Genomic DNA, 97,368 nt, shown 5'->3' with positions numbered 1-97,368 from the left:
CCTCCCCCTCCGTCATCGGCCTTCGGCCGCTGCCACCTCCCCCTACGGGGGAGGAAAGTGAGAACGGGCCTGTCCGACGCCCGTAAGGACCTCGCCAGGGCCATCAAGATCCACGCCCGACGGATCGAGAAAGCGCCGGTCGATGTACACGCTTCCGAGCATGCTGTACTAGGCGCATGATGGTCACGCGGCGACGGGCCGGGATCTCGGGCACGGTCGCCACTGCGGTAGCCCTCGGGGTGGGAGAGCTGCTCTCCGGCATCTTCGACGGTGTCCCATCGCCGCTCTCGGCCATCGGCGCCTGGGTGGTCGCCGTCTCTCCCTCCGGGGTCACCAAGTGGGCGATCCGCGTGTTCGGCACCGCCGACAAACTCGTCCTGGGCATCGGCACCGGCATCATCGCCTTGATCATCGGCTGGTTCGCCGGTCGCTTCGCCGTTCGACGGTTTGCCGCCGGTGCGGCCGTGTTCGTCGGCTTCGGTCTGTTGGGCATCGTGGCCGGTCTCGGTGAGCCACTGATCTCGCCGGCGGGGACGCTGATCGCCGGAGTCGTCGCTGCCGGCGCCGGTATCTGGTCGTTGCGGGTGCTCCTCAATGCCGCCGCGGAGCCGGATGCCCCCACGGACGGAGTCGTTGCCGACCCGACCCGTCGCCGGTTCGTCGCGGTGGCCGGGGCAGGGGTCGCGTTCGCCACCGTCGCTGGTGGGGTCGGACGATCCCTTCTCGGTCGTGCCGTGGTTCCGGCCCCGGTCGGAGTGCCCCCGGTGACGACCACGCCCCGGTCGGCTCTCATCGCCGACGGCCACGACTTCGACGAGGCCGGCCTGACCCCGATCGTCCTGCCTGACGAGGGCATCGACTTCTACCGGATCGATACCGCCCTGGTGGTCCCGCGGGTGGATGCGACCACCTGGCAGATGCGGATCGCCGGCCTCGTCGATCGCGATGTGGCTCTCACCTACGAGGATCTGCTGGCGATGGACCACATCGATCGCTATGTCACGATCGCTTGTGTCTCCAACGAGGTCGGCGGCGATCTGGTGGGCAATGCCTTGTGGACCGGTCCGCGGCTCTCCGAGGTGCTCGACCGGGCGGGGGTGCGACCGGAGGCGACTCAGCTGGTCGGTCGCTCCGTGGACGGGTGGACCGCTGGATTCCCTACCGAAGCCGCTTTCGACGACCGCGAGGCGATGATCGCCCTGTACATGAACGGGGAGCCGCTCCCGCGTCGGCACGGGTATCCGGCTCGTCTCATCGTCCCCGGCCTGTACGGCTACGTGTCGGCGACCAAGTGGCTGGCAGAGATCGAGCTCACCCGCTGGGAGTCGTTCGACGCCTACTGGATACCGCGGGGCTGGTCCAAGGTGGGCCCGATCAAACTCCAGTCGCGGATCGACACGCCTCGAAACGGCGAGCGTGTCACCGCCGGGTCCGTCGTCGCCGCCGGTGTGGCCTGGGCGCCGACCATCGGGATCGACGCCGTCGAGATACGGATCGACGACGGCCCGTGGCTCGCCACCGAGACGAGCATCCCCCTTGCCGACGCGGCCTGGGTGCAGTGGCGGACTGCCGTTGATCTTGCAAGCGGGGGGCACCGGCTGGAGGTGCGGGCCACCGACGCGAACGGGATGGTCCAAACCGATGAGCGTCGGTCCCCGGCACCCAACGGGGCCAGCGGTCACCACAGGGTCATGGTCACCGCGGCCTGAGCCTTGGGATGGTTCAGAGCCCCCTCACTAGCATGAGGGCCACCGAGGACGGAGGAACCGGATGCTGAAACGAGGATCGAGCGGCCCGGAGGTCGAAGACCTCCAGCGAAAGTTGCTCGCCAACAAGATCAACCCAGGCCCGGTCGACGGCCTGTTCGGTCCGAAGACCGACGACGCGGTGCGACGGTTCCAGGAGATGCATGACCTCCAGGTCGACGGCATCGTGGGACCGAATACCTTGAGCGCCTTCGAGGCGGCCGCCGCCAACACGGCGGCGTCGCTCGCCCAGGCGAAGGACGCGCAGGCTGCCGATGCAGCCAAGAAGGCGGGAGAAGCCGCCGCCGACGCTCGGTCCAAGGCCGCTCAGGAAAGGGCCGACGCAGCCAGGCGGGCTTCGGAGCAGCAGGCGTCGTCCAAGGCCACCTCCAAGGAGGCGGAAGCGAAGAAGTCTGTTGACAAGGCGGGCGGCATCTTCTCGAGGGTGTTCAAGCGGGGAACCGACAAGTAGTCGTCGACGCTCGTGAGTGACTGGTGCCTCCCGATCGGGAGGCACCAGCGCGTTAGGGGGGTGTCAGCCGAAGCGGCGGCCGCAGCCGACGCACGCCGTGTCGTCCTCGTGCGTCTGGTGACGGCACCAGGGGCATGGGAGGTCGGGGTGCTCGGGGTCGTGCAGCAGCACGAGTGGGGCCGAGCCGCGCCCGATGGCGGCCAGACCCATGATTCCGATCAGCAGTGCGAACATCCGAGTGGCCTCCTCAGTCGACCGGCCGGTCAGACTAGGGATGTGCCGCGCGCCGACCAAGGATTTCGCGCGGCCGTCGGTGACGGGTGACCGACAGGTAACCTCCGCCACCCATGGGCATCACGGTCACGCTTCCCGACGGCACCGCGCTGGAACTTCCGGATGGCGCCACCGGAGCCGACGCGGTCGCGGCGATCGGCCCGCGACTGGCGAAGGCGGCGGTGATCGCCAAGGTCGACGGTGTCCCCTGGGATCTCGGTCGTCCCCTGCCCGACGGTGCCGGCTTCGAGGTCGTCACCGAGGATACCGAAGAGGGGCGTTTCGTCATCCGGCACTCCACGGCCCATGTGCTTGCCCAGGCGGTGCTCGACTCCTTCGACGGGGCCACCTTCGCCATCGGGCCACCGATCGAAGACGGCTTCTACTACGACTTCGACATCGGGCGCCCCTTCACTCCTGAGGATCTGGAGCAACTCGAAGCTCACATGGCCGAGATCGTCGCCGAGGACCAGCCGTTCGAGCGCGAAGAAATCCCGGCCGCGAAGGCGCTCGAGCTGTTCGCCGACCACAAGTACAAGGTCGAGATCATCGAGTCCGTCGATGAGGCGCAGGGCGCCGGAGCGGACATGGTGTCCACCTATCGCAACCGCGACTTCGTCGACCTGTGTCGCGGCCCTCATGTCGTGAGCACCGGACGGATCCCCGCCTTCAAACTGCTGCGCAGCGCCGGTGCCTACTGGCGCGGGGACGAGAAGCGAGAGCAGCTTCAGCGCATCTACGGCACGGCCTGGGAGAGCCCCAAGGCCCAGGCCGACTACCTGGAGCGTCTCGAGGAGGCTCGCAAGCGAGATCACCGCAAATTGGGGGTCGAACTCGACCTCTTCTCCTGGCCCGACGAGCTGGGTATGGGTCTGGCGGTGTGGCACCCGAAGGGCGCGCTGGTGCGCAACGTCATGGAGGACTACTCGCGCCGCACCCACTTGCGTCACGGCTATCAGATGGTGGTGACACCGCACATCGCCCGAAGCAACCTGTGGGAGACCTCGGGACACCTCGGCTTCTACGCCGAGAGCATGTACCCGACGATGGACGTCGACGACGGTGAGCAGTACGTGCTCAAGCCGATGAACTGCCCCGGTCACATTCTCATCTACAAGGCGCACGCTCGGTCATATCGCGAGCTACCGATGCGGCTCTTCGAACTGGGGACGGTGTACCGGTATGAACGGTCGGGCGTCGTCCAGGGACTTCTCCGGGCACGCGGCTTCACGCAGGACGACAGCCACATCTTCTGCACGGAGGAGCAGCTGACCGAGGAGCTCCAGACGCTTCTCGACTTCGTCCTCATGGTGTGGCGCGACTTCGGGTTCGACTCCGTGGAGGCCGACCTGTCGACCAAGCCAGAGAAGTACGTCGGTGACGACGATCAGTGGGAGCAGGCGACCGATGCCCTTCGGGCCTGCCTGGAGCACGCCGGTCTCCACTACGAGGTGGCGGAGGGCGAGGGCGCGTTCTATGGGCCGAAGATCGACATCCATGTGTACGACGCCATCGGTCGGAGATGGCAGGTAGGAACCCTCCAGGTCGACTTCGCCCAGCCTGCGAACTTCGAGCTCGAGTACGCCGCTGCCGACAACACGCGGCAGCGTCCCGTGATGATCCATCGTGCGTTGATGGGCTCCATCGAACGGTTCTTTGGCGTTCTTCTCGAGCACTACGCCGGAGCACTCCCCGGATGGCTGTCCCCGGTCCAGGCCGTCGTGGTGCCGGTGGCGGACCGTCACCTGGGGTACGCCTCCGACGTCGCCGAGCGGCTGGGGATGGAGGGACTCCGGGTAGAGGTGGATAGAACCAACGAAACGGTCGGCGAGAAGATCCGCCGGGCCATGGTGTCCAAGGCGACGGCGGTGCTCGTAGTCGGCGACACCGACGCCGGCGCCGGGACCGTAGGCGTCCGATTGCTCGGCGGTGACGAGGAGCGGGGCGTGTCGCTGGCCGACGCACTGGCCCGGCTCACCGATCTGTGTCGCCCCCCGCGCTGAGCGGCCGGAGAGGGCGGCGACCTGTCCTAGTCTGCCCCCGTCGCCCGCCCAGTGATCGAAGGGGAAATTCGCCTTGCGCTTGCTCATCAGGTTTCTGTCGACGGCGGTGCGCCGGGCCCCGATAGCCGTCCTCATCGGTTCGATCGTGCTCACCGCGATCCTCGGCTCCTTCGTGCCCAAGGCGCAAACCGCGGTCGGCAACGAGGGGTTTTCCCCCGACTCGCCCGAATTCAATGCGCTGCTGACGATCGACGACGTGTTCTCGGAGCAGTCCGAAGTCGCCGTCCAGGTGCTCGTCGGCGGCAGCGAGTTCGACGTGATCACCGCCGATGGTCTCCGTTCCTACCTACTCGCCCGGCAGGCGATCGCCGACAGTCGCGCCTCGGAGTTGATGGTCGGTCGGCCGTCGGGTGACATCGTCGGCTTCTTCGACCCGATACTCGGCGCCTATGACGAGGCCGGTCTCGATCCGCTGGCCACCGAAGACGCCACGGTCAAGCAGGTCTTTTCCGACGTGCTCGCTTCGCTGCCGCCCGAGTTCGCCGAGCAGTTCACCGGGTTGCTGTCGACGAACGCCGACCTCGACGCGGCGACCTCACCCGCGGGTCTCATGGTGGTGTTCCTCAATCTCGCCGTGCTCGAGGACGATCCGGATCAGGCCGAGCTCCAGGAGATCCAGTTGGACATGGCCGACGAGGTCCGAGCGGCCACCGAGGGCCAGCCCGTACCGGTGGAGCCCTTCAGCTTCGCACTGCTGTTCGCCGCTCAGTCGGAGTTCGAGGCCGAGATCGGCCGGTTGTTCGGGATGGCCCTCCTGATCATCTTGGGGCTGCTCGCTTTCGTGTTCTGGATCAAGCCAAGTGGGCGGCTCAAGATCGGTGGCTCGATCCGTCGCACCGCCGCCGACGTGCTCCTCGCCCTCGGGGTGATCATCATGTCGATCACCTGGATGAACGGGATCGGCGTGCTCCTCGGCCCCGGGTATCTGGGGATCATCGGGCCGTTCGGCGAGTTCCTCCAGATCATCCCCATCCTTCTCATCGGACTCGGTGTCGACTATGCGATCCACCTCACGTCGCGGTACCGTGAGGAGGTGGCCGGCGGGGCTGGCGTGGTGGAGGCCGCGGTGCGCGCCTCACGCACCGTGGGCGTGGCGCTGGTGCTTGCGACGGTGACCACCGCCGTCGGGTTCTTGACCAATATCTTCAGCCCGGTGACCGCTATCGCCGACTTCGGGATCATGGTCGCGGTCGGCATCACCTCGGCATTCGTGCTGATGCTCACCTTCGTCCCGTCGATCCGGATACTGCTCGATCGTCGGGCGGAACGGGCCGGACGGCTCCCGTCGGCCGGATTGGGCCACACGTCCGCTCGTCTCCTGCCCCGGATGATGGGAGCGACCTCGGTGGTCGCCACGCGGATCCCGGCCCTCATGGTCACGGTGGCCGTCGTCCTCGCCGGCCTCGGAGCGTACGGGTGGTCCAAGCTGGACACCAGGTTCTCGTTCATCGACTTCGTCCCCGAAGGCTCGACGATGCTCGTCACCTACGAGACGATCGTCGCGGAGTTCGGGGGTGGCTTCGGTGAGCGCACCCAGGTGCTCATCGAAGGCGACGTGGCCACGCCGGCGGCCCACAACGCTCTCGGCCTGGCGCATCAGGCGATGGCCGACACTCCCTTCGTGCTGACGCTCGGCGGACGCGCCCAGGCCGAGTCGCCGCTGTCGGTGCTCTACTTCCTCACCACCCCGCCCGAAGCCGGGGGGGAGCCCGAGCTCTATGACCCCGACTTCCTGGCTACGGCCATGGAGTTGGGGCTCAACGAGGACCTGAGCGTGCGTCCGGATGCCGACGTCGCCGCCATCTACGCCCTGGCCGAGGCAGCGCAACCCGAGGCCATGCGGCGGGTGCTGGCGGCCGAGGACGGGGTGTATCGGTACGTCGACGTCAGCGTGGCCACCCAGGCGGGGGAGGGGGGCGCGGCGCAGCTACGCACCGGCCTCCGCGCCGCCTTCTCCCCATTGGAGGCCCTGACCGGCGTGACCGCGACGCCCACCAACGAGTTCATCGTCAGCGCCGGGGTTGTCGCGGCCATACAGTCGTCCCAGATCGGATCGCTCTTCCTGACCCTCGGTGTGGCGATGCTGCTGCTGGCGGTGAACTTCGGGATGACGGCGCGTCGACCGGGGCTGGGCATCATCACCATGCTTCCGGTGGTGTTCGTCGTGCTGTGGGTGTTCGGGATGATGAAGCTCGTCGGGCTGGCCCTCAATCCGGTGACGGCGATGATCGCCTCCATTTCAATCGGGATCGGCGTCCCCTACACCATTCACATCACCCACCGGTATCAGGAGGACCGTGCCGCCGCCTCCTCGGCGGAGGAGGCGATGCGGCTCACCATGACCCACACGGGCGGCGCCCTAGCCGGTTCCGCCTTTACCACGGTGGCCGGGTTCGGCATCCTGATCACCTCGTCGCTCAAGCCGTTCCAGCAGTTCGGTACGGTGGTGGTCATGGCCATCGGTTTCGCCATGCTCGGCGCGGTCCTGGTGTTGCCGAGCCTCCTGGTGCTGTGGGATCGCTGGCATCTCCGCCACGATCGTGAGGCGGTTGCCAGGAAGGTGGCCTCGGGGTGAGTCGGCGCCGTCGCATCGAGATCCCGGCCGAGGTGGCCGCCGACGAGGCGGTGCCCCACGACCTCGATGCGACCCAGCACGACCCGTACACGATCCCTTCGACGCGGCGCCGTCTGCGGGGAGCCATCGTCTACAGCGTGGCCGGGGCGTTCGCTGGCATCGCGGGCCTATGGGTCATCGCGGCGTTGTTCGCCGTCGCCGCCGTTTGGCACGCGGTGGGTTCATGGACGATCCAGGTGCTCGATCCACAAGCCCTGGAGGCGGCGACCCGCGAGGTGCAGTTCCCGGTAGGTCATGCCTCAGCGGTCGTCGGATTCGACGGCGTCCGCGCCCGTCCCGTGTGGAACGTTCTCGTCTTCAGCGCCGACGACCCACCCACCCAACGCGGCCTGGTCCGCGTCGACGCCGTAGATGGCCACATCGTCGAGTCCTTCACCGAACCAGTAGCGAGTAGCGAGTAGCGGACTCTTGCGAATTGCGAATTGCGAATCGCGAATCGCGCCTAGAGCACAAACCGATCCCCGTCGCGATCCGCAACTTCGATCGAGACCACCGTGTCTGCCTGTCCCAGCCATCGCTCCAGGAGGGTGCCCGCCTGCAGGTTGCAGCCGGCCTTGAAGGCCGCCCAGGGCTCGCCGGCGTGGATGTCACCGAGATCGATGGCGCTGCCGCCGATCGGATCGAGCCCCACCTCGTCGAGTGTGAAGGCCTCCATGGCGACCACGGCCACGTCCAATTCGGCGGCGCGGCGCAGCACCGACAGTGCCACCGTCACCGGATAGAAGCCCTCGTCCTCAGAGCCGCGCCGGGCGGCCCTGGCGTCGAATTCCCCGGCGAGCAGGTCCACCGGATGATCGCCGCCGAGGTCAGGGGCGTCGACGAGCGCGTCGGTGCCTTCGGGAGCGAGCATGGCCCTTGCCGTGTCGAGGGCGCGTTGCAGATCGTTGACGTCGAAGGCCCACGGCTCACCATCGTCGTCGGTAGGGAACTCGGCGAACAGCTCCAGGTCGTCGAGGTACGCGATGCCGACGACCCGCCCGTCCTCGATGAACTCGACGACGTCCATGTCCCAGGTGCCTTCATCCGGTTCGCGAACGTGGAGATCAGTCATCGAGGGACGAGGCTAGAGCAGCTGCCAGCTACCTGCTGCCGGCTGCCAGCTACGAAGTCGGGTAGTCCCTCGCCTGGGGGCCGTTGTAGATCTGGCGGGGGCGCCCGATCCGGGATTCGGGGTCCAGGCTCATCTCGCGCCACTGGGCAATCCAGCCGGGGAGCCGACCCATGGCGAACAGCACGGTGAACATGTGGGTCGGGAAGCCGAGCGCCCGGAACATGAGACCCGAGTAGAAGTCCACGTTGGGGTACAGCCGCCGCTCGATGAAGTAGTCGTCTTCCAGGGCCACCTGCTCGAGTCCCTTGGCGATGTCGAGCAGGGCGTCGTCGACCGAGCCCCGCTCCAGGATGTCCGAGGCGAACTGTTTGAGGATGCGGGCTCGCGGGTCGTAGTTCTTGTAGACGCGATGCCCGAAGCCCCACAGCCGGAAGGGGTCGTCGGGATCCTTCGCCTTGGCCACGTACTTGGCGTAGTCGCCGCCGTCGTCGGCGATCCGCTCCAGCATCTCCACGACCGCCTGGTTGGCCCCACCGTGGAGGGGTCCCCACAGGGCGCTCATCCCGGCGGCCACCGAGGTGAACAGGTTCGCCCGGCTCGACCCGACGAGGCGCACCGTCGAGGTCGAGCAGTTCTGGCCGTGATCAGCGTGGAGGATGAGCAACACGTCGAGCGCCTTGGCCATCACCGGATCCACGCGGTACTCCTCGACGGGGAGCGAGAACATCATGTGCAGGAAGTTCGCCGCGTAGTCGAGGTCGTTGTGCGGGTAGCGGTACTGCTGTCCCATCGACTTCTTGTAGGCGAAGGCGGCGACGGTCGGGATCTTGGCGATGAGGCGCAGTGCCGCCTGCTCCACCGCGTGTGGGTCGGTGGGATCCTGGAACTCGGGGTAGAAGGTCGACATGGCGTTGGTCGCCGACGAGAGGATCGCCATCGGATGAGCCCGGCGCGGGAAGGCGTCGAACAACGGCTTCATCTCCTCGTTGAGCAGCGTGTGCACCGTCACGGCGTGGCGGTAGCGCTCCAGTTCGTCGGCCGAGGGAAGCTCCCCGTGAAAGAGCAGGTAGGCGACCTCCAGGAAGGTGGCTTTGTCGGCGAGTTGCTCGATCGGGTAGCCCCGATACAGGAGCTTGCCGGCGCCACCGTCCACGAACGAGACGCCGCTGCGGGTCCCCGCGGTGTTGGCGAAGCCGTAGTCGAGCGCCAGCAGGCCGGCTTCGTCACGGAGGTTCGAGACGTCGACGCCGGGAAAGCCGAGGGTCGGCTCCACGTATGGGAGGTCGATGGTCCGACCTTCGAAGTCGAGTCGGGCGGAGCGGTCTTTGGTCATGCGTTCTCCTGGGCTGCTGCGATCACCTTCTGCGTCTCGTGCGGCGGCGCCTCTTCGTAGCGGGCGAGCTCCATCGTGAACGACCCGCGTCCGCTGGTGATCGACCGCAGGTCGATCGAGTAGCGCTGCATCTCGGCCAGCGGCACCTCGACGGTGATGACGCGGCCGCCACCGTCGGCATCCATCCCGAGTACACGGCCCCGCTTCGAGTTGAGGTCTCCGATGACGTCGCCCATCAGATCCTCGGGCACCCGGACGGTGACCCGCATCACCGGCTCGAGGAGTCCGGCGTCGAGCTTCGTGGCGGCCTCTCGGACCGCCATTATCCCCGCCATTCGGAAGGAGAGCTCGTCCGAGTCCACGGCGTGGTACTTGCCGTCGTAGACGGTGGCGCGAACGTCCACCACCGGATATCCGGCGAGGATGCCCCGGTCGAGCGCCTCCTTGATGCCCTTGTCCACGGCGGGGAGATACTGCTTCGGAATCGAGCCGCCCTTGGTCTCGTTGACGAACTCGTATCCGCTGCCGGTCGGGAGCGGCTCGAAACGAACGTTGGCCACACCGAACTGTCCCCGCCCACCCGACTGCTTCTTGTGCTTGCCTTCGACGTCGGCGGTACCCCTGATCGTCTCCCGATAGGGGATCCGGGGCAGGCTGGTATCGACTTCGACGCCGAAGCGATGGGCGAGCCGGTCGATCGACACTTCGAGGTGGGCATCACCCTGGCCGGACAGGATGGTCTCGTTGGTGACCACGTTGCGGTCCACCCGGAGTGTGGGGTCGCCATCGACGACCCGCTGGAGGGCCGTGGACAGCTTCTCCTCGTCGTGCGCGGAGCGCGGGGAGATGGCCAGGGACATGGCCGGCGCCGGCATCGGTACCGGCTCGATGACCACGTCCAGCGATGGCGATCGCAGGGTGTCGCCGGCGAGGGTGGCCTCGAGTTTGCCGACGGCGGCGATCTGGCCTTCCTCGACCTTGGAGATCTCGGTGTGCTCCTTGCCGCGCATGGTGAACACATGGTGCATGCGACCGGTGACCGACCGCTGCGGGTTGTGCAGGTCCATGTCGAGGGTGACCTCACCGCGGAACACCCGGAACAACGAGATGCGGCCGACGTAGGGGTCCGACATCGTCTTGAAGACGTAGGCGACCGTCCCGGTGTCGGGGAGGGGCTCGCCGGAGACGGTGGGCGGATGAGGACGCTCGGACGGCCTGGGCCCGTAGTCGACGATGAACTGGGCGAGGCGGTCGATGCCGATCAGTTCGGTCGCCGAGCCACAGAGGACGGGGAAGGCCTCCCCGCCGACCATGCCGCGGTGCATCCCCCTGATGAGCTCGTCTGGCCCCGGCTCGGTGCCGTCGAGGTATGCCTCGAGCATCGCCTCGTCGGTTTCCACGATCGCCTCCACGAGCGCCACGTGGCCCGCTTCGACCTCGGCGTGGATCTCGTCGGGGACCTCACTCTGGGTCGCCTTGAGGCCGCCTTCGTAGGTGTGGGCGACCCCGCGACCCAGCGTGGCGATGCCGCGGAGGGATGCCTCCTGGCCGATCGGAACCCAGAGCGGCGCGATCCGGTTGCCGAAGATCGCCTTGAGCTGGGAGACGACGCGGCGATAGTCGCTGCGCTCGCGGTCGAGCTTGTTGACGAACACGGCGCGGGCGATGCCCTCGTCGCCGGCCAGCCGCCAGATCTCCTCGGTCTGCACCTCGACGCCGTCGACACCCGACACCACGAACAGCGCGAGGTCGGCGGCGCGCAGGGCGGCGCGTACCTCACCGATGAAGTCCGAGATCCCCGGGGTGTCGATGAGGTTTATCCGGTGTCCCCGCCAATCGAGGGGGGCCATGGCCAGACTGACCGATGATCCCCGGTCGACTTCCTCGGTTTCGAAGTCGGTGACGGTGTTGCCATCCTCGACGCGTCCCATGCGGCTGGTGATGCCAGCGACGTGGAGCAGAGCCTCGGCGAGAGTGGTCTTGCCGGCGCCGCTGTGGCCGACGAGGACGACGTTTCTCACCTGATCCGAACCCATCAAACCTCCCGTGTGCCGGTCGGGAGTCTAGTGAGCGCATGGGTCGCCCCCGCCTGTGGTAGGTTCGCGCCGAGGTGGACCGTTGCTCGACCTATTAGCGCGAAAGAGGGTTTCTCGGGCCGTCGACCCGTTCGCTCGGCTCGTCTCCAGAGTCGGTCTGACCCCCACGATGATCACGCTGCTCGGCTTCGTGATCTCACTCGTCGGCGCCTTCCTCATCGGCTCCGGGAGGCTGGCCATCGGCGCTCTTGTGGTGGGCTTCGGCGCATTGCTCGACGTGCTCGACGGGGTACTGGCCCGGCTCACCGGAGCCGAGACGAGGCGGGGGGCACTCCTCGATTCGTTCACCGACCGCCTCGGCGAGGTGGCCATGTGGACCGGACTGGCCTACCACCTCGGCACGGTTCCCGACCCGACGCTGGTGACGGTGTCGATCGTCGCGGTGTGCGGCGCCCTGCTGGTTCCGTTCCTCCGCGCCAAGGCCGAGTCCGACGGCGTGGAGGGTCGCGGTGGTCTGTTCGGCCGTGCCGAGCGCTTGCTCGTCTTCGGGTTCGGGGTCGGACTCTCCGGTTTCGGGCTGCCGACCCTGCATGGCGCCGTGTGGATCCTCGCCGTGGGCACCTGGCTCACGGTGGGGCTGCGGTTCCGCATCATCTGGCGGCAGCTCGGCGAGTGAGAGACCGCCTCGGTTATGCCGTCTACCGGGTCCTGTCGGGTCTGTTCGGGTTGCTCCCCGAGCCGGCGATGCGGCGCGTGGGGCGCGGCATCGGCTGGGCGGCATCGTTCGTCTCCCGACGACGTTTCGCCATGGCGGTGCGACATCAGACACGCGTCCTCGGCTCCAACGCGGATGCGCGCCGATCGGCTCGACGGGTGTTCACTCACTACGGCCGGTACTGGGCGGAGGTTTTCTGGATGCGAGCCCGGCGACTCGAGGCGGCTCTGGCCCGCACGCAGATGGACGGCATCCACAACCTCCGCGACGCGGTGGCCACCGGGCGCGGCGTCGTCGTCGCTCTGCCCCATATGGGCAACTGGGAGATCGCCGGCCTGAGGGCGGCGCGTGAGGGGGCGCGCGTGCTCGCCGTGGCCGAGGACCTGGGCAACGAGCACATCGTGCGGTGGTTCATCGGGATGCGAGCGATGATGGAGATCGACATCGTCATCGCCCGTGCCGGTTCCGGTGTCTCCAGGGTGTTGCTCGAGCGACTCAAGAACGGCGGGGTCATCGCCCTGCTCTGTGACCGCGACCTCGGCGGGCGAGGGATCCCGGCGGTGGTCTTCGGTGAGCAGACCACCCTCCCGGCCGGCCCGGTCGCGCTCGCCGACCGCTCCGGTGCCGTGCTGCTCCCGGCGGGTACCTATTTCAAGGATGGCGCCGGCCACCGGTTCGACATCCGCCCACCTCTCGAGATCCCCGACCTCCCCGACGCCGAGGCACGGGTGGCGGAGGGAACGCAGCGACTCGCCGAGGTGATGGAGGAGATCATCCGGGTGGCGCCGGAGCAGTGGCATCTGGTGCAGGCCAACTGGCCCAGCGATCGGGAGCTGTGATGCGGGTCGCCGTCGTTTCTCCGTATGCCTTCGACGAGCCTGGAGGCGTGCAGGATCAGGTGACGAGGATCGTCGCCTGGCTGGGCGCCGCCGGTCACGAGGCCTGGGCGGTCGCTCCGGGCGGCGGGGGACCGGAGGGCACCCGACACGTCGGTCGCTATCGGACCGTCCCGACCAACCGGTCGCGGGCTCCGGTGGCCATCGATCCGAGGGTGGCCCGTCGGGTGGCCCGGGCCGTGGCCGACGCCGACGTCGTGCACCTCCACGAGCCGTTCATGCCGATGGTCTCTCTGGGGACCCTGTCGGCCGCGGCACCGCCGATCGTCGCCACTTTCCACGCCAATCCGGAGGGAGCCGCTCGACGGGCCTACCGGCTGGCTCGTCCGATGCTGCGGCGCCTCGGCGGTCGGATCGCGGTGGCGACCGCGGTGAGCGCCGTCGCCGCCGCCGCGGTAGAGGGTGTCGTGTCAGTCCGCATCATCCCCAACGGCATCGACCTCGAGGACTATCGCCCCGGCGACGATCCTCGGCCCCGGTCCGGGGTGCTGTTCATCGGTCGGGACGAGCCTCGTAAGGGCCTCGACGTCCTGCTCCAGGCATGGCCGCTGATCCGTAGCCGCCACCCGGGCGTCGAGCTGACCGTCGTCGGGGCCGTTCGGGAGTCGGGTCCCGAAGGCGTCACGTTCCTGGGTCGCGTCGCCGACGACCGGAAGCGGGAGCTGCTCGCCTCGGCTTCCGTGCTGGCGGTACCCAACCTGGGCGGAGAGAGTTTCGGCATCGTGGGACTCGAGGGTCTCGCTTCGGGGTGCGCCGTCGTTGCCTCGGATCTCGACGCCTTCCGGGCCGTGTGTGCCGACGCCGCCTTGTACGCCAGGACGGGGGACCCGGTGGACCTGGCGTCGACGGTCAACATCCTCCTCGGCGACCCGACGCTGCGCGTCGACCTGGGAGGGCGCGCCTTGCGACGGTCGCGCCAATTCGGTCGCGGCGTCGTGCTCGGTGCGTACCTGCTGGCCTACGAGGATGCCCTCGCCGCCCGCCGCTGAGCGCTACGCGCCCACGGCGGTACACTCGGTGGTCAGATCGACGAAGGAGCCTCGATGGAGCGCGGAACCGACCGCGTGAAGCGCGGGTTGGCGGACATGCTCAAGGGTGGCGTGATCATGGACGTCACCAACGCCGAGCAGGCGAAGCTCGCCGAGGAGGCTGGAGCGGTCGCCGTCATGGCCCTGGAACGGGTACCTGCCGACATCCGTCGCGACGGCGGAGTGGCCCGCATGGCGGACCCGACGAAGGTCGAAGAGATCATGGAAGCCGTCTCCATCCCGGTGATGGCCAAGGTCCGCATCGGACATTTCGTCGAGGCACAGATCATCCAGGCGCTCGGTGTCGACTACATCGACGAGAGCGAGGTGCTCACACCCGCCGACGAAGCGCATCATGTCGACAAGTGGGCGTTCACCGTGCCCTTCGTGTGCGGTGCCCGCGACCTCGGCGAGGCCCTGCGTCGTATCGGTGAGGGAGCCGCGATGATTCGCACCAAGGGCGAGGCCGGCACCGGCAACGTCGTCGAGGCAGTTCGACACATGCGCACCATGAACGATGGGCTGCGGCGTGTCCACTCGATGGATCCGGAACAGCTGATGGGCGCGGCCAAGGACCTCGGTGCCCCGTTCGATCTGGTCCAGGAGGTGGCGGAGACCGGCCGACTGCCGGTGGTCAACTTCGCCGCCGGCGGGCTGGCCACACCGGCTGATGCCGCCCTCATGATGCAACTCGGTTGTGACGGCGTGTTCGTGGGTTCGGGCATCTTCAAGTCGGGGGACCCGGCGGCCCGCGGTCGGGCCATCGTCGACGCGGTCACCCACTTCAAGGACCCCCAGATCCTCGCCAAGGTGTCCCGAGGGCTCGGCGAGCCGATGGTCGGGATCGAGATCGACACTCTGTCACCCGAGGAACGGCTCCAGAACCGGGGTTGGTGATGCGGGTAGGCGTCCTCGCCCTGCAGGGCGATTTCCGCGAGCACATCGCGGTGCTGGAATCCCTCGGCACCGAAATCGTGGAGGTCCGGCTGCCGGAACACCTCGACGGCATCCAGGCCCTCGTCTTTCCGGGCGGGGAGTCGACGACGATCGGTCTGCTCGCCGATCGATACGGCCTGGTCGAGCCGCTGCGTGATGCGATCGCCGACGGACTCCCCGTGCTCGGCACCTGCGCGGGGATGATCTTTCTGGCGACCGGCACCACCGAGTCGCGGCCGCAGGTGCAGCTCGGAGTCCTCGACGTGATCGTCCAGCGCAACGCCTTCGGACGCCAGGACATGTCCTTCGAGGCCGATCTGACGGTCACTGGCGTGGACGGGCCGGTGCGCGCCGTGTTCATTCGGGCTCCCTGGATCGAAAAGTACGGCGAGGCGGTCGAGGTGCTGGCCACCGTCGACGATCACCCGGTGATGGTCCGCCAGGGCAACATCCTGGCCACCTCGTTCCATCCGGAGGTGGCGGGGGAGACCCGGGTGCACGAGATGTTGTTGGGGATGGAGCGATGAGGCTGACGCCTCGCGATTCGCGATTCGCGATTCGCGAATCGCAAGACCCGACCAGGCACCATGCGGGCTTCTATTGCGAATTGCGAATTGCGAATTGCGCTTGCGCCCCGCGGCGTGTGGGACAGCTGGCCCGCCCTCGCACGTCTGACGCCAGGAGGTCGCGCCCGTGAGTGGCCATTCCAAGTGGTCGACGATCAAGCACAAGAAGGGGGCGAAGGACGCCCAGCGGGGGAAGATCTTCGCCAAGCTCGCCCGGGCCATCGAGGTGGCCGCCCGGGAGGGTGGGGGCGACCCGGCGGCGAATGCCGCTCTCTCGCAGGCGATGGACAAGGCCAAGGGCCACTCCATGCCCAACGACAACATCGACCGGGCGATCAAGCGAGGGACCGGTGAGGTCGAGGGTGCCGTCTACGACGAGATCTGGTACGAGGGCTACGCCCCGGGGGGAGTGGCCCTGTACGTCCAGGTGCTCACCGACAACCGCAACCGGGCCGCTTCCGATACCCGCTCGACCTTCACCAGACACGGGGGCAATCTCGGCGAGCCCGGTTCGGTGGCCTACCTGTTCGAGACCAAGGGGTACTTCCTCGTCGCCGGCGACGAGGACGAGGTCATGGCGGCGGTGATCGACGCCGGAGCGGACGACATCCGAGCCTCGGGGGACCAGGTGGAGGTGATCACCGAGGTCGGCGACTTCGCCGCGGTGCGGTCGGCGCTGGAGTCCGGCGGTTTCGGAGTCGAGACCGCGGAGATCACCAGGATCCCGACGGTGACGGTGCCCCTGGACGAAGCGACGGCGCGCTCGGTGCTCCGTCTGGTGGATGCATTGGAGGACCTGGACGACGTGCAGGCGGTGTACGGCAACTTCGAGCTCTCCGACGAGGTGCTGGAGGCGGTTGCCGGCTGAGGCAGCGCGGTCCCAATCGAATCCCTGGACGGGGGCCGGTCGCCGGGTACACTATCGAACATATGTTTGTCCTCGGGATCGACCCCGGGCTGTCGACGACCGGGTACGGGGTCGTCGACGTCCGCGCCGCCAGCGTGAAGGTCGTCGCCGCCGGGACGATTCGCACCGATCCGGCTGCCCCCGTCGCCAGTCGGCTGGCCGAGTTGCATGCCGATGTGGTCGGTCTGATCGTCGAGCACGCACCCGAGGAGCTGGCGATCGAAGAGGTCTTCGTCAATCGGAACCTCCAGACGGCGATGGCGGTGGGGCGAGCCTCGGGAGTGGTGATGTTGGCCGCGGCGGTGGCCGGGATTCCGGTCTACGAATACACCCCGACGGCCGTCAAGCGAGCCGTGACCGGGAGCGGTCGCGCCGGCAAGGCTCAGGTGGAGACGATGGTGAGCCGACGCCTGGGAGTCCCTACGGGTGGTGCCCCCGCCGATGCCTATGACGCCCTGGCCGTCGCCCTCTGCCACGCCCAGGCCGCTCCGTTGCGTCTCGCGGTGCGGGGTGGATCGTGATCGGTCGGCTGCGTGGCGTGCTCGCCGCTCGGCGCGGTGCCTGGGTCCTGGTGGATGTCGGCGGCGTAGGACACGAGGTGGCGATGCCGTCGCGCGAAATCGGTGACCTTCCGCCGGTGGGGGAGGAGGTCGTGGTGCACACACACCTCCACGTCCGTGAGGATCAGATGGCGCTCTACGGGTTCACCACCGAAGCGACGCGCGACCTGTTCCGGGTGCTCGTCGCCACGCAGGGGGTGGGTCCCAAGCTGGGGGTGGCCATGCTGGCGACGATGACCACGGATCAGATCCGGGCCGCGGTGCACTCCGGCGATGCCGACGCGCTGACCGCGGTGCCCGGGATCGGCGGCAAGACCGCCCAGAAGCTGATCATCGAATTGCGGTCCCGCCTCGACGCCGGGGTGGTCCATGTGGAGGCCGGTGGCGGGGTCTCGGCGGTGCGGCGGGCGCTCGAGGGTCTCGGCTACACGACCGGCGAGATCCATGAGGCTCTCGAAGGGCTCGACACCTCGATCGACGTCGAGGATCTGCTTCGTGCCGCCCTTCAGAAGATGGGTGGGCGATGAGGGAAGAGGGACTGCTCGCCGCCGGCGCCAACGACGAGGACGTCGCCTTCGAGGCGGGACTCCGGCCGACGTCGCTCAGCGAGTTCGTCGGTCAGGCGGATCTCAAGGAGCGCCTCTCCATCCTCATCGAGGCGGCCCGCGGCCGCGGCGACCCGCTCGATCACATCGTGTTCAGCGGTCCGCCGGGTCTGGGCAAGACGACCCTCGCCGCCATCATCGCCGCCGAGATGCGGACCCGACTCCGGGTGACTTCAGGGCCCGCGCTGGAGCGGGCCGGCGATCTCGCCGCCATCCTCTCCAACCTCGAGGCGGGCGATGTGATGTTCATCGACGAGATCCATCGGTTGCCGCGCGTCGTCGAGGAGATCCTGTACACGGCCATGGAGGACTTCCAGCTCGACATCGTGGTCGGCAAGGGCGCCGGTGCCGCGTCGATCCGGCTCGACCTGCCGCCGTTCACCCTGGTGGGCGCCACCACCCGCGTCGGAAGGATGTCGGCTCCGCTCCGGGACCGGTTCGGCTACGTGGCCCGCATCGACTACTACCCGGAAGGGGAGCTCGAGGAGATCGTCCGACGATCGGCCCCGCTCCTCTCCGTGGGGGTCGCCGGGGAGGCGGCCCGGGTGATCGCCTCCAGGTCCCGGGGGACGCCGAGGGTTGCCAACCGGCTCCTGCGCAGGGTCCGGGACTTCGCCGATGCGCGTGGCACCGGCGAGGCCGACGTCGACACCGCGATCAGGGCACTCGAGGTCTTCGAAGTCGACGCGATCGGCCTGGACCGGGTCGACCGGGCGATCCTCGAGGCGATCATCCACAAGTTCGGGGGTGGTCCGGTCGGGCTGTCGACCCTGGCCGTCGCCGTCTCCGAGGAGCCTCAGACGGTGGAGGACGCCTATGAGCCCTTCCTCCTGCAGATGGGCTTCCTGCAGCGCACGCCCCGTGGCCGGGTGGCCACGCCGCTCGCCTACCGACACCTCGGCCTCGAGGAGCCTCAGCGCCCTGGGGGAGAGGCACTGTTCTAGGGCCGGTTGCCGGTTGCCCGCTGCCGGTTGCGAGCGTGTCTTGCGAATCGCGAATCGCGAATCGCGAATTGCGCCCGGCCAGAATGGCCGGGTGAGAACCTCTGACTTCTCGTACTACCTCCCCGAATCCGCCATCGCCCAGTCAGCGGTGGAGCCTCGGGACGCCTCGCGGCTGCTGGACACGCGGGACCTGACCGACCACACGTTCCGCGAGCTGCCGGACCTGCTCGAACCCGGGGACATCGTGGTCATCAACCGGACGAGGGTGAGTCCGATGCGTCTCGAAGGGCGCCGCGAGCCCTCCGGTGGCCGTATCGAGGCCCTGCTGCTGCGGTCGGCTGCCGACGGGTCGTGGGAGGCGATCATGCGACCTACCCGACGACTCCACGACGGCGATCGCCTTGCTTTCGGGGACACCGTGGTCGTCCTACGAGGCGATCCGGTGGACGGCCAGGGCGTGCTGGTACCGGTGGTCGGGAGCCTCGAGGAGGCAATGGCGCGAGCCGGGAGCCTGCCGCTGCCGCCGTACTTCCATGGCGAGCTCGCCGACGAAGAGCGCTACCAGACGGTCTACGGCACCAGCCCGGGCTCGGCGGCCGCACACACCGCCGGCCTCCACTTCACCCGCGACCTCATCTCCGCCCTCGGCGCTCGCCAGTTGTCGGTGGCCTCGGTGGATCTGAAGGTGGGGCTCGATACCTTCCGCCCGATCTCAGTCGAGCGTGTCGCCGACCATGACATCCACTCGGAGCACGCCGATGTACCCGATGAGACCGTCGCCGCGGTTGGCGCGGCGCGCCGCGACGGGGGCCGCGTGGTCGCCATCGGGACCACGGTCGTGCGAGCACTCGAGTCCGCCGCAGCGGGGGCAGCACTCGGCCGTTTCAGCGGAAGCACCGATCTGTTCATCCAGCCCGGGTACGGTTTTCGGGTGGTCGACCTGCTCGTCACCAACTTCCACGTGCCCGCCTCCACCCTGATCGTTCTCGTCAGCGCCTTCATGGGCGAGGCGTGGCGGTCGGCATACGAGACGGCGCTGAGCCGCGGGTATCGATTCCTCTCCTTCGGCGATGCGATGCTCGCCCAGCGCAGCCGATGACGGGACCCATCTCGTTCAACACCGTCGCCACCGACGACGGCGCCCGGGCGGGGATCCTCGACACCACCCACGGCCGGGTGGAGACCCCGACCTTCATACCGGTGGGCACCCGGGGCACGGTTCGTGGGCTCGACCATCGCGATCTGCGGGAGGTGAGAGCCCAGATGGTCCTGGCCAACACCTATCACCTGATGCTCCGACCCGGCGTCGACGTGGTTTCCGCGCTCGGGGGCCTCCACGAGTTCATGGCGTGGGACGGGCCGATCCTCACCGACTCGGGTGGGTACCAGGTGTTCTCCCTGGATCCGACGATCGACGAGGACGGCGTGACGTTTCGCTCGGTGTACGACGGTGCGAAGGTGCGCCTCACTCCGGAGTCGTCGATCGAGATCCAGGAGGGCCTGGGAGCCGACGTGGTCATGGTGTTCGATCATCTGGTCGGGCTGCCGGCTGACCGTCAGGCCGTGGCCGAGGCGATGGCGCGGACGCTGCGGTGGTCGGAGCGCGCCGTGGCGGCGCATCGGCGGGAGGATCAGGCTCTGTTCGGCATCGTCCAGGGCGGGGTCGACGACGAATTGCGGGCCAAGAGTGCCCGGAAGACCGCCGAACTCGGGTTCCCAGGGTTCGGGATCGGTGGTCTCAGCGTGGGCGAGTCGACGGAGGATCGCAACGCCGCCCTCGACGTGGTGTGTGGCGAGCTGCCCGGCGACAAGCCCCGCTACGTCATGGGGCTGGGGGACACCGAAGGGGTCCTCGATGCCGTGGAGCGAGGGTGTGACCTGTTCGACTGCGTCTGGCCCACCCGACTCGCCCGGCACGGCAAGGTGCTCAGCCGCCTCGGGGACTATTCGATCAGGCGGGCCGACCTCGCCACCGCCAACCGCCCGATCGACCCGGACTGCGGCTGTTCGACCTGTGCCGCCTACAGCATCGGCTACCTGCGGCACCTGCACATGACGGGTGAGCTCCTCGGTATGCAACTGTTGAGCATCCACAACCTCGCCTACACGCTCGGGGTGATGGCCGGGACCCGAGCGGCGATCATCGGAGGCGCTCTCGGCGCCTATCGTGCCGCCCTCACCCGGTCGAGGGCCAACCCAGCGGGAGACCGCTAGGCTGACCGGCCGCGGCTCATCGAGTCGCATCGCTTCGATCTCCGGAGGACGGATGTTCAGCATTCTCGCGGGTGAGGTAGCCGAACCGGCGGCGTCCGGTTGGGCCACGCTCGTCATCTACGCCGTGGTCATCGGCGGACTCTTCTATTTCCTGATGATTCGACCCCAGCGGACCCGCATGAAGCGCCATGAAGCGCTCGTCGGGGCCCTCGCCGTCGGAGACGAGATCCAGACGATCGGCGGCATCTATGGGGTGATCGAGTCGATCGACGAGGCCACGGCAGTGATCGCGGTCGAAGGGGGCGGTCGGCTGCGGGTCGCCAAGCGCGCCCTGGCCGGCAAGGTGAGCGCCTAGCCGGATGTCGCGTCGGGCCTCGGTCATCACACTGCTATTGACGCTCACCACCGTGTTCGGTGGTTTGGCGGCGACGCTGGCGCTCGACGTCCCTCCCCGGCTGGGATTGGACCTTCAGGGTGGGTTCTCGGTGGTCCTCGAAGCTCCACAGGACACCGAAGCCGACGTCCTGGACACTGCCGTCGAGATCATGCGGAGGCGCATCGAAGCCCTCGGTGATGTGCAGGAGCCAGAGATCTCGGTGCTGGGGGAGCGCAACATCGAGGTACAGCTCCCGGGGGTGACCGACCGCGATCGGGCCCTGGCTGCGGTCGGGACCACCGGCCGCCTGGAGTTCCGCCCGGTGCTCGACGTGAGTCCGGTCCCGGGACTGAGCCCACTCTTCTTGCAGGTGCCACCCGAGGACACCACCACCACCACGACGCCGGACGACGACGAGACGACGACGACCACGGCGCCGCCCACCACCACGACCACCAACCCTGACGACACCACGACCACCACGATGCTCGACCTCGAGGAGCTCACCGCAGACATCGTGCTGCCCGAGGGGGTGACCTGGTGTGACGAGGTAGACCAGCCCGGTTGTGTGGACCGACAGAGTGGACTCACCGTGAGCCCCGCCCCGGAGCTCGAGGCGTTCCTTGCCACCGACTTCGCCACCGGAGGTGGCATCGTCTATCACCTTGCCCCCGCACGGGTCCTCGGAGCGAACCTCAGTGACGCCAGGGCCGAGTTCTTCGCCAACAGTCGGGGCTCGGCCGTCGGTCAGTGGGTGGTGTCGCTGCGCTTCGATTCCCTCGGCGCCCAGCAGTTCCAGGACATGACGCGTGAGCTCGCCCGCTTCGGGTTCGGTGATCCCAGGCGGCAAATCGCCATCGTGCTCGACGCGACGATCCAGTCGGCTCCGCCTCTGGGCACCGACGTCGATCCCAACGTAGGGATCCCCGGCGGTGAGGCGATCATCAGCATCGGTAGCGGCGGCAACCCGCAGACGGACGCTCAGGAGCTGTCCGTGGTCCTGCGGTATGGCGCCCTTCCCGTCGCGCTCGAGCAGGTGAGTGTCCAGTCGGTCTCGGCGACCCTCGGGGCGGACTCGATGCGCGCCGGGATCATCGCCGGCACCATCGGCCTCGCACTCGTCTCGATCATGCTGCTGCTCTACTACCGGGCTCTCGGTTTGGTGAGCGTCGTCGGTCTGTTCGTGTTCGCTGCCCTGGTGCTCACCGTGCTCTCGCTGCTCGGAGCCTGGCGCGGGGTGACGCTCACGATGGCCGGGGTCACCGGCCTCATCGTCACGATCGGCATCAGCAGCGACGCCTACATCGTGTACTTCGAACGCATCAAGGAAGAAGTGCAGCGCGGCAGGTCGCTGCGCGCCGCGATCGACCACGCCTACGGAAGGGCGCTGCGGACGATCGTCACCGCCAGCTCCCTCGCCCTCGTCGGCTCGGTGCTCCTGTTTCTGCTGGCAACCGCCTCGGTGAAGGGGTTCGCTCTCGCCTTCGGTATCGCCACCGTGGCCTCGCTGTTCATCAGCGTCGCATACATGCGCCCGGCGGTGTCGCTGCTCGCCAGGACCCGCCTCGGCGACGGCGGCCGGTTCAGCATCCGCGGGGCCACTGGGCACCCCGAGGAGTCGGTCCGATGAGCCTGTTCACCGACCTCTACTGGGGGCGCACCACGTTCGACGTGGTTGCGTCGCGTCGCCGGTGGTTCGCGCTGTCCGCCATCCTGCTGTTGGTCTCTGCCGGAGTGTTCGCCCTGCGTGGCGGGTTCGATCTGAGTGTCGACTTCCAGGGCGGAACGGTGGTGACGATCGCCAACCCGGACGGGGCCTCGGTCGCCGAGGTGCGCGACCGGGTCAACGCCCTCGGGATCACCGGGGCGCGAGTGCAGGAGTCGGGTGGGGGCACCGAGATGCGTGTCCAGACCACCCGCCTGGACGCCGACCGCGAGCAGGCGCTGGTCGAGGCACTCGCCGGGGTCACCGGGTCCGATCCCTCCGACGCCGGTCGGCAGTCGGTGGGTCCCACCTTCGGGCGGCAGATCGCCGATGCAGCCATCCGGGCTTTGATCGTTTTCCTCGCCGTTGCCGCCCTGTACATGACCTGGCGTCTGCAGTGGAAGATGGCCCTGGTGGCGATAGCGGCCCTGTTGCACGACCTGCTGGCGACGGCGGGGATCTACGCCATCGTGGGGCTCGAGGTGTCGCCGGCGACCGTCATCGCCGTACTGACCGTGCTCGGGTACTCGCTGTACGACACGGTCATCCTGTTCGACCGGGTCCTCGAGTCGGTGAAGGAGCGAGGCGATCGGCAAACGCTGACGTCGATCGTCAACGAGTCGTTCAACGGGATCCTCATGCGATCGATCAACACCACCCTCACCACGCTGGTGCCGATCGTCAGTCTGCTCCTGGTGGGGGCGTTTCTCCTCGGCGCCACCACGCTGCGTGCGTTTGCGGTGGCTTTGCTCATCGGTATCGCCATCGGCACCTACTCGACGCTCTTCGTCGCCGGACCCCTCTATGCCGCTTGGGGCGAGCGCGAGGATCGGTGGCAGCGGGTCCGGCTGCGTCTCGATCGCAAGGCCGGTACCACCGCGCCGGTCAGGGCTACCCCGGCGGATGCTGGCGACCGGCCACGCATCCCGTCGACCGGGACGGCCATACCTCGCCCACCCCGGAAGCGCCGCAAGAGTCGGTGAGTGGCGGGCTTCGGCCCGCCAGCGTGCAGCTTGCGGCGTGGCGCCGTCTGCCGTCTGACCTGGCTCCCTTACAATCATGCGATGAGGGCACCGAAGGCGGAGCATGGCTGAAAGGGTGGCGCGACCGGACGACGCCGTCATCGCCGAGCTGGAGCCGGTGCTGAGCCTATACCGGCGGCACCATCCCGGCGAGCCGGATCGCCTCATCCACCGCGCCTATGAACTGGCTCGAGCCAGCCACGCCGACCAGTTCCGCAAGAGCGGCGAGCCTTACATCACCCATCCCCTGGCCGTCGCCGGGATCCTCGCCGGGTACGGTTTAGACGCGGAGACCGTCGCCGCGGCGTTGCTCCACGACACCGTCGAGGACACCGAGATGACGCTCGACGACGTGACCAAGGAGTTCGGCTCCACGGTGGCGGCCCTCATCGACGGCGTCACCAAGCTCGATCGCGTCTCCTTCTCCAACCGTGAGGAGCAGCAGGCGGCGACGATTCGCAAGATGGTCATCGCCATGGCTCGCGACGTGCGGGTCATCCTCATCAAACTCGCCGATCGACTCCACAACATCAGGACCATCCACCCGCTGCCCCCGGAACACCAGGAGCGGGTGGCCGCCGAAACCCTCGAGATCTATGCCCCGCTGGCCCACCGCCTGGGGGTCCAGGAGATCAAGCACGAGATGGAGGACGCCTGCTTCCGCATCCTCCACACCAAGCGCTACGAAGAGGTCGTCGAGCTGCTGAAGGCACGGGCACCCGAGCGCGACGCATTCCTGGCGGAGGTCACGTCCGAAATCGAACGGCTCCTCGCCGACAGCGGGGTGTCGGCAGAGGTCACCGGTCGCCCGAAGCACATCTATTCCATCTACCGCAAGATGGTCGACGGCGGGTTGACTTTCGATCAGATCCACGACCTCATCGGTGTTCGCATCATCACCAAGGACGTGGGGGACTGTTACGCGGCGCTGGGGACGGTGCACACGAGGTGGCCTCCGGTGCAGGGTCGCTTCAAGGACTACATAGCGATGCCCAAGTTCAACCTGTACCAGAGCATCCACACGACGGTGGTAGGCCCGGACGGGAAGCCCCTCGAGGTACAGATCCGGACCCAGGAGATGCACGATCGCGCCGAGCAGGGGATCGCCGCTCACTGGCGGTACAAGGAGGGGGGCGGCGACGCGCTCCCTTCGCTGGCAGACCTGATGGAGACGTTGGAGGAGTACGAGGACCCGTCCGACTTCCTCGCCGGTCTGAAACTCGATCTGTACCAGGACGAGGTGTTCGTCCTCACGCCGAACGGTGACGTCAAGACGCTCCCGCAGGGGGCGACCCCCGTGGACTTCGCCTACTCGGTGCATACCGAAGTGGGGCACCGTACGACCGGAGCTCGGGTCAACGGGCGCCTCGTCCCGCTCTCGACTCGTCTCGCCTCGGGCGACATCGTCGAGGTGATCACGTCCAAGACGGACGGTCCCAGCCGGGACTGGCTCGCCTTCGTCCGCACGTCGCGGGCGGCGGCCAAGATCCGTCAGTGGTTCACCCGGGAGCGGCGAGAGCAGGCGATCGTCGAGGGCAAGGAGACGCTGACAAAGCTGGTCCGCCGAGAGGGTCTGGGATTGGGGGCCTCCAAGCGGGACCGCTTCCTCGCCGAGGTCGGGACCGCCCTGGGCATGCGCGACCTCGACACTCTCTACCAGGCGATCGGCGAGGGCAACGTCCAACCCCAGACCGTGGTGTCCCGCCTCGTCCGACTGGTGCGTCCCGACGAGGCAGACGAGATGATCGACGAGGCGATTCAGGGGGAGCCCGCGCTGCGGACGCCGGTGGGGAACCTCACGGTGGAAGGCCTCGACGACATGCTGGTGACGGTCGCTCGGTGCTGCTCGCCCTTGCCCGGTGATGCGATCGTCGGGTTCGTCACCGTCGGTCGCGGGGTGTCCATTCACCGGGCGGATTGCACCAACATGGAGTCGCTGGGGGAGCGGGCCGAGCGAATGATCGAGGTCGGGTGGGGGGCCGAGCAGTCGGGTGCCTTCCGGGCTGCGGTGCAGGCGGAGGCTCTCGATCGACCGCGGCTTCTCCGTGACGTGACCACGGCGCTGTCGGACCTAGGCGCCAACATCGTGTCGTCGTCGTCGCTGACCAACCGCGATCGGGTGGCCGTGCTGCGATTCGAGATCGAGCTCTCGGATACGGCGACGCTGGATCGGGCGATCGTCGAGATGAAGAAGGTGGAGGGCGTGTACGACGCCTACCGGCTGGTACCGGGCGGCTGAGTCTCGGATCTCTGGTCAAGAAGCGTTGAGGGGCGGCCGATACAACGGCATGACCCGACCTGCGCGCTCCCTGCGCGACGACGATGGCTTCACCCTGATCGAAGCCCTGGTGGCGAGCCTCATTGCCATCATCATCATGGCCGCCTTCGCCGGGTCCATGACCGCCGCCTTCCGGGGGTCCCGCCTGACCCACGCCAATCAGTCGGCGACGGCGCTCGGCGTCGAGCATCTCGAGTTCGCTAGGTCGCAGGTGTGGGTCCAACTCGCCATGACCTACGTGCCGGCAGAGTCCCCGCACACCGGCAGCGGCGGGACGGTACTCCTCGCCGGAGAGGCCGGTCTCACGGCGGACGAGACCCTGGTGGTGTCCGGATCGGGCGCCATCCGACCCTTGCTTTACGAGGGCGTCGACACGACGGACTACACCGTATGGCAGTACGTCACCGACGCCGGTCTTGGCCTTCGTCGCGTGGTGGTGATCATCACCTGGCAGCACGGCGACGCCACGTTCACCCATCGGGCGGCCACGCTGATCGCCGAGGTGTCGACGCGATGAACCGCTTTCGCTCCAAACTCCTCCGGGGGGAGGGCGGCATGACCCTGGTGGAGCTCATGGTCTCGATGCTGCTCATGTCGTTCATCGCCACCGCGCTGGTCGCCGGCATGACCACGGCGATGCGATCCGCCAACCTGCACCGCGATGATGACCGCGCCGTCCAGGATCTCAGGCACGCCAAGGAGCGTTTGACCCGGGAGTTGCGCGCCATCACCGAGCTGACCGGTGCGTCGGCCTCGTCGGTGACCTTCTGGCTCGACGAGGACGCCGATGGCATCGTCGATCTCGGAGAGACGATCACCTGGGAGATCACGACCGGCGGGTCACTGGTCCGATCGACCAACGCCGGAGCATCGAGCTCCGTAGTGTCCAACCTGGTCGCTGGCTCGAGCGGCTTCACCTTCGATGCCGCCGCGGTGGGCGAAATCCGCCGGATCGGCATCGAGCTCACCGCCGCCGTGGGGTCGAGCGACGGCACCCGTTCCATCCAGACGGAGATCTTCCTCAGAAACGCCCCGTGACCCGGCACCTCCGGGAGGAGGCGCCGGTGCAGCACTAGCGATGGGCGCCGCCACAGTGGCGGGAGCCCTCATCCCCCGTTTCCGAGTGCCACCCCCCGGGGTCGCCGGTCGAGACCAATCAGATCAGTGGGAATCCGACGATCAGCCTCGATGGTCCGCTGCCGGGGGATGCCTGCGGGTCCGAGCCGATCACGGGCGCTCAGGAGTAGACGGAAGTCCGCTGAATTCCTCTCAAGTTCTTCCCTCCGGATACCGACAGTAGTGGTATGACCACTGTACGTGGCTGGTATCGCATGGCCCGGCGGACTGACGACGCGGGCATCGGCGTGCTGGGCGTGATCATGTTCGGCGCGACCCTGTCCCTCGTCACCGCGATGGTGATGAGCCGCGGGTCGGCCCAGTTCGGCAACGCGGCGGCCGACTCCTGCTGGGAGGCCGCCCTCGACTCGGCCGAATCCGCACTCAACTGGGGTGCGGCCCAGATAGATGCCGACCATTCGTTCGCCACCGACACCTACGTGCCCTCATCGTTCGTCGGGACCAGTGACGAGCGCGCCGCTGCCGTCGACGCCGCCGACCTCGCGGCGGAGACCGCCGTCCTCCAATTTCCCGAAGGTGAGGGCGTATTCCTGCGAGGCGCAGGGTCCATCGTGCTCTACGGGGTGGGCTACTGCGACGGCCGCGACGACGCCAGCCGCCGGGTTCGCGTCGTGGGCAGCATCCTCGGGTCGGGTCAAATCGTCAGCATGTCCTGGGATGCGTCGTACGCCTTTCTGAGCGGCGCGAACCTCACCATCTCCGGGCAGCCTGACTTCGGCGATCCCGAGGTGATGGGTAACAACGCCGCCTCAGCCCATGCCAATGGTTACATTTCGGTGTCCGGCAATGTCACCTTCTGGACCGGGTGCGTGACCTCGTCCGGCGGCGGCGACATGGGCAGCAACGTCCAGATCTTCGGGTTCTGCCCGGCTCCGTCGGAGCGTTTCGATCGCCCGCTGCAGGAGATCCCCGAGATCATCCCCGAGGACCTCTGGTATCTCTCCGAGTACGACCTGTGCCCCGGTGGAACGGTCCGTGCCGGTCCGGCTCACCCGACGCTCGGCAGCTCCGCCGGCGCCGCTCCGTGCACCGGCCATGAGCTCGCCACCGGGTCGTACCGCTCGTTCAGTCACAACAGCACCACTGACGGCATAGCCTCGTGGAGCCGCGACGGCAACACCAAGTACGACGGCTCGTATTACATCCACCACGGCTCGGTCTCGATCAGTGGCAATGCCGGCAGCGCGACCGATCTGTGGCGGGTGCTCATCATCGCCTCGTCCTCCGGGGAGTGCCCCAACAACCTGGGTGGCGACATCTCGACGTCGGGCGGCCTCGCGATGGGCACCTACCAGCCGTCGACTGCCCTGGAGCCGAACAACCTGCTGCTCGTCGCCGGTCGTGACATCACCGCCTCCGGCAACGGCAAGATCGTCCACTCGGCGGCCGTGATCGCCGCCCACGAGCAGATCCTGTATACCGGCAACGTTTCGATCGAGGGTTCGTTCGTCGCTCAGGAAGCGTGCGACACGGTCGGATCGCCGGTGTCTACTTCGTCGGTCTCCGGCAATGCCGTGATCGTGACCGAAGGCTCGCTGGCGACCTCGTTCATGACGCCGGTCACGGTCTACGGCAGCCTCGCCGAATGGACCGAGCTGCGCTGATCATCCCGCTGGGGCGTACCCCGGTCATCCCGCCGAGGCGTACCCTGGCCCGGTGCTGATCGAACGCGCGATCCTGTGGCTCTTCGCCACTAACACGTGGGTGCTCGCCCGCGGCCCGGGAGGACCCGCCGTCGTCATCGACCCGGCGCCGGATGCCGATGGGATCGATGCCCTCGCCGCGGCCCACGATCTGAGTATCGAGGCGGTCCTGGTCACGCACGGCCACGTCGACCACGTCGGCGGTGCGGGTGCGGTGGCCCTTCGCCACGGCGCTGAGGTGTACCTGCATCCCGACGATGCCTTCCTGGCCGAGGAGCCGCAGCGGCTGCTGGAAGCCTTCTGGGGGAGCGTCCCACCCGGCGACTACGAACAACCCCCGTCGTACGCGCCCCTCGCCCACGGCCAGATCCTCGACGTCGCCGATCTGCGCATCGAAGTTGTCCACACGCCCGGGCACACCCCCGGGCACTGCGTGTTTCATCTCCGCGATCAGCAGGCGCTGTTCACTGGGGACCACCTGTTCGCCGGCTCGATCGGCAGGACCGACCTCCCCGGTGGAGACCATGAAGCGCTGATGCGCTCCATGGAAGACCGGGTGCTCGACCTCCCGGCGCGCACCGTCGTCTTTCCCGGCCATGGACCCACCACTACCCTTGCGACCGAGCTGCAGACGAACCCGTTCCTCGAGGCCTTCCGACAGTGATCCCGCGCGCCCCCAAGGGAACCGACGACATCCTTCCACCCGAGTCAGAACGGTGGCGTACGGTGCTGCGCACCTTCGACGAACTGGCCGAGCGGTACGGGTACCAGCTCGTCTTCACGCCGATCTTCGAGCACACAGAGCTCTTCGCCCGGGGGGTCGGAGAGGAGACCGACGTCGTCGAGAAGCAGATGTACACCTTCGAGGACCGCGGCGGGCGTTCGCTGACGCTGCGGCCCGAGGCGACGGCGTCGGTGGTGCGGGCCCACCTGGACCGCGGCGGTGACGAGATCCTCAAGGTCTCCTATGCCGGCCCCATGTTCCGGTACGAGCAGCCGCAGGCCGGGCGTCGCCGCCAGTTCTTCCAGGTGGGGGTCGAGTACATCGGGGAGCCGTCCCCCGAGGCCGACGTCGAGGTCATCGAGGTCGGGTACCGGTGTCTCCAAGCCTGTGGCATCGCCGATGCCTCCGTCCTGCTCAACTCGATAGGCGACCCCGAGGACCGGGTCGCCTATCGCGACCTGTTGTACCGGTTCCTCGACGAGCGTCGGGAGGATCTATCGTCCGAAGCGGCCCGGCGGATCGACACCAGCCCGCTACGTGCTCTCGACAGCAAGCAGGACGACGCGGTGCTGGAGGGTGCGCCGGTGCCGATCGACCACCTCGGATCGGCGGCGGCAACTCACCATGCCGCCGTCGAGGTCGGGCTGCGCCGACAGGGAATCCCCTTCGTCGCCGCCCCGCGACTGGTACGCGGCCTCGACTACTACAACCGGACGGTGTTCGAGTACCAGGCGGCCTCGTACCGGGTCGCCCAGTCGGCTCTCGGTGGGGGAGGCCGGTATGACCCACTTGCGGCCATGCTCGGCGGATCCGAGACGCCCGGGGTCGGACTGGCGATGGGCGTCGATCGCGTCGTGCTGGCCATGCCCGACGTCGTCGACGCGCCGGCACTCGACGCCTTCGTGGTGTGGACCGGAGCAGAGCGGCTCGAGGCGGCACTCGCCGTGGCGTCCTCGTTGCGCGGCGCCGGGTTCAGCGCCGACCTGGATCTGTCGGGCAAGTCGGTTCGCTCGCAGTTCCGTGCCGCCGATCGGCGCCGGGCCACCGCGGCGATCGTGGTCGGATCGGAGTGGGATGAGGGTCTGGTGACGGTGAAGCGGCTTGCCTCCGGGGAGGAGTCGACGATGACGCTGGAGGAGACACAGAAGTGGCTGAAGAACCGCTGAAGCGATCTCGGGCGACCGAGCTCGGCGCCTTCGACGAGGGCCGGCGCGTGCGGCTCAGTGGCTGGGTCGCCACCCGCCGGGACCACGGAGGCGTCGCCTTCATCGACCTGCGCGACGCCTCAGGGTTGATCCAGGTGATCGTCGACCCGGACGAGCACCCGGGAGTGACGGCGCTGCGCGACGAGTGGTGTGTCGCCGTCGAAGGCGTGGTCGGCCTTCGCCCCGAAGGAACGGTCAACCCGAACCTCGCCACCGGTGAGATCGAAGTCCGCGCCGACATGCTCGAAGTGCTGTCGGCGGCTGACCCGCTGCCGTTCCAGATCGGAGATCGCATCGACGTCGACGAGACCCGCCGCCTCGAATACCGCTATCTGGATCTGCGGAGGCCGAGGATGGCGGCCAACCTGGTGGCTCGGTCGAAGGCGATCACCGCCATGCGCTCGGCGCTCACCGATCGTGGCTTTCTCGAGGTGGAGACACCGACGCTGGTTCGTTCCACGCCGGAGGGGGCGCGCGACTTCCTGGTACCGAGCCGGCTCCAGCCGGGGTCGTTCTACGCCCTGCCGCAGTCGCCTCAGCTGTTCAAACAGCTTCTGATGGTCGGGGGAGTGGAGCGGTACTACCAGGTGGCGCGCTGCTATCGCGACGAGGACTTCCGTTCCGATCGGCAGATCGAGTTCACCCAACTCGACCTCGAGGGCGCTTTCTGGGGCCGCGACGACGTGTTGGAGGCGCTGGAAGCGGTGATCGTGGAGGTGGTGCGGTCGTCGAGGGGTGTCGAGCTGACCACGCCATTTCCGCGGCTCACCTGGCACGAGGCGATGGCACGCTACGGGACCGACAAGCCAGACCTCCGCTTCGGCATGAAGATCGTGGACTTGTCGGAGGCCGTCGCCGGCAGCGAGTTCAAGGCGTTCACCTCTGTGCTCGCCGACGATGGGTTCGTCGCCGGGATCAACGCCGGCACCCGCGATCTATCGCGTTCCCAGCTCGATGCCCTTGTCGAGCGCGCCCAGGGACTCGGGGCGAAGGGGCTCGTGTGGGCGGTGGTCGAGGACGACGGCACGCTGCGGTCACCGGTCGCCAAGTTCCTGGACGACGGCGCCCAGCAGGCGATGCGCTCGGACCTCGAGGCGAAGCCCGGCGATCTGCTCCTGGTGGTGGCCGACGCTCCGGCGCGGGTGCGCGCCGTGCTCGGGACGCTGCGGCTCGACCTCGGCCAGCCGGAGGGGCACGACGACCTCCAACCGCTGTGGGTCGTCGACTTTCCGACGTTCGCCACGACTCCGGATGGCCAGCTCGTTCCGGAGCATCATCCCTTCACCAGGCCGTACAGCGTGGAGGAGATGGCGGAGCGCCCGACCGAGTCGCTGTCTCGTGCCTACGACCTGGTGCTCAACGGGAGCGAACTGGGATCAGGCAGCGAGCGGATCCACGACCCGGCGGTGCAGAAACAGGTCTTCGACATCCTCGGGATCTCGGATGAGGAGGCCGAGTCGCGCTTCGGCTGGTTCATGAAGGCCCTGCGATACGGGACTCCTCCCCACGCCGGATTCGCCATCGGGATCGACCGCCTGGTGGCGATCCTCCAGAACGAGCCGAACATCCGCGAGGTGATTCCGTTCCCCAAGACCCAGAGCGGCTCGGACCCGTTGACCCGCAGCCCCTCCCCGGTCGATGCGGCCCAGCTGGAAGAGCTGGGCCTGGGACTCGTCGTGGATCCCGATGTGGTCTGACCGACGGCAGAGTGATATCTGATGGCTGACCAGACAGATCTCTTCGCCGCCGAGCGCGAGGCCCGACGCACGAGTGTGGAGCCGCTCGCCGCTCGGATCCGCCCGCGTACCCTCGACGAGGTCGTCGGACAGGAACACCTCCTAGGGCCTGGCGCCGCCTTCGGGATCATGGTGCGCAGCGGCAAGCCGATCTCGATGATCCTGTGGGGTCCGCCGGGGACCGGGAAGACGACGCTGGCTCGGCTGGTGGCCTCGGAGAGTGCCGCCGCGTTCGAGCAGCTCTCGGCGACTTCGGCGGGCGTCAAGGACGTCCGCGAGGTGCTGGCCCGGGCCACCGAGCGGCTGGAGACCGACGAGCGACGGACGGTGCTCTTCCTCGACGAGATCCACCGGTTCAACAAGGCGCAGCAGGACGCACTGCTGCCCGGTGTGGAGTCGGGGCTCGTGATCCTCGTCGGGGCTACGACCGAGAACCCCTTTTTCGAAGTGAACTCGCCACTGATCTCGCGCAGCACCCTGTTTCGGCTCGAGTCGCTCGACCCGGAGCACGTCGCCCGCCTGATCGATACCGCGCTCGGCGACGCCGAACGCGGGGTCCACGGTTCCATCGGGATCACCGAGGAGGCTCGCGACGCGCTGGCCACGCGGAGCGGCGGTGACGCCCGGTTGGCGCTCAACGCTCTGGAGGTCGCCGCGGTACTCGCCGCCGGGGCCGGCTCGGACCGGATCGGCCTCCCCGAGGTCGAAGAGGCGCTCCAGCGTCGGATCGTCCGATACGACAAGAAGGGCGACCAGCACTACGACGTGATCTCGGCCTTCATCAAGAGCGTGCGCGGGTCCGATCCCGATGCCGCCGTTTACTGGCTGGAGACGATGCTCTCCGCCGGCGAGGATCCCGAGTTCATCGCCCGTCGTATGGTGATCCTGGCGTCCGAGGACGTCGGATTGGCCGACCCGGCGGCGCTCGCCATCGCCGTGAACGCCGTTCGCGCCCTTGCCTTCGTCGGCCTGCCGGAAGCGTCGTACGCCCTGCACCACGCCGCGCTGTATCTGGCGACGGCGCCGAAGTCCAACTCGGTGGCCAAGGCGATGCGGAGGGCGGCTGCTGCCGTCGAGGAGACGCCGTCGTCGACGGTGCCGCCACATCTGCGGTCGACCGGGTTCTCCGCGGCGGCCGACCTCGGCCACGGCGTCGGGTACGACTATCCCCACGACCACGAGGGGGGCCTGGTCGCCCAGCAATACCTCCCCGACGAGGCCATCGATCGGATCATCTACCGGCCGAAACGAGGCGGGGCCGAGGCGCGGATCGCCGACCGCCTCACCGAGATCGACCGGGTGATGGGGAAGAAGAGCCGCGAGTAGCTCATGGCTCTTAGCTCATGGCTCATAGCCAGACATCCTCTGGCTGTTGGCTGTTGGCTGTTGGCTGTTGGCTGTTGGCTGTTGGCTGTTGGCTGGTAGCTGGTAGCTGGTAGCTCACTACCCTCCCCGGATCATGGCGGCGATCACCACACCGAAGACCGGCGCGGAGATCAGACGCGCCTTCATCGACTTCTTCGCGGCGCGGGAGCACGAGGTCGTGTCCTCGGCATCGCTCGTGCCCAACGACCCTTCCCTGCTGCTCACCGTCGCCGGGATGGTGCCCTTCAAGCCCTACCTGCTCGGTGAGGAGACACCGCCGTATCCCCGTGCGGTTACCTCACAGAAGTGTGTTCGTACCGTCGACATCGACATCGTGGGAACGACGGCGCGGCACATGTCCTTCTTCGAGATGCTGGGCAACTTCTCGTTCGGCGACTACTTCAAGGAGCGGGCGATCCCGTGGGCGTACGAGGTGTCCACCGAAGTGTTCGGGTTCGATCCCGATCGGCTGTGGTTCACCGTTCATCACAGCGACGACGAAGCCGCCGAGATCTGGATCGATGGTGTCGGTGTGTCGCCGGATCGGGTGCAGCGTCGCGACCGGGACAACTTCTGGCAGATGGGGGTGGCCGGCCCTGCCGGGCCGTCCTCGGAACTGTTCTACGACCGGGGGCCCGAGCACGGTGAGCCCGGGGGACCCATCGTCGACGAGTCGCGGTTCATGGAGTTCTGGAACCTCGTGTTCATGCAGTACGTCCAGGACGAGCCCTATCACGTGGTGGGCGATCTGCCCATGAAGAGCATCGACACCGGTGCGGGGCTCGAGCGGATTGCCGTGCTCCTCCAGGAGGTGGACAACGCCTTCCTCACCGATCTCGTCGCCCCCGTCCTCGAAGCGGGGGAGGCGGCGACCGGGACCCGATACGGGACGGGCGACGTGTCCGACGTCAGCCTGCGGATTCTCGCCGATCACGGTCGTTCTCTCAGCTTCATGATCGGCGACGGGATCGTGCCGTCCAATGAGGGCAGGGGTTATGTGCTGCGGCGACTCCTCCGCCGGGCCGTGCGTCACGGCTGGCAGCTCGGCGCCAAAGAACCGATCACCCCGCGCCTGGTCGAGGCGACGGTCGAGATGATGGGGGAGGCGTACCCGGAGCTCGCCGGAGCGTCCGACAGCATCGTGGAGACGGCGTTGCGCGAGGAGGAGCGATTCCTGCGCACTCTCGAGTCGGGCCACTCGCTCCTGAGTGCCGAGCTCGAGGCCCTCGGCGACGAGCACCTCCTTCCCGGCGGTACCGCCTTCAAATTGCACGACACGTTCGGATTCCCTGTCGAGCTGACCGAGGAGATCGCGGCCGAGGCGGGCGTCGAAGTGGATCGTGATGGCTTCGAGTTCGAGATGGAGGCGCAGCGATCGCGGGCGCGCCAAGCCCGCAAGGCAAAGGCAGCGGCCGCCGACACGAGCGTCTACCGCACCATCATGGATGCCGAGGGTCCGACCGAGTTCCGGGGCTACACCGACGTGGACACCGAGGCCACGATCCTGGCGCTCGTGCTCGATGGCGAACAGGTGCAGAGCGCGGGTGACGGGGCCGACGTCGAGGTCTTCCTCGACGCGAGCACCTTCTATGCCGAGCGGGGTGGCCAGGTGGGCGACACCGGAATCATCGAGACCCCCACCGGGACACTCCGGGTCAGCGACACCAGGCACGCGGTCTACGGCCTGCACGGCCATGAGGCGACCGTCGTCTCCGGCACGGTCGAAGTCGGCCAGCCGGCGAAGCTCGAGGTCGATGCCGACCGGCGGGAGCGGATCCGCAAGAGCCACACCGGTACCCACATACTGCACTGGGCGCTACGCGAAGTCCTGGGGGAGCACGTTCGGCAGGCGGGCTCGGTGGTCGAGCCCGATCGCCTGCGATTCGACTTCACCCACCACCTCTCCCTGTCCCGGGACGAGTTGGCGATCGTCGAAGAGGCCACCAACCAGCGGGTGATCGAGAACGCCCTGGTCGAGGCCAGGCTGGTGACTCCCGACGAAGCCGACGCCATGGGAGCGCTCGCGTTCTTCGGGGAGAAGTACGGGGACTATGGCGACCACGTCCGGGTCATCGACATCGGTGGCTACTCGTTGGAGCTGTGCGGCGGCACCCACGTGGCCACCAGCGGGCAGGTCGGACCGGTGGTGCTCACCGACGAGTCGTCGATCGGGGCCAACCTGCGTCGCGTCGAGGCCTACACCGGTGCGGCGGGCTACGCCCACCTGAGCCGGCTTCGGCAGCAACTAGACGCCACCGCCGGCGTGCTCAAGACCAATGCAGACGGGGCCCTGGAAGCGGTAGAGCGCCTTCTCCAGAAGAACCGCGACCTCGAGGAGCGACTCGAGGTCCTCGAAGCGAGCAGTCGAGCCGGGACCGCCGAGCGGCTCGCCGCGGAGGCGGATGAGGTCGGCGGGAGGCGCCTCGTGGTCACCGTCGCCGACGGCGCCGACGTCGACGGGCTCCGCCTGCTCGCGTTGCAGGTTCGGGATCGGGTCGGATCAGGGGTCGCCGTCGTCGGAGCACCCAGGGACGGCAAGGCCTCGATCGTGGTGGTGGTCACCGACGATCTCGTCGCCCGAGGAGTGTCGGCGGCGACCATCGCATCGGCGGCCGCCTCGGTACTCGGCGGCGGGGCGAGCCGCGATCCGGCGCTCGCCCAGGCGGGTGGGCCGAAGGGCGACCGGCTTGCCGAGGCGATGGATCGGGCTCGGGTGGCGGCGCAGGAGGCGCTGGCGTCGGCGTGACCGGGCGCATCCTCGCTCTCGATCCGGGCAGCCATCGCATCGGGGTCGCCGTCACCGACGCCGAGGGAATCGCTGCTCATCCCCGTCCGTCGCTGGATGCTGGCGATCCTGGCCTGCTCGACGCCATCGGGAACCTGGTGCGTGACCTCGGCGTCGGACTCGTCGTGGTCGGTCTACCGACGTCGCTCTCGGGTGCGGAGGGCGCTGCGGCGGAAGCGGCGCGGGACTTCGCCGCTCGGGTGGAGGCGCATCTCGGGGTTCCCACTACGCTGCACGACGAGCGGTACACGTCCGTGATCGCCGAGCGGGCGCTGCTCGAGGGCAGCCTCCGCCGGTCGAAGCGCCGCCGCCTCCGCGACGGGGTGGCTGCCGCGCTGTTGCTCAGCGACTACCTGGAGACTCGCCGATGAGCGTCGAGCTGGAGGACTACACGCCACCCCCATCCGGCCCGACTCCGGGCGGGAGGGCGGCCCGCGGCCTGCTCATCGCAGGGATGATCGTCGGCATGTTCGTCGTTGCCTACGTCGGGGTCCGATGGCTCGGTGCCGCGGTACGCGACGTCATCACTCCGGGCGAGTCGACGGTGGTGGCGGGCCTGCCGGTGAGCTTCGTGGTCGCCCCCGGTGAGCCGGCTTCTCAGATAGCTCGGGATCTCGCCGCCGCTGGCGTCGTCGCCTCGGCCTCGGATTTCGATCGGACGGTGCGCGACGCTCGGGCCAGCGATCGCCTGCAGGCGGGCACCTACGAGCTGGTGACCGGGATGGCCCCGGATGCGGTCCTCGACATCCTGATCGCCGGCCCGGGGGTCGGCGTGTATCGACTCACCGTGGTCGAAGGGCTGACCGTCGCCCAGATGCTCGAGTCGATATCACGGCAGACCGACATCCCGCTCGCCGAACTCACCGCACCCTTGCTCGACGGGACCGTCACCTCGACGCTGCTGCCGGATGCCCCGGAGTCGGTGTCCGACTGGGAGGGGCTCCTGTTTCCCGACACCTACGAGTTTCGCACGTCGGCGACCGCGGTCGACCTGCTGAGCCGGCTTGCCTCCACCATGGAGGAACGCGTCGCCGCCGTGGATTGGACCCATCTGACCGATCTGGGGTTGACACCGTACGACGGGTTGATCATCGCCTCACTCATCGAGCGCGAAGTGGTACTCGACGAGGAGCGGCCGCTCGTCGCCAGCGTCATCTTCAATCGGCTCGCCATCGAGATGATGCTCCAGATCGATGCGACGGTCATCTATGCCCTCGGTGGGGTACCCGACGGCGGCCTGACCCTCGCCCATCTCGAAGTAGACAGCCCGTACAACACATATCGCAATCACGGGCTGCCGCCCACGCCGATCGCCGGGGTGCGGGCGGCGTCGTTGGAGGCGGCGGCTCACCCGGCGGATACGGTGTACCTGTTCTACCTGCTCACCGGCGACGACGGATCGCACAGCTTCACCGACGACTTCGACGAGTTCTTGCGGTGGCAGCTCGAGGGCGTGGACTGACGGTGCGGCTCGCCCTCTTTGGCGATCCGGTCGCTCACTCGAGGTCTCCGGCCATCCACGAGGCCGCTCTGCGCGCCGTCGGGATGGAGGGCGGGTACGAGGCTCGTCGCTGTGACACCGTCGGGCTGCGCAGCGGCTGCGACGAGCTTCGCAGTGGTCACCTCGACGGAGCCAACGTCACGACTCCGCTCAAGGCGGCGGCCGTCGAACTCTGCGATCGGACGAGCATCACCGCGGGTCGCGCTGGCGCGGTCAACACGCTTTACCTCGACGATGGTGACCTCGTCGGTGACAACACCGACGCGTCGGGGTTGCGCTCCCTGATCGGCAGACTTCCCGCGCTGCCGATCGTCGTGCTCGGTACCGGTGCCACCGCAGCGGTGGCCCTCCTCGCCGCCGAAGGCAAAGTGGTGACCGTTCTGGGGCGAGACCAGGCGCGTGCCGCAGCCCTGGTGGATGCCCTGGGCATCGAAGCCACGGTCGCCGGATGGGCGCCGCCGTTGCCCGGTCAGATCGTGATCAATGCGACGACGCTCGGCATGGATCGAGAGCCCCTCCCGGCCGACTTCCTGGCCGGTCAGGAGGCGCTCATCGATCTTCCCTACGGCGACGAGCCGACGCCGGCGACGCGTCAGGCGCGTCGCCTCGGTCTGACCGTCTTCGACGGGATCGACGCTCTCGTCGCTCAGGCGGCTGTCTCGTTCGAACTGTGGACCGGACTGGAACCACCCGTCGACGTGATGGAGCGTGCCGCCCGCCGTTGAGACGAGCGGTCGACCGCCAGCGATGAACCCGTCAAGGGCACCCTTGAGCATGCCGACATCTATAGGGATACCCAGTACGAGGACCCATTCATGGAAAAGGACGAGATCGGCGCCGCGCTGATCGGGTCCGGGCTCGTCACCGAGCAGGACGTAGACAACGCCACCGAACGACAGGCTGAAACCGGCGAGTCGCTCATCGACGTCCTCGTCGACGACTCGACGCACGACGAGGCCTCCCTGGTTCGGGCCATGGCGGACTACATGGGCCTCGAGTATGTGAACCTCGCCGACGCCGTGGTCGACCCGGCGGCGGTGGCCCTGGTGCCCGACTCGATCGCTCGTCGCGCCACGGTGATCCCGATCGGCTTCGAGGGAGAGGACCTCGTACTGGCCATGGCCGATCCAGCGAATGTGCTCGTCATCGACGACGTCAGAGCCCTCACCGGACGCAGGGTGATCGTGCGGGTGGCCACCAGGTCCGACATCCAGGCCGCCCACGGTTGGCATCAGCGCGAGGAGACCGAAGATTTCGACATCGCAGAGCTGGCGCCCGGCGACGCCGACCTGGAGGACCTCGGAGCCATCCAAGCCGCCGTCGAGGAGGCACCGGTCGTCAAGCTGGTCAGCACCCTGATCACCCGGGCCGTCAACGAGCGAGCCTCCGACATCCACGTCGAGCCGGGTGCCAAGGACCTCCGGATCCGGTTCCGCATCGATGGCGTGCTGCACGAAATCATGACCACGCCGCGCTCGGTGGCCAACGCGGTGGTCAGTCGCCTCAAGATCATGGGCGACCTGGACATCGCCGAGCGGCGGGTTCCCCAGGACGGGCGTATCAGTGTCCGGGTGGCCGGTCGTGCCATCGACCTACGCGTCGCCACCCTCCCGGGCATCTACGGCGAGAAAGTGGTGCTGCGGATCCTCGACAAGGAGGACGCCGTCCTCAACCTCCCCGACCTCGGCTTCCTCCCGCACACGCTCGAGCCCTTCGAGCGCTCCTTCCGACGCCCGCACGGGCTGATCCTGGTCACCGGCCCCACCGGGTCCGGAAAGACGACGACGCTGTACGCCGCGCTCGAACAGCTGAACAGCCCCGAAAAGAACATCATCACGGTCGAGGACCCGGTCGAGTACCGACTCGCCGGGGTCAATCAGGTCCAGGTCAACCGCAAGGCCGGCCTGCACTTCGCCACCGCTCTGAAGTCCATTCTCAGGTCCGACCCCGACATCATCCTGATCGGCGAGGTGCGCGATGTGGAGACCGCGAAGATCGCCGTCGAGTCGGCACTCACCGGCCACCTCGTACTCAGCACCCTGCACACCAACGATGCGGCCTCGAGTGTCGGTCGTCTCATCGATATGGGGGTGGAGCCCTTCCTGGTGTCGTCGGCGCTGGACTCCGTGCTTGCCCAGCGGCTCGCTCGCAAACTGTGCGACCGCTGCAAGACGCCGCAGGACGTCCCTCAGGAGGTGGCCAAGGACATCGGCATCGGCCCGTACTACGGGAGGGCCGCCATTTTCGGCCCCGCTGGCTGCTCGATGTGTTCGGGGACCGGATATTCGGGGCGACTTGCCATCAATGAATTGATGGTGGTGACCGAAGAGATACAGCACATGGCGGTCGACCATCGCCGATCGGACGAGATCAAGGCGAAGGCGATAGAGCAGGGCATGGTGACTCTGCGGGCCGATGGCATGGAGAAAGTAAAGCTCGGACTGACGAGCCTCGAAGAAGTACTGAGGGTGGTGGCCTGATGGCAATCGACATGATCACGCGACGGGTTGGCCAGGCACTCGTCGACGACAACCTGCTCTCCGTGGACGCCTTCGCCGAGGCATCGGCGGCGACCGCGATGGAGGGCGGCAATCTGGTTCGGGAGCTGATCGAATCCGGCATCGTCCGACAGGTCGACGTCCTCCGCAAGGTCGCCGGACTCGCCGGCGTCGAGTTCTACGACCCATCGGCACACAGCAGCGTCGACCGCGCCGCCACGAACCGACTTCCGGCGAGGGTCGCCGCCGACGAGTCCGCCCTACCGATCCGGATCTCGGGCGACCGTCTCGTCGTCGGCGTCGTCGACCCGTTCGATTTCGACCTGGGAAAGCGGCTCACCGACGAGGCTAAGTACCCGGTTACCCTCGCCCTGGTTGCCAAGGCGGGCTTGGAAGCAGCCATTCGCCGGGCATACACCCCTCAGGACACTGAAGGCTCGAACCCGGCACTGGCCGGGGGGCGGGTCGGCATCGGGTCGACGGCACCGAACGCTGGCGACAGCGACGCCGATGAACCCGAATTCCACATCAACCAGCTCCTCGAGGAACTGATCGACATGGGTGGCTCTGACCTGCACCTCAGCGCGGGATCACCTCCGCGGGTCCGGGTCAACGGCGAACTGAGGGAGATGCCCGGACATGGGATCCTGCTCCCCGGTCCGCTGCGCTCGGTCATCTACGCCATCCTGACCGCTCGCCAGCGGGAGGAGTTGGAGGACAAGCTGGAGCTCGACGCTTCGCACCCGCTGCCGGCTCGGGGCCGATTCCGGGTCAACGTGTTCTTCCAACGTGGCACGGTGGGTGCCGTGATGCGGGCCATCCCCAACGATATCGTGTCGCTCGAGGCCCTGGGCATGCCGCCAGCGGTTCGGGAGTTCGGCATTCTGCCCCGGGGGCTCGTACTGGTCACCGGAGCCACCGGGTCGGGCAAGTCGACGACGCTGGCTGCGCTCGTCGACCTAGTCAACGCAAATCGGTCGGTCCACATCATGACCATCGAGGATCCGATCGAGTTCATCCACATGCACAAGAAGGCGATTGTCAACCAGCGAGAGGTAGGCGCCGATACCGGGTCGTTCGCCAACGCTCTCCGTCACGCTCTCAGGCAGGACCCCGATGTGATCCTCCTGGGTGAGATGCGCGACCTGGAGACGATCTCGACGGCGCTCACCGCTGCCGAGACCGGGCACCTGGTGCTGGCGACTCTCCACACCCAGGACGCCGCCAGCACCGTGGAGCGCATGATCGATGTGTTCCCTCCCCACCAGCAGCAGCAGGTCCGGGTCCAGCTGGCCGAATCCCTCCAGGGCGTGGTCAGTCAGCAGCTCCTGCCCACCCTGGATGGCAGGGGTCGGGTCGCCTCGGTAGAGGTGATGGTGGCCACCCCCGCCATCCGCAACCTCATCCGCGAAGGCAAGGTGCACCAGATCCGCAGCGCGATCCAGTCGGGAGCCCGCCACGGCATGCAGAGCATGGACTCGGCGCTCGCCAGCCTGGTGCGCGCCGGCAAGATCTCGCGCGACATGGCCCTGGAACGGGCCCACAGCGTGGATGAACTCAACAACCTGATGGGAGGGGGCCGATGAGCAGCGCTGTCGCCTACGAATACCGAGCCCGCGATCGCTCCGGGAGTCTTCACGAAGGCGTGATGGAAGGACCCAACGCCTCGTCGGTCGCCCACGCCCTGCGTTCCAAGGGGTATGTGCCGCTGAAGGTGGAGAAGCGGACGGTGTCTGCCCTTCGCAAGGAAATCACCATCCCGGGCTTCAAGAAGTCGGTCAAGCCGAAGGAGGTGGCGATCCTCAGCCGTCAGCTGGCGACGATGGTCAATTCGGGCCTGACCCTGGTTCGGGCTCTGACCGTGCTCGAGCAGCAGACGGAGGGCGCCGAGCTGCGCAAGGTGATCGCCGACGTGCGACATCGGGTGGAGGAGGGGACGGCGCTCTCCAGTGCTCTCGAGGCGCATCCCAAGGTGTTCAATCACCTCTACGTGTCGTTGATCGAAGCCGGAGAGGTCAGCGGTGCGCTCGACGAGACGCTCAACCGCCTGGCCGACACACTGGAGGCCGGGGTTCGCCTGCGCGCCAAGGTGAAGTCTGCGATGGCATATCCGATGGTTGTGCTCGGCCTCATCGTGCTCGTGCTCACGGGCATGCTGGTATTCGTCGTGCCCATCTTCGACGCCATGTACACCGACCTCGGCGGGTCGCTGCCGGCGCCGACCAAGATGCTCATCACTGTGTCGTCTGCTCTCACCACCTACTGGTGGATCGCGGTTGGCGCGATCGTCGGCGGCATCGTCACCTTTCGGCGCTGGAAGCGCAGCCCGACGGGGCGGGTCTCATACGACGCCCTGAAGTTGAGGCTGCCAGTGATCGGCGGGCTCGTGCAGAAGGTGGCGATCAGCCGCTTCTCGCGCACTCTGTCGGTGCTCAGCAAGAGCGGCGTGCCGGTGCTCCAGGCCCTCGACATCGTGGCCGAAACCGCCGGGAATTCGCAGGTACGCGCCGGCGTCATCGACATGCAGAAGTCGGTGAAGCGAGGCGAGTCGCTGGCCCACCCCCTCGATCGTCACAAGGTGTTCCCGCCGATGGTGACGCAGATGATGGTGGTGGGCGAGGAGACCGGCGCCATCGATACGATGCTCAGCAAGGTTTCCGACTTCTACGACCAGGAGGTCGAGGACACGGTGAGCGCGCTGACCTCGCTGATCGAACCGCTGCTCATCATCGTGATGGGCTTGAGCGTGGGCGGGATCCTCATCGCCCTGTACCTTCCGATGTTCAACATCGCGTCGTTGATTCAGTAGCAAATCGCTCAACGCTCAACGCAAGATGTGGTCCCTCCTGCGTTGAGCGTTGAGCGTTGTTCCGTCTCTTCAAATCCCCTCAAGTTCGGCAGGCTCGTGCCGATCACTCTGGCATCGGTGTCCTTCCCACGGTCACCACGTCCTCCGGCGAACGGCCGACGGTGTCCCTCCCTCCGTCGGCTGTTTGCTTTTCAGCACGATTCGCGATTCGCGGTTCGCTATTCGCCAAATCGTGATGCGTGAGGTGGTGGTGCCCGTGATGCGGTCCCCGTCCGCATTTGCCTCTCAAGGTCTGGGGCATCGGGGCCGATAAATCGACCTGTGGGCCGGTCACGGTCCATCACAGTCGGAGATCCAGGAGGTCTCAATGTTCAAGGCAATGCGTCAGGGACGCCGTGAAGACGGTTTCACCCTGATCGAACTGATGGTCGTGGTGATGATCATTGCAATTCTCATCGCCATCGCCATCCCGTCGTTCCTCGGATTCCGTCGGAACGCCCAGGACCGGTCCGTACAGAGCGATCTGCGCAACGTGCTGTTGGCAGAAAACGCGTACCAGTTGGAGAACAATGTGTTCACCAACGTCGACGCGACGATCCTCGCGATCGAGGCCAACGCCCGGCTCGATGCGATCACGATGAACCTTGTCGGCGCCGATCTGTGCCTCCACGGCACCAGCGAGTCGACTAATACGTTCGCCGTGTACCAGGTCGCCAACGGAGCCACGTACTACTCGCAGGGAACCACAGCCACTTGTCCCACGCTCGCGGGTGCTCCCGCAGGCTGGTCGACTCTCGGCTGGTAATCACCATCGATCCCACGGTCGACCACGAAGGTTGATCCGTAACGCACGAGGGGGCGGCGCAAGCCGCCCCCTCGTGCGTCTGAGGGGCGAGGGGCGAGGGACGAGGCCCTCTGCCTTCTGCTTAACCCAGGTACCACTCCACGACCTGTTGTCCGATCGCGATCGCCAGCCAGGCTGCCAGGACCATCGCCGGACCGAAGGGGATGGCCGTCTTGCGCCCGGCGCGGCGGGTGGCGAGCAGGGCCACGCCCACCATCCCGCCGAGGAAGAAGGCGCCGAGGACGGCCACGCCCAGCGCTCCCCATGAGACGCGGGTCACGAAGAGGCCGAGGAGTAAGGCGAGTTTGACGTCTCCGAAGCCGAAGCCGCCGCGGGCGACGACGGCGAGCGCATACAGCCCGGCGAAATAGGCGAGTCCCCCCAGGGCGCCCCTCCCGAGATCGTGCCAGTTGCCTTCGAAGGCGGTGCCGCCGATGAGGAGTACCAATGCGACCGCGGTGCTGGGATACAGGAGCCGGTTGGGGAGGCGTTTGGTGTCGAGGTCGATGATGGCGAGGACGAAGGTCACCGCGACGAACCACAGGTGGGCGGGCAGCAGCGGGCCCACTCCGACGATCGCGGTGGTGGCGGCGAACAGGCCCGCGGTCGCTACCTCGACCATGGGGTATCGAATCGAGATCGGTGCCTGGCAGCGCCGACACCGGCCACGCAGGAGGATCCACGAGAGCAGTGGGATGTTGTCGATCGCGGCTATCTGAGAGCCGCAGTGCGGGCAGGCCGATCGGGGCCGTACCACCGACCGCCCTGCCGGGATCCGATAGATGATGACGTTGAGGAACGAGCCGACGAGGAGCCCGAACACGGCGGCGATGGCGATCGGCACGGGACGAAGGTAGCAAAGCAGCTCATGGCTCATGGCTCATGGCCAGACCTCCCGGCTGACGGTTGACGGTTGAGGAGCTCTTCACGCTCAAGTAGTGGGCTCGGCCCTCCGAAGTACTCCGTCTGCGGGCGCGGGTCGTTCTGCCGGTGATCCTTGGTTGCCGGGTGGTGCCTTCCTACGCTTGCCGTACGCATTGGTGACGCCGCGATCCGCTCGATCGCGCAGAGGAGACCATGCCGGTCATCACAGGACTCGAGATCGGATCGGAGGCCGTACGCGCCGCCGTCGTGGAGACGACGCGGTCGGCCCCGATACTGCGGCAGTTCGGCGAGATGCCGCTGCCGCCCGGAGCGGTCGAAGCCGGCGAGATCGTCGACGAGGGTGCGGTCCGCGAGGCGCTCGTCGCCCTGTGGAAACAGGGCAAGTTCCCGAAGAAGCGCGTCGTTATCGGGGTCGCCAATCAGCGGGTGATCGTCCGGCACCTCGACATCCCCTCGCTCGGCGAATCCGAGATCGTCGAAGCCCTTCCGTATCTGGTCCAGGACGCGATCCCCATCCCGGTGGAGGACGCGGTGCTCGACTTCGTCCCGGTGGAGGAGTTCACCGGCTCCGAAGGAGCCCCGATGTTGTCGATCCTCACGGTCGCCGCCCATCGCGAGATGATCGAGGGTCTGATCGACCTGACCGCTGCGGCTGGCATCCGCCTGCTGGCGGTCGACCTGCAGGCGTTCGCGCTGGTGCGAGCCAGCTTCGGTACCGACCTGCTCGCCGCAGATGGGGGCTCTCATGCCCTCATCGACATCGGCGGATCCCTCACGCAGATCGCCATCGTCCGCGACGGGGTCATCCGATTCGTTCGGCTGCTGCCAACCGGTGGCCAAAAGTTCACCCACGACCTCGCCGAGGGACTCGAGATCGATGTGGACGTCGCCGAGGACCTCAAGCGTCAGGTGGGGGTCCTGCCCGAGGGCGTTCCCAGCGGGTCCGGCGGTGCCGTCGCCGCCGGGGTGATCCTCACCGAGACCGCAGACCGGCTGATCGACGACGTGCGCGGCTCGGTCAACTACTACCTGTCCCAGGCGGATGAGCCCGCGCTGGAGCAGCTGATCGTGGCCGGCAACGGCGCTCGCCTGCCTCACCTGGCCAACCGTATTGGGAGAGTTCTCGACACGAGGGTGGAGGCGGCGCGGGTCCTCGACCACGTGGACGTCGGGCGCCTCAAGATGACCAGGAACGAGTTGCTCGCCTATCAGCCGGTGCTGCCTGCCGCGGTGGGCCTCGCCCTGTGGGGGGAGTACGTGGTGCCGGCGAGTCGGCGACTCGATCCCGCGATGGAAGAGGAGTCGGCATGAGGCCGATCAACCTGCTCCCGACACGCGGGGCCACTGGTCGGCGCGGTCGCGGTGGGTTGATCGCCACCGTGCTCATCGTTCTCCTCGCGGTGGCGGGGATGGTCTACGGCGTCTACTGGCAGGAGCAGTGGGTGACCGCGGCGAGCGAAGATGTGCGGGCCCAGAACCAGGTCAACGAGAGCCTCGGTGCCGCAGTGGCCGCTCTGGCGCCGATGGACGACCTCCGCGCCACCTACCAGGATCGGGTGGACAAGGTCCATGTCGCTCTCGACCGCGACGTCGACTGGGGCCGGTTCCTCACTGAGTTGGTTCGCCTGGTGTCTTCCGACATTCGGATCGAGACTCTCAGCGGGACCGCCGGTGGCGGGGACGTGGAAGGTGCGTTCGGGAGGGTCGCGTTCAGCGGGTTCGGACCCGACTTCCCTGACGTCGCCGAGTGGCTGCGTACCCTGGAGAGTGAGGACTTCGGCGGTGTCACCGGCCCGTGGGTGACCAACATCATGCGCCAGATTCTCGACGACGAGCTCACCGTCAACTTCACCTCGACGGCGATCCTCACCCCGCAGTCGGGAACCGGCCGCATCGACCGCATCGTCCCGGAGGTGCCCTGATGACCCGGCGACCGGTACTCGTGGGATTGCTGCTGGTGCTACTCGGCGCCGTTTGGTGGTTCTTCTTGTTCTCGCCGAAGGCGGCACGGGTCGACGAGCTCCGCGCCGATCTACAGGTCGCCCAGGACGAAGAGCTACGTCTGCGGGAGCAGGTCGCCGACCTCCGGTCCGTGGCCGAGTTGGAATCCGAGTACCGCAGCGCGTTGGACTCGCTCAGTGTCGCCATCCCCGACGATCCGGAGCTCGACGAGATCATCGACAGCCTGTATGACCTCGCATTGCGGAGCCGGGTGGAGCTCCTCTCGTTGGTCCCCGGCCTTCCCGCCGAGCCCAGCGACGGGAGAGGGATGCGATCGATCGTCGTCACCACCCGTTTCACCGGTGGCTACTTCGAGGTGGTCAACTTCCTCATCGCGGTCAACGACCTGCCCAGGTTGGCGAGAGTGGATGCGATTGCCATGAGCGTCGGTGCCGACGAGGACGGCGGGCTGGGCGTCTCACTCCAGATCCGCTTCTTCACGCTGTCCGGCGCACTGCCCGACGGCCTGGAATCGGTGATCCCCATCGACGACACCACCACCACGACGGTGGTCGACGATCCACCGGCACCGGAGGATCCGGTCGACGGCGACGGGGCCGACACGGAGGGCTGATCCTTCGCGGGTAGCCTCCGGTCATGCTGCGGTTCCTCACCGCCGGGGAGTCACACGGACCCGGTCTGGTCACCATCGTCGAAGGTCTCCCGTCGGGGCTCAGCGTCGACCTCGACGGCCTTGCCCACGAGCTCGCCCGGCGGCGCCTCGGTCACGGCCGGGGCAAGCGCATGAACATCGAGCGCGACGAATTGGAACCACTCGGCGGCCTGCGCTTCGGCAAGACCCTGGGAAGTCCGGTGGCGATCGTGGTCCGCAACACGGAATGGCCGCGGTGGCAGGAGGAGATGGATCCTCGACAGGGTGAACCCAAACGGCCCTTGACGACGCCTCGGCCTGGACATGCCGACCTCGCCGGCATGCAGAAGCACGGGTCGTATGACGCCCGCAACATCCTCGAGCGAGCATCGGCTCGAGAGACCGCGGCACGGACCGTCGCCGGGTTCCTGGCCAAGCAGCTCCTGGGGGCCGCCGGCGCCTCTGTGCTGAGCCATGTCGTCTCCATCGGCGGGATCGTCGTGGAGGACGGCGTCCGCCCCGGTCCAGACGACCGTGACGCTGTCGACGCATCTCCGGTTCGGGTGTTCGACCGGTCGGTCGAGGCGGCGATGATGGAGCGCATCGACCGGGCCCACGCCGAACGCGACAGCGTGGGAGGCGTGGTCGAGGTACTCGGCTTCGGCGTGCCGGCTGGCGTGGGCAGCCACGTCCACTGGGACCGGAAGCTCGACGGACTCCTCGGCGGCGCTCTCATGTCGGTACCGGCGATCAAGGCCGTGGAGATCGGCGACGGCTTCGCGTCCGCGGCGCGCCGCGGGTCGGAGGCTCACGACGAGATCGACGTGCGTGACGGGTCGTTCACCCGAGATACCGACCGAGCCGGCGGCATCGAGGGCGGTGTCAGCACCGGGCAGACGATCAGGGCCAGAGCCGCCATGAAGCCGCTGTCGACGCTCATGCGGCCGCTGCGCAGCGCCGACGTGGTCACCAAGGAGCCCGCCGCCGCCTTCCGCGAGCGCTCGGATGTCTGTGCCGTACCCGCGGCGGGAGTGGTGTGCGAGCAGATGGTCGCCTGGGTGCTGGCATCGGAGATGCAGCGCGTGTTCGGGGGGGACACGGTCGACGAGTTCGTCGAAGCGGTGGCGCGGAGGCGGGGTCGCCTGGAGGCGTTCTGATGCCCCTGTGGTTGGTCGGCATGATGGGATCCGGGAAGTCGACGGTGGGTTGGCTCGTCGCCGAGCGGCTCGGGCTCGACTTCGTGGACACCGACGATCTGGTGGAGACGAGCTCAGGGGAGGCGACGGGGGATCTCCTCACCACCGATCCGGTGGCCTTCAGAAGGACCGAGGCCGAGGCCGTCGTCGGGATCGCGGCGTCCGAGGCCGTCGTTGCCACGGGCGGTGGGGTCGTCCTCGACGACGGTTCAGTGGCACGGATGCGCTCCTCGGGGTTGGTCGTCTGGCTGGACGTTCCGGTCGAGGAGCTCGCCCGGAGAGTGGGCTCGGGGGAGGGCCGGCCCCTGCTGGGCAGCGATCCGATCACGGCGATGGAGCGGCTGCTCGAGGAGCGACAAGGGCGATACCAGGAGGCGGCCCATGTCACCGTCGAGGCGTCAGGCCCGGCCTCGACGGTGGCCGACCTGGTGGTCGCCTACTGGGAGGCATCGCATGTCGACTGAGGTGGTGGTGGGGCGCGGGGTGCTCGATCACCAACGCCTTCTCGGAGGGCTTCGTCCGGGCTTCGTAGGGATCATCACCCAACCCGGAGCCGAGGCCGTGGCCCGCCAGGTGGCAACGGCGCTCGGCGACGTGCCCGGCGACGTGCTCGTCGTGCCCGCTGGGGACGCGGCAAAGACGCTCCATAACGTCGAGCGCGTGGTCGGGTGGCTCCTCGAACGCGGAATGCGCCGCGACGGTCTGGTCGTGGGAGTCGGCGGCGGGGCGGTCACCGATCTCGCCGGTTTCGTAGCCGCGGTGTACCTCCGAGGAGTCGCCGCGATCTATGTCCCCACGACGCTCCTTGGAGCCGTCGATGCGGCCGTGGGCGGGAAGACCGGAGTCAACGTCGGTGGCAAGAACCTGGTCGGGGTGTTCCGGGATCCGCGGCGGGTAGTGGTGGACGCCGGGATCCTCGATGCGCTCCCCGACGACCTGAAGCGGCAGGGCTTCGCCGAAGCCCTCAAGGCGGGCCTGGTCGGGGACCCCGCCCTCGTCGATCTCATCGAGGCCCAGGGCGCCGCAGCGGACCTGGAGACCGTGGTGGGACGCGCCCTCGCCGTCAAGCAGGACATCGTCCGCCGCGACCCCTTGGATGAGGGCGAGCGGGCCCATCTCAACTACGGGCATACGGTCGGTCACGCAGTCGAGACGGTCACCGGGTGGCCCCACGGGCTGGCGGTGGCGGTCGGCATGGTCGCCGCCGGGCGCGCTTCGGCGCTCGAGGTGGGATTCGGTGACGAGGATCGCCAGCGAGACATCGTCGCCGGTCTCGGTTTGCCCACCGAGGCCGCAGAAGCCGACCCTGCGCAGGTCCTCACCCAGGTCGGCCGGGACAAGAAGCGAGACGCCGGAGGGGTGCGGATGGTCCTCCTGCGGGCCATCGGGGCTCCGGAGGTGGTCCACGTCGGTGCGGCTACCGTTGACGCCGCTTTGGGGTCCGTCGGAATCCACGGAGGTCGTCGTCGATGAACCACGCTGCACGGCTCGAGGCGTTGCGAGCCGGTATCGAGGCTCCGTTGCTCGTGTCTCGGCTCCCCAACCTGCGGTACCTCACCGGGTTCACCGGGAGCAGCGGTTGGCTGCTGGTGACCCCTGACGGGCCTGCCACGTTCGTCACCGACGGCCGTTACGGGGAACTCGCCGGGGCCCTGGTCGCCGACCTTCCTCAGACGGATCTCGTCGTGTATACCAGCGGCCTGTGGGACACGCTGAGGGGCCTCGTTTCAGGACTCGACACCGTGACCCTCGAGGCCGACGGGGTCACCTGGGGATGGGCCACCGACTTCGGCCGGGAGACGGGGGTCATTCCGGCCGCCGGGGGAGGTTCGGTCGAGCGGCTCCGTCGGGCCAAGGACCCCGAGGAGGTCGAGGCGCTCTCGAAGGCGGCCGCCGCCGGCGACGCCGCCTTTGCCCGGTTGTCGGAGCTCGCCGAGCCAGCGGTCGGTGAGGCCGAGTTGGGGTGGCGTCTGATCGACGTGATGCGGTCGAAGGGTGGTGAGGCCGCCGGGTGGGAGCCCATCGTCGCCGCCAGAGCCGGCGCCTCGATCCCGCACTATCGCTCCGGACGGAAGCCGGTCGGAGATGCGCTCCTCCTGCTCGACTACGGATGCGTCGTCGATGGCTACCACAGCGACATGAGTCGCACCGTCTGGCTGAGCGGCGAACCGTCGGACGAGATGGTCAGGGTTCACGCCGCGGTCCTCGAGTCCCAGGAGGCGGGCATCGCCGCCGTCGGCCCGGGAGTGTCGTGCAACGACGTCGACGAGGCGTGTCGTGCGGTGTTGCGCGGCTACGGCTACGAGGAGCAGTTCCTCCACAGCACCGGCCATGGGGTGGGGCTCGAGATCCACGAGCCCCCGTGGGTCCGGCGCGGCAACGAGGATCGTCTGGTACCGGGAGATGCCGTCACGGTGGAGCCCGGCGTCTACCTGCCCGGCATCGGCGGCGTGCGCATCGAAGACATGGTCCTGGTGACCGAGACCGGCAATCGGGTCCTCACCTCCTCCCCAAAGGCCCTCACCACATGACCGCGGTTCGCCTCCTGGCTGGCAGCTGGCAGCTGGCAGCTGACGGCTGGTCATGATCTCCACCAACGACGTTCGGCCGGGCATGACGCTGGACCTCGACGACGGCCTGTTCCAGATCGTCGAGTACCAGCACGTCAAACCGGGCAAGGGCAAGGCATTCGTACGCATGAAGCTGAAGAATCTCCAGTCGGGTGCCGTGGTCGACCGCACCTTCCGGGCCGACGAGGCGGTCAACCAGGCGATCGTGGACCGTCGTCCCCATCAGTTCCTGTACCGCGACGACACGGGGTTTCACTTCATGGACGGCGAGACCTATGCCCAGGTGGTGCTGCGGGACGAAGAGGTCGGGTCGGCGGCGTCCTTCCTCAAGGAAGGTGACGGCGCCAGTATCGCCATGTACGACGGGAGGGCGATCGGTCTGGAGCTCCCCGCCTCGGTCGAACTCGAAGTGACCCACGCCGAACCGGGTGTCAAGGGCGATCGGTCGTCGGCCGGGACCAAACCGGCCACCGTCGAGACCGGCCTCGTGGTCAACGTGCCGCTGTTCGTCGAGCAGGGTGATCGCATCAAGGTGGACACCCGAAGTGGCGAATACATGACCCGGGTGTCGTGACCCCCCAGGACCACCGGGAAGCGGCGCTTCACGCCCTCTACGAGGCCGACCAACGCCGGGAGGCGATACCGACCCTGGAGGGGCTGTCGAAGCGCTCTGCGGCGATCGTGAGCGGTGTGTGGGGGTCTCGTGAGTCGCTCGATGAAGCGATTGGCGCAGCGTCGACGGGGTGGCGGGTGGAACGGATGCCGCCGGTCGATCGCAACGTCCTGCGCATCGCCCTCTGGGAGTTGCGCAGTCGCCCCGAGGTCCCGGTGCCCGTCGTGATCGCCGAGGCGGTGCGCCTGGTCAAGACGTACTCGACCGCTCGTAGCGGCGCCTTCGTCAACGGCGTCCTGTCCAAGCTCGCCGCCGAGCGCGATCGGGAGTGACACCGTGGGTAACGGTCGCCTGGTTGCTTTGCTGACGGCACGGATCGCCGAAGACGCGGTGCGCGAGGCGGACCGGATCAGCGGGGCGGTGGATGGTTTTGCTGTTGGCGCCGACCTCCTCCTCGGTCCGGGTCCCGGAGTGGTGGGAGCGCTGGCGAGGATCGGGGAGGTGACGACGCTGTTCGCCATCCACGGCACCCCCGACGTCGTCGGACGCGCCGCAGGGCGCCTCGCCGAGTACGGAGCACGGCGGATCGCGGTCCACGCCGTCGTGGAGGAGGGCGCGATGGAGGCAGCAGTCGCGGCGGCAGCGGCATCGGGCGCGACGGTCGTGGCGGCATCGTTGGATCCCGGGGTCAACGACGCGAGGGCTGCAGTGCTGGGACTCGGCCGTTCGCGGGGCGCCGTGGTGTCCCGGCTCGCCAAGCGGGCGTTGGCCGCGGGTGCGTCGGGCGTGCTCGTCACCCTCGGCGACCTCGGCGTGGTTGCTCAGGCGGCTCCCGAACTGGAACGTGTCGCCATCGGTATCTCGTCGCTCGCCGGGATCGACGAGGCCCGACGACGCGCCGCCGACTTGGTCGTCGCCCCATCGGCCCTGGTCGGCGGCATCGCCACGGCGTCGTCGGGGGTGAGCGAATAGGCTCGCCCCGGGATCAGGTTTCGGCTTGCTGCAAGCCGAAACCTGATGAAGCCAGCGACCTATTCGCTCACCCCCGTAGAGTCGCAGCGTGTCCGAGAGTCCCGTCGACGACGTTCGCCCATCGGTGCTCGCCCGCGTCACCGCGTTGCGGGCCTGCCGCACTGAGATCCGCCGGTCTCTTCAGGCCGGAGAGATCACCATCGCCGAGGTGCTGCTCGACACGGACGATGATCTGATCGCTGCCCTGAAGGTCAAGAGTGTGCTCACCGCGGTGCCTGCGCTAGGTAAGATCAGGACGGTTCGGCTGCTGGCGCGGCTCGGGATCTCCGAATTCGAGCGGATCGGCACCCTCGACGTCGACCAGCGCCGTCGCCTGGTGGCCGAGGCACGCTCAGTCGACGGGTGATCCCTCGTATCCGACGAGCCGGCAGCGGATGAGGGGTTCGGCCGCCGCCCGGGCATGCTCCACGAGGTCCCAGCCGCGGCGTACCGAGCCCAAGCCGTCGCGGATGTCGACCTCAACGGTGTCGCCGGTCTTGATCGCACCATTGCGACGGAGGCGGCGGGTGGCGAGCCATACCCCGGAACGCTCGGAGGGCGGTCCGATGACGGCAGCGACGATGCGGGTGGTCACGGCCTCCTTGGCGACGTCGGTGGTGTCGATGACCAGGTCGTAGTTGCGCCAATCGTCGCGCCGGACCCCGTACAGATCGTGATATCGCTCGGCCTCGGCGGCCATGCGGGCGACGTTCGCCGCGGCGGCGTCCTCGAGGGTGGCATACGTCTCATCGGCTCGGCCAGCCCGCAGGACACGCCGGGCCCCCTCGATGGGATCCACCAGGAGGAACACCTTGAGCGACTCGGGAACGAAGTGCCAGGCCATGCGTGAGTCGATGACCACATCACTGGCCACGCCGGCGAGGCCCCGCAGGTAGCTGTCGATCTCCTCGTCGATCGAGCCGTCGGTCTCGGCGTGGCGATTCAACTCCAGGACGGTCATGCCGAGCCGGCCGGCGATCTGTCGGAACATCTCGCCGGTGGAGAGGTGGCTCCATCCGAGGGTCTCGGCGACGATTCGGGCGGTGGCGCTCTTTCCGCTGCCCACGTGGCCGGCGATGGACACGACGGTGGGGTGTTGAAGATCGGCTGGCATGCGATCGCAGTATGTCAGGTCATCAGCAATCACCTGGCTGAGGTTCGCGGCTCACCCCTTCGTCGCCGGCTGGTACCGGTATGTGATATCTGGTATCTAGTGGCCGGTAGCTGGTAGCGGGTAGCCGGTAGCTGGTAGCCGACGGTCACGCGTCTTGCGTTGAGCGTTGAGCGTTGTGACGCCACTCGAACCCGAACGCCTCAGCGTTTGTCGCTGATCGGTGAACGACTGCTTGCGGCCGCCGGTCGCATATACTCGTCACCGACCCCAACCCACGGATTGTCCCAATGATCGAGCCTCCCATCGAGACCGTCCTAGCCCGCACCGGTGAGCGTTTCACCCTGGTGGTGCTGGCGGCACGTCGTGCCCGGCAGATCAACTCGTACTTCAACCAGCTCGGCGACGGCATGGGCAGCAACATCCCGCCGCAGGTGCACTCGCTGTCCGACAAGCCCCTCTCGATCGCCCTCGAGGAGATCGCTGCCGACAAGGTCGTCGTCGACAGCGGCGAGTAGCCCGATGCTCGACGGTCGTCGGATCGTCCTGGGGGTCAGCGGGGGAGTAGCAGCTTTCAAGGCTGCGTACCTCGCCCGCCGTCTCGTCGAGGCCGGGGCGATCGTGCAACCGGTGATGACCCGGTCCTCGCTCCAGTTCCTCGGTGCCCAGACCCTCGCCGCCATCACGGGTCGGCACCCGGCGACGGACTTCTTCGGTGCCGATTCGGTGAGCCCTCATACCGAGCTCGCTCGGTGGGCCGATGCGATCGTGATCGCGCCGGCGACCGCGGCGACCATGGCCCGGATCGCCAACGGCCAGAGCGACGACCTGCTTTCGGCGACGGTGCTCGCCTTCACGGGTCCGGTGGTGGTCGCGCCGGCGATGCACACCGAGATGTGGGAGCACCCTGCCACCCAGCGCAACGCGGCGACGCTGCGGGCCGACGGCGTGGTGCTCGCGGGACCGGTGTCCGGTGCCCTCGCCGGAGGCGACGTGGGTGAGGGCCGCATGGTCGAGCCGGAGGACATCGTGGTCGCCCTCGAGGAGACGCTCGGCGCCGGGAGCCTGGCCGGCTGGACCGTCCTGGTCAGCGCCGGTGGCACCCGGGAGCCGATCGACCCGGTCCGCTACATCGGCAACCGCTCCAGCGGGAAGATGGGCAACGCCATTGCCCTGGAGGCCGCCGGGCGTGGCGCCCGGGTGATCCTGGTGACCACCGTGGCGGGCGCCGAACACTCCCTGGTGGAAGTCGTCCCCGTCGAGACCGCCGACGAGATGGCTGAAGCGGTCTGGGAGCAGGCTCCGAGGTGCGACGTGGCCGTGCTCGCCGCCGCCGTCGCCGATTTCAAGCCGGTAGACCCGGCCGAGGCCAAGGTGCATCGAGCCGACCGGCTGCCCGTGGTGGATCTGGGGCCGACGCCGGACATCCTCGCCGGCGTGGCGGAGATGTCACCGCGGCCCTTCCTGGTGGGATTCGCCGCCGAGACAGGGTCCCTCGACGGTGCCGTGGTGAAGGCGAAGGAGAAGGGCGTCGACCTCCTCGTGGCCAACGACGTCACCACAGCGGGCGCCGGGTTCGGGACCGAGACCAACATCGTGTCGCTCATCACTCCGGACGGCTCGGTCGACGCGTGGCCGCTGATGACCAAGCAGGCCGTAGCCTCCCGACTGTGGGACCGGATCATCGAGGCACGCCAGATCTGACGGCGATCGTCCGCGTCGTCCCCGACGTCCCGTCGTTCGCCGTCGACGACGGTTTCGCCTATGCCGTTCCCGACGGGCTCTCCGTGGGTGTCGGCGACATCGTTCGGATACCGCTCGGGGGACGACGGGTGCGCGGGTGGGTGGTCGGCCCCGCCGAACCCCCGGAGGCACGCCGTATCCGTTCGCTCATTGGGAGGTCGGGTGAGGTGGCGGTGTTCGATGCCGCCCTGCTCGACACCCTGAGGTGGACGGCACAGCACTACGTGGCCCCGCTGGCGACCGTCCTGGCGAAAGCCACCCCACCCAACCTCCCTAAGGGCCGTCGCCGGCCGGCGCCGAACGCAGCCCTTCGATCCGAGCCCACCGGGTCGGTGAGTGTCCACGCCGCCCCCGCTCCGTGGGGTCCCCTGGTGCGCGAGACGGCGGCGCCGCTCCTCGGTGATGGCCATTCAGTGGTCGTGGTGGCGCCCACGTGGCCCGAGGCCGAGGCGCTCATCGACGACCTGGGTGACCGCGGACTGCCGATCGTCGTCGGTTCGTCCCATTTGAGCGCAGCGGTGCTCACCCGCAGCTGGGTGGAGGCGGCGACGGTTCCGGGGCGGCTCATCATCGGAACCCGAGACGTCGCCTGGTGGCTACCCCCGTCGCTGGGAGCTGCCATCGTCCTGGACGACGGACGGCGGGGCCTAAAGGAGAAGGCGATGCCGACGGTCCACGCTCGTGACCTGCTGCTCAGGCGTTCCCGCACCGAGGGCTTCGCCGCCATCGTCACCGGCGCGGTGCCGACCCCCGAGTCCCTGGCGGCCGCCGGAACCGTGGTGCGCGCCGGGCGGGCATGGGGTCTCGTCGAGGTGGTGGATCGAGGTGCTGCCGAGGCGGGTGATGGCACGTTCGCTCGTGCCACCGCTGCCGCCATCCGAGCGGCGGTCGCAGACGGCAGGCGGGTGTTCGTCCTCACCCATCGGCGTGGCGGCGCCCAGCGGTGTGCCCGATGCCGCCTCCTGCGGCGCTGCGGTCAGTGTGAGGCGGCTCCGGGCACCGGAGCCACCTGCGAGCGCTGCGGTGCGGTGAACGGTGCCTGCGCCGGGTGTGGCGGCGAACGGTTCGAACCGCTCTCCGGCGGCATCCCCCGCCTGGTGGCCGAGGTTGGCCGACTGGTGGGGGAACAGCGGGTCGGAGATCGCGGGGACGGTCGTGCGGTGACCGTCGGGACCGAGCGCGACCTGGTCGGGCTGACGGTGGACCTCGCCGTGGTGCCCGATGCCGACGGTTTCGTCATGGCACCCAACTACCGCGCCGCCGAGGACGGTCTGCGCACCATCGCCCGGGCGGTGCTGTCGGCCGGGAGCGGTGGCGGCCGCCGCGCCGTGGTGCAGACGCTGCAACCGGACCATCCGGCGATCAAGGCGCTGCGGCGCGGTGATGCGATCGAGTTCCTCGGCGACGAAGGCCGCCGGCGTGCCGCGCTCGGATTCCCGCCCGGTGGGGAAGTCATGGTCGTCGAGGCCTCGGGGCTGCCCGCGGAGCGTCGGAGCCAGCTGGGCGAGGTGATCGGGGGGCGGGCGGTGGTCCACGGTCCCACCGTCGTCGACGACACCGCCCGTTGGTATGTCCAGGGTCCGGACTTGGGGGCAGCCAAGGTGGTGGTCCGGCCACTGGTCGGTGAGTGGCGCGAGGCCGGGGTGCGGATTCGCCTGGATGCCGACCCGATCGACCTGTGACGGCGCGCTACGGGCGCCGCTACCAGCTACCAGCTGCCAGCTACCGGCTGCCGGCTACCGGCTACCAGCCAGACGAGGGCCCGGTCTCAGGGCTTCTGTGCTGGTAGCTGGTAGCTGGCGGCTTCGGTGACCGCCTTGAGGCGGTCACCGATTCGTGCGGTAGCCTCCCGGGCCGTGGCCGTCTTTCCCATTCGTGTCTTCCCGGACCCGGTGCTGCGCATGAAGGCGGCGCCGGTCGAGCGCTTCGACGACGACCTCGCCCGGCTCGTCGACGACATGGTGGAGACGATGTACGCCGCGCCCGGTGTCGGTCTGGCCGCTCCGCAGATGGGGGTGTTGCTGCGGGTCGTCGTGTTCGATGCCGGTGAAGGACCCCGGCACCTGGTCAACCCGGTGATTGAGTCCACGTCGGGGAAGCACGAGTTCGAGGAGGGCTGCCTCTCGGTGCCCGGCAGGTGGTGGCCGATCACGCGCCCCGCCTTCGCCCGGGCGCGCGGTCTGGACATCCACGGCGACGAGGTCGTCTACGAGGGCGACGAGCTGATCGGGCGCGTCCTCCAGCACGAGCTGGACCACATCGACGGGATCGTGCTGCTGGAACACCTGGGGCGACGGGAACGCAAGCAGGCGCTGCGCGAGCTCCGAGAAGATGCCGCAGTCGACAGGAGCACCTGATGCGCACTGTCTTCGTCGGCACGCCTGAGGAGGCCGTGCCGACGCTCGCCGCGCTCCTAGGCATCAGCGAGGTCGTCATGGCGATCTCGCAACCCGCTCGGCCCCGGGGCCGCGGGCTGCGGGTGGACTCGTCCCCCGTCGAGGAAGCGGCCACGGCCTGGGACATCCCGGTCCGGACACCGACGAACCGAGCGGAGCTCGGCGAGGCCGTCGCCGAGTCCGAGTCCGATGTCGCCGTCGTTGCCGCATACGGGCGCATCGTTTCCGGACGGATCCTGGCGATGCCCGTGGCGGGGTTCGTCAACGTCCACTTCTCGCTGCTGCCCCGGTGGCGCGGTGCCAGTCCGGTCACCCGTGCGTTGCTCGCCGGCGACACCGAAACCGGCGTCACCCTCATGGTGATGGACGAAGGGCTCGACACCGGGCCGATGCTGGCGACGTCGGTCATGCCGATCCGACCAACCGACACCACCGGGACGCTCACCGCCCGGCTGGCGGGCTCCGGCGCCTCCCTGGTAGCCGATCACCTCACCGCCTTCGTGGCCGGAGACCTCAGCGCCAGGCCACAGGAAGACGCCCTGGCCACCGCGGCGGCGAAGGTGAGCGTCGAGGAGGCCTTTCTCGACCCCGCTCGCCACGGCCATGTCGCGATCGACCGGGCGATCCGGGCCTTCCACCCCCGGCCGGGGGCGTGGGGGATGGTCGACGGCGCCCGGCTCAAGGTGCTCAGCGCTTCACCCATGGACGCCGATCCTCCGGCCCCCGGGACAGTCGAACTCAGGGACGGCGACGCGGTGCTCGGGGCCGTCGGGGGCGCCCTGCGCCTAATCACGGTCCAGCCAGAAGGCAAGGCGCCCATGGATGCGGTGGCCTGGATGAATGGGCGTCGCGGGGCCACGGCGCGGTTCGAGCGTCCGTGAGGCCGGGCCCGGGCAGGGCTAGCCTCGGCGCATGGACGTCCACCGCATGACACCGGGCGCCCCGGTCGACCTCTCGTCGATAGATACCCGGGGCACCCCCGGGTTCGACGGCGGCGAGAAGGAGGCTCGACGGGCGCTCGCCGACCTGACCGCTCGTCTGGCGGAGCTTCAGACGCTGCTCTTCGCCCAGGGCCGCCACCGTCTCCTCGTCGTGCTCCAGGCTCTCGACACCGGCGGCAAGGACGGCACCATCCGCGCGGTGTTCTCACCGGTCAATCCGCAGGGGGTGAAGGTCGCCTCGTTCAAGCGACCGACGCCGATCGAACTGGCCCACGACTACCTGTGGCGCGTCCACTCGGAGGTGCCGGGCAATGGTGAGATCGTCGTGTTCAACCGGAGCCACTACGAGGACGTCCTGGTGGTGCGGGTCCACGGGCTGGTCCCGGAGGAGGTGTGGGCCAGGCGCTACGACCACATCAACGCCTTCGAGCGCCTGCTCGCCGATGAGGGCACCACCATCGTCAAGTTCTATCTGCACATCTCCAAGGATGAGCAGAAGGAGCGCCTCCAGGCCCGACTCGATGACCCCGACAAGCACTGGAAGTTCGACACCGGCGACCTGGCGGAGCGGGCCCGATGGGATGACTACACCGCCGCCTTCGAGGCGGTGTTGGAGCGCACCTCGACCGGATGGGCGCCCTGGTACGTGGTCCCGGCCGATCGCAAGTGGTATCGCAACGTGGTGGTGGCCCAGACCCTCGTCGACACGCTCGAAGGTCTGGGAATGGAGTATCCGGAGTCGGACGAGGACCTCAGTCAGGTGGTTATTGAGTGACCGCGAGCGTTGAGCCTCACGCGTCCCTGGGAAGAACGCTCAACGCTTAACGCTCAACGCCGGAGAAGTGGAGATCTTGCGTTGAGCGTTGAGCGTTCCGCGTCTCTCGGAATGACGCTCAACGCGTAACGCTCAACGCCAGAACTAACACCCTCTTGCGTTAAGCGTTGAGCGTTAAGCGTCCTGGCCACTGACCACTGACCACTGACCACTCTGGCGGTAACCTCTGGCGCGTGGCTCTCTCCATCTCTCCCTCGATCCTGAACGCCGACTTCACACGCCTCGGCGAACAGGTGTCGTTGGTGGAGCCGCACGTGGAGGGATTCCACCTGGACGTCATGGACGGCCACTTCGTGCCCAACCTGTCGTTCGGGATGCCGGTGATCGAGTCCTTGCGGACCGTCACCGACCTGCCGTTCAACTGCCACCTGATGGTCACCAATCCGGTGTCGCTGTTCGGCTCGCTGGCGGATGCCGGTGCGACCACGGTCTCGGTTCACATCGAGGTGCATCCCGACCCGTCGGTGCCTGCGGCGAGGGCGCGGGACCTCGGCCTCCGCTTCGGGCTGGTGCTCAACCCGGCCACGCCCTTCGAGGCGGTGGAACCCTTCGTGGAGCTGTGCGATGTGCTCCTGGTGATGTCGGTGGTCCCCGGGTTCGGCGGCCAGTCGTTCATCCCCGACGTGCTGCCCAAGGTGGAGGCAGCGAGAAAGTTCATTGACTCGAGCGGTTTGGCGACCGATATCGAAGTAGACGGGGGCATCACCCCCGAGACGATCGGTATGGCGCGCCGCGCCGGCGCCGACGTGTTCGTCGCGGGCACGGCGATCTTCGGATCGCCCGACCCGGTGGACGCGATCGCCCGGCTGCGCGCCGCAGCGGAAGCAGAGGAATGAGCGCCAGCATCCTGGTCATCGACGACGACAAGGACCTCGCCGACTACGTCGCCGCCGGCCTCACCGAGGCCGGCCACACGGTGAACATCGTCGGGGACGGTGCTGCCGCGCGCGCCTTCCTGGCCGATGCCACGCCGGACCTGCTGCTGTTGGATCTCACCCTGGCCGACGTCGACGGCCACACGCTCATGCAGGAGATCCGGTCGACGCCGGGCACCACGAATGTGTCGATCGTGCTGCTCACCACCGAGTCGACGGTCGCCGACCTGGTTCGTGGCCTCGACGGGGGCGCCGACGACTACCTGAGCAAGCCCTTCGATCTGGAGGAGCTCGTCGCCCGCGTCGGGTCGGTGCTGCGGAGGGTGCGTTCCATGCGCGACCTGTCGCCCCTCACCGGCCTGCCGGGGAATTTCCGCATCGCCGACGAGCTCCAGCGGCGGGTGGCCGCCGGGGGGCCGCTGGCGGTGGTTCACGGAGACTTCGACAACTTCAAGGCGTTCAACGATCACTACGGGTTCATGCGCGGCGACAAGGTGATCCGGTTCATCGCCGAGGTCCTCGTGGAGGCGGCGCGGACCACCGGAGATCCCACGGTGTTCATCGGGCACGTCGGCGGCGACGACTTCGTCATGGCCATGAACCCGACGGTGGCCGAGCAGTTCTGCAAGGAGGTCATCGAACGGTTCGACGACGGCGTCCTCGACTTCTACGACCCGGCAGACGCGCTGCGCGGCTACGTGGAGGTCCTCGACCGCCGCGGCGAGCGCCATGCCTTCCCGATCGTTTCGTTCTCGCTGGGAATCGCCACCAACGAGCGCCGCTCGTTCAGCAACGAGTGGGAGATGTCGGCGGTCGCCTCCGAGATGTGCAAGGCCGCCAAGTCCGACCCCGGCTCCTCCTACCGGATCGACCGCCGTACGAGCTAGGCCAGGTCGCCGTTGCCACTTGCCAGTTGCCAGTTGCCGGGTCCTCATGGCTAACGGGCAACGGGCAACAGGTAACATTCTCTTTAGAACCCCCTTTCCGGGGCAGGGTGCAAGTCCCTACCGGCGGTGAGAGCCCGCGAACCCCCGACGACGGCGTCGGGGGCCGATCCGGTGGAATACCGGAGCCGACGGTGATAGTCCGGATGAGAGGAGAGGGGCACGTCTGGCGCGCCCGCGCGCTCGTGTGCCCCACGAGGAGCGGATGCGATGAGGACAGACGATCGAACGCTCATGGTCGAGGCAATCGGCCTCGCCGCGCGCCATTGGCCGCATCCCAACCCGCGCGTCGGCGCCGTCGTGGTCGCCCCATCGGGGGAGGTCGTCGGGCGTGGGGCCCATGTCGGACCCGGTGAACCACATGCCGAGGCCGTGGCACTGGCGGAGGCCGCCGAACGGTCGGCCGGTGGGACCCTCGTCGTCACCCTCGAGCCCTGCTCCCATCACGGGCGCACCCCGCCCTGCACCGAGGCGGTGATCGCCGCCGGTTTCGATCGGGTGGTGATCGGCGCCCTCGACCTCGACCGGCGCGTGGCGGGGCGCGGCGTCGCCGCCCTGGAGGCGGCGGGCATCGAGGTGGTGGTCGGCGTGGACGGCGTCGACGCCGAGGCGCTCGACCCCGGGTACTTCCATCACCGGCGGACCGGCCGTCCCCGGGTGACCCTGAAGATGGCGGCCACGCTCGACGGGCAGGCGGGTGCTGCCGACGGCGGCTCGCAGTGGATCACCTCCGAGGAGGCACGCTCCGACGTGCACGGCCTCAGGGCATCCGCCGACGCCGTATTGGTCGGTGCCGGGACCGTGCTCCTCGACGACCCGCGACTCACCGCCCGCGGGCCCGACGCCCCCGGCGATCGCCCGCTCCCGGTGATCGTCGCCGGTGAGCGCGCGCTGCACCCGACGGCGCGTGTCTTCACCCGACCGTGCCTGGTATACGCACAGACACCCCTCGAGCTTCCGGATACGGCCACGGTCATCGAGCTGCCCGGACCGGGAGGCGTCGACCTGGGGGGAGTCCTCGACGACCTGGGAGGCCGGGGGATCGTCGACCTGTTGGTGGAAGGGGGCCCGACGATCGCCGGCTCCCTGCTGCGCGGCGGGCTGGTCGACCGGATCGTCTGGTACGTCGGAGCGGCCGTGGCCGGTGGCGTCGGTCGTCCGGCAGTCGGCGGAACATTCCCGTCGATGGACGCCCTGCGCCGGATCGAGATCGTCTCGGTCGATCGGATCGGTCCCGACGTTCGTATCGAAGCCCTCGTGGGTGCCGCCTGATGTTCACCGGCATCGTCACCGAAGTCGGCCGGGTCGTCGCCATCGATCCGGCAGAGGGGCTCACCCGGCTCAGGATCGAGGGTGGCGCCACTGCCAGCGACCTCTCGGTCGGCGACTCGATTGCCGTCTCCGGGGTTTGCCTCACCGCGGTGGCGGTTTCGCCCCCGTCCTTCCAGGTGGAGGCGATGGCCGAGACCCTGCGCCACACCGGTCTCGGCTCGCTTCAGGCGGGTGCCGCGGTCAACCTCGAGCGCCCGCTCGCCGCGTCGGGGCGTCTGGACGGCCACATCGTCCAGGGTCATGTCGACGGCGTCGGCGCGGTGCGGTCGGTGGTCGTCGACGGCGAGGCGAGGCGCGTGTGGGTCGAACTCGACGGTGGCCTTGCCCGCTACGTCGCCTCTAAGGGTTCCGTCGCCGTGGACGGGGTGAGTCTCACCGTCACCGCCGTCGACGACGACGGGTTCGAGGTGGCGTTGATTCCGCACACGCTCGCGGTGACCACGCTCGGGGCCCTGGCGCCGGGCGACGCGGTCAATGTGGAGGTCGATGTCGTGGCCAAGTACGTGGAACGGATGCTGGAGGCGAGGCGATGAGCTTCGGGACCGTCGAGCAAGCCATCGAGGCGTTCCGCCGCGGCGAGTTCGTCGTCGTGGTGGACGATGCCGACCGCGAGAACGAAGGCGACCTCATCCTGCCGGCCGAGGCGGCCAGACCCGAGCGCATCGCCTTCATGGTGCGCCACACGTCGGGTCTCATCTGTGTCCCGATGCTCGGGGAGCGCCTTGACGAGCTCCGCCTGCCCCTGATGGTCACCGAGAACACCGACTCGCATCGGACGGCCTTCACCGTGTCGGTGGACGTCGCCGACGGCACCACCACCGGGATCTCGGCGGGGGATCGGGCGGCGACCATCCAGGCACTCATCGATCCGACCACCGCGCCGTCGGACCTGGCCCGGCCCGGTCACATCTTCCCGCTGCGCTACCAGGAGGGCGGCGTGCTCCGGCGCGCCGGACACACGGAGGCGTCGGTCGACCTGGCTCGACTCGCCGGTCGCTACCCAGCGGGTGTCCTGTGTGAGATCGTCTCCCAGGACGGTTCGATGGCCCGGCTCCCCGAGTTGCTCGCCTTCGCCGAGGAGCACGGCATCGTCATCATCACCATCGCCGACCTCATCGCCCACCGTCGTCAGAGCGAAGTGCTGGTCCGGCGTCGGGTCGAGGCCCGCATCCCGACCCGCCATGGTGAGTTTCGGGCGGTCGGATACGAGTCGTTGGTCGACGGTGCCACTCACATCGCTCTGGTCAAGGGGGACGTGAAGGGAACGGACGACGTGCTGGTGCGGGTGCACTCCGAGTGCCTCACCGGCGACGTGTTCGGCAGCCGCCGCTGCGACTGTGGGATGCAACTGGATCTGGCGATGGAGCGCATCGCGGTGGAAGGTACCGGGGTCGTCGTCTACCTGCGCGGCCACGAGGGCCGCGGCATCGGACTGCTGCACAAGCTGGCGGCTTACACGCTCCAGGACCAGGGCCAGGACACGGTCGAGGCGAACGTGAGCCTCGGTTTTCCGCCCGACGCTCGCGACTACGGCATCGGCGCGCAGATCCTCGCCGACCTCGGCGTCGGTTCGATGCGGCTGCTCACCAACAACCCGACGAAGCGGGCCGGGCTGGAGGGCTTCGGGTTGAGCATCACCGATCGGGTCCCGCTCGAGACCGAGCCGACGCCGGAGAACCGCGACTACCTGCGGACGAAGGCCGCAAAGCTGGGCCACCTGCTAAAGGAGTCCGATGTCTGACGGGTTGCGGGTGGGCGTCGTGGTGTCGACGTTCAACGGGAGCATCACCGAAGGGCTTCGCCGGGGCGCACTCGACGAACTGGAGCGGCTCGGTGTGACCGAGCCGACCGTGGTCGAGGTTCCCGGGGCGCTCGAGCTGCCCGTCATCGCCCGGGCCCTCGTCGACGCCGGCCACGACTGCGTCGTCGCCCTAGGGGCGGTCATCGAGGGGGAGACCGACCACTACCACCACGTGGCCACGCAGTCCATGGCCGGGCTGATGCAGGTGTCGATCGCCAGCGGGCGTCCCGTCGGAATCGGGCTGCTCACCGTCCGTGACATCGCCCACGCCGTCGAACGGAGCCGCCCCGGAGCCGGCAACAAGGGGGCCGAGGCGGCCCGGGCGTCGGTGGAAGCGGCCCGCGTCGTCGCCTCGCTGCGAGAGGCCTCTCCCGGTCCGAACGACTGATCCCGGTAACCTTGGGCTGTGCCGGCAGCGTCCGTACCCCGACTCCGACCTTCCCTGAAGCGGGCCTCGCCGTCGCTCTCGGCGGAACGGGAACTCTGGGATGCGGGTGCGGCACACGTGGGGGGCGTCGACGAGGTCGGCCGCGGCGCCTGGGCGGGGCCGATCACGGTCGGCGTCGCGGTGATCCCTCAGGATCGGCGGGTCTACAAAGTTCGGGACTCGAAGATGATGACGGAAGGCGAGCGCGAGGCGCTCTTCGACCGGATCGCCGACTGGTGTGACGCCTGGGCGGTCGCCCATGCCTCGCCGGAGGAGTGTGACGATCTCGGGATGTCGGCGGCGCATCGCCTCGCCGCCTCCCGCGCCATGGAAGCGCTCGACGTGCGCCCCGACCGGGTCCTGGTGGATGGGCGTTGGGACTTCGTCGACGGGGTTCCGACGACGATGGTGGTCAAGGGCGACGCCCGGTGTCTCTCCATCGCCGCCGCCTCGATCCTGGCCAAGGTCATCCGCGACCGGATCATGCGTGACGAGGCGCTCCACTTCCCCCACTTCGGATTCGACTCGAACAAGGGGTATCCCGATCCCAAGCATCGAGCTGCCCTCCAGGCATACGGCCCCAGCACCATTCACCGGCGATCATGGGTGTTCATGGACGGTCTGATGTGGGCAGGCATTGAGCGCTCCGATCGTCACGGCCAGGAACGGCTCTTCTGAGGCACGGCGGGAATCCTCGGTCGGACGAGGGTGTTCACTAGTGGTGCTGGCCGTATACTGTGGCGCAACTGAATACGAAAGAGGAGGCGCTGCTTCCCACCCGGCCACCGACGGTGAGCCGAGGTCTTGTCGCAGAGACGGCAGCCGCTGCCGTCTCTTTCATGTAGTGGACGCGACGATCGGGAGGTCGAGATAGCCCAGGAACTGAGGGTCAACGACAAGATTCGGGCCAAGGAGGTGCGCGTGGTCGCACCGGATGGGAGCCAGATCGGAGTCCTCGCCATCGACGAGGCGCGCTATCTGGCCAGCCAGCTGGGACTGGACCTGGTGGAAGTCGCCGCCGACGCCAAACCCCCTGTCTGCCGACTGATGGACTACGGCAAGTACAAGTACGAGCAGTCGGTCAAGCAGCGTGAAGCCCGAAAGAAGCAGACCCGAACCGTGGTCAAGGAAGTGAAGTTCCGCCCGAAGATCGACATCCACGACTACGACGTGAAGAAGCGGCGTGTGATCGAGTTCCTCAGCGAGGGCGACAAGGTCAAGGTCACGATGATGTACCGGGGGAGGGAGTTGGCCCACCCGGAGTTCGGCGAGCGGATCCTGCGGAAACTAGCCGAACAGGTGGTCGAGTACGGCTCGGTCGAGATGGGCCCGAAGTTGGAGGGGCGCAACATGACCATGTCGTTTGCGCCGGAGAAGCGGCAGCGGGAGGCACCCGCCGCCAAGGCGGAGGCCGACTCCGCCGGAGAAGGGGAGTAGAGATGGCGAAGCAGAAGACGAGGCGGTCAGCCGCCAAGCGCTTCGAGGTCACGGGCTCGGGCAAGATCCAGCGCCGGCAGGCGTACCGTTCCCACCTCGTGGCGGGCAACAAGTCGAGCAGTCGCTTGCGTCGCCTGAAGGGGACGAAGATCGTGTCTTCCGTGGACGAGCCGCGGGTCAAGAAGATGTTGGGGAAGTAGCACCATGGCACGAGTCAAACGATCGGTACACGCCAAGAAGGGCCGTCGGGTCATCCTGGAGCGCGCCAAGGGATACAAGGGTGCCCGCGGCAGGCGTTTGCGGGCTGCCAACGAGCAGGTCATGGGCGCCATGCAGGACGCCTACCGCGACCGGCGTGCCCGCAAGGGCGACTTCCGGCGGTTGTGGATCTCCCGGATCAACGCCGCTGCCCGGCAGCACGGCACCACGTACTCGCAGTTGATCGCCGGCCTCAAGCAGGCCGAGATCGAGGTGGACCGCAAGATGCTGGCCGAGATGGCGGTGTCCGATCCGGATGCATTCGGAAACCTGGTGAAGACGGCGACGGGCGCGGCGAAATAGCCGACGGCCCGATCACGTCGGTCCACAACGCACTCGTCGCCGCGGCGCGACAACTCCACCATCGTCGCCGGCGCGCCGAGTCCGGCAGGTTCCTCATCGAGGGCCCCCACGCGGTCGGCGACGCGTTGACCGCAGGGTTCCCGCTCGAGACCGTGTTCACGCTCGAGGGCGATCTCGCCGACTACGGCGAGGCGCGGGTGGTCACGGTCGCCGACGAGGTCGTGGCGAGGATCGCCACCACCACCACCCCACAGGCACCGATTGCGGTTGCCGTGGTCCCGGTATCCGTCATCCCGGACCTGGGCGACCTGCTGGTGGCCTGGGGTGTTGGCGACCCGGGCAACGTGGGAACGCTCATCAGGACGGCCGCCGCCTTCGGGTTTGGCTTCGTCTGCGGACCCGACACCGCCGACCCGTGGTCGCCGAAGGTGGTCAGGGCGGCCGCCGGTGCATCGTTTCGAACCGCGATCGGTAACGCCGACACCATAGAGGAGCTGCGTGCCGGCGGTCGGCGTGTCCTGGCGGCGGTGGCGAGCGGGGGAGTGGCACCGGTCCGAGGGCCCGAGGCGATCGCTCTGGTGATCGGGAGCGAGGCACACGGGCTGCCCGACGACGTGGTCGTGGCGGCCGACCTTCGGGTCACGATCCCGATGTCGTCCGGCTCTGAGAGCCTCAATGCCGCGGTCGCCGGGTCGATTCTGGCCTACGCCCTGCGATCGTGATGAGCGCCGGGGAACCTCCGAGCGTCCTAACCTCTGCGCTCGTATGACCACGCCCGACACCCTCCGAGAAGCCGCCGACGCCGCTGAGGTAGCCGTCGCCGACGCCAGGTCGATCACCGACCTCGACCGGATCGAGGACGAGTACCTCGGCCCGGAGTCGGCGGTCGCGGTGGCGCGTCGTTCCCTTCGGGCGGCCGATGAGGAAACCCGGCGGGAGTTGGGCCGGGCCGTCCACGAGGTGAGCACACACCTCGGTGCGTTGGTCGCAGAACGCAGGGCGACACTCGAGCGGGCTGCCATCGATGGAAGGCTCGCTTCGGAGTCGCTCGACCTGACCCTGCCCGGGCGGGTGCCGCCACGCGGGACGGTGCATGCGGTGCACGCGATGTGGGACGAGATCGTCGACATCTTCGTGGCCCTCGGGTATACGGTCGCGTCGGGTCCTGAAGCCGAGACGGCCTATCACAACTTTGATGCGCTCAACACGCCGCCCTGGCATCCGGCACGGCTGGAGAGCGACACGCTGTACCTCGACTACGGCGACGACCCCGAAGGTGTCCTGCTGCGCACCCAGACGTCCCCGGTGCAGGTGCGCTGGCTGGAGGAGCATCCAACCCCGGTGTACGTGGTCGCCCCGGGGCGGGTCTACCGACGCGACCCGCTCGACGTAACCCATAGCCCGGTGTTCCACCAGATGGAGGGCCTCGCCGTCGACCGGGACCTCAGCTTTGCCGACCTCAAGGGCACCCTGCAGCACTTCATCGACGCGCTCTACGGCAAGGGCCGACGGATCCGCTTCCTCCCGCACTTCTTCCCCTTCACCGAGCCCAGTGCCGAGCTGTTCATGTCGTGCCACCTGTGCGACGGATCGGGCTGCCGCACCTGCAGCAACAAGGGATGGATCGAGCTGCTCGGTTGTGGTGTGGTCGATCCTTACGTGCTCAGCGCGGCCGGTCACGATCCCGACGAGGTGAGCGGCTTCGCTTTCGGCGTGGGGATCGATCGCCTCGCCATGGCCCGTCACGGCATCCCCGAGATCCGGCATCTGTGGGATGCCGACCTGCGCGTCTTGGAGCAGTTCCGATGAGGGCCTCGCTGAGCTGGCTGCGCGAGTTCGTCGATCTCCCCGAGCACCCGGCCGAGGTGGCAGCGGCACTCGACTCCATCGGTGTGGAAGTGGAGGAGATCGACCACCTCGAGTTGCCGTTCCGCGGCGTGGTGGTGGCCAGGGTGACGGCGATCGAGCCGCATCCCGATGCCGACCGCATCAGGGTGGTCACCATCGACGTCGGTGGTCGCGAGGTCACGCTCATCTGCGGGGCCTGGAACTTCGATGTGGGGGCGACGGTGGCGTACTCGCCGCCGGGCGCGATTCTGGCGGGTGGCTTCGAGGTGGGGGAGAAGGAGATCCGGGGCGTGCCGTCTCCCGGCATGATCTGTTCGGAGCGTGAACTCGGTATCGGCGACGATGCCGACGGCATCCTCGTCCTTGACGAAAGCGAGGCGCCCATCGGAGCCGACCTGGCGAGCATCGTCCCACTGCCGGATGTCGTGTTCGACGTCGCGATCACCTCCAACCGTCCCGACCTGATGTCCACCTACGGTCTGGCCCGTGATCTTGCCGCCCATTTCGGCGTTGCAGCCAGCACCCCGGAGATGCCGGTCGTGCCATCGGCGGGTGCGGCTTCGGTGGACGTACGCGTCGACGATGCCGATGGCTGTCCACGCTTCACGGCCCGGGAGATCACCGGCGTCCGCGTCGGGCCGGCTCCGCTGTGGATGCGGCTTCGGCTGCGAAGCCTCGGCGTACGGCCGATCTCCAACGTCGTCGACATCACCAACTACGTGATGCTCGAGGTGGGGCAACCCCTTCATGCGTTCGATCGCGACCGCCTGGCGGAGACCCGCATCGTGGTGCGGCGCGCCGCCGACGGGGAGGTGCTGCGCACCCTGGACGGCGAGGAGCGGACGCTGCGAGCCGACGACCTGGTGATCGCCGACGCTTCGGTGGCGTTGGGTCTCGCCGGGATCATGGGAGGTGAGGACTCCGAGGTGACGGAGGGCACGACCTCCCTGGTCCTCGAGGCCGCCCACTTCGACCACGCCCGGGTCCTGTTCACCGGGAAGCATCACGCCATCCGCACCGAGGCGCTCGCCAGGTTCGAGCGCGGGGTCGATCCCGAGCTCCCGCCGCTCGCTTCGGCCCGTGCCACCGCCTTGATCCTGGAGCATGCCGGGGGCGAGGTGGCCGGCGACCTCATCGACGTTGTCGCAGAACGCACTGTGACACCACCGGTCACCCTGGCATCGACCGAGGTGGAACGGCTGCTGGGGGTGACGGTCTCTCCGGATGAGATCGAGCGGATCCTCACCGCGCTCGGGTTCGGCGTCGAAGGGTCCGATCCGTTCACGGTGACCGTCCCGTCGTATCGGCCCGATGTCGCCCGGCCGGCCGATCTGGTCGAGGAGGTGGCCCGGATCCACGGTTTCGATCACATCCCGGCACGGCTCCCGCGCGGTCCGGGAGCCGGCCTGCCGCCCGCGGAGCGCCTCCGCAGGCAGGTGCGTCAGGTGCTGGTCGGCGCCGGTTACTACGAGGTGCTTTCTCTCGACTTCGTCGACGACGATGCGATCGAAGCCATCGGATTCCCGGACGATGATCGACGGGCTCAGCCGATCCGGGTCCGTAACCCTTTGTCCGAGGAGCACGCCTACCTGCGCACGACCCTGTTGCCGGGTCTCCTCGGTGGGCTAGGTACCAATCAGGCGCGCGGTCAACGGACGGCCTCGCTGTTCGAAGTGGGCAGTGTCTTTGTTCGCGGCGTTGGCGAGCTCCCCGACCAGCCCCACATGGTGGGGTTCGCCGCGATGGGTGGGCGTGATGCCACCGACGCAGCCGGCCTGGTCGATCGACTGCTGGCAGAGGCCGCGGTGCGCGCCGACATCGTCGCCGCTCGGGTGCCCGGCTTGCACCCGGGCCGCGCCGCCGAAGTCCGGGTGGACGGACGCACCGTTGGCTACTTCGGCGAGGTGCACCCGTCGGTGGCTTTGCGATGGGACCTGGCGGACCGGGTGGTCGCCGGCGAGATCGAGTTGCTGGCGCTGCTCGGCGAGACGGCACCGTTCGTGCCCCCCAGCCCGATGCCGCCGGTCGTCTTCGACCTCGCCTTCGATTTGCCCGAGGACGCGCCCGCTGCCCGGCTCCTCGACGAGGTGAGGTCGTCGGCCGGGCCTCTGATAGAGCGGGTCGTGGTCTTCGACGTGTTCTCCGGCCCGCCGCTTGCAGAGGGGCGCAAGAGCATCGGTCTGCGCCTCACCGCTCGCGACATGGAGCGGACGCTCACCGATGACGAACTGGCTCCGGTGCGCGGGACCATTGCGTCGGCGGTAGCGGCATCACTGGACGGACGACTCAGGGGAGGGTGAACTCGTGGACTTCGTAAAGGTCGGCGACCTCGGCGCCGACGGCATACGGCACCTCGTCGATCTCGCCGCCGAGGTGAAGCGCGACCGTGATCGCGTCGCCGGCAGCCGCCGTGGCCTTCGGGTCGGCCTGTTCTTCGAGAAGCCGTCGACGCGAACGAGGGTGTCGTGCGAGGTGGCGACCACGGATCTCGGGGGCGTGCCGATCGTGCTCAAGCAGGACGAGGTCGGACTCGGTGCCCGGGAGGCCGTGGAGGACGTGGCCCGGGTCCTCGACCGGTATCTCGACGTCCTCGCCTTCCGGGTGTTCGATCACCGCAACCTCGACACGATCGCCGCCCACGCTGCGGCCCCGGTGATCAACCTGCTCTCCGATCTGGAGCACCCGTGTCAGGCCCTCGCCGACATGCAGACCATCGCCGAAAACCGACCGATCCAAGGGTCGACGATCGCCTATGTCGGCGACGGCAACAACGTGTGTACCTCGCTCATGATCGCCGGAGTGGCGCTCGGCGCCAGGGTGCGGGTGGCGTCGCCCTCGGGTTACGAGCCGCCGGCGTGGTCGGTGGACGAGGCGAGGGTCATTGCCGCCGATGGGGGGCAGGTGGAAGTGATGGCGGATCCCGCGGAGGCCGTGCGCGGCGCCGACGCGGTGTACACCGATGTGTGGACGTCAATGGGCCAGGAAGCCGAGGCCGCCGAGCGTCGCTCGCTGTTCACCCCCTACCGGGTCGACCAGGCGTTGTTCGGGCTGGCGGCGCCGACGGCGATCTTCCTGCATTGCCTGCCGGCGCACCGGGAGGAAGAGGTCACCGACGCCGTGGTCGACCACGAGCGCAGCCGTGTCTTCGACCAGGCAGAGAACCGTCTCCACGCCTTCAAGGCGCTGCTCCTCCATCTGACGGGGTGACCGAGCTCGAGCGGTTGCTGAGCGGCCCGGTCGTGACGGCGGCGCAGGGCCTGCTCGGGCGCAGGCTGGAGTCCCGAAGCGGTGGGAAGGTCGTCGCCGTCGTCATCACCGAGCTGGAGGCCTACGGCGGCGCCGATGACCCTGCGAGCCACGCCCACCGTGGGCCGACAGCGCGGAACCGCAGCATGTTCGGGCCGCCTGGCACGCTGTACGTATACCGCAGCTACGGGATCCATTGGTGCATGAATGTTGTCATCGGCCCCGAGGGGGTGGCGTCGGCCGTGCTGTTACGCGGCGGGAAACCGGTGGAGGGCGAAGCGACGATGGTGGAGCGACGGGGCAGGTCCGACGTCCTGGCGCGGGGGCCGGGACGCCTCACCCAGGCGCTCGGCGTGAGTGGAGACCTCGATGGATCGTCGGTGTTCGACGGACCGGTGTCGATCGTCGGCGTTCCTCAACCGGATCTGACCTGGACGGCAACACCTCGGATCGGCATCTCCCGTGCGACCGACCGACCCTGGAGGTTCCTCCTCTCAGGCTCCTGAGCCGGCCATCGAGCCGGTGAGCTTCGAGCCGTTCGAGGCGAACAGCACGCAGTGGATGTCCCGGTCGCCCATCTCCCACAGCTGCTCGGTGGGCCAATCGGTGAAGAACTCGAGAGGCGTGGCACGGTGCGGGGCACCGGTGAAGTCCTCGAAGGCCTCCAGGCACGAGGCGTCGATGTCGGTCTGGGCGTCGTCACCGGGGAAGGGGCCCGCCGGGAGCGTGAAGCGGTGGAACATCTCGTTGTCGTGGGGCTCGGCACAGGGCACCGCGGTGATGGTCAGCCCATCCGCCGTCGTCGGGTCGTCGTAGCAGTCACCCTGGCGCAGGCCGAACACGGTGCTCTCGCCGGCGGCGACGATGGCGCCGGTGTCGTCACGGGTTGGTGTGGCGAGATCGCTCACGATGCACTGGATCGTCCGAGCCCCGGCGCGCCACGAGTCGCCGGTCGGGGTCAGCCAGATCATCGCCACCTCGGAGTCGTGGAAGGGAGCACCGACGCGGCTCTCGAAGGCAGCCGGGCAGGCATCCAGGGCGAGCCCGTCGAGGGCAGACTGGCCGGGATGACCGTCACCGGTCACCTCCACCACACCGACGACGCGAAAGTCGTGATCGTCGGCGCAGGGAACGCCGTCGACGCGCTCGATCTCCCCTCCCGAGAGTCCGCCCGGCACGGAGAAGCAGTCTCCCTTGCGGAGGTCGCCGCTGGGCATCCCAGCCGCCTCGATGATGGCGCCGTTGGCATCACGCGTCGGGCCCGGCGGGCCACAGGCGACGACGACCAGGGCCACGGGGACGAGGAGGGGGCCGGCCCCCTTCAACGGAACCTAGCGAGGTGATAGGTCTTCTTACCCGTTCGGATGACGACGGCGTCTGATCCGATCAGGTGCGCCTCCGTGATGGTGGTGGTGGGCTCCTCCACCGGGGCGTTGTTGATCCGAACGGCGCCCTGAGTCACCAGGCGTCGGGCCTCGCCGTTGGAAGCGGCCGCTCCGGCCTGCACCATGAGCTCCAGGAGTCCGATCGAGCCGAGGAGGCCGCGGTCGAGGGTCACCGACGGGGCGGCGGCAAACGCATCGTTGATGGTCCGTTCGTCGAGTCCGATGAACGGCTCCGAGCCAAACAGGATCTCAGTGGCGTTCCGGGCCGCCGCCAGGCCGTCCTCGCCATGGACGATGCGGGTGATCTCCTCGGCGAGGGTCCGCTGCGGCGTCCTCGCCGACGGGTCGGTCTCACCGGCGGCCACCAGGCCGGCGATCTCGTCCAGGGGTAGGAAGGTGAAGAGGCGAAGGAAGCGGTCGACGTCGGCGTCGGGAACGTTGAAGAACCACTGGTAGAAGGCGTATTGGCTCGTCTCGTCGGCGGCGAGCACGGGGGCATCGGTGTTGGTCGACTTGGAGATCTTCTTGCCGTCGGACCGCTCGATGAGCGGCCAGGTGAATCCGTGAACCCGCGCGCCGTGGAGGCGCCGGGTCAACTCGATGCCGGCGGTGATGTTCCCCCACTGATCGGACCCGCCGATCTGGAGCATGCATCCCTCTGCGGCGTGCAGGTGGGCGAAGTCGTAGGCCTGGAGGAGCTGATACGAGAACTCGGTGAAGGAGACGCCCTGCTCCCTCTCCTCCAGGCGCCGACGCACCGATTCGCGAGCGATCATCTGGTTGACCGAGAAGTGCTTGCCCACGTCGCGCAGGAAGTCGAGAAGGCCCAGTGCGCCGAGCCAGTCGTGGTTGTCGACGAGGATCCCGTGGCTCGGGTCTTCGATGTCGATGAGCCGTCCCATCTGCTCCCGGATCCGATCGAGGTTGTGGGCAATGGTCTCCTCGGGGAGCAGTTGGCGCTCGTCGTCGCGGAACGACGGATCACCGATGCGGCCGGTCCCTCCACCGGCGAGGGCGATGGCCCGATGTCCGGACCGCTGCAGCCACGCCATGGCCATGAGGCCGACCAGGTTCCCGATGTGGAGTGCGCTCGCCGTGGGATCGCAGCCGTAGTAGAAGGTCGTGGGGCCCTCGTCGAGCAGGTCGCGCAGGGCATCGCGGTCGCTGACGTCCTGGACGAAGCCGCGTTCGATGAGGGTGTCGAGTGGGTTCGCCACGGCAGGGCAGGGTAGTGGCTCGGTCGCGGCCGCCGAGACGGGAATGCTTCAGCCGGGGACCAGGTTGGCCGAATTGCACAGTCGTAGACGTTGGTTTACGATTGCGTCCGCTCCCGCGCCCCAGCGCTGTCGCGCATGCCGCAGGAGTGGTCCTGGCTCCTTGACAACTGAACAATGTGCCAAAAGCCAGTTTTAGCCTCTCACGTCCGATGGGTTTTTCTGTCGCGTCGTGAGAGCATTCGTACTCGAGTAAGCATCAGACAACAACTGATGTCAGCCGCGAGGGTGCGGTTTGGCCAACCCCTCGCACACAAACTCGAACAACTTGAGGATTGTGGGCCTTCGGGCCCTCGATCTTTCGTTGGAGAGTTTGATCCTGGCTCAGGACGAACGTTGGCGGCGTGCCTAATGCATGCAAGTCGAACGAGGGACCATCACCGGGTAACCGGCGGTGGTCACCTAGTGGCGAACGGGTGAGTAACACGTGAGGAACCTGCCCCGGAGACCGGGATAGCCCAGGGAAACCTGGATTAATACCGGATGTCCTCGGATGGCCGCATGGCCGGCCGAGGAAACAGTCCGCTGCTCCGGGATGGCCTCGCGCCCTATCAGCTTGTTGGTGAGGTAACGGCTCACCAAGGCTTCGACGGGTAGCTGGTCTGAGAGGACGATCAGCCACACTGGGACTGAGACACGGCCCAGACTCCTACGGGAGGCAGCAGCAGGGAATTTTGCACAATGAGCGAAAGCTTGATGCAGCGACGCCGCGTGGGGGATGACGGCCTTCGGGTTGTAAACCCCTTTCAGGAGGGACGAAGCGAAAGTGACGGTACCTCCAGAAGAAGCCCCGGCCAACTACGTGCCAGCAGCCGCGGTGATACGTAGGGGGCGAACGTTGTCCGGATTTATTGGGCGTAAAGAGCTCGTAGGCGGCTCAGCAAGTCGGCCGTGAAAACCCGGAGCTCAACTCCGGGACGCCGGTCGATACTGCTGTGGCTTGGGTTCGGTAGAGGAGAGTGGAATTCCCGGTGTAGCGGTGAAATGCGCAGATATCGGGAGGAACACCAGTAGCGAAGGCGGCTCTCTGGGCCGACACCGACGCTGAGGAGCGAAAGCTAGGGGAGCAAACAGGATTAGAGACCCTGGTAGTCCTAGCCGTAAACGTTGGGTACTAGGTGTGGCGGAGTCATTGACATCTGCCGTGCCGTAGCTAACGCATTAAGTACCCCGCCTGGGGAGTACGGTCGCAAGGCTAAAACTCAAAGGAATTGACGGGAGCCCGCACAAGCGGCGGAGCATGCGGCTTAATTCGATGCAACCCGAAGAACCTTACCTGGGCTTGACATCATGGGAAAAACCATAGAGATATGGTGTGCGAAAGCGTCCATGACAGGTGGTGCATGGCTGTCGTCAGCTCGTGTCGTGAGATGTTGGGTTAAGTCCCGCAACGAGCGCAACCCCTGTTCTATGTTGCCAGCGGATAATGCCGGGGACTCATAGAAGACCGCCGAGGACAACTCGGAGGAAGGCGGGGTCGAAGTCAAGTCATCATGCCCCTTATGTCCAGGGCTGCACGCATGCTACAATGGCAGGTACAACGGGTCGCGATCCCGCGAGGGTGAGCCAATCCCTTAAAGCCTGTCTCAGTTCGGATTGGAGTCTGCAACTCGACTCCATGAAGCTGGAGTCGCTAGTAATCGCGGATCAGCAAAGCCGCGGTGAATACGTTCTCGGGCTTTGTACACACCGCCCGTCACATCACGAAAGTCGGAGACACCCGAAGTCAGTGGCCTAACCCCTCGGGGAGGGAGCTGCCGAAGGTGGAGTCGGCGATTGGGATGAAGTCGTAAACCATTTGCGACCTCTCGCCGGTAACGGCGAGCGACACAAACTCGGCTGTATGCTGGGAACCCCGAGTATCCGGTTGGTACTCACCCGTGTCACACCCTTTACATAGGGTGCAAGCATGGGAAGTGAAAATCCACCCGGTGCGGACAATCAGCAGGGAAGTCGGGCACACCCGCCCTCGGGTGTTGCCTTGACCCCTCAGAGACTACACGCCGAGCTCCTGGCTGCTGACGCGGAGGGCCTGGAGTCCTATCTCCAGGGCGCCGCTCACGATGGAACCAACAGTCGCCTGCATCGGACCTTTCGGTTCGGACAGGCCGACCGGAGATGGCTGACTGTGCTCGAGTTCTGCTTGGCACGGCTCGGTCACTCGAGTTGGGTCTACCGAGAAGGCAAGCTGCGGCGATTCTGGGTGCTGGAAACCACAGCACCTTTCCTGGCCCGAGGCGACGAGATCCGTTGCGCTAAATCATCCTCAGGGATCGACTACGTGCGCGGATACTTCGACGCCGAGGGCGGGATGCCGAGAGACGGTAGAGCGAGGCTCTACTTCCAATTCGGTCAGAAGAACCGCGACAGCCTCGCAGCCGTGGTCCAGATCCTCGAGGGCGTGAACATCCGTTGTGGCGTGATCCACAACCCGAGTAGCCGGGTCGATCCCGACTACTGGAGGTTCTACGTCCGAGCAGGGTCACATCGACGGTTCATGGCCGTCGTTGGATCATGGCATCCGAGGAAGCGTCAGCAGATGCATACCAGGATGAAGATATAGTCCACGCCCCATGGCGACATGGGGAACCACGTGAACAAGGTAGCCGTACGGGAACGTGCGGCTGGATCACCTCCTTTCTAAGGAGCAACCGGGGCCTCGAGCCCCAACAGCTACCTAGTCAATGAAACTGGCTACTCATGCCGATCGAAGATCGGCGACGCAGCGGCTTCGGCCGCGACGGCATCGATCGGATGTCGGCATGGGCACATTGTTCAGTCGTGAGGGAGTCGGGCTTCGGTCCGTCTATCTCATGCACCTTGAGAACTGCATAGCGAGCACAAGCGTCTTGGATTCACAAGATTCAAGCTACTAAGGGTTTACGGTGGATGCCTTGGCGCTGGGAGCCGATGAAGGACGTAGCAGGCTGCGATAAGCCTCGGGGAGCCGCCAAGCAGGCACTGATCCGGGGATGTCCGAATGGGGGAACCCGTCTGGGGTAATGCCCAGTCATTCCGGTTTGAACACATAGGACCGGTAAAGGTAACCGGGGGAATTGAAACATCTCAGTACCCCGAGGAAAGTAAAGCAACAGCGACTCCCGGAGTAGCGGCGAGCGAAACGGGAAGAGCCCAAACCAGTGTGGCGTGATAGGCCGGTGCCGTTGTCATGCTGGGGTTGTGGGAGTCACCTGACGGTCCACCGGAACCGTCAAGGAGTTACAAACTCAGGTGCTAGTCGAACATGCCTGGAAAGGCAGGCCATAGAAGGTAACAGCCCTGTAGGCGAAAGCGCACTGAGCTCCTGGTGGATTTCCCAAGTAGCACGGGGCACGTGAAATCCCGTGTGAATCTGCGAGGACCACCTCGTAAGGCTAAGTACTACCCAGCGACCGATAGTGAACTAGTACCGTGAGGGAAAGGTGAAAAGCACCCCGGTGAGGGGAGTTAAATAGAACCTGAAACCGTAAACTTACAAGCAGTCGGAGGGTCCTTCGGGACCTGACGGCCTGCCTTTTGAAGAATGAGCCGGCGAGTTAGCAGTACGTGGCAAGGTTAAGGCGTGAGCCGAAGCCGCAGCGAAAGCAAGTCTGAATAGGGCGACTAGTCGCGTGCTCTAGACCCGAAGCCGAGTGATCTATCCATGGGCAGGGTGAATCGAGGGTAAGACCTCGTGGAGGCCCGAACCCACCAAGGTTGAAAACTTGGGGGATGACCTGTGGATAGGGGTGAAAGGCCAATCAAACTCGGCGATAGCTGGTTCTCTCCGAAATAGCTCTAGGGCTAGCGTCGCGCGTTCCACCATGGAGGTAGAGCACTGAATGGGTAAGGGGGCCAACAAGCTTACCGACCCCAATCAAACTCCGAATTTCATGGTGCCACAGCGCGGCAGTCAGACCATGGGGGATGAGCCTCATTGGTCGAAAGGGAAACAGCCCAGATCGCCAGCTAAGGTCCCTAAGTCTGAACTAAGTGGGGAACGATGTGGAATTGCACAAACAGCCAGGAGGTTGGCTTAGAAGCAGCCATTCCTTTAAAGAGTGCGTAACAGCTCACTGGTCGAGTGGTTCTGCGCGGAAAATGTAACGGGGCTCAAGTTCAGCACCGAAGCTGCGGGATTTCGTCAATAGCCAGGCCTGTGCCTTCGGGTACAGGTCCAGGTGACGGGATCGGTAGGAGAGCGTCGAACGGCCAGCGAAGCGGCGGCGTGAGCCAGTCGTGGAGGCCGTTCGAGTGAGAATGCCGGCATGAGTAGCGAAAGGGGAGTGCGAATCTCCCCCGCCGAATGTCCAAGGTTTCCTGGGGAAGGCTCGTCCGCCCAGGGTTAGTCGGGACCTAAGGCGAGGCTGTGAAGCGTAGTCGATGGACAACTGGTTGATATTCCAGTACCACCACGTGCGCGCCCAGGCCGAACCCGGTTTGCTAAGGAAAGCCCTTCGGGGCCTACCGACCCAGCCGGTACTAGGCCAGCGATGGGGTGACGCGGAAGGATAAGCAGACCCGGGCGTTGGTTGACCCGGGGTAACCGTGTAGGGCGGGATCTAGGCAAATCCGGATCCCACGAAGCCTGAGGCGGGATGCCGACCCGATTTAGGGGAAGCTGCCGAACGTCCATGCCGCCAAGAAACAACCTCTAGCGAGTGCACGGGGTGCCCGTACCCCAAACCGACACAGGTGGACAGGTAGAGAATACCAAGGCGAGCGAGAGAACCGTGGTCAAGGAACTCGGCAAAATGGCCCCGTAACTTAGGGAGAAGGGGCGCCTCGATAGAGTGATGGGACTTCGCGTCCCGGAGCTCGATGAGGCCGCAGTGACTCGGCCCAAGCGACTGTTTACTAAAAACACAGCAGCGTGCTAAGTCGCAAGACGACGTATACGCTGTGACGCCTGCCCGGTGCCGGAAGGTTAAGGGGAGGGGTTAGCCTCTTCGGAGGCGAAGCTCTGAACCAAAGCCCCGGTAAACGGCGGCGGTAACTATAACCGTTAGTACCTACTGGCGGTGGGTAAACCTGGCTATATGCTGGAACATCCGAGTATCCGGCGGTACTCGTCCATGTCACACGCCCGACATAGGGTCGACGACATGGGCAGTGAAAATCCGTCCGGTGCGGACAATCAGCAGGAAACCAGGATTCGCGCTCTCGACCCGCGATGGGTGAGTGGATTCGTCGATGGTGAAGGTTGCTTCTCCATCTCGTTTCACAAGAACCCACATGTACGAAGGACCCGGGGCTGGCAGGTGACTGCCGTGTTCCAGGTCTCACAACATGAGCGGGACCGCGAGATCCTCGAGCGACTCGCCGTCACCTTCGGGTGCGGTGGTGTTCGGTCGAAGGGTCCGCGCAGCGATGTAGACGTCTACGGCGTATCGAGCCGTCAGGACCTCGTCGATCGGATCCTTCCGTTCTTCGAGGCTTGGCCGCTCGAGGTGAAGCGCCGGGATTTCGAGCTGTTCGCATCGATCGTCAGGTCGATGCGAGGTAGAGAGCACCTCGAGCCGACTGGCTTCGAACGGATCGTTCACCTCGCCTACGAGATGAACGGAACCGGCAAGCAGCGAGCTCGATCAAAGGAAGCGATCCTCCTGGGATCCTCAGAGACTGTACGCCAGGCGCCGCATGAGCGGCGATGAGACAGTCCGACCCTCATGGCGACATGAGGAGCCGGGCAGAAATGATCCGGCCACCCTCGGGGAAATATGGTTCCCGCGAGGGGAGTAACAAGCGTGCCTAAGGTAAGACCTGGTTGTGCAACCAGGCGTTGCCCCTCCCCACAGTGATGTGGGTGAGTGCAGGCGGCTATATGCTGGAAACCCCGAGTATCCGACAGTACTCGTCCGTTCGTGTCACAGGTATCCAATACCTTGTGATGGATGGACAGTGACAATCTGATCGGTGCGGGCAATCAGCAGGAAAGGCCATGTACCGCGGAGTGGATAGCCGGCTTCACCGATGGTGAAGGCTGCTTCTCGATCTCGATCGTGCGAAACGCTGGGTGTCGACTCGGCTGGCAAGTCCAGCATGAGTTCGCCATAACTCAGTCGGAGAGCTCGATCGAGGCCCTACAGCTGGTGCGTGAGCACTTCGGCTGTGGGCGAATCATCGTCCAGGATCGGCGTGACATCCGTCACGGACGACTGGCGAGATTCTCGGTGAAGGCAAGGGAGGACCTGATGAGGGTCATCCTGCCCTTCTTCGGAGCACATCCACTCGTGACGGCAAAGCAACGGGACCTCGAACTCTTCTCAGAAGCGATGGAACTTATCGTCGCTGGGGAGCATCTCGAGGTCAATGGCCTCCGGGAGATCGCAAGACTCACGGAGCGCATGAACCGAAAGCAGCCATCCCGGTACCTGGAATCCTCAGAGGCCATACGCCGTCCGTCTCGATCGGCATCGAGATGAAGATATGGTCCTAGCCTCATGGCGACATGGGGAGTACCTAGAGCGAAATTCCTTGTCGGGTAAACACGTTGCCCGGTGCGAGGGCGACCTCGCACATTCAACCCCGCTCATAACGGCGAAACCCACACCGGCCGCCTCGATCAAGGACGAGGCAATGGACGGCGGGTGATGCCGTGGGAAGCCCTCTGCTGATCCTCATGGATCGGTATGGCCCCGTAACGACTGATCCCTCAAAGGGAGAGGCTCCGGTGTCTGTCACACCCAGACCGTACGGTCAGGATGTGACAAATCTATCGCCGGGGCAATACGCGGGCTCTCGAAACCGACGGCACCACGTGCCGTCGTACAGGATCGCCCATCTCGTCGAGAGGATGAACCCCAGCGGGGTTCGTCGGTACACGGCGATTGATGTTGCATCCTCGGTTTCGAGATGAAGGCATAGTCTGTCGCCCCTGGAAACAGGGGATGATCGATGAAGTTCCGACCTGCACGAATGGCGTAACGACTTGGGCGCTGTCTCGACCACGGACTCGGCGAAATTGCAGTGTGAGTAAAGATGCTCACTACCTGCGACAGGACGGAAAGACCCCGGGACCTTTACTGCAGCTTGGCATTGGAGTTTGGTGTGTTATGTGTAGGATAGGTGGGAGACTTGGAAGCGGAGGCGCTAGCTTTCGTGGAGTCGACCTTGAAATACCACCCTTGACATACTGGGCTTCTAACCTCGGTCCGTTATCCGGATCAGGAACAGTGCCTGGCGGGCAGTTTCACTGGGGTGGTGGCCTCCTAAAGTGTAACGGAGGCGCCCAAAGGTTCCCTCAGCCCGGTTGGCAATCGGGCGTTGAGTGTAAGGGCACAAGGGAGCTTGACTGCGAGACCTACAAGTCGAGCAGATGCGAAAGCAGGGCCTAATGATCCCATGGTGGCATGTGGAAGCGCCATGGCTAATCGGCTAAAAGGTACCCCGGGGATAACAGGCTAATCTTGCCCAAGAGTCCATATCGACGGCAAGGGTTGGCACCTCGATGTCGGCTCGTCGCATCCTGGGGCTGGAGCAGGTCCCAAGGGTCGGGCTGTTCGCCCGTTAAAGCGGTACGCGAGCTGGGTTTAGAACGTCGTGAGACAGTTCGGTCCCTATCCGTCGCAGGCGCAGGAGATTTGAGGAGAGCTGTCCCTAGTACGAGAGGACCGGGATGGACGTACCTCTGGTGTGCCAGTTGTCTTGCCAAAGGCACGGCTGGTTGGCCACGTACGGAACGGATAAGCGCTGAAGGCATCTAAGTGCGAAGCCGGCTCCGAGATGAGATCTCCCACCGCATCAAGCGGGTAAGACCCCTGAAAGAACATCAGGTTGATAGGCCGGAGGTGTAAGCGCAGCGATGCGTTCAGCCGACCGGTACTAATCGGTCGAGGGCTTGAATCGAATTCGTAGACGTGCGTGCTCGCTATGGAGTGCTCAGGGAGTTGAGCATTCGAAGATTTCGGCGGTGATAGCGGCGGGGATCACCCGTTCCCATTCCGAACACGGAAGTTAAGCCCGCCAGCGCTGATGGTACTTGGGGCGTAGGCCCCCGGGAGAGTAAGTCGCCGCCGAGTATTTCGATGATCGGGCCGTCCCGTACTGGGGCGGCCCGATCGCGTTCGGGCCCAGGTACGATCCGGTGACGAGGAGGCGGTGCGATGCCAGGACAGAAGGACCCGCCGCGCGGGCGGCGGCCTGGACCGCGGCCCAAGCCCACCGGTACCACCTCGGCGAGGAAACCAGAGCCCCCCGACCGGGTCGATCGCCCCACCGCCGCTGCGCCCCGTCGATCCTGGGCGGCCGAAGGTGGCCTCCCGCGATGGGTTCTCGAGGCACTCACCAGGGCGACGCCGAAGGTTCGCCTCAGCGCGGCCATCGAACACCTCGAACTGGCGGCCAAGGCGTTCGCCGCCAGCCGGTATGGAAAGGCGATGGCCGAAGCCGAATCGGCGAAGGCACTGTCACCGCGCGACGCCACCATCCGCGAGCTCATCGCCCTGTCTGCGTACCGGCTCGGGCGCTGGGATGTGGCACTGCGAGAGCTGCGGGTCTTCCGGCGGCTCACCGGCGAGCCGCTCCACATCCCGATCGAGATCGACGTGCTGCGGGCGCTGGGCCGGGCTTCGACCGAGATCGACGAGGTGTGGGAGCGGCTTCAGCGCCTCGACGCCGACCCGGCGACCCGCGACGAGGCCCGAGTCGTGTACGCCTCCCACCTGATGGACCGCGGCGAAACGCGCCGGGCGTGGGAGATCACCGGCCCCAAACGCTTGACTGCGGATCCCGCGGAGAGTGAACTGCGGGTGTGGTACGTGGCGGCGCGTGCTGCCGGCATCCTCGGTGACACGGCGACGGCGCACCGGCTCCGCGAGGCCATCGAGGAGGCGGATCCGGCCTTCCCGGGGCTGGACGAGCTCTCACGACCCTGACGTTTCGACTCAGGCAGAGTCCCGCAGCCGCAACCAGCGCTGAATGCCCTGTGCCTGCATCGGCCAGAAGGTGTTGCGGTCGTACTGGTCGATCGTCTCCTCGTCGTACCCCTCGTCGCGGTATCCGGAGAGGACCCACTCCCGCATCGCCGCGGTGAGATCACGCTCCACTCCGGCAGCCTCCACCCATCTCACCCAGTCCCAGAGCCGGTCCGAGGCCTGCCGCAGGTGCTCGGTGCTGCCCTTCCTGACGCCGTAGTGGGCGAACCCCAGAAAGGCCGGATCGCGTCGGGCGATACGGGCGAGTTGCTGGTCGACCAGATGGGGGTCGAAGTCCGGTGGGGGAGTGACCGGCTGCACCATGTGGCCGTGCGGGAAGGCGATCCCCACGGCGTCGCCGATGAAGCCCCCGCCGCTGTCGTCCTCGAAGAACACGATGTGATGCTTGGCGTGGCCTGGCGTGTACATCACCTCGACGAAGCGTCGCCCTCCCAGTGGGATCCGGCTCCCCTCGTCGAGGATCAGCAACCGGTCAGGATCGATGGGCTCCATCATGCCCCAGAGGCGGAGCATGCCCTCGGTCCCGTAGATGCGTTCGGCACTCGCCCAGAGGCGATCCGGCGAGCTCAGGTGAGGGGCGCCCTTGGCGTGGACGCCGATGCGGGCGTTCGGGAAGCGTTCGGCGAAGTGTCCGGCGCCGCCGGCATGGTCGAGGTGGATGTGGGAGACCGCCATCACCGCGACGTCGTCGACGCCGATGGATGCGAGAGCGTCGTAGAGGTTGTGGATCGAACTCGACGGTCCGCACTCGATCAGCACACGGTTCGGCGTGTCGAACAGGTAGCAGGCGAGGCGGTGCTCCTCGTCGTGCATGAAGGCGTCGATCTGGTACAGGTCATGTCCCAGTGGTGTCACCGACACATCGGGCATGGAGCGACGTTACCCGCCGCCGGTCGCCCGTCGCGAGCCCCCGGTGGTCCACCAGGGGCAGGGCACCGCGTCATTCGTGTCACCCCCGCGCCATACCTTGTCGTTACCCGCACTCCCCACTGATCGATGGAGTGTGCAATGGATCTGAACCTCATGGTGGTGTCCGGTCGCCTCGCCGCCCCGCCCGAGATACGCCAGTTCGAGAGTGGTGCGAAGCTCGCTCGCTACCTGGTGACGGTTCGTTCAGAGGAGCCGCATCGGCGTGTCGACGTCCTCCCCATCACCTTGTGGGATCCGGCCGACGAGCTGATCGATGCCGATCCCCAGCCCGGAACGCGGGTATGGGCCGCAGGGTCTGTGCAGCGGCGCTTCTGGAGCGGATCGGATGGTCGACGCAGCCGCATCGAGCTCGTCGCAGACCAGGTATGCGTGCGGGAGGAAGCCGCCGATGACAGCGTCGAGCCGGAACCGTTGGGTGTCGACGCCTGACAGGTAGCCTGCCGGGATGCTCGACGTTTCCGGTTTCCTGCGTCTGTGCGTAGATCCGGTGCGTCTCTCCATCCTCGGCGCCGCAGCCGTGAGCACCGTCGACGCTGCACGGATTGCCGAGGCGCGGGGGATCGTGCCGCGGAAGGTGGAGCACGAGATCGGGCGGCTCACCGAGGCTGGCCTGCTCGTCGACGGCCGGTTGGTCGAGGATGCTCTCCGCACGCTCGCTCAGAGTCTGCCGCAGGACGAGGGCATCGACCCATCGATGATGGACGGGCCGTGGTCCGGAGAGGAGAGCCGCGTCCTGACCGTCTTCTTCTCGGGCAGACGTCTTCGCGAGATCCCGTCGCAGCACGCCAAACGCCTGGTCGTCCTCGAGCGGCTGGCGCAGGAGTTTGAGCCCGGTGTGCGCTATGACGAGCGCGAGGTCAATTTCATGCTGCAGATGTACCACCCGAATCACGCCGCCTTGAGGCGCTACCTGGTGGACGAAGGATTCCTGACCCGAGCCGACGGGGTGTACTGGCGGACCGGCGGCAGGATGTAGGTTGCGACAGACGACAGCGAGGAGGGATCACCGTGTGCCGGAGCATCGTTCAGTTGAGAGGGGAGGAGCGGCCCGAGGACGTCGCCTTGGAGGCGGCGGCGCGTCAGTTCGTCCGCAAGATTTCCGGCTTTCGGGAGCCCTCGAAGGCCAACGGTGAGGTGTTCGAGCAGGCGATCGCCGAGATCGCCGCCTCGAGCAGGCACCTGCTCGACCACCTGGTCGTGCGGGCTCACGGGTGAGTACCGATCCGTCCTCTGCGGGCTCGGGTCACGCCGACCTCGACCGGTTCCTCGAGCCGGAGAGCAGAGCCGTGTTGCGGGCCCTGCCGATCGTCATCGTCGGCTTCCTCGCTGCGGCCACGGCACTCGGCGCCCTCCTCCTCCGCCCGACGGGGGAGATCCGGCCCGACCTCTCGGTGATCGGGGTCAACGCCACCGTATATGAGGCCGTGGCGGAAACCGTCGACATCGAGCCCTGCGAGGGCGTGGCCCCCGAGCAGGCCCTCCAGTGCGCCACCATCGCCTTCCGCCTCACCCAGGGGCCGGACAAAGGCCAGGTGTTCCCGCTGACGTTCGTCGTCGCCGAGACCGCCCCGGACTTCGTCCCCGGCGACCGGGTCGTGCTCGAGTACCAGGCCGGAGCAGAGCCGGAGTTCCGCTACACCTACGCCGACAGACAGCGGCGCCCGGTGCTCCTGTGGGTGGCCCTGGCGTTCGCCGCCGTGGTGATCCTCCTCGGACGGTTGCGGGGCCTCGCCGCCCTCGGTGGGCTGATCGCCACGGTTTTCGTCCTCCTGCAGTTCGTGATCCCGGCCATCCTCGATGCGCGGCCGCCCGTGCTGGTTGCGGTGGTGGGGGCATCACTCATCGCCTACGTGGCGCTGTACAGCGCCCACGGGTTCAACCGTATGACCACGGTGGCACTCCTGGGCACGCTCGTCGCTTTGGGTCTCACGGCCATGCTGTCGTGGTTCGTGGTCGAGGCCGCCCGTTTCACCGGGCTGATCACCGACGAGGCCTTCATCCTCACGATCGCTGGCATCGATCCCGCCGGTCTCATCCTCGCCGGCATCGTGCTTGGTGCGATCGGGGCGATTGACGACGTCACCGTCACCCAGGCGTCGGCCGTGTGGGAGCTCCACCGGGTGCGTCCCGACCTGGGCCGGGTCGCCCTGACGCGGCATGGCCTCAAGGTGGGGCGCGACCACGTGGCTTCGACGGTCAACACCCTGCTGCTCGCATATGCCGGGGCGGCGATGCCGTTGATGATCTTCTTCGTGCTGGCGGAGCAGTCGCTGGGCACCGTGCTCAACAGCGAGATCGTGGCGGTCGAGGCAGTTCGGACCCTCGTCGGGAGCATCGGCCTGGTCGCCTCAGTGCCGATCACGACCTGGCTTGCCGCGGTCTTCGCCAGTGAGGACTTCGGCCCCCGCTCCCACTCTCACGCGATCGGTTGATCACCCGGGACCCCGGTCCGACCGCGCGGTCGTTCATCGAGGACCCTCGAGTTCGAGTCGAAGGTCGCTGGCAGGTCTCAACCCGAGGTCGAGGCTGCCTTGAAAGCTGCGGTCATCAGTTCGGTGATCCGGTCGTCTCTCGGGAACGACGCCTGGGTCCCGTGGCGGGTCACGCTGTCGGCGGCACACATCACTCCAAGGGTGACCGCCTGCGACTCGTCCCAGCCGGCAGCGAGACCGTAGGCGAAGGACCCGACGAAGGCATCGCCAGCACCGGTCGTGTCGACGGCCGCGACCGTCGGTGCGGGGTAGCGGTGCACCGCACCGTCGGCGACCAATGCGGCACCGTCCTCGCCGAGGGTCACGAGGAGACGACATCCGAGCTGCGCGGCTGCGGTCACCAGGTCGGCGTCCGATGCCGAGGTGGTTCCGGTCACCTGACTGAGCTCGACCTGGTTCGGTATGAGCCACTCGGTTTCGGCGAGAAGAGATGGATCGAGGGCGGCTCCGGGCGCCGGGTTGAGAATCGTGGTCACCCCGGCGTTCCGGGCGGTGGCGAAGGCGGCGGCGGTCACGGCCTGGGGGATCTCGAACTGCCCGATGAGCACGTCGATCGGAGCCAGACCCTCGATCGCGGCGACCGCTTGCTGAGGGGTGAGCGCATCGTTCGCCCCGGGGATCACGATGATCCGGTTGGTGCCGTCGGGTTCCACCCAGATCGGAGCGACGCCGCTGGCGCCCTCGACCGTGTGCACGTGCGAGGTGTCGACACCAAAGGCGGCAAAGTTGTCGAGCGTCATTCGCCCGTATGGGTCGCTGCCCACGCAGTTGATCATGGCCACATCGGCGCCGAGGAGCCGGGCCATGACGGCCTGGTTGGCTCCTTTGCCTCCGAATCCCATGGCGAACCGCTCCCCGATGATGGTTTCGCCGGCATCGGGAACCCGCGGGGTGTACGCAACCAGGTCGATGTTCGTGGAGCCGACGACGGCGATCCGTGGTGGGTGACGCGTGGGGGTCACGATGTGTGGGACCCTAGCGGCCGCTGTCCGCCAGCCGAGAGGGGAGGATCGGGTGCCCACGGAGAGGATCAGGGCATGGGACATGCCCGTGCTCGAGTCGGTGGTGCCGGTCGTGGATCTCACGGACAACGTGCGCACCAATCTGGAGAGGGTCGAGTGGGTGGCCGACTGGATGGCGTACGAGCCCTTCGCACCACCCGGGAGCGGGCCGAGCGGGTCCTTCTCGTGGGGCGACACCGTCGCGGATCAGATCGATGCGGTCATGCTGAGATCGGTGCTCGATTTCGCTTTCACCGATTTCGCCAGCGGTCGACGGTTCGAGGTCGATTACGAGGGCGGCACCTGGTCCGACAGCGAGGCGATGCATGCTTGTCTCCACCGCGCCTGGCGAGCTGGCACGCCAGTGCTCGAAGGTGGCTACCTCGCCACCGTCGCCGCCGATGACCTGGATCGGATCTTCCAAGGCACGGTGACCATGCCGATGCTCGACGAGCGTGCCTCCGTCTTGAACGCCGTCGGGGCCATACTCGAGGAGCGCTACGGCGGGCGTTTCCACCGGTTCATCCCGTCGTGCGCACCTGCCGTCTACGCCGACGGCGACGGTCTGCTGGAGCGGCTGATCGTCGAGTTCCCGCGCTTCGATGATCGCAGCGCGTACAAGGAGCGCACGATCTTGTTCCACAAGCTCGCTCAACTGGCCCTCTGGTCCCTGCATCTCACCATCGGCCCCGAACGCGGCCTCGATATCCGCGGGTTGGACCGGCTGACGGCGTTCGCCGACTACATCGTGCCGGTGGCGCTCCGGGTGATGGGCATCCTCGAGTACTCCGAGGATCTCGACCGTCGAATCGGTACCGGCGAGATCATCGAGCGCGACTCGAACGACGAGATCGAGATCCGCCTCCACACCATCTACGGCACCGCCCTGCTGACCGATGCGATCAATCGTCGGCGCCCCGCCGACCGGGCCGTGATCATCCCGCATGTGGACTTTCGGCTGTGGAGCGTGTACCACACGACCCACTGGCCGCATCACCTGACCCGAACGACCATGTACTGAGCGACATCGAACCGCACCGTATGAACCTCCGGTGCCGCCAGGGGGGTGAGGTCGGTCAGTCCTTCGGGGGAGAGTCCCAGTCCTGGAGGTCCTCGCCGGCTTCGGCGGCGAGGATGTCGAGAGCTGCAACGGCGCCGGCACCGGCGGAGATGACCACCTGGCTCCGTTTGGGCCGGGTCATGCGGCCGACTGCGTAGACGCGGGGGAGACCGGTCCGCTGTTCGCTGTCTACCGGCACCGCGCCGGAGTCATCCACCTCGAGGCCGAGGGCGCCGGCGATGACCGGGTTCTTGCCCTCGTCGAGGACGACGTAGTCCACGTCCTGCGTCCTATCCGACTCGGAGACGACGGAGAATCCGGTGGGGGAGGGGACTACGTCGCGGGCCCGCTCGTCGAGAAAGCGCGCCCCGTGGGATCTGGTGTGAGCGCGCGCGATGTCGATGAACTCGGTACCCGCTGTGTCGGGGAGTCCCAGGTAGTTGTGGAGCTGGGCGTAGTGCACCGCCGTCTTGTCGTCACCGTAGACGAGTGCCTCGTGCCCGTTCTTGGCGAGGAAGAGCGCCGCGCTCAAGCCTCCCGGTCCGTCTCCGATGATGGCGATCCTGGCCATGACTCCTCCGATCCTGCGATACCCTTGTCTCCAACGACAACGGAGTGATGATGCCCGATGTTCCCGCCACCGACACCGACTGGGCAGAGCGCCTCAGCCCCGAGCAGTACGACATCCTGCGATGCAGCGCTACCGAACCGGCGTTCACCGGTGCTTACTGGGACACCAAGGACCCGGGTTCGTACAAGTGCGCCGGCTGCGGCACCGAGCTGTTCCGGTCCGCCGACAAGTACGACAGCGGTACCGGCTGGCCCTCGTTCGTCGCTCCCGCCGACGTCGCGGCGGTGACCACCAAGCCCGACACCGGCTACGGCCGTGTGCGGACAGAGGTGCTGTGTGCCACCTGCGGCGGTCATCTCGGCCACGTGTTCGAGGACGGACCCGGCTCCGACGGGCTGCGGTACTGCATCAACTCGGGAGCGCTGGACTTCGATCCGACCGGTGAGTGACCTCACGGTCGGCGACGACGGGGTCCCGCGGTGCCCGTGGCCCGGTTCTGACCCTCTCTATGTCGACTATCACGACCGCGAGTGGGGTTACCCCGTCCTGAGCGACGCCGGCCTCTACGAGCGGGTCGCTCTCGAGGGCTTCCAAGCCGGCCTGTCATGGATCACGACCCTGCGCAAGCGCGACGCCTTCCGTGAGGTCTTCGCCGGCTTCGACCCCGACACGGTGAGTCGCTTCGGCGACCGGGAGGTCCGTCGACTCCTCGGCGATGCCCGCATCATCCGCAACGAAGCCAAGATCCGTGCCGCCATCGGTAACGCGGCGCGCGCGCTCGAACTCAGTGCTGAATTCGGGTCGGTCGCCGGCTTCCTGGCGCGGTACGCCGACTTTGCCCGCCCGGCACCGACCTCGCTGGAGGACATCCCGGCGATCACCGAGGCGTCGAAGGAGCTCAGCAAGGATCTGAAGGGCCGCGGCTGGTCGTTCGTCGGCCCGACGACGATGTATGCCCTCATGCAGGCCGTGGGGCTCGTCAACGACCACCTGGACGGGTGTCAGGCGCGAGCTACGAGTGAGGAGCGCCGGCGTGCCTGGAGGTCGGTGCAGGCGTCGTAGCCATGTCCCATAATCCACGTTATGTAACATTGCTTCGAAACTTCGAGAACCGAACCACTCCGGGTCCTCTCCCCTTGGGGTCTGTTCGGTAGGCTCTCAGGAGAACCCGAAGTCCCGAAGGAGATCAAGATGATCCCGCTGCGTCTGTCTCTTGTTCTCAGCCTCGTTCTGGCTGCCTGTGGAGGTACAGGGACCACTGGCACCTCGACCACGGTTGCATCGACGACGAGCGAGGCGACCACCACGGTGCCAGAAGACACGACGACCACGGCCGCTGAGGCCACGACGACGACGGCCGGCGTGACCACGACAACCGCCCCCCTCTATGTGGTTCCCATCCCGTGGGAGTTCCCCGCCGTGTTCGGCGCGTCGGGTGATCCCCACGGTTCCGGGTGCGTCGTGGAGGGCGGCCTGCTCCCGGACGGCCTGTGGTTCGGATATGCCGAGGCGGTCGGGGGCGGGGTGATCACCTTCGACCTGGCCTGCTACTTTACCGGCGCCGCCGCCGAGGCCGAGGCGACGGCCGACGGTACCGAAGTCTTCGACAACTACATCCGGAACCAGAACCCGATGACCTTCCCGGTGCCGATCTCCCCGCTCGCCCAGGTGTTCTACATCGACGCCACTCTGAGCGACGCCGGTTTCTTCCCGCAGCCGATCGCCGTGTCGTCATGGCCGACGGCTGCGTCCTATCTGCCCTGCCCCGGTGAGTTCTGTGGTGTGTGGCTGTACGTCAACGGTGGTCAGGCGACGGGCGTCGTGGAGATGTTCCAGCCCTGACGTGAGTTGGCTCAGGTTCGACTCAGACCGGCCGGATTCGACCGTCGGCCGGTCCCCAACTCCAGGCGCTGAGGTCGAGGGGTTCGACCCCGATCTGGGTGAGCACCGTGCAGATCTCCGCGCGGTGATGCGTGCTGTGGTGGTACATCTGGACGAGGACGACCTCGCGGTCGATCTCATCCTTACCGTCCCGCGACAGAATCGGCTCGGCCGGAAGGGACTCGGCGTGTGCCGTCAACGAGGCCGCCGCCAGCCTCGCGTACTCGGCGACCCGATCGAATCCCGGCCACGGGTCGTCCGCGCCGTGCCTCTCCAGGTCGGTGTCGCCGAGTCGGGCGGCGTAGGCGACCTCGGCTCCGACGATGTGCAGCAGCGTCGAGCGGATGGATCCGTAGACACCGGTGACCGAGGCGTCGTCGAGTTGCTCGTCGGTCAGCGGACGGCAGTGGTCGATGATGGCGAGGTTCGCCCATTCGTTCTGGCGGTAGAAGTCAGTGATGAGATGTGACATGCACTCAGGATAGGGGTACTCCCCCATCGCTAGCGTTGGTGGCGAGGATCGATCTGAGTGCGAAGGGAGTGTCGATGCGCGAGTACGACTGGAAGTCGCTCGTGGACACGCTGGCCAAGGCGTCGGTCGCCTACCTCGAATCGCTGCCCACGCGTCCGGTCCAGCCTTCGGTGGCAGCCGATCCCATTCGGGCCCTCGTCGGCGGGGCCATGCCCATGGATGGTGAGGACCCAGCAGCGATGATCACCGCCTTGGCTGCAGACCTCGACCCATTCGTCACTGCCCACGCCTCCGGCCGCTACTTCGGCTTCGTGATCGGCGGCTTGCACCCGGCAGCGTTCGGCGCTGAAGTCCTCACGGCTCTGTGGGACCAGAATGCCGGTCTGCACGCCGTGGCTCCCGGTGCGGCCGTGGTCGAAGAGACGGCGGCTCGTTGGGTCGTGGACCTCTTGGGACTGCCTGCCCGGGCCTCGGTCGGGTTCGTGACGGGTGGTCAGATGGCGACGTTTACCTGCCTGGCGGCTGCACGCAACCATGTTCTCAAGGGATCTGGATGGGATGTGGAACGTGACGGTCTGCAAGGCGCTCCCCTGGTTCAGGTCATCGGCAAAACAGAACGTCACGGCACCGTCCCACGCGCTCTCCGGTTTCTCGGCCTCGGCGCCGGCCAAATGGTCGAAGTGGCGTCTGACGATGAGGCCCGCATGAGCATTCCCGCGCTGCGCGCGGCACTCGAAGCAGCCAACGGTCCGACGATCGTGTGCGTCGAGGCCGGCAACGTAAACACCGGCTCGTTCGATCGGTTCCGGGACGTGGCGGCAGCAGTCGACGAGCACCGGCTTCGTGGGAACCCAACCTGGGTGCACGTCGACGGCGCCGTTGGCTTGTGGGCAGCTACGGTCGATGATCGTCTCACCGATGGCATCGACCTCATGGACTCGTGGTCAACCGATGCCCACAAGCTGCTCAACGTGGCGTACGACTCGGGCATTGCGATCTGCCGTCATCCCGACGCCCATCACGCCTCCATGACCACACGCGGGGCGTATCTGGTTCAGGGAACCGGCGAGGTGCGTGACCAGCTGGACTGGAACCCGGAGCATTCGCGCCGTGCTCGCGGTCTCGGTGTCTACGCCGTCCTGCGTTCCCTGGGTGTCGTAGGGGTGCGTGATCTCGTTACCCGGTCACACACACTGGCGCAAAGATTTGCCACCGCGCTGTCGGCGTCGGGTTCCGCCGAGATCGTCAACGAGGTGGTGTTCAACCAGGTCCTCGTGCGATGGCTGCACCCCGACGGCGATGGTGACGCGCTGGCGGAACGCATCATGGCTCGCGTGAGCGAGAGCGGTGTTGCCTACTTCAGTCCCACGACATGGGCCGGGAACCGTCTCATGCGCATCTCGGTGTCCGACTGGGCAACGGACGAATCAGACGTCGATCGGGCAATCGAGGCCCTCCTGGCGGCCGCCTCCCAAGGTTGATGACGATCTGCTCAGGCCGTGAGCCACGGTTGGGCAAGCGCAGCGGTCTGCGACAATTGCGTGACCGCAGGGAGGAGAGGGATGCCCGAATACGACCTCGTGATGCTTGTCCTGCGGTTCCTTCTGGGAGGCGTGTTCCTGGCCCACGGGGTCAAGCACGTGATCAACCGGGACAAGACGATCCGGTGGACGGCCTCGATCGGACTCCGCTACTCGACGATGCAGTGGTTCCTCATGGCTTTCGCCGAGATCGGCATCGGCATCTCGTTCCTCGCCGGGTTCCTCACATCGATCGGTGCGGCCGTTCTCATCGCGATGATGTTCGTGGCGTTCTGGACGGTGCATCGGAGCGCCGGGTTCTTCGTGTCGGCCAGGCCCGACGAGGGTTACGAGTACGTGCTCACTCTGTCGGTGATCGCCGGCGTCGTCGCCTACCTCGGTCCGGGCCGATACAGCGTCGATGACGCGCTGGGCCTCACCGAGCGGCTGTCGGGCACTGCGGGGCTGACGATCGCCCTGGCCGGCATCATGGCGGGCGTGCTCCAACTCCTGGCCACCTATCGGCCATCCGCCAGCGACTAGTCAGAGGTCTCGTCGGCGACGCCCCAGTCTCAGATTGCGTTGCCGCTCGATGTCCAGCGATCGTCGGACGTGGAGGAGTTCGGTACGAAGTCGGCCCAACCGATCCGGGTCGGTCGTATCCCCCGCGGCCTCGAGCGCCGTGCGGAGCCGGTCTGCTTCTTCGACGATGCGGTCACGGTCCTCGGAGAGCTCCTTGATCTGAAGTTCCATGGCGGCGAGCTCATCACGCAGCCCGTCGATCTCGCCCTGGAGGGCGTCGACAAGTCCGGGATCCGGTGGATCGGTCGCGGGACCCCGCGGCATCGCCGTCAGCGCATCGGTCAAAGCCTGCACGGCGCCGCGCAGCCGGTGGTTCTCGTTGGACGTCGCGGTGTGTTCGGCGAGCAGACGGCGCGCTCGGTCGAGTTGCCCCTCGAGGTCGTCGGCGTGGGCCTCGGCCGCGGCCACGCCGACACCGGCCTCGCCGACTTCGACGCGGCGGCGCTCGGCCAGCCGGATGGCGGCTGCGGCCGCCCAGGCTGCCTCGCGCTCCCCCATCGTGACGGTGGGTGCTTCGTCGAGGGATGCCTCTCGGATGTTCGCCTTTTCGAGCCATCGCCGCAGTACGGCGTAGCCGGCGGCCACCACGATGACCGCAGCGAACGTGAACAACAGTCGTCGCCGTGCCTTGGATGCCATACCCGGGAGTCTACGGCCGTGGGCCGGCACGCACCTCGGGCCGAGGAGTAGGTTCGGCGACATGCGAGTCCGTCCGGCCACTCGTGACGACCTGGTTGCGGTGCGGAGAGTCGCCGACGCCGCCTATTGGGACAGTTACGCCGGGCTCCTCAAGCCGGAGACGGTCGGCCGATTCCTCGAAGCGTCCTACTCCCCTGCCGCCCTGAGGCGCCGTCTCCTCGCCGGTGGGCTGCGCGTCGCCGAGTGGGAGGAGCAGGTCGTCGGGTTTGTCGACGCCGGCAGTTCAGAGGTAGCGACCATCGTCGGCGATGTGACCACCGAGCCCCGGTTCCGGCGACACGGCGTCGGACGCGCCCTCGTCGAAGTGGCCAGGGTCACCGAGCCGGAACGGCCGGTCCGAGCGGATGTGGTGCTGGGCAACATCGACGGCGAGCGATTTCTCGAGGCCCTCGGATTCGTGCCCGGCGAGGTCATGGCGACGACCCTGCACGACGAGGAGATCGTCGAACGGCGCTGGTGGCTCAGCTCGGAACCCGCTGGGTAGCCTGGAGGGCATGAAACCCGAAGAAGTCCGATCGCTGCCGAAGGTCCTGCTGCACGATCACCTCGATGGCGGTCTGCGGCCGCAGACCGTCCTCGACCTCGCCAGCGACGCTGGTTACGACCGCCTCCCCTTCGACGACGCTGCATCTCTGGCCCGCTGGTTCCATCAGGACGGCTCGTTCTCCCTGGAGCGGTATCTGGATGCTTTCGCCCACACCTTCGGCGTCATGCAGACACCCGAGGCGGTTGCGCGGGTCGCCTACGAAGCTGCGGAGGATCTGGCCGCCGAAGCGGTGGTGTATGCCGAGATCAGATTTGCGCCCAGCCTCCACCTCGAACGCGGTATGTCACGAGTCGACGTGCTGGCGGCAGCGATCGACGGGTTCTCCCGAGCCGAGGCCGACACCGGGCTGCCGGTTCGCATCCTGGTCGACGCGCTCCGACAGCAAGACGACTCGGTCGAAGTTGCTGAAGCCGCCGTCGCCTTTGCCGGAAAGGGCGTGGTCGGCTTCGACCTGGCCGGGCCCGAGGCGGGATACCCCCCGTCGCTCCACGCCGAGGCCATCGAGCTCGCTCGCATTGAGGGCCTGCGCATCACCATCCACGCCGGAGAAGGTGATGGCGTCGACAGCATCAGAGCGGCGCTCGAACAGGGCGCCGAGCGGATCGGGCACGGCGCCCGCATCATCGAAGACACCACGGTTGAAGACGGCGAGATCGTCGACCTGGGGCCGGTAGCGACCGAGGTCCGCGACCGCGGCATCGCCCTCGAACTGTGCCCCTACTCGAACCTGGACACCGGGATCTACCCGACGGCCGCCGATCACCCGATCGGTCTGCTCTACCGAGCCGGATTTACCACGACGATCAACACCGACAACCGGCTGATGAGCGCCACGTCGATGACTCGAGAGTTCACCCTCGCCTTGGAGCACCAGGGGTTCGCCCGCGACGACCTACGGGCCATCACCGTCAACGCGGTCGAGGCAGCGTTCTGCGACGAGGAGACCCGGGAGCGGGTCAGGGAAAGGGTGGAGACGGGGTACGCGTAGAGCTGAGCTCGTCCCCTCCCCCTTCGGGGGAGGTGGCAGCGGCCGAAGGCCGATGACGGAGGGGGAGGCCAGACGCGTC

The 97,368-nt window shown here is 67.3% G+C and carries 94 protein-coding genes, 3 rRNA genes and 1 riboswitch; of the genes, 84 read left to right on the top strand and 13 right to left on the bottom strand.

Annotated features, from left to right (window positions below):
- Positions 1-176 precede the first annotated feature (176 nt).
- Together WEA29_05710 and WEA29_05705 are read left to right on the top strand one after the other, a co-directional pair.
- Positions 177-1,709, top strand: a complete 1,533-nt coding sequence (locus WEA29_05710; protein MEX2323249.1) for a molybdopterin-dependent oxidoreductase — start codon at positions 177-179, stop codon at positions 1,707-1,709.
- 61 nt (positions 1,710-1,770) lie between these two features.
- The gene (locus WEA29_05705; protein ID MEX2323248.1) at positions 1,771-2,217 is read left to right on the top strand and encodes a peptidoglycan-binding domain-containing protein; all 447 of its coding nucleotides are present in this window, start codon (positions 1,771-1,773) and stop codon (positions 2,215-2,217) included.
- A 63-nt stretch (positions 2,218-2,280) separates the two neighbouring features.
- Here the strand turns inward: WEA29_05705 and WEA29_05700 are convergent, their stop codons facing one another.
- Complete coding sequence (locus WEA29_05700; GenBank protein MEX2323247.1) at positions 2,281-2,451, bottom strand: hypothetical protein; 171 nt, start codon at positions 2,449-2,451, stop codon at positions 2,281-2,283.
- A gap of 113 nt (positions 2,452-2,564) precedes the next feature.
- On the opposite strand from WEA29_05700, the gene thrS reads away from it, so the two are divergent.
- From thrS to WEA29_05685, 3 genes are all read left to right on the top strand, one after another.
- Complete coding sequence (gene thrS / locus WEA29_05695; GenBank protein ID MEX2323246.1) at positions 2,565-4,493, top strand: threonine--tRNA ligase; 1,929 nt, start codon at positions 2,565-2,567, stop codon at positions 4,491-4,493.
- A gap of 73 nt (positions 4,494-4,566) precedes the next feature.
- Positions 4,567-7,128 carry an MMPL family transporter gene (locus WEA29_05690; GenBank protein MEX2323245.1) on the top strand — a complete coding sequence of 854 codons (2,562 nt, stop codon included), beginning with the start codon at positions 4,567-4,569 and terminating at the stop codon, positions 7,126-7,128.
- Complete coding sequence (locus tag WEA29_05685) at positions 7,125-7,589, top strand: hypothetical protein (protein MEX2323244.1); 465 nt, start codon at positions 7,125-7,127, stop codon at positions 7,587-7,589. The genes WEA29_05690 and WEA29_05685 overlap by 4 nt, the downstream gene beginning before the upstream one ends.
- Positions 7,590-7,630: 41 nt before the next feature.
- On the opposite strand, the gene WEA29_05680 is transcribed toward WEA29_05685, so the two are convergent.
- From WEA29_05680 to fusA, 3 genes are read right to left on the bottom strand one after another with little or no spacing between them, the layout of a single operon-like run.
- On the bottom strand, positions 7,631-8,239 hold the full coding sequence (locus WEA29_05680) for a hypothetical protein (GenBank protein ID MEX2323243.1): 609 nt from the start codon (positions 8,237-8,239) through the stop codon (positions 7,631-7,633).
- 49 nt (positions 8,240-8,288) lie between these two features.
- Positions 8,289-9,572: a citrate synthase gene (locus WEA29_05675; GenBank protein ID MEX2323242.1), complete on the bottom strand. Its 1,284-nt coding sequence runs from the start codon at positions 9,570-9,572 to the stop codon at positions 8,289-8,291.
- Positions 9,569-11,608, bottom strand: a complete 2,040-nt coding sequence (gene fusA, locus WEA29_05670; protein ID MEX2323241.1) for an elongation factor G — start codon at positions 11,606-11,608, stop codon at positions 9,569-9,571. Before fusA ends, WEA29_05675 begins: the two co-directional genes overlap by 4 nt.
- Before the next feature lie 82 nt (positions 11,609-11,690).
- Between fusA and WEA29_05665 the strand changes: the two genes are divergently transcribed.
- From WEA29_05665 to WEA29_05520, 30 genes are all read left to right on the top strand, one after another.
- Positions 11,691-12,284: a CDP-alcohol phosphatidyltransferase family protein gene (locus WEA29_05665; protein ID MEX2323240.1), complete on the top strand. Its 594-nt coding sequence runs from the start codon at positions 11,691-11,693 to the stop codon at positions 12,282-12,284.
- The gene (locus tag WEA29_05660; protein MEX2323239.1) at positions 12,281-13,162 is read left to right on the top strand and encodes a hypothetical protein; all 882 of its coding nucleotides are present in this window, start codon (positions 12,281-12,283) and stop codon (positions 13,160-13,162) included. Before WEA29_05665 ends, WEA29_05660 begins: the two co-directional genes overlap by 4 nt.
- Positions 13,162-14,208 carry a glycosyltransferase family 4 protein gene (locus tag WEA29_05655; GenBank protein MEX2323238.1) on the top strand — a complete coding sequence of 349 codons (1,047 nt, stop codon included), beginning with the start codon at positions 13,162-13,164 and terminating at the stop codon, positions 14,206-14,208. The genes WEA29_05660 and WEA29_05655 overlap by 1 nt, the downstream gene beginning before the upstream one ends.
- Positions 14,209-14,262: 54 nt before the next feature.
- Entirely contained in the window at positions 14,263-15,144 is an 882-nt protein-coding gene (gene pdxS / locus WEA29_05650; protein MEX2323237.1) for a pyridoxal 5'-phosphate synthase lyase subunit PdxS, read from the top strand.
- A complete protein-coding gene (pdxT, locus tag WEA29_05645) occupies positions 15,144-15,710 on the top strand; it encodes a pyridoxal 5'-phosphate synthase glutaminase subunit PdxT (protein ID MEX2323236.1) in 567 nt (188 codons plus the stop codon). Before pdxS ends, pdxT begins: the two co-directional genes overlap by 1 nt.
- A 166-nt stretch (positions 15,711-15,876) precedes the next feature.
- Complete coding sequence (locus tag WEA29_05640) at positions 15,877-16,617, top strand: YebC/PmpR family DNA-binding transcriptional regulator (protein ID MEX2323235.1); 741 nt, start codon at positions 15,877-15,879, stop codon at positions 16,615-16,617.
- Positions 16,618-16,679: 62 nt separating this feature from the next.
- Positions 16,680-17,177, top strand: coding sequence for a crossover junction endodeoxyribonuclease RuvC (gene ruvC, locus WEA29_05635; GenBank protein ID MEX2323234.1), 498 nt, complete (start codon positions 16,680-16,682; stop codon positions 17,175-17,177).
- Complete coding sequence (gene ruvA / locus WEA29_05630; GenBank protein MEX2323233.1) at positions 17,174-17,743, top strand: Holliday junction branch migration protein RuvA; 570 nt, start codon at positions 17,174-17,176, stop codon at positions 17,741-17,743. Before ruvC ends, ruvA begins: the two co-directional genes overlap by 4 nt.
- Positions 17,740-18,765 (top strand): Holliday junction branch migration DNA helicase RuvB, encoded by a 1,026-nt coding sequence (ruvB, locus tag WEA29_05625; GenBank protein MEX2323232.1) that lies wholly within the window; start codon positions 17,740-17,742, stop codon positions 18,763-18,765. Before ruvA ends, ruvB begins: the two co-directional genes overlap by 4 nt.
- Positions 18,766-18,856: 91 nt before the next feature.
- Complete coding sequence (queA, locus tag WEA29_05620) at positions 18,857-19,864, top strand: tRNA preQ1(34) S-adenosylmethionine ribosyltransferase-isomerase QueA (protein MEX2323231.1); 1,008 nt, start codon at positions 18,857-18,859, stop codon at positions 19,862-19,864.
- Entirely contained in the window at positions 19,861-20,979 is a 1,119-nt protein-coding gene (gene tgt, locus WEA29_05615; protein MEX2323230.1) for a tRNA guanosine(34) transglycosylase Tgt, read from the top strand. Before queA ends, tgt begins: the two co-directional genes overlap by 4 nt.
- Positions 20,980-21,031: 52 nt before the next feature.
- Positions 21,032-21,334, top strand: a complete 303-nt coding sequence (gene yajC, locus WEA29_05610) for a preprotein translocase subunit YajC (protein ID MEX2323229.1) — start codon at positions 21,032-21,034, stop codon at positions 21,332-21,334.
- 4 nt (positions 21,335-21,338) lie between these two features.
- A complete protein-coding gene (secD, locus tag WEA29_05605) occupies positions 21,339-22,985 on the top strand; it encodes a protein translocase subunit SecD (protein ID MEX2323228.1) in 1,647 nt (548 codons plus the stop codon).
- On the top strand, positions 22,982-24,043 hold the full coding sequence (secF, locus tag WEA29_05600; GenBank protein MEX2323227.1) for a protein translocase subunit SecF: 1,062 nt from the start codon (positions 22,982-22,984) through the stop codon (positions 24,041-24,043). Before secD ends, secF begins: the two co-directional genes overlap by 4 nt.
- A 103-nt stretch (positions 24,044-24,146) precedes the next feature.
- On the top strand, positions 24,147-26,321 hold the full coding sequence (locus WEA29_05595) for a bifunctional (p)ppGpp synthetase/guanosine-3',5'-bis(diphosphate) 3'-pyrophosphohydrolase (GenBank protein MEX2323226.1): 2,175 nt from the start codon (positions 24,147-24,149) through the stop codon (positions 26,319-26,321).
- 49 nt (positions 26,322-26,370) lie between these two features.
- A complete protein-coding gene (locus WEA29_05590; protein MEX2323225.1) occupies positions 26,371-26,877 on the top strand; it encodes a prepilin-type N-terminal cleavage/methylation domain-containing protein in 507 nt (168 codons plus the stop codon).
- Positions 26,874-27,398 (top strand): prepilin-type N-terminal cleavage/methylation domain-containing protein, encoded by a 525-nt coding sequence (locus tag WEA29_05585; protein MEX2323224.1) that lies wholly within the window; start codon positions 26,874-26,876, stop codon positions 27,396-27,398. Before WEA29_05590 ends, WEA29_05585 begins: the two co-directional genes overlap by 4 nt.
- A 266-nt stretch (positions 27,399-27,664) precedes the next feature.
- A complete protein-coding gene (locus WEA29_05580; GenBank protein ID MEX2323223.1) occupies positions 27,665-29,101 on the top strand; it encodes a hypothetical protein in 1,437 nt (478 codons plus the stop codon).
- Positions 29,102-29,153: 52 nt separating this feature from the next.
- Positions 29,154-29,804: an MBL fold metallo-hydrolase gene (locus tag WEA29_05575; protein ID MEX2323222.1), complete on the top strand. Its 651-nt coding sequence runs from the start codon at positions 29,154-29,156 to the stop codon at positions 29,802-29,804.
- Entirely contained in the window at positions 29,801-31,030 is a 1,230-nt protein-coding gene (gene hisS, locus WEA29_05570; GenBank protein MEX2323221.1) for a histidine--tRNA ligase, read from the top strand. Before WEA29_05575 ends, hisS begins: the two co-directional genes overlap by 4 nt.
- Positions 31,012-32,766, top strand: coding sequence for an aspartate--tRNA ligase (gene aspS / locus WEA29_05565; protein ID MEX2323220.1), 1,755 nt, complete (start codon positions 31,012-31,014; stop codon positions 32,764-32,766). The genes hisS and aspS overlap by 19 nt, the downstream gene beginning before the upstream one ends.
- Positions 32,767-32,787: 21 nt before the next feature.
- On the top strand, positions 32,788-34,131 hold the full coding sequence (locus WEA29_05560) for a replication-associated recombination protein A (protein MEX2323219.1): 1,344 nt from the start codon (positions 32,788-32,790) through the stop codon (positions 34,129-34,131).
- Between the two features lie 133 nt (positions 34,132-34,264).
- Positions 34,265-36,916 (top strand): alanine--tRNA ligase, encoded by a 2,652-nt coding sequence (gene alaS, locus WEA29_05555; GenBank protein MEX2323218.1) that lies wholly within the window; start codon positions 34,265-34,267, stop codon positions 36,914-36,916.
- Positions 36,913-37,326 (top strand): Holliday junction resolvase RuvX, encoded by a 414-nt coding sequence (ruvX, locus tag WEA29_05550; protein ID MEX2323217.1) that lies wholly within the window; start codon positions 36,913-36,915, stop codon positions 37,324-37,326. Before alaS ends, ruvX begins: the two co-directional genes overlap by 4 nt.
- Positions 37,323-38,417, top strand: a complete 1,095-nt coding sequence (gene mltG / locus WEA29_05545) for an endolytic transglycosylase MltG (protein MEX2323216.1) — start codon at positions 37,323-37,325, stop codon at positions 38,415-38,417. Before ruvX ends, mltG begins: the two co-directional genes overlap by 4 nt.
- Before the next feature lie 2 nt (positions 38,418-38,419).
- Entirely contained in the window at positions 38,420-39,181 is a 762-nt protein-coding gene (locus WEA29_05540; protein ID MEX2323215.1) for a shikimate dehydrogenase, read from the top strand.
- Positions 39,182-39,271: 90 nt separating this feature from the next.
- Complete coding sequence (locus WEA29_05535; protein ID MEX2323214.1) at positions 39,272-40,936, top strand: ATPase, T2SS/T4P/T4SS family; 1,665 nt, start codon at positions 39,272-39,274, stop codon at positions 40,934-40,936.
- The gene (locus WEA29_05530) at positions 40,936-42,540 is read left to right on the top strand and encodes a PilT/PilU family type 4a pilus ATPase (GenBank protein MEX2323213.1); all 1,605 of its coding nucleotides are present in this window, start codon (positions 40,936-40,938) and stop codon (positions 42,538-42,540) included. Before WEA29_05535 ends, WEA29_05530 begins: the two co-directional genes overlap by 1 nt.
- Positions 42,537-43,763, top strand: coding sequence for a type II secretion system F family protein (locus WEA29_05525; protein MEX2323212.1), 1,227 nt, complete (start codon positions 42,537-42,539; stop codon positions 43,761-43,763). The genes WEA29_05530 and WEA29_05525 overlap by 4 nt, the downstream gene beginning before the upstream one ends.
- 367 nt (positions 43,764-44,130) lie before the next feature.
- Positions 44,131-44,568, top strand: a complete 438-nt coding sequence (locus WEA29_05520) for a type II secretion system protein (protein ID MEX2323211.1) — start codon at positions 44,131-44,133, stop codon at positions 44,566-44,568.
- A 121-nt stretch (positions 44,569-44,689) separates the two neighbouring features.
- Here the strand turns inward: WEA29_05520 and WEA29_05515 are convergent, their stop codons facing one another.
- A complete protein-coding gene (locus WEA29_05515) occupies positions 44,690-45,451 on the bottom strand; it encodes a prepilin peptidase (GenBank protein ID MEX2323210.1) in 762 nt (253 codons plus the stop codon).
- Positions 45,452-45,684: 233 nt separating this feature from the next.
- On the opposite strand from WEA29_05515, the gene pilM reads away from it, so the two are divergent.
- The 11 genes from pilM (at position 45,685) to mihF (ending at position 53,842) form a co-directional block, all read left to right on the top strand.
- Positions 45,685-46,803 (top strand): type IV pilus assembly protein PilM, encoded by a 1,119-nt coding sequence (gene pilM / locus WEA29_05510; protein ID MEX2323209.1) that lies wholly within the window; start codon positions 45,685-45,687, stop codon positions 46,801-46,803.
- On the top strand, positions 46,800-47,414 hold the full coding sequence (locus WEA29_05505) for a hypothetical protein (GenBank protein MEX2323208.1): 615 nt from the start codon (positions 46,800-46,802) through the stop codon (positions 47,412-47,414). Before pilM ends, WEA29_05505 begins: the two co-directional genes overlap by 4 nt.
- Positions 47,414-48,067: a type 4a pilus biogenesis protein PilO gene (pilO, locus tag WEA29_05500; protein MEX2323207.1), complete on the top strand. Its 654-nt coding sequence runs from the start codon at positions 47,414-47,416 to the stop codon at positions 48,065-48,067. The genes WEA29_05505 and pilO overlap by 1 nt, the downstream gene beginning before the upstream one ends.
- A gap of 23 nt (positions 48,068-48,090) precedes the next feature.
- On the top strand, positions 48,091-49,242 hold the full coding sequence (gene aroC / locus WEA29_05495) for a chorismate synthase (GenBank protein MEX2323206.1): 1,152 nt from the start codon (positions 48,091-48,093) through the stop codon (positions 49,240-49,242).
- Positions 49,242-49,745: a shikimate kinase gene (locus tag WEA29_05490; GenBank protein ID MEX2323205.1), complete on the top strand. Its 504-nt coding sequence runs from the start codon at positions 49,242-49,244 to the stop codon at positions 49,743-49,745. The genes aroC and WEA29_05490 overlap by 1 nt, the downstream gene beginning before the upstream one ends.
- The gene (locus WEA29_05485) at positions 49,735-50,754 is read left to right on the top strand and encodes a 3-dehydroquinate synthase family protein (protein MEX2323204.1); all 1,020 of its coding nucleotides are present in this window, start codon (positions 49,735-49,737) and stop codon (positions 50,752-50,754) included. The genes WEA29_05490 and WEA29_05485 overlap by 11 nt, the downstream gene beginning before the upstream one ends.
- Positions 50,751-51,812 carry a Xaa-Pro peptidase family protein gene (locus WEA29_05480; protein MEX2323203.1) on the top strand — a complete coding sequence of 354 codons (1,062 nt, stop codon included), beginning with the start codon at positions 50,751-50,753 and terminating at the stop codon, positions 51,810-51,812. Before WEA29_05485 ends, WEA29_05480 begins: the two co-directional genes overlap by 4 nt.
- 52 nt (positions 51,813-51,864) lie before the next feature.
- A complete protein-coding gene (efp, locus tag WEA29_05475) occupies positions 51,865-52,425 on the top strand; it encodes an elongation factor P (GenBank protein ID MEX2323202.1) in 561 nt (186 codons plus the stop codon).
- Positions 52,422-52,796 (top strand): transcription antitermination factor NusB, encoded by a 375-nt coding sequence (gene nusB / locus WEA29_05470; protein ID MEX2323201.1) that lies wholly within the window; start codon positions 52,422-52,424, stop codon positions 52,794-52,796. Before efp ends, nusB begins: the two co-directional genes overlap by 4 nt.
- A 4-nt stretch (positions 52,797-52,800) precedes the next feature.
- Complete coding sequence (locus WEA29_05465; GenBank protein MEX2323200.1) at positions 52,801-53,436, top strand: orotidine 5'-phosphate decarboxylase / HUMPS family protein; 636 nt, start codon at positions 52,801-52,803, stop codon at positions 53,434-53,436.
- A gap of 88 nt (positions 53,437-53,524) precedes the next feature.
- Positions 53,525-53,842 carry an integration host factor, actinobacterial type gene (gene mihF, locus WEA29_05460; protein ID MEX2323199.1) on the top strand — a complete coding sequence of 106 codons (318 nt, stop codon included), beginning with the start codon at positions 53,525-53,527 and terminating at the stop codon, positions 53,840-53,842.
- Here mihF and WEA29_05455 read toward each other — a convergent pair.
- A complete protein-coding gene (locus tag WEA29_05455; GenBank protein ID MEX2323198.1) occupies positions 53,828-54,589 on the bottom strand; it encodes a cytidylate kinase family protein in 762 nt (253 codons plus the stop codon). The two genes, mihF and WEA29_05455, sit on opposite strands and share 15 nt — an antisense overlap.
- A 287-nt stretch (positions 54,590-54,876) precedes the next feature.
- Here WEA29_05455 and rpoZ point away from each other — a divergent pair, with 287 nt between their 5' ends.
- The 21 genes from rpoZ to WEA29_05350 all read left to right on the top strand — a co-directional run bounded on the left by rpoZ (position 54,877) and on the right by WEA29_05350 (position 73,478).
- On the top strand, positions 54,877-55,104 hold the full coding sequence (gene rpoZ, locus WEA29_05450) for a DNA-directed RNA polymerase subunit omega (GenBank protein MEX2323197.1): 228 nt from the start codon (positions 54,877-54,879) through the stop codon (positions 55,102-55,104).
- A gap of 4 nt (positions 55,105-55,108) precedes the next feature.
- Positions 55,109-56,290 carry a bifunctional phosphopantothenoylcysteine decarboxylase/phosphopantothenate--cysteine ligase CoaBC gene (gene coaBC / locus WEA29_05445; protein ID MEX2323196.1) on the top strand — a complete coding sequence of 394 codons (1,182 nt, stop codon included), beginning with the start codon at positions 55,109-55,111 and terminating at the stop codon, positions 56,288-56,290.
- Positions 56,257-58,011: a hypothetical protein gene (locus tag WEA29_05440; protein MEX2323195.1), complete on the top strand. Its 1,755-nt coding sequence runs from the start codon at positions 56,257-56,259 to the stop codon at positions 58,009-58,011. Before coaBC ends, WEA29_05440 begins: the two co-directional genes overlap by 34 nt.
- A gap of 174 nt (positions 58,012-58,185) precedes the next feature.
- The gene (def, locus tag WEA29_05435; protein ID MEX2323194.1) at positions 58,186-58,686 is read left to right on the top strand and encodes a peptide deformylase; all 501 of its coding nucleotides are present in this window, start codon (positions 58,186-58,188) and stop codon (positions 58,684-58,686) included.
- Positions 58,686-59,606 carry a methionyl-tRNA formyltransferase gene (fmt, locus tag WEA29_05430; protein ID MEX2323193.1) on the top strand — a complete coding sequence of 307 codons (921 nt, stop codon included), beginning with the start codon at positions 58,686-58,688 and terminating at the stop codon, positions 59,604-59,606. Before def ends, fmt begins: the two co-directional genes overlap by 1 nt.
- Positions 59,607-59,637: 31 nt before the next feature.
- A complete protein-coding gene (locus WEA29_05425) occupies positions 59,638-60,441 on the top strand; it encodes a polyphosphate kinase 2 family protein (protein ID MEX2323192.1) in 804 nt (267 codons plus the stop codon).
- A 233-nt stretch (positions 60,442-60,674) separates the two neighbouring features.
- Entirely contained in the window at positions 60,675-61,337 is a 663-nt protein-coding gene (gene rpe / locus WEA29_05420) for a ribulose-phosphate 3-epimerase (GenBank protein ID MEX2323191.1), read from the top strand.
- A complete protein-coding gene (locus WEA29_05415) occupies positions 61,334-62,263 on the top strand; it encodes a response regulator (GenBank protein ID MEX2323190.1) in 930 nt (309 codons plus the stop codon). The genes rpe and WEA29_05415 overlap by 4 nt, the downstream gene beginning before the upstream one ends.
- Positions 62,264-62,352: 89 nt before the next feature.
- Positions 62,353-62,482, top strand: a riboswitch (FMN riboswitch).
- 48 nt (positions 62,483-62,530) lie between these two features.
- Positions 62,531-63,592: a bifunctional diaminohydroxyphosphoribosylaminopyrimidine deaminase/5-amino-6-(5-phosphoribosylamino)uracil reductase RibD gene (gene ribD, locus WEA29_05410; GenBank protein ID MEX2323189.1), complete on the top strand. Its 1,062-nt coding sequence runs from the start codon at positions 62,531-62,533 to the stop codon at positions 63,590-63,592.
- Entirely contained in the window at positions 63,592-64,185 is a 594-nt protein-coding gene (locus WEA29_05405) for a riboflavin synthase (protein MEX2323188.1), read from the top strand. Before ribD ends, WEA29_05405 begins: the two co-directional genes overlap by 1 nt.
- Positions 64,182-65,393: a bifunctional 3,4-dihydroxy-2-butanone-4-phosphate synthase/GTP cyclohydrolase II gene (locus WEA29_05400; GenBank protein MEX2323187.1), complete on the top strand. Its 1,212-nt coding sequence runs from the start codon at positions 64,182-64,184 to the stop codon at positions 65,391-65,393. Before WEA29_05405 ends, WEA29_05400 begins: the two co-directional genes overlap by 4 nt.
- Positions 65,386-65,841 (top strand): 6,7-dimethyl-8-ribityllumazine synthase, encoded by a 456-nt coding sequence (ribH, locus tag WEA29_05395; protein MEX2323186.1) that lies wholly within the window; start codon positions 65,386-65,388, stop codon positions 65,839-65,841. The genes WEA29_05400 and ribH overlap by 8 nt, the downstream gene beginning before the upstream one ends.
- 18 nt (positions 65,842-65,859) lie before the next feature.
- The gene (locus WEA29_05390) at positions 65,860-66,558 is read left to right on the top strand and encodes a ribonuclease HII (GenBank protein ID MEX2323185.1); all 699 of its coding nucleotides are present in this window, start codon (positions 65,860-65,862) and stop codon (positions 66,556-66,558) included.
- Between the two features lie 126 nt (positions 66,559-66,684).
- Entirely contained in the window at positions 66,685-67,317 is a 633-nt protein-coding gene (infC, locus tag WEA29_05385; protein ID MEX2323184.1) for a translation initiation factor IF-3, read from the top strand.
- A 2-nt stretch (positions 67,318-67,319) separates the two neighbouring features.
- Positions 67,320-67,517: a 50S ribosomal protein L35 gene (gene rpmI, locus WEA29_05380; GenBank protein ID MEX2323183.1), complete on the top strand. Its 198-nt coding sequence runs from the start codon at positions 67,320-67,322 to the stop codon at positions 67,515-67,517.
- Positions 67,518-67,521: 4 nt separating this feature from the next.
- Positions 67,522-67,878, top strand: a complete 357-nt coding sequence (gene rplT / locus WEA29_05375) for a 50S ribosomal protein L20 (protein MEX2323182.1) — start codon at positions 67,522-67,524, stop codon at positions 67,876-67,878.
- Between the two features lie 125 nt (positions 67,879-68,003).
- On the top strand, positions 68,004-68,600 hold the full coding sequence (locus WEA29_05370) for an RNA methyltransferase (protein MEX2323181.1): 597 nt from the start codon (positions 68,004-68,006) through the stop codon (positions 68,598-68,600).
- 43 nt (positions 68,601-68,643) lie between these two features.
- On the top strand, positions 68,644-69,687 hold the full coding sequence (gene pheS, locus WEA29_05365; GenBank protein ID MEX2323180.1) for a phenylalanine--tRNA ligase subunit alpha: 1,044 nt from the start codon (positions 68,644-68,646) through the stop codon (positions 69,685-69,687).
- Positions 69,684-72,026 carry a phenylalanine--tRNA ligase subunit beta gene (pheT, locus tag WEA29_05360; protein MEX2323179.1) on the top strand — a complete coding sequence of 781 codons (2,343 nt, stop codon included), beginning with the start codon at positions 69,684-69,686 and terminating at the stop codon, positions 72,024-72,026. Before pheS ends, pheT begins: the two co-directional genes overlap by 4 nt.
- Before the next feature lie 4 nt (positions 72,027-72,030).
- Positions 72,031-72,933, top strand: coding sequence for an ornithine carbamoyltransferase (gene argF / locus WEA29_05355; GenBank protein MEX2323178.1), 903 nt, complete (start codon positions 72,031-72,033; stop codon positions 72,931-72,933).
- Positions 72,930-73,478, top strand: a complete 549-nt coding sequence (locus tag WEA29_05350; GenBank protein MEX2323177.1) for a DNA-3-methyladenine glycosylase — start codon at positions 72,930-72,932, stop codon at positions 73,476-73,478. The genes argF and WEA29_05350 overlap by 4 nt, the downstream gene beginning before the upstream one ends.
- Here WEA29_05350 and WEA29_05345 read toward each other — a convergent pair.
- Together WEA29_05345 and tyrS are read right to left on the bottom strand one after the other, a co-directional pair.
- Positions 73,467-74,267 carry a septum formation family protein gene (locus tag WEA29_05345; GenBank protein ID MEX2323176.1) on the bottom strand — a complete coding sequence of 267 codons (801 nt, stop codon included), beginning with the start codon at positions 74,265-74,267 and terminating at the stop codon, positions 73,467-73,469. The two genes, WEA29_05350 and WEA29_05345, sit on opposite strands and share 12 nt — an antisense overlap.
- A gap of 26 nt (positions 74,268-74,293) precedes the next feature.
- The gene (gene tyrS / locus WEA29_05340) at positions 74,294-75,574 is read right to left on the bottom strand and encodes a tyrosine--tRNA ligase (protein MEX2323175.1); all 1,281 of its coding nucleotides are present in this window, start codon (positions 75,572-75,574) and stop codon (positions 74,294-74,296) included.
- A gap of 358 nt (positions 75,575-75,932) precedes the next feature.
- Here tyrS and WEA29_05335 point away from each other — a divergent pair.
- The 5 genes from WEA29_05335 (at position 75,933) to WEA29_05315 (ending at position 84,486) form a co-directional block, all read left to right on the top strand.
- Positions 75,933-77,472: ribosomal RNA gene (locus WEA29_05335) — 16S ribosomal RNA — on the top strand.
- Between the two features lie 440 nt (positions 77,473-77,912).
- Positions 77,913-78,194, top strand: a complete 282-nt coding sequence (locus tag WEA29_05330; GenBank protein ID MEX2323174.1) for a hypothetical protein — start codon at positions 77,913-77,915, stop codon at positions 78,192-78,194.
- A gap of 299 nt (positions 78,195-78,493) precedes the next feature.
- Positions 78,494-83,458 (top strand): 23S ribosomal RNA (locus WEA29_05325).
- Between the two features lie 57 nt (positions 83,459-83,515).
- Positions 83,516-83,631: ribosomal RNA gene (rrf, locus tag WEA29_05320) — 5S ribosomal RNA — on the top strand.
- The 16S, 23S and 5S rRNA genes sit together here, the layout of an rRNA operon.
- A gap of 84 nt (positions 83,632-83,715) precedes the next feature.
- Complete coding sequence (locus WEA29_05315) at positions 83,716-84,486, top strand: hypothetical protein (protein MEX2323173.1); 771 nt, start codon at positions 83,716-83,718, stop codon at positions 84,484-84,486.
- A 9-nt stretch (positions 84,487-84,495) separates the two neighbouring features.
- Here the strand turns inward: WEA29_05315 and WEA29_05310 are convergent, their stop codons facing one another.
- Entirely contained in the window at positions 84,496-85,416 is a 921-nt protein-coding gene (locus WEA29_05310; protein ID MEX2323172.1) for an MBL fold metallo-hydrolase, read from the bottom strand.
- 138 nt (positions 85,417-85,554) lie between these two features.
- Between WEA29_05310 and WEA29_05305 the strand changes: the two genes are divergently transcribed.
- Genes WEA29_05305 through WEA29_05290 form a run of 4 tightly spaced genes read left to right on the top strand, consistent with a single transcriptional unit; the run spans position 85,555 to position 87,908 of the window.
- On the top strand, positions 85,555-85,905 hold the full coding sequence (locus tag WEA29_05305; GenBank protein ID MEX2323171.1) for a single-stranded DNA-binding protein: 351 nt from the start codon (positions 85,555-85,557) through the stop codon (positions 85,903-85,905).
- A gap of 16 nt (positions 85,906-85,921) precedes the next feature.
- On the top strand, positions 85,922-86,452 hold the full coding sequence (locus WEA29_05300) for a DUF2087 domain-containing protein (GenBank protein ID MEX2323170.1): 531 nt from the start codon (positions 85,922-85,924) through the stop codon (positions 86,450-86,452).
- A 32-nt stretch (positions 86,453-86,484) separates the two neighbouring features.
- Entirely contained in the window at positions 86,485-86,691 is a 207-nt protein-coding gene (locus WEA29_05295; protein MEX2323169.1) for a DUF2277 domain-containing protein, read from the top strand.
- Positions 86,688-87,908 carry a YibE/F family protein gene (locus tag WEA29_05290; GenBank protein ID MEX2323168.1) on the top strand — a complete coding sequence of 407 codons (1,221 nt, stop codon included), beginning with the start codon at positions 86,688-86,690 and terminating at the stop codon, positions 87,906-87,908. Before WEA29_05295 ends, WEA29_05290 begins: the two co-directional genes overlap by 4 nt.
- Before the next feature lie 77 nt (positions 87,909-87,985).
- On the opposite strand, the gene WEA29_05285 is transcribed toward WEA29_05290, so the two are convergent.
- Positions 87,986-88,930 (bottom strand): ribokinase, encoded by a 945-nt coding sequence (locus WEA29_05285; protein ID MEX2323167.1) that lies wholly within the window; start codon positions 88,928-88,930, stop codon positions 87,986-87,988.
- Between the two features lie 52 nt (positions 88,931-88,982).
- Between WEA29_05285 and WEA29_05280 the strand changes: the two genes are divergently transcribed.
- Positions 88,983-89,990: a queuosine salvage family protein gene (locus WEA29_05280; protein MEX2323166.1), complete on the top strand. Its 1,008-nt coding sequence runs from the start codon at positions 88,983-88,985 to the stop codon at positions 89,988-89,990.
- A 55-nt stretch (positions 89,991-90,045) separates the two neighbouring features.
- Here WEA29_05280 and WEA29_05275 read toward each other — a convergent pair whose 3' ends face one another.
- On the bottom strand, positions 90,046-90,600 hold the full coding sequence (locus tag WEA29_05275; protein MEX2323165.1) for an FAD-dependent oxidoreductase: 555 nt from the start codon (positions 90,598-90,600) through the stop codon (positions 90,046-90,048).
- Between the two features lie 50 nt (positions 90,601-90,650).
- Here WEA29_05275 and msrB point away from each other — a divergent pair, with 50 nt between their 5' ends.
- The 3 genes from msrB to WEA29_05260 all read left to right on the top strand — a co-directional run bounded on the left by msrB (position 90,651) and on the right by WEA29_05260 (position 92,442).
- Positions 90,651-91,049 (top strand): peptide-methionine (R)-S-oxide reductase MsrB, encoded by a 399-nt coding sequence (msrB, locus tag WEA29_05270; protein MEX2323164.1) that lies wholly within the window; start codon positions 90,651-90,653, stop codon positions 91,047-91,049.
- Entirely contained in the window at positions 91,042-91,662 is a 621-nt protein-coding gene (locus tag WEA29_05265; protein MEX2323163.1) for a DNA-3-methyladenine glycosylase I, read from the top strand. The genes msrB and WEA29_05265 overlap by 8 nt, the downstream gene beginning before the upstream one ends.
- A gap of 129 nt (positions 91,663-91,791) precedes the next feature.
- Entirely contained in the window at positions 91,792-92,442 is a 651-nt protein-coding gene (locus WEA29_05260) for a hypothetical protein (GenBank protein ID MEX2323162.1), read from the top strand.
- A 22-nt stretch (positions 92,443-92,464) separates the two neighbouring features.
- Here WEA29_05260 and WEA29_05255 read toward each other — a convergent pair whose 3' ends face one another.
- On the bottom strand, positions 92,465-92,953 hold the full coding sequence (locus WEA29_05255) for a DinB family protein (GenBank protein MEX2323161.1): 489 nt from the start codon (positions 92,951-92,953) through the stop codon (positions 92,465-92,467).
- A 74-nt stretch (positions 92,954-93,027) separates the two neighbouring features.
- On the opposite strand from WEA29_05255, the gene WEA29_05250 reads away from it, so the two are divergent.
- Together WEA29_05250 and WEA29_05245 are read left to right on the top strand one after the other, a co-directional pair.
- The gene (locus WEA29_05250; GenBank protein MEX2323160.1) at positions 93,028-94,434 is read left to right on the top strand and encodes a pyridoxal-dependent decarboxylase; all 1,407 of its coding nucleotides are present in this window, start codon (positions 93,028-93,030) and stop codon (positions 94,432-94,434) included.
- An 81-nt stretch (positions 94,435-94,515) separates the two neighbouring features.
- Positions 94,516-95,016 carry a DoxX family protein gene (locus WEA29_05245; protein MEX2323159.1) on the top strand — a complete coding sequence of 167 codons (501 nt, stop codon included), beginning with the start codon at positions 94,516-94,518 and terminating at the stop codon, positions 95,014-95,016.
- Here the strand turns inward: WEA29_05245 and WEA29_05240 are convergent, their stop codons facing one another.
- Positions 95,017-95,694, bottom strand: a complete 678-nt coding sequence (locus WEA29_05240; protein ID MEX2323158.1) for a hypothetical protein — start codon at positions 95,692-95,694, stop codon at positions 95,017-95,019.
- Between the two features lie 61 nt (positions 95,695-95,755).
- Between WEA29_05240 and WEA29_05235 the strand changes: the two genes are divergently transcribed.
- Positions 95,756-96,238, top strand: coding sequence for a GNAT family N-acetyltransferase (locus tag WEA29_05235; protein ID MEX2323157.1), 483 nt, complete (start codon positions 95,756-95,758; stop codon positions 96,236-96,238).
- A 10-nt stretch (positions 96,239-96,248) separates the two neighbouring features.
- Positions 96,249-97,289: an adenosine deaminase gene (locus WEA29_05230; protein ID MEX2323156.1), complete on the top strand. Its 1,041-nt coding sequence runs from the start codon at positions 96,249-96,251 to the stop codon at positions 97,287-97,289.
- Positions 97,290-97,368: the final 79 nt, after the last annotated feature.

The sequence above is a fragment of the Acidimicrobiia bacterium genome (assembly GCA_040902765.1).
In the GTDB taxonomy this organism is placed as follows: domain Bacteria; phylum Actinomycetota; class Acidimicrobiia; order Spongiisociales; family UBA11373; genus DATKBG01.
This window is presented reverse-complemented; position numbering and strand designations above follow the sequence as displayed.

Excerpts from the sequence above, each read along its gene's own strand:
- ruvB (MEX2323232.1), top strand. The coding sequence starts at position 17,740 with ATGAGGGAAGAGGGACTGCTCGCCGCCGGCGCCAACGACGAGGACGTC.
- WEA29_05425 (MEX2323192.1), top strand. The coding sequence starts at position 59,638 with ATGGACGTCCACCGCATGACACCGGGCGCCCCGGTCGACCTCTCGTCG.
- mltG (MEX2323216.1), top strand. The coding sequence starts at position 37,323 with ATGAGCGTCGAGCTGGAGGACTACACGCCACCCCCATCCGGCCCGACT.
- WEA29_05585 (MEX2323224.1), top strand. The coding sequence starts at position 26,874 with ATGAACCGCTTTCGCTCCAAACTCCTCCGGGGGGAGGGCGGCATGACC.
- WEA29_05310 (MEX2323172.1), bottom strand. The coding sequence starts at position 85,416 with ATGCCCGATGTGTCGGTGACACCACTGGGACATGACCTGTACCAGATC.
- WEA29_05590 (MEX2323225.1), top strand. The coding sequence starts at position 26,371 with ATGACCCGACCTGCGCGCTCCCTGCGCGACGACGATGGCTTCACCCTG.
- pdxT (MEX2323236.1), top strand. The coding sequence starts at position 15,144 with ATGCGGGTAGGCGTCCTCGCCCTGCAGGGCGATTTCCGCGAGCACATC.
- WEA29_05255 (MEX2323161.1), bottom strand. The coding sequence starts at position 92,953 with ATGTCACATCTCATCACTGACTTCTACCGCCAGAACGAATGGGCGAAC.
- fusA (MEX2323241.1), bottom strand. The coding sequence starts at position 11,608 with ATGGGTTCGGATCAGGTGAGAAACGTCGTCCTCGTCGGCCACAGCGGC.
- WEA29_05485 (MEX2323204.1), top strand. The coding sequence starts at position 49,735 with ATGTCGACTGAGGTGGTGGTGGGGCGCGGGGTGCTCGATCACCAACGC.
- aroC (MEX2323206.1), top strand. The coding sequence starts at position 48,091 with ATGCTGCGGTTCCTCACCGCCGGGGAGTCACACGGACCCGGTCTGGTC.
- pdxS (MEX2323237.1), top strand. The coding sequence starts at position 14,263 with ATGGAGCGCGGAACCGACCGCGTGAAGCGCGGGTTGGCGGACATGCTC.
- WEA29_05675 (MEX2323242.1), bottom strand. The coding sequence starts at position 9,572 with ATGACCAAAGACCGCTCCGCCCGACTCGACTTCGAAGGTCGGACCATC.
- WEA29_05455 (MEX2323198.1), bottom strand. The coding sequence starts at position 54,589 with ATGCCAGCCGATCTTCAACACCCCACCGTCGTGTCCATCGCCGGCCAC.
- ribH (MEX2323186.1), top strand. The coding sequence starts at position 65,386 with ATGTCTGACGGGTTGCGGGTGGGCGTCGTGGTGTCGACGTTCAACGGG.
- rpoZ (MEX2323197.1), top strand. The coding sequence starts at position 54,877 with ATGATCGAGCCTCCCATCGAGACCGTCCTAGCCCGCACCGGTGAGCGT.
- pheT (MEX2323179.1), top strand. The coding sequence starts at position 69,684 with ATGAGGGCCTCGCTGAGCTGGCTGCGCGAGTTCGTCGATCTCCCCGAG.
- alaS (MEX2323218.1), top strand. The coding sequence starts at position 34,265 with ATGGCGGCGATCACCACACCGAAGACCGGCGCGGAGATCAGACGCGCC.
- yajC (MEX2323229.1), top strand. The coding sequence starts at position 21,032 with ATGTTCAGCATTCTCGCGGGTGAGGTAGCCGAACCGGCGGCGTCCGGT.
- WEA29_05240 (MEX2323158.1), bottom strand. The coding sequence starts at position 95,694 with ATGGCATCCAAGGCACGGCGACGACTGTTGTTCACGTTCGCTGCGGTC.
- pilO (MEX2323207.1), top strand. The coding sequence starts at position 47,414 with ATGACCCGGCGACCGGTACTCGTGGGATTGCTGCTGGTGCTACTCGGC.
- fmt (MEX2323193.1), top strand. The coding sequence starts at position 58,686 with ATGCGCACTGTCTTCGTCGGCACGCCTGAGGAGGCCGTGCCGACGCTC.
- WEA29_05250 (MEX2323160.1), top strand. The coding sequence starts at position 93,028 with ATGCGCGAGTACGACTGGAAGTCGCTCGTGGACACGCTGGCCAAGGCG.
- secF (MEX2323227.1), top strand. The coding sequence starts at position 22,982 with ATGAGCCTGTTCACCGACCTCTACTGGGGGCGCACCACGTTCGACGTG.
- efp (MEX2323202.1), top strand. The coding sequence starts at position 51,865 with ATGATCTCCACCAACGACGTTCGGCCGGGCATGACGCTGGACCTCGAC.
- WEA29_05480 (MEX2323203.1), top strand. The coding sequence starts at position 50,751 with ATGAACCACGCTGCACGGCTCGAGGCGTTGCGAGCCGGTATCGAGGCT.
- WEA29_05315 (MEX2323173.1), top strand. The coding sequence starts at position 83,716 with ATGCCAGGACAGAAGGACCCGCCGCGCGGGCGGCGGCCTGGACCGCGG.
- WEA29_05560 (MEX2323219.1), top strand. The coding sequence starts at position 32,788 with ATGGCTGACCAGACAGATCTCTTCGCCGCCGAGCGCGAGGCCCGACGC.
- WEA29_05415 (MEX2323190.1), top strand. The coding sequence starts at position 61,334 with ATGAGCGCCAGCATCCTGGTCATCGACGACGACAAGGACCTCGCCGAC.
- pheS (MEX2323180.1), top strand. The coding sequence starts at position 68,644 with ATGACCACGCCCGACACCCTCCGAGAAGCCGCCGACGCCGCTGAGGTA.
- WEA29_05595 (MEX2323226.1), top strand. The coding sequence starts at position 24,147 with ATGGCTGAAAGGGTGGCGCGACCGGACGACGCCGTCATCGCCGAGCTG.
- WEA29_05520 (MEX2323211.1), top strand. The coding sequence starts at position 44,131 with ATGTTCAAGGCAATGCGTCAGGGACGCCGTGAAGACGGTTTCACCCTG.
- WEA29_05655 (MEX2323238.1), top strand. The coding sequence starts at position 13,162 with ATGCGGGTCGCCGTCGTTTCTCCGTATGCCTTCGACGAGCCTGGAGGC.
- WEA29_05705 (MEX2323248.1), top strand. The coding sequence starts at position 1,771 with ATGCTGAAACGAGGATCGAGCGGCCCGGAGGTCGAAGACCTCCAGCGA.
- WEA29_05305 (MEX2323171.1), top strand. The coding sequence starts at position 85,555 with ATGGATCTGAACCTCATGGTGGTGTCCGGTCGCCTCGCCGCCCCGCCC.
- msrB (MEX2323164.1), top strand. The coding sequence starts at position 90,651 with ATGCCCGATGTTCCCGCCACCGACACCGACTGGGCAGAGCGCCTCAGC.
- pilM (MEX2323209.1), top strand. The coding sequence starts at position 45,685 with ATGCCGGTCATCACAGGACTCGAGATCGGATCGGAGGCCGTACGCGCC.
- WEA29_05530 (MEX2323213.1), top strand. The coding sequence starts at position 40,936 with ATGGCAATCGACATGATCACGCGACGGGTTGGCCAGGCACTCGTCGAC.
- WEA29_05235 (MEX2323157.1), top strand. The coding sequence starts at position 95,756 with ATGCGAGTCCGTCCGGCCACTCGTGACGACCTGGTTGCGGTGCGGAGA.
- WEA29_05700 (MEX2323247.1), bottom strand. The coding sequence starts at position 2,451 with ATGTTCGCACTGCTGATCGGAATCATGGGTCTGGCCGCCATCGGGCGC.
- WEA29_05230 (MEX2323156.1), top strand. The coding sequence starts at position 96,249 with ATGAAACCCGAAGAAGTCCGATCGCTGCCGAAGGTCCTGCTGCACGAT.
- ribD (MEX2323189.1), top strand. The coding sequence starts at position 62,531 with ATGAGGACAGACGATCGAACGCTCATGGTCGAGGCAATCGGCCTCGCC.
- WEA29_05275 (MEX2323165.1), bottom strand. The coding sequence starts at position 90,600 with ATGGCCAGGATCGCCATCATCGGAGACGGACCGGGAGGCTTGAGCGCG.
- tgt (MEX2323230.1), top strand. The coding sequence starts at position 19,861 with ATGACGGGACCCATCTCGTTCAACACCGTCGCCACCGACGACGGCGCC.
- WEA29_05580 (MEX2323223.1), top strand. The coding sequence starts at position 27,665 with ATGACCACTGTACGTGGCTGGTATCGCATGGCCCGGCGGACTGACGAC.
- WEA29_05300 (MEX2323170.1), top strand. The coding sequence starts at position 85,922 with ATGCTCGACGTTTCCGGTTTCCTGCGTCTGTGCGTAGATCCGGTGCGT.
- thrS (MEX2323246.1), top strand. The coding sequence starts at position 2,565 with ATGGGCATCACGGTCACGCTTCCCGACGGCACCGCGCTGGAACTTCCG.
- rpmI (MEX2323183.1), top strand. The coding sequence starts at position 67,320 with ATGGCGAAGCAGAAGACGAGGCGGTCAGCCGCCAAGCGCTTCGAGGTC.
- rplT (MEX2323182.1), top strand. The coding sequence starts at position 67,522 with ATGGCACGAGTCAAACGATCGGTACACGCCAAGAAGGGCCGTCGGGTC.
- WEA29_05680 (MEX2323243.1), bottom strand. The coding sequence starts at position 8,239 with ATGACTGATCTCCACGTTCGCGAACCGGATGAAGGCACCTGGGACATG.
- secD (MEX2323228.1), top strand. The coding sequence starts at position 21,339 with ATGTCGCGTCGGGCCTCGGTCATCACACTGCTATTGACGCTCACCACC.
- WEA29_05525 (MEX2323212.1), top strand. The coding sequence starts at position 42,537 with ATGAGCAGCGCTGTCGCCTACGAATACCGAGCCCGCGATCGCTCCGGG.
- WEA29_05710 (MEX2323249.1), top strand. The coding sequence starts at position 177 with ATGATGGTCACGCGGCGACGGGCCGGGATCTCGGGCACGGTCGCCACT.
- WEA29_05490 (MEX2323205.1), top strand. The coding sequence starts at position 49,242 with ATGCCCCTGTGGTTGGTCGGCATGATGGGATCCGGGAAGTCGACGGTG.
- WEA29_05260 (MEX2323162.1), top strand. The coding sequence starts at position 91,792 with ATGATCCCGCTGCGTCTGTCTCTTGTTCTCAGCCTCGTTCTGGCTGCC.
- WEA29_05535 (MEX2323214.1), top strand. The coding sequence starts at position 39,272 with ATGGAAAAGGACGAGATCGGCGCCGCGCTGATCGGGTCCGGGCTCGTC.
- ruvC (MEX2323234.1), top strand. The coding sequence starts at position 16,680 with ATGTTTGTCCTCGGGATCGACCCCGGGCTGTCGACGACCGGGTACGGG.
- WEA29_05405 (MEX2323188.1), top strand. The coding sequence starts at position 63,592 with ATGTTCACCGGCATCGTCACCGAAGTCGGCCGGGTCGTCGCCATCGAT.
- WEA29_05400 (MEX2323187.1), top strand. The coding sequence starts at position 64,182 with ATGAGCTTCGGGACCGTCGAGCAAGCCATCGAGGCGTTCCGCCGCGGC.
- coaBC (MEX2323196.1), top strand. The coding sequence starts at position 55,109 with ATGCTCGACGGTCGTCGGATCGTCCTGGGGGTCAGCGGGGGAGTAGCA.
- WEA29_05505 (MEX2323208.1), top strand. The coding sequence starts at position 46,800 with ATGAGGCCGATCAACCTGCTCCCGACACGCGGGGCCACTGGTCGGCGC.
- WEA29_05245 (MEX2323159.1), top strand. The coding sequence starts at position 94,516 with ATGCCCGAATACGACCTCGTGATGCTTGTCCTGCGGTTCCTTCTGGGA.